Origin of the sequence: Streptomyces sp. NPDC020801 (assembly GCF_044334385.1) — a bacterium.
Lineage (GTDB): Bacteria > Actinomycetota > Actinomycetes > Streptomycetales > Streptomycetaceae > Streptomyces.
In genome coordinates, this window is sequence record NZ_JBIRST010000017.1 from 1 (window position 1) to 111782 (window position 111782).

General features: G+C 70.7%; 86 protein-coding genes and 10 pseudogenes. 29 read left to right on the forward strand and 67 right to left on the reverse strand.

Features of this window, described 5'->3' with window-relative positions:
* From ACH4UM_RS29345 to ACH4UM_RS29385, 9 genes and pseudogenes are all read right to left on the reverse strand, one after another.
* Positions 1 to 398 (reverse strand): hypothetical protein (locus ACH4UM_RS29345; protein WP_398185621.1); only part of this gene is annotated, 398 nt, incomplete at its 3' end.
* A 369-nt stretch (positions 399 to 767) separates the two neighbouring features.
* Positions 768 to 873, reverse strand: a pseudogene (locus ACH4UM_RS29350) (transposase); the annotation flags it as partial.
* 287 nt (positions 874 to 1160) lie between these two features.
* Positions 1161 to 1244 (reverse strand): annotated as a pseudogene (locus tag ACH4UM_RS29355) (transcriptional regulator); the annotation flags it as partial.
* A 27-nt stretch (positions 1245 to 1271) separates the two neighbouring features.
* Complete coding sequence (locus ACH4UM_RS29360; protein ID WP_398185624.1) at positions 1272 to 2825, reverse strand: sensor histidine kinase; 1554 nt, start codon at positions 2823 to 2825, stop codon at positions 1272 to 1274.
* Between the two features lie 6 nt (positions 2826 to 2831).
* Complete coding sequence (locus tag ACH4UM_RS29365; protein ID WP_398185627.1) at positions 2832 to 3569, reverse strand: response regulator transcription factor; 738 nt, start codon at positions 3567 to 3569, stop codon at positions 2832 to 2834.
* Between the two features lie 77 nt (positions 3570 to 3646).
* Complete coding sequence (locus ACH4UM_RS29370) at positions 3647 to 4384, reverse strand: hypothetical protein (protein ID WP_398185630.1); 738 nt, start codon at positions 4382 to 4384, stop codon at positions 3647 to 3649.
* Positions 4385 to 4432: 48 nt separating this feature from the next.
* Entirely contained in the window at positions 4433 to 5644 is a 1212-nt protein-coding gene (locus ACH4UM_RS29375) for an ABC transporter permease (protein ID WP_398185633.1), read from the reverse strand.
* A complete protein-coding gene (locus ACH4UM_RS29380) occupies positions 5641 to 6534 on the reverse strand; it encodes an ABC transporter ATP-binding protein (RefSeq protein WP_398185636.1) in 894 nt (297 codons plus the stop codon). Before ACH4UM_RS29380 ends, ACH4UM_RS29375 begins: the two co-directional genes overlap by 4 nt.
* A complete protein-coding gene (locus tag ACH4UM_RS29385) occupies positions 6531 to 8144 on the reverse strand; it encodes an efflux RND transporter periplasmic adaptor subunit (RefSeq protein WP_398185639.1) in 1614 nt (537 codons plus the stop codon). The genes ACH4UM_RS29380 and ACH4UM_RS29385 overlap by 4 nt, the downstream gene beginning before the upstream one ends.
* Positions 8145 to 8424: 280 nt before the next feature.
* Between ACH4UM_RS29385 and ACH4UM_RS29390 the strand changes: the two genes are divergently transcribed.
* Positions 8425 to 9009 (forward strand): hypothetical protein, encoded by a 585-nt coding sequence (locus tag ACH4UM_RS29390; RefSeq protein ID WP_398185641.1) that lies wholly within the window; start codon positions 8425 to 8427, stop codon positions 9007 to 9009.
* A gap of 1207 nt (positions 9010 to 10216) precedes the next feature.
* On the opposite strand, the gene ACH4UM_RS29395 is transcribed toward ACH4UM_RS29390, so the two are convergent.
* Together ACH4UM_RS29395 and ACH4UM_RS29400 are read right to left on the reverse strand one after the other, a co-directional pair.
* Positions 10217 to 11242 carry a WxL protein peptidoglycan domain-containing protein gene (locus ACH4UM_RS29395; RefSeq protein WP_398185644.1) on the reverse strand — a complete coding sequence of 342 codons (1026 nt, stop codon included), beginning with the start codon at positions 11240 to 11242 and terminating at the stop codon, positions 10217 to 10219.
* Between the two features lie 110 nt (positions 11243 to 11352).
* Positions 11353 to 12951 (reverse strand): glycoside hydrolase family 27 protein, encoded by a 1599-nt coding sequence (locus ACH4UM_RS29400; protein ID WP_398185647.1) that lies wholly within the window; start codon positions 12949 to 12951, stop codon positions 11353 to 11355.
* Positions 12952 to 14591: 1640 nt separating this feature from the next.
* Here ACH4UM_RS29400 and ACH4UM_RS29405 point away from each other — a divergent pair.
* From ACH4UM_RS29405 to ACH4UM_RS29415, 3 genes are all read left to right on the forward strand, one after another.
* Positions 14592 to 15518, forward strand: coding sequence for a substrate-binding domain-containing protein (locus ACH4UM_RS29405; protein ID WP_398185650.1), 927 nt, complete (start codon positions 14592 to 14594; stop codon positions 15516 to 15518).
* Positions 15519 to 15600: 82 nt separating this feature from the next.
* The gene (locus tag ACH4UM_RS29410; protein WP_398185652.1) at positions 15601 to 17190 is read left to right on the forward strand and encodes a sugar ABC transporter ATP-binding protein; all 1590 of its coding nucleotides are present in this window, start codon (positions 15601 to 15603) and stop codon (positions 17188 to 17190) included.
* On the forward strand, positions 17187 to 18218 hold the full coding sequence (locus tag ACH4UM_RS29415; RefSeq protein ID WP_398185655.1) for an ABC transporter permease: 1032 nt from the start codon (positions 17187 to 17189) through the stop codon (positions 18216 to 18218). Before ACH4UM_RS29410 ends, ACH4UM_RS29415 begins: the two co-directional genes overlap by 4 nt.
* A gap of 48 nt (positions 18219 to 18266) precedes the next feature.
* Here ACH4UM_RS29415 and ACH4UM_RS29420 read toward each other — a convergent pair whose 3' ends face one another.
* Complete coding sequence (locus tag ACH4UM_RS29420; RefSeq protein WP_398185658.1) at positions 18267 to 20714, reverse strand: SpoIIE family protein phosphatase; 2448 nt, start codon at positions 20712 to 20714, stop codon at positions 18267 to 18269.
* 339 nt (positions 20715 to 21053) lie between these two features.
* Here ACH4UM_RS29420 and ACH4UM_RS29425 point away from each other — a divergent pair.
* The 3 genes and pseudogenes from ACH4UM_RS29425 to ACH4UM_RS29435 all read left to right on the forward strand — a co-directional run.
* Positions 21054 to 21394 (forward strand): annotated as a pseudogene (locus tag ACH4UM_RS29425) (transposase); the annotation flags it as partial.
* A 137-nt stretch (positions 21395 to 21531) separates the two neighbouring features.
* Positions 21532 to 21878: pseudogene (locus ACH4UM_RS29430) on the forward strand (lipoyl protein ligase domain-containing protein); the annotation flags it as partial.
* A 178-nt stretch (positions 21879 to 22056) separates the two neighbouring features.
* Positions 22057 to 22746 (forward strand): hypothetical protein, encoded by a 690-nt coding sequence (locus tag ACH4UM_RS29435; protein ID WP_398185661.1) that lies wholly within the window; start codon positions 22057 to 22059, stop codon positions 22744 to 22746.
* A gap of 338 nt (positions 22747 to 23084) precedes the next feature.
* Here the strand turns inward: ACH4UM_RS29435 and ACH4UM_RS29440 are convergent, their stop codons facing one another.
* The 8 genes from ACH4UM_RS29440 to prcB all read right to left on the reverse strand — a co-directional run bounded on the left by ACH4UM_RS29440 (position 23085) and on the right by prcB (position 30261).
* Positions 23085 to 23942: a PhzF family phenazine biosynthesis protein gene (locus tag ACH4UM_RS29440; RefSeq protein WP_398185663.1), complete on the reverse strand. Its 858-nt coding sequence runs from the start codon at positions 23940 to 23942 to the stop codon at positions 23085 to 23087.
* Positions 23939 to 24226: a DUF1330 domain-containing protein gene (locus tag ACH4UM_RS29445; protein ID WP_398185666.1), complete on the reverse strand. Its 288-nt coding sequence runs from the start codon at positions 24224 to 24226 to the stop codon at positions 23939 to 23941. Before ACH4UM_RS29445 ends, ACH4UM_RS29440 begins: the two co-directional genes overlap by 4 nt.
* Before the next feature lie 28 nt (positions 24227 to 24254).
* Positions 24255 to 25244: an ornithine cyclodeaminase family protein gene (locus ACH4UM_RS29450; RefSeq protein WP_398185668.1), complete on the reverse strand. Its 990-nt coding sequence runs from the start codon at positions 25242 to 25244 to the stop codon at positions 24255 to 24257.
* A gap of 37 nt (positions 25245 to 25281) precedes the next feature.
* Positions 25282 to 25878: a hypothetical protein gene (locus ACH4UM_RS29455; protein ID WP_398185671.1), complete on the reverse strand. Its 597-nt coding sequence runs from the start codon at positions 25876 to 25878 to the stop codon at positions 25282 to 25284.
* Positions 25875 to 26921 carry an aminotransferase class IV gene (locus tag ACH4UM_RS29460; protein ID WP_398185674.1) on the reverse strand — a complete coding sequence of 349 codons (1047 nt, stop codon included), beginning with the start codon at positions 26919 to 26921 and terminating at the stop codon, positions 25875 to 25877. The genes ACH4UM_RS29455 and ACH4UM_RS29460 overlap by 4 nt, the downstream gene beginning before the upstream one ends.
* Entirely contained in the window at positions 26918 to 28339 is a 1422-nt protein-coding gene (locus tag ACH4UM_RS29465) for a phenylacetate--CoA ligase family protein (RefSeq protein ID WP_398185677.1), read from the reverse strand. Before ACH4UM_RS29465 ends, ACH4UM_RS29460 begins: the two co-directional genes overlap by 4 nt.
* Before the next feature lie 35 nt (positions 28340 to 28374).
* A complete protein-coding gene (locus ACH4UM_RS29470) occupies positions 28375 to 28671 on the reverse strand; it encodes a Dabb family protein (protein WP_398185680.1) in 297 nt (98 codons plus the stop codon).
* A gap of 738 nt (positions 28672 to 29409) precedes the next feature.
* Positions 29410 to 30261: a proteasome subunit beta gene (gene prcB, locus ACH4UM_RS29475; RefSeq protein WP_398185683.1), complete on the reverse strand. Its 852-nt coding sequence runs from the start codon at positions 30259 to 30261 to the stop codon at positions 29410 to 29412.
* Positions 30262 to 31029: 768 nt separating this feature from the next.
* Between prcB and ACH4UM_RS29480 the strand changes: the two genes are divergently transcribed.
* From ACH4UM_RS29480 to ACH4UM_RS29520, 9 genes are all read left to right on the forward strand, one after another.
* On the forward strand, positions 31030 to 31185 hold the full coding sequence (locus tag ACH4UM_RS29480; protein ID WP_398185686.1) for a hypothetical protein: 156 nt from the start codon (positions 31030 to 31032) through the stop codon (positions 31183 to 31185).
* Positions 31182 to 33059 (forward strand): amino acid adenylation domain-containing protein, encoded by a 1878-nt coding sequence (locus tag ACH4UM_RS29485; RefSeq protein ID WP_398185689.1) that lies wholly within the window; start codon positions 31182 to 31184, stop codon positions 33057 to 33059. The genes ACH4UM_RS29480 and ACH4UM_RS29485 overlap by 4 nt, the downstream gene beginning before the upstream one ends.
* Positions 33060 to 33150: 91 nt before the next feature.
* The gene (locus ACH4UM_RS29490) at positions 33151 to 33402 is read left to right on the forward strand and encodes a beta-ketoacyl synthase N-terminal-like domain-containing protein (protein WP_398185692.1); all 252 of its coding nucleotides are present in this window, start codon (positions 33151 to 33153) and stop codon (positions 33400 to 33402) included.
* A complete protein-coding gene (locus tag ACH4UM_RS29495; protein WP_398185695.1) occupies positions 33399 to 34703 on the forward strand; it encodes a cytochrome P450 in 1305 nt (434 codons plus the stop codon). Before ACH4UM_RS29490 ends, ACH4UM_RS29495 begins: the two co-directional genes overlap by 4 nt.
* Complete coding sequence (locus ACH4UM_RS29500; protein WP_398185698.1) at positions 34700 to 34909, forward strand: MbtH family protein; 210 nt, start codon at positions 34700 to 34702, stop codon at positions 34907 to 34909. Before ACH4UM_RS29495 ends, ACH4UM_RS29500 begins: the two co-directional genes overlap by 4 nt.
* A gap of 173 nt (positions 34910 to 35082) precedes the next feature.
* Positions 35083 to 41028, forward strand: coding sequence for an acyltransferase domain-containing protein (locus tag ACH4UM_RS29505; RefSeq protein ID WP_398185701.1), 5946 nt, complete (start codon positions 35083 to 35085; stop codon positions 41026 to 41028).
* A gap of 159 nt (positions 41029 to 41187) precedes the next feature.
* Positions 41188 to 42972 carry a beta-ketoacyl synthase N-terminal-like domain-containing protein gene (locus ACH4UM_RS29510; protein WP_398185704.1) on the forward strand — a complete coding sequence of 595 codons (1785 nt, stop codon included), beginning with the start codon at positions 41188 to 41190 and terminating at the stop codon, positions 42970 to 42972.
* A 568-nt stretch (positions 42973 to 43540) separates the two neighbouring features.
* Positions 43541 to 43663 (forward strand): hypothetical protein, encoded by a 123-nt coding sequence (locus ACH4UM_RS29515; protein WP_398185707.1) that lies wholly within the window; start codon positions 43541 to 43543, stop codon positions 43661 to 43663.
* Between the two features lie 34 nt (positions 43664 to 43697).
* Positions 43698 to 44444 carry a formyltransferase family protein gene (locus tag ACH4UM_RS29520; protein ID WP_398185709.1) on the forward strand — a complete coding sequence of 249 codons (747 nt, stop codon included), beginning with the start codon at positions 43698 to 43700 and terminating at the stop codon, positions 44442 to 44444.
* Positions 44445 to 44715: 271 nt separating this feature from the next.
* Here the strand turns inward: ACH4UM_RS29520 and ACH4UM_RS29525 are convergent, their stop codons facing one another.
* Positions 44716 to 45651 (reverse strand): LysR family transcriptional regulator, encoded by a 936-nt coding sequence (locus ACH4UM_RS29525; protein ID WP_398185712.1) that lies wholly within the window; start codon positions 45649 to 45651, stop codon positions 44716 to 44718.
* A gap of 473 nt (positions 45652 to 46124) precedes the next feature.
* Here ACH4UM_RS29525 and ACH4UM_RS29530 point away from each other — a divergent pair.
* Positions 46125 to 46976: pseudogene (locus tag ACH4UM_RS29530) on the forward strand (IS5 family transposase).
* A gap of 218 nt (positions 46977 to 47194) precedes the next feature.
* Here the strand turns inward: ACH4UM_RS29530 and ACH4UM_RS29535 are convergent.
* A complete protein-coding gene (locus tag ACH4UM_RS29535; RefSeq protein WP_398185715.1) occupies positions 47195 to 48034 on the reverse strand; it encodes a chitosanase in 840 nt (279 codons plus the stop codon).
* Between the two features lie 338 nt (positions 48035 to 48372).
* Between ACH4UM_RS29535 and ACH4UM_RS29540 the strand changes: the two are divergent.
* Positions 48373 to 48817 (forward strand): annotated as a pseudogene (locus ACH4UM_RS29540) (IS110 family transposase); the annotation flags it as partial.
* A gap of 263 nt (positions 48818 to 49080) precedes the next feature.
* Here the strand turns inward: ACH4UM_RS29540 and ACH4UM_RS29545 are convergent.
* The 4 genes from ACH4UM_RS29545 to ACH4UM_RS29560 form a co-directional block, all read right to left on the reverse strand.
* Positions 49081 to 49275, reverse strand: a complete 195-nt coding sequence (locus ACH4UM_RS29545) for a hypothetical protein (RefSeq protein ID WP_398186077.1) — start codon at positions 49273 to 49275, stop codon at positions 49081 to 49083.
* 166 nt (positions 49276 to 49441) lie between these two features.
* The gene (locus ACH4UM_RS29550) at positions 49442 to 50800 is read right to left on the reverse strand and encodes an MFS transporter (RefSeq protein WP_398185718.1); all 1359 of its coding nucleotides are present in this window, start codon (positions 50798 to 50800) and stop codon (positions 49442 to 49444) included.
* A gap of 401 nt (positions 50801 to 51201) precedes the next feature.
* Complete coding sequence (locus ACH4UM_RS29555) at positions 51202 to 51438, reverse strand: hypothetical protein (RefSeq protein WP_398185721.1); 237 nt, start codon at positions 51436 to 51438, stop codon at positions 51202 to 51204.
* 16 nt (positions 51439 to 51454) lie between these two features.
* Positions 51455 to 51760 carry a transposase gene (locus ACH4UM_RS29560; RefSeq protein WP_398185724.1) on the reverse strand — a complete coding sequence of 102 codons (306 nt, stop codon included), beginning with the start codon at positions 51758 to 51760 and terminating at the stop codon, positions 51455 to 51457.
* Between the two features lie 400 nt (positions 51761 to 52160).
* On the opposite strand from ACH4UM_RS29560, the gene ACH4UM_RS29565 reads away from it, so the two are divergent.
* Positions 52161 to 52904 carry a thioesterase II family protein gene (locus tag ACH4UM_RS29565; protein WP_398185727.1) on the forward strand — a complete coding sequence of 248 codons (744 nt, stop codon included), beginning with the start codon at positions 52161 to 52163 and terminating at the stop codon, positions 52902 to 52904.
* Between the two features lie 319 nt (positions 52905 to 53223).
* Here ACH4UM_RS29565 and ACH4UM_RS29570 read toward each other — a convergent pair whose 3' ends face one another.
* From ACH4UM_RS29570 to ACH4UM_RS29610, 9 genes are all read right to left on the reverse strand, one after another.
* A complete protein-coding gene (locus ACH4UM_RS29570) occupies positions 53224 to 54774 on the reverse strand; it encodes an NCS1 family nucleobase:cation symporter-1 (RefSeq protein WP_398185729.1) in 1551 nt (516 codons plus the stop codon).
* Between the two features lie 147 nt (positions 54775 to 54921).
* The gene (locus tag ACH4UM_RS29575; RefSeq protein WP_398185732.1) at positions 54922 to 55200 is read right to left on the reverse strand and encodes a hypothetical protein; all 279 of its coding nucleotides are present in this window, start codon (positions 55198 to 55200) and stop codon (positions 54922 to 54924) included.
* 167 nt (positions 55201 to 55367) lie between these two features.
* Entirely contained in the window at positions 55368 to 56390 is a 1023-nt protein-coding gene (locus ACH4UM_RS29580; protein WP_398185734.1) for a TIGR03842 family LLM class F420-dependent oxidoreductase, read from the reverse strand.
* Between the two features lie 11 nt (positions 56391 to 56401).
* Positions 56402 to 57802 carry a dihydropyrimidinase gene (gene hydA / locus ACH4UM_RS29585; RefSeq protein WP_398185737.1) on the reverse strand — a complete coding sequence of 467 codons (1401 nt, stop codon included), beginning with the start codon at positions 57800 to 57802 and terminating at the stop codon, positions 56402 to 56404.
* A 100-nt stretch (positions 57803 to 57902) separates the two neighbouring features.
* Positions 57903 to 58745 (reverse strand): nitrilase-related carbon-nitrogen hydrolase, encoded by an 843-nt coding sequence (locus ACH4UM_RS29590; RefSeq protein ID WP_398185739.1) that lies wholly within the window; start codon positions 58743 to 58745, stop codon positions 57903 to 57905.
* Between the two features lie 170 nt (positions 58746 to 58915).
* Entirely contained in the window at positions 58916 to 60505 is a 1590-nt protein-coding gene (locus ACH4UM_RS29595; RefSeq protein ID WP_398185742.1) for a PucR family transcriptional regulator, read from the reverse strand.
* 85 nt (positions 60506 to 60590) lie between these two features.
* Complete coding sequence (locus ACH4UM_RS29600) at positions 60591 to 61874, reverse strand: aspartate aminotransferase family protein (RefSeq protein WP_398185744.1); 1284 nt, start codon at positions 61872 to 61874, stop codon at positions 60591 to 60593.
* Positions 61871 to 62713, reverse strand: coding sequence for a nitrilase-related carbon-nitrogen hydrolase (locus tag ACH4UM_RS29605; RefSeq protein ID WP_398185747.1), 843 nt, complete (start codon positions 62711 to 62713; stop codon positions 61871 to 61873). Before ACH4UM_RS29605 ends, ACH4UM_RS29600 begins: the two co-directional genes overlap by 4 nt.
* Positions 62714 to 62927: 214 nt before the next feature.
* Complete coding sequence (locus tag ACH4UM_RS29610) at positions 62928 to 64610, reverse strand: hypothetical protein (RefSeq protein WP_398185750.1); 1683 nt, start codon at positions 64608 to 64610, stop codon at positions 62928 to 62930.
* A 299-nt stretch (positions 64611 to 64909) separates the two neighbouring features.
* Here ACH4UM_RS29610 and ACH4UM_RS29615 point away from each other — a divergent pair, with 299 nt between their 5' ends.
* Positions 64910 to 67456, forward strand: coding sequence for an ATP-dependent Clp protease ATP-binding subunit (locus ACH4UM_RS29615; RefSeq protein WP_398185753.1), 2547 nt, complete (start codon positions 64910 to 64912; stop codon positions 67454 to 67456).
* Positions 67457 to 67532: 76 nt separating this feature from the next.
* Here the strand turns inward: ACH4UM_RS29615 and ggt are convergent, their stop codons facing one another.
* Entirely contained in the window at positions 67533 to 69344 is a 1812-nt protein-coding gene (gene ggt / locus ACH4UM_RS29620) for a gamma-glutamyltransferase (protein WP_398185756.1), read from the reverse strand.
* Between the two features lie 108 nt (positions 69345 to 69452).
* Between ggt and ACH4UM_RS29625 the strand changes: the two genes are divergently transcribed.
* Together ACH4UM_RS29625 and ACH4UM_RS29630 are read left to right on the forward strand one after the other, a co-directional pair.
* Positions 69453 to 70223, forward strand: a complete 771-nt coding sequence (locus ACH4UM_RS29625; protein ID WP_398185759.1) for a hypothetical protein — start codon at positions 69453 to 69455, stop codon at positions 70221 to 70223.
* Between the two features lie 158 nt (positions 70224 to 70381).
* Positions 70382 to 71947, forward strand: a complete 1566-nt coding sequence (locus tag ACH4UM_RS29630; RefSeq protein ID WP_398185762.1) for a CocE/NonD family hydrolase — start codon at positions 70382 to 70384, stop codon at positions 71945 to 71947.
* Here ACH4UM_RS29630 and ACH4UM_RS29635 read toward each other — a convergent pair.
* The 6 genes and pseudogenes from ACH4UM_RS29635 to ACH4UM_RS29660 all read right to left on the reverse strand — a co-directional run.
* Positions 71915 to 72136 (reverse strand): annotated as a pseudogene (locus tag ACH4UM_RS29635) (hypothetical protein); the annotation flags it as partial. The gene ACH4UM_RS29630 and the pseudogene ACH4UM_RS29635 sit on opposite strands and share 33 nt — an antisense overlap.
* Before the next feature lie 196 nt (positions 72137 to 72332).
* Complete coding sequence (locus tag ACH4UM_RS29640) at positions 72333 to 72788, reverse strand: DUF6278 family protein (RefSeq protein ID WP_398185765.1); 456 nt, start codon at positions 72786 to 72788, stop codon at positions 72333 to 72335.
* Positions 72789 to 72867: 79 nt separating this feature from the next.
* The gene (locus tag ACH4UM_RS29645; RefSeq protein ID WP_398185768.1) at positions 72868 to 73617 is read right to left on the reverse strand and encodes an SDR family NAD(P)-dependent oxidoreductase; all 750 of its coding nucleotides are present in this window, start codon (positions 73615 to 73617) and stop codon (positions 72868 to 72870) included.
* Between the two features lie 148 nt (positions 73618 to 73765).
* Entirely contained in the window at positions 73766 to 74545 is a 780-nt protein-coding gene (locus ACH4UM_RS29650; protein ID WP_398185771.1) for an exodeoxyribonuclease III, read from the reverse strand.
* 69 nt (positions 74546 to 74614) lie between these two features.
* Positions 74615 to 75250 carry an MBL fold metallo-hydrolase gene (locus tag ACH4UM_RS29655; protein WP_398185774.1) on the reverse strand — a complete coding sequence of 212 codons (636 nt, stop codon included), beginning with the start codon at positions 75248 to 75250 and terminating at the stop codon, positions 74615 to 74617.
* A gap of 125 nt (positions 75251 to 75375) precedes the next feature.
* Entirely contained in the window at positions 75376 to 76671 is a 1296-nt protein-coding gene (locus ACH4UM_RS29660) for an alpha/beta fold hydrolase (RefSeq protein ID WP_398185777.1), read from the reverse strand.
* 431 nt (positions 76672 to 77102) lie between these two features.
* Here ACH4UM_RS29660 and ACH4UM_RS29665 point away from each other — a divergent pair, with 431 nt between their 5' ends.
* Positions 77103 to 78050 carry a hypothetical protein gene (locus ACH4UM_RS29665; protein WP_398185780.1) on the forward strand — a complete coding sequence of 316 codons (948 nt, stop codon included), beginning with the start codon at positions 77103 to 77105 and terminating at the stop codon, positions 78048 to 78050.
* Between the two features lie 31 nt (positions 78051 to 78081).
* Here ACH4UM_RS29665 and ACH4UM_RS29670 read toward each other — a convergent pair whose 3' ends face one another.
* The 6 genes and pseudogenes from ACH4UM_RS29670 to ACH4UM_RS29695 form a co-directional block, all read right to left on the reverse strand.
* Positions 78082 to 80214, reverse strand: coding sequence for an SWIM zinc finger family protein (locus ACH4UM_RS29670; RefSeq protein WP_398185783.1), 2133 nt, complete (start codon positions 80212 to 80214; stop codon positions 78082 to 78084).
* The gene (locus ACH4UM_RS29675) at positions 80214 to 83108 is read right to left on the reverse strand and encodes an SNF2-related protein (RefSeq protein WP_398185786.1); all 2895 of its coding nucleotides are present in this window, start codon (positions 83106 to 83108) and stop codon (positions 80214 to 80216) included. Before ACH4UM_RS29675 ends, ACH4UM_RS29670 begins: the two co-directional genes overlap by 1 nt.
* A gap of 131 nt (positions 83109 to 83239) precedes the next feature.
* Positions 83240 to 83824, reverse strand: coding sequence for a sugar kinase (locus ACH4UM_RS29680; protein ID WP_398185789.1), 585 nt, complete (start codon positions 83822 to 83824; stop codon positions 83240 to 83242).
* Positions 83821 to 84969: an ROK family glucokinase gene (locus ACH4UM_RS29685; RefSeq protein ID WP_398185792.1), complete on the reverse strand. Its 1149-nt coding sequence runs from the start codon at positions 84967 to 84969 to the stop codon at positions 83821 to 83823. The genes ACH4UM_RS29680 and ACH4UM_RS29685 overlap by 4 nt, the downstream gene beginning before the upstream one ends.
* 57 nt (positions 84970 to 85026) lie before the next feature.
* Positions 85027 to 85496, reverse strand: a pseudogene (locus tag ACH4UM_RS29690) (ATP-binding cassette domain-containing protein); the annotation flags it as partial.
* 66 nt (positions 85497 to 85562) lie between these two features.
* A complete protein-coding gene (locus tag ACH4UM_RS29695; protein ID WP_398186059.1) occupies positions 85563 to 86312 on the reverse strand; it encodes a GntR family transcriptional regulator in 750 nt (249 codons plus the stop codon).
* Positions 86313 to 86429: 117 nt separating this feature from the next.
* On the opposite strand from ACH4UM_RS29695, the gene ACH4UM_RS29700 reads away from it, so the two are divergent.
* Entirely contained in the window at positions 86430 to 87452 is a 1023-nt protein-coding gene (locus ACH4UM_RS29700) for a Gfo/Idh/MocA family oxidoreductase (protein ID WP_398185795.1), read from the forward strand.
* A gap of 91 nt (positions 87453 to 87543) precedes the next feature.
* Here ACH4UM_RS29700 and ACH4UM_RS29705 read toward each other — a convergent pair whose 3' ends face one another.
* Both ACH4UM_RS29705 and ACH4UM_RS29710 read right to left on the reverse strand, forming a co-directional pair.
* Positions 87544 to 88725 (reverse strand): cytochrome P450, encoded by a 1182-nt coding sequence (locus ACH4UM_RS29705; protein ID WP_398186062.1) that lies wholly within the window; start codon positions 88723 to 88725, stop codon positions 87544 to 87546.
* A gap of 204 nt (positions 88726 to 88929) precedes the next feature.
* A pseudogene (locus ACH4UM_RS29710) lies at positions 88930 to 89070 on the reverse strand (DNA-binding response regulator); the annotation flags it as partial.
* 212 nt (positions 89071 to 89282) lie between these two features.
* Here ACH4UM_RS29710 and ACH4UM_RS29715 point away from each other — a divergent pair.
* Positions 89283 to 90248, forward strand: a complete 966-nt coding sequence (locus ACH4UM_RS29715) for an NADPH:quinone reductase (protein WP_398185798.1) — start codon at positions 89283 to 89285, stop codon at positions 90246 to 90248.
* Between the two features lie 292 nt (positions 90249 to 90540).
* On the opposite strand, the gene ACH4UM_RS29720 is transcribed toward ACH4UM_RS29715, so the two are convergent.
* The 7 genes and pseudogenes from ACH4UM_RS29720 to allB all read right to left on the reverse strand — a co-directional run bounded on the left by ACH4UM_RS29720 (position 90541) and on the right by allB (position 97350).
* Positions 90541 to 91797, reverse strand: a complete 1257-nt coding sequence (locus tag ACH4UM_RS29720; protein ID WP_398185801.1) for a sensor histidine kinase — start codon at positions 91795 to 91797, stop codon at positions 90541 to 90543.
* Positions 91798 to 92031: 234 nt separating this feature from the next.
* A pseudogene (locus ACH4UM_RS29725) lies at positions 92032 to 92223 on the reverse strand (MFS transporter); the annotation flags it as partial.
* Positions 92224 to 92327: 104 nt separating this feature from the next.
* Positions 92328 to 92723, reverse strand: a complete 396-nt coding sequence (locus ACH4UM_RS29730) for a ribonuclease domain-containing protein (protein ID WP_398185804.1) — start codon at positions 92721 to 92723, stop codon at positions 92328 to 92330.
* A gap of 445 nt (positions 92724 to 93168) precedes the next feature.
* Positions 93169 to 93804: a dihydrofolate reductase family protein gene (locus ACH4UM_RS29735; protein WP_398185807.1), complete on the reverse strand. Its 636-nt coding sequence runs from the start codon at positions 93802 to 93804 to the stop codon at positions 93169 to 93171.
* Positions 93805 to 93890: 86 nt separating this feature from the next.
* A complete protein-coding gene (locus ACH4UM_RS29740) occupies positions 93891 to 94718 on the reverse strand; it encodes an AIM24 family protein (protein ID WP_398185810.1) in 828 nt (275 codons plus the stop codon).
* Positions 94719 to 94842: 124 nt separating this feature from the next.
* A complete protein-coding gene (alc, locus tag ACH4UM_RS29745; protein WP_398185812.1) occupies positions 94843 to 95958 on the reverse strand; it encodes an allantoicase in 1116 nt (371 codons plus the stop codon).
* Between the two features lie 51 nt (positions 95959 to 96009).
* A complete protein-coding gene (gene allB / locus ACH4UM_RS29750) occupies positions 96010 to 97350 on the reverse strand; it encodes an allantoinase AllB (protein WP_398185815.1) in 1341 nt (446 codons plus the stop codon).
* A 235-nt stretch (positions 97351 to 97585) separates the two neighbouring features.
* Here allB and ACH4UM_RS29755 point away from each other — a divergent pair, with 235 nt between their 5' ends.
* A complete protein-coding gene (locus ACH4UM_RS29755; protein ID WP_398185818.1) occupies positions 97586 to 98383 on the forward strand; it encodes an IclR family transcriptional regulator in 798 nt (265 codons plus the stop codon).
* A gap of 99 nt (positions 98384 to 98482) precedes the next feature.
* Here the strand turns inward: ACH4UM_RS29755 and ACH4UM_RS29760 are convergent, their stop codons facing one another.
* Both ACH4UM_RS29760 and ACH4UM_RS29765 read right to left on the reverse strand, forming a co-directional pair.
* Positions 98483 to 99199 (reverse strand): ABC transporter ATP-binding protein, encoded by a 717-nt coding sequence (locus ACH4UM_RS29760; protein WP_398185821.1) that lies wholly within the window; start codon positions 99197 to 99199, stop codon positions 98483 to 98485.
* A complete protein-coding gene (locus ACH4UM_RS29765) occupies positions 99196 to 100230 on the reverse strand; it encodes an ABC transporter permease (RefSeq protein ID WP_398185824.1) in 1035 nt (344 codons plus the stop codon). The genes ACH4UM_RS29760 and ACH4UM_RS29765 overlap by 4 nt, the downstream gene beginning before the upstream one ends.
* A gap of 134 nt (positions 100231 to 100364) precedes the next feature.
* Between ACH4UM_RS29765 and ACH4UM_RS29770 the strand changes: the two genes are divergently transcribed.
* Positions 100365 to 101549: a sensor histidine kinase gene (locus ACH4UM_RS29770; RefSeq protein ID WP_398185827.1), complete on the forward strand. Its 1185-nt coding sequence runs from the start codon at positions 100365 to 100367 to the stop codon at positions 101547 to 101549.
* Complete coding sequence (locus ACH4UM_RS29775) at positions 101546 to 102184, forward strand: response regulator (RefSeq protein ID WP_398185830.1); 639 nt, start codon at positions 101546 to 101548, stop codon at positions 102182 to 102184. The genes ACH4UM_RS29770 and ACH4UM_RS29775 overlap by 4 nt, the downstream gene beginning before the upstream one ends.
* Positions 102185 to 102271: 87 nt before the next feature.
* On the opposite strand, the gene ACH4UM_RS29780 is transcribed toward ACH4UM_RS29775, so the two are convergent.
* Positions 102272 to 102586 carry a DUF5955 family protein gene (locus ACH4UM_RS29780; protein WP_398185833.1) on the reverse strand — a complete coding sequence of 105 codons (315 nt, stop codon included), beginning with the start codon at positions 102584 to 102586 and terminating at the stop codon, positions 102272 to 102274.
* Positions 102587 to 102792: 206 nt separating this feature from the next.
* Here ACH4UM_RS29780 and ACH4UM_RS29785 point away from each other — a divergent pair, with 206 nt between their 5' ends.
* Entirely contained in the window at positions 102793 to 103542 is a 750-nt protein-coding gene (locus ACH4UM_RS29785; protein WP_398185836.1) for an HAD family hydrolase, read from the forward strand.
* A 71-nt stretch (positions 103543 to 103613) separates the two neighbouring features.
* Here ACH4UM_RS29785 and ACH4UM_RS29790 read toward each other — a convergent pair whose 3' ends face one another.
* Genes ACH4UM_RS29790 through ACH4UM_RS29820 form a run of 7 tightly spaced genes read right to left on the reverse strand, consistent with a single transcriptional unit; the run spans position 103614 to position 111543 of the window.
* Positions 103614 to 104336 carry an SDR family oxidoreductase gene (locus tag ACH4UM_RS29790; protein WP_398185839.1) on the reverse strand — a complete coding sequence of 241 codons (723 nt, stop codon included), beginning with the start codon at positions 104334 to 104336 and terminating at the stop codon, positions 103614 to 103616.
* A gap of 55 nt (positions 104337 to 104391) precedes the next feature.
* Positions 104392 to 105456 (reverse strand): questin oxidase family protein, encoded by a 1065-nt coding sequence (locus tag ACH4UM_RS29795; RefSeq protein WP_398185842.1) that lies wholly within the window; start codon positions 105454 to 105456, stop codon positions 104392 to 104394.
* On the reverse strand, positions 105456 to 106481 hold the full coding sequence (locus ACH4UM_RS29800; protein ID WP_398185845.1) for a hypothetical protein: 1026 nt from the start codon (positions 106479 to 106481) through the stop codon (positions 105456 to 105458). Before ACH4UM_RS29800 ends, ACH4UM_RS29795 begins: the two co-directional genes overlap by 1 nt.
* Complete coding sequence (locus ACH4UM_RS29805; protein ID WP_398185848.1) at positions 106478 to 107590, reverse strand: hypothetical protein; 1113 nt, start codon at positions 107588 to 107590, stop codon at positions 106478 to 106480. The genes ACH4UM_RS29800 and ACH4UM_RS29805 overlap by 4 nt, the downstream gene beginning before the upstream one ends.
* Positions 107550 to 109562, reverse strand: a complete 2013-nt coding sequence (locus ACH4UM_RS29810) for a hypothetical protein (RefSeq protein WP_398185851.1) — start codon at positions 109560 to 109562, stop codon at positions 107550 to 107552. Before ACH4UM_RS29810 ends, ACH4UM_RS29805 begins: the two co-directional genes overlap by 41 nt.
* The gene (locus tag ACH4UM_RS29815; RefSeq protein ID WP_398185854.1) at positions 109559 to 110413 is read right to left on the reverse strand and encodes a serine peptidase; all 855 of its coding nucleotides are present in this window, start codon (positions 110411 to 110413) and stop codon (positions 109559 to 109561) included. Before ACH4UM_RS29815 ends, ACH4UM_RS29810 begins: the two co-directional genes overlap by 4 nt.
* Positions 110410 to 111543, reverse strand: a complete 1134-nt coding sequence (locus tag ACH4UM_RS29820) for a WD40 repeat domain-containing protein (protein WP_398186066.1) — start codon at positions 111541 to 111543, stop codon at positions 110410 to 110412. Before ACH4UM_RS29820 ends, ACH4UM_RS29815 begins: the two co-directional genes overlap by 4 nt.
* Between the last annotated feature and the right edge of the window lie 239 nt (positions 111544 to 111782).

Sequence of the window (111782 nt, forward strand, 5' to 3'; positions counted from 1 at the left end):
GTCGACGGACTGGCGCCGGTGACGTCGACAACGAGTTCGTCCTTGACGGCATTGACGTAGATGGTTGCCGTCAAACCGCCGCCGGACTCGGTGAGGGTGGCCGTGTAGAGGTCCAGCGTCGCGTGGAAGTCAGGCGCGCCACTCAGTGCCGACAGAGCGGGAATCGTCAGGGTTCCGGGCGACAGACGATTCGGCAGGGTGTCCGCGCGGTTGAGCTGGACGGTCAGCCCGGAATGCGCCCACACCGCCGCTCCCAACGTCCCGTTGCCCAGACCGAGCGACTGCAGAGCGGTGGTGTTCGCTCTCTGCAGAACCACGTCCGAGCTGCGCACCACGCTGGGCACATCAAGATTGAACACGCCCGACTGCCACGCCGACGTATTCGAGGAATCAGCCACCGCTGGCGTGGAACTGAACGGAGGTAGGCCAAGCACTGATCCGATGAGTAGTATTATCCCGAACATGGGTAGGGCTCGAAATGCCCGCATCCCAACCTCCATTGTCGCCGATTCTTTGTCAGGTCCACCCGTTTTGATCAGGTCAAACGATTGCCCAGCTATCTTTGGCGACACGCTAAGTGCGATGGCATACTCGGTCAAGAGTCTCGGCACGGGCTGTCACCGCCAGATCGATTCCAATTCGGAATAGGCGGACGAGCCGCTTTACACGGTCCAACTCATCGAACTTTCATGACGGCTTATTAGTTCAATTGATGGGGCGTTTCCCACTCGTTCGAGGGATGGCGGGCAGGCCGCGCGCCCGTCTCCGAGCTGCTTGTTTCCCCGTCGGGAGGGTTGCTCGCCGCGGATGGAGGAGCCGGGGTGTCTCGTGGCGGGGGGCGAGTCCGGCACAGGCGGCAAGGTGGCCTGCGGAGCGCTGCGGATCTTCTCGGCGTGGCGGCTGCCGGCCTACCTGAACGGGTTGTCGGTGAGTACGTCGCCGGACCGAAGGCTGATCGGCCGTGACCTCGTGGTGCCGGGGCAGGCGCTGGGGCCCAAACAGCCTCGGCCGTTCTGGCCGGTGCCGGCGAAAACCCGGCTGTCGGAAGCGGACGGCCGGCCGGCCGGCGGAACGAGTCGGGTCCGCAGGTCACACACGCTGCTGGTGCTGCTGCATCCGGGGCAGACTCCGGGGCCGTACTTCGCGGCGGCAAGCTCCTTGAGGGTAATCAGCACCGGTTCCAGCTCGATCCCGGCTTGCGTCGGCCGGTACTCGAAGCGCTGCGGGCGCTCGCTGTAGGGGCGCCATGAAGCTCGCCTGACACGTGCACGTCAGTCATGCTCGGGCTCCGGTGCCGGTATCAACGGCAGGCACACACGGAACAGCGCGCCCTCGCCCGGCACGGTCTGCAGCTCCACGGTGCCCTGGTGGGCCGTGGTAAGGGCGGAGACGATGGCCAGGCCCAGCCCGGCACCGCCGCCGTCCTGACGGCTCCGGGAGGCGTCGGCTCGGTAGAACCGTTCGAAGACGCGGGCGGACTGCTCTGCGGTCAGCCCTGGTCCGGTGTCGGCCACTTCGATGATTCCGCGGCCGTCCCCGGTGCCGACGCCGATCCGCACCGGGGTGCCGGGCGGGGTGTGGGCGACGGCGTTGCCGACCAGGTTGGCGACCACTTGGCGCAGCCGCGCCTCGTCACCGAGCACCAGCGCGGGGCCTGGCGGCGCGTCCGCGCTGCCGGGGCCGGTGAGGGAGACCGGCCGGGTCGGGTCGAGCGCGGTGGTGTCGTGCAGGGCGTCGACGGCGAGGGTGCGCAGGTCCATCGGCGCGAGGCACAGCGGACGTTGCTCGTCCAGGCGGGCCAGTGTGAGCAGATCGTCCACCAGGCCGCTCATCCGCACGGCCTCGTTCTCGATCCGGGCCATGGTGCGCTTGACGTCGGCTGCGTCCGGCAGCGCGCCCATCCGGTACAGCTCGGCGAAGCCGCTGATCCCGGCGAGCGGGGTGCGCAGCTCGTGGCTGGCGTCGGCGACGAAGCGACGCATCCGTTCCTCGGATTCGGCGCGGGCGGCGAAGGCGGCCTCGATCTGCGTCAGCATGCTGTTGAGCGCGGTGGACAATCGTCCCACCTCGGTGCGCGGCGACTCCGCGGGCATGCGCTGCGACAGCGGACGCCCCGCGGCGATCTCCGCTGCGGTGGCCTCGATGCGGAGCAGGGGGCGCAGCCCGGCCCGTACCGCGAACCAGCCGGCCAGCCCGAGCAGGGTCACCACGGCCCCGCCGATCAGCAAGAACGCCGTGTGGAGCTGGGCGGCGGTGGAGGAGACCTGGTCCAGCGAGGCCGCCACGGCTACACCGGCCGGTGCGGTGGCGACGGTGGCATCCGCCGGGGCCGTGCCGTCGCCGCCCGCGCTGCGGGGCACCGCCAGGATGAGCACCCGCCATTCGCCGCCGCCGTGGTCGCTCGGTACGTCGAAGGCGTGGCCCATGCGGGCTCGCAGTGCGGTGGCGTTCATAACGGGCCACATCGGTCGGGGATCGTTCGCGGCCACCGGCAGCCGGACCTGCCGGGTCACCGAGCCGTCGGCGGCGGCGAAGGCGACCACGTACTGGCTCGGCAGCCAGGGCCGGCCACCGCCGCGTGGAGGATGGGCAGTGGTGCCCTCGGCGGCCACTCGGCGGACCAGAGGTTCTCCGAACCGCTGGAGCTGCTGGTCGACCCGGTGTACCAACTGGCCTCGGACGACCCCCAGGACGACCGTGTCGCTGACCGCCAGGCCGAGGGCGACCAGCGTCACCGCGAGCAGCAGCAGGCGGGAGCGGAGCGAGAGGGAGAAGGGACGAAGGGCGGCCAGTCGCCGTGTCGTCCTCGCGATGTGGGCGCGCATGCGCGGTCAGCCCTGGGGGCGACGCAGCACGTAGCCGACGCCACGCACCGTGTGGATGAGTTTGAGTGCGCCGTCCGCCCCGGAGTCGACCTTGCGGCGCAGGTAGGAGATGTAGGACTCGACGATGCTGAGGTCGCCGCCGAAGTCGTAGGCCCACACGTGGTCGAGGATCTGCACCTTGGAGAGCACCCGGCCGGCGTTGGCCATCAGGTAACCGAGCATCTTGAACTCGGTGGGGGACAGCGAGACCGGGCGGCCGGCCCGCAGCACCTGGTGGCCGACCGGGTCGAGTTCGAGGTCGGCGACGACCAGCCGCCCGTCGTCGGCAGGGCCCCCGGTCCGGCGCAGGATGGCGCGGATCCGGGCGATCAGCTCCTCCAGGCTGAACGGCTTGGTCACGTAGTCGTCGCCGCCCGCCGTCAGGCCGCTGATCTTGTCGTCCACGCCGTCTTTGGCCGTGAGGAAGAGCACGGGCAGGCGGGCGCGCTCCCCCGCCCCGGCCGGCCTCCCGTACGAGCCATCCTCCTCGCGCAGTCGTCGCACCACCGTGAAGCCGTCCATGTCGGGCAGCATCACGTCGAGTACCACCAGGTCCGGGCGTTCACGGGCGACCGCAGACAGCGCCTCGGCGCCGCAGGCCGCGGAGGCAACCTTGAACCCGGCGAAGCGCAGGGAGGCGGAGAGCAGTTCCCTGATGTTGGGCTCGTCGTCGACGACCAGCAGACTGGCCTCGGGTGTATCCATGGTGCTCCTGGCCCGTGGTGTGGTTCCGGTCGTGGGGATGGGCTGCTGCACCGTACGCCAGATGGCTGTGAACGTCCTCAGCCCCCCGCCCCGCTCGCGCCGCGCTGGCCGCCGAAGCCGCCGCCGAGGCCGCCCTCGGACACGGTGGTCGCCGCGATGTCGCCGCCGGCGTTCTGCGTTCCGCGCACCATCACGGTCTGGCCCGGTTGCAGGTCGGCGACCTTGCCGCTGTGCGCCTCGGTGACCTTCGTGGAGCCCGCGGTGGTCACCTTGACGATGTCGCCCCGGGCGTCGGTGACGTAGATCGTGCTGCCGTCGACGAGCTTGATCGTGCCGACGGTCGTCCCTGAGCCGCCGGGCCCCGAGCCGGTACCGGAACCGGTACCGGAACCGGTTCCGCCCTGGCCGCCGCCGGACGGCCGACCGGTTGCGGTGCCCGCGCCGCCTCGGGCCGCCGCGGACGTGGAGCGGGCGCCGGACGAGGACCCCTGGAGGTGGCTCTTCTCCACCAGCGCGCCGCCGGCGAAGGCACCCGCCGCAACGACCCCGCCGGCCAGCACCAGAGTCAGCCAGGGCAGCGCACGCCGCGGTGGAGCGCTCAGCTCCGCGGAGATGTCCCGCGCGTCTGGGGGCACGGCGAGGATCTCTTCGGGGGCGAGGGTCTCGTCCGGCCGGGTCGCGTCTTCTTCGCCTGCGGGCTGCGAGGGGCCCAGCGGCTGGGGCACGACGGGCACCGCCGGAAGACCGGCGAGGGTGTCGTCGGGCGCCGGGGCGTGGGCCTCGCCCTTCATGAGGTCGATGCGGCGTCGGGCCATGTCCGGTTCTCCCTGTCCATGCGGTCGCGTTGAAGTCGTCATCGGGGCTCACTCGTGCCGCAGGGCCTCGATGGGCCGCAGGCTCGCGGCGCGATTGGCCGGGTAGCTGCCGAAGAACAGCCCGATCGCCACCGCGATGGCGAACGCGCCGACCACCGACTCGGGGATGACCACCGGTTTGATGCCGACGATCGTGAAGCGTGAGCCGATGAGCCCCACGGCCACCCCGAGGCCGCCGCCGATCAGAGACAGCAGCGTCGACTCGGCGAGGAACTGCCCGAGGATGACCCCCTTGGGCGCGCCGATCGCCTTGCGGATGCCGATCTCACGGGTCCGTTCGGTGACGGTCACCAGCATGATGTTGGTGATCCCGATCCCGCCGACCAACAGCGAGATCGCAGCCACCGCACCGAGCAGCACCGTGAAGGTCTGCGTGGTCGAGGCTTGGGTTGTCAGCAGCGACGCCTGGCTGGCGACCCGGAAGTCGAGTGCCGCGGGATCGGTGATCCCGTGCTGCCCCATCAGCACGGTGGCGATCTCGTTCTGCGCCGGTGTGGTGGCCGCAGCCGACTTGGCCTCGACGAGGATCTGGCTGAGGGCACCGAAGCCGGTGAAGGCGTTCTGCACGGTCGGCAGCGGGGCGATCACCACGTCGTCCGGGTCCTGGAAGCCGGTGCCGCCCTTGGTCGCCAGCTCGCCGAGCACGGTGAACGGCGTCCCGCCCAGCACGATCGTCTTCCCCACCGGGTCGGCCGTGCCGAACAGGTCGGTCGCCGTGGTCGACCCGATGACGGCGACCTTGCGTGAGTTGAGCACGTCGTCGGCGCTGAAGTAGTCCCCCTGCGTCACCTTGCTGTTGGATGCCTCGAAATAGGCCGGGTAGGTTCCGACGACCTGGCCGACCGTGTGCGAGGTGCCCTGGTACAGCGCGGTCTGCGAGGTGGAGGCCTCGGGCGCGACCGACGCGATGTCCGGCGCCTGGGCGGGGTCGGCGAGCGCCCTGGCGTCGCCCACCGTCAGCGGCTTGACCGCGGTCGCGGTGCTCGCGCGGCCGAAGCCGCTGCCGGAAGAGACGGTCAGGGCGTTGGTGCCCAGCTTCTCGATCGATTCCTTCACCGCCTGCGAGGAGCCGTTGCCCACCGCCAGCAGCAGGATCACCGCCGCCACGCCGATCAGCACCCCGAGCATGGTCAGCGCGGAACGCACCTTGTTCGCCGCAAGCCCGCCCACGGCGAACCTCAGCGTCTCCCACGGGTTCACCGGTGGCCTCCCGTCGGCGCGTGCGCGGGCCGCGCCGCCACGGGGGCCGGGTCCCGCAGCCCGGGCGGCGGCCCGTCGACCGGTGCCTGCCGTACGTCGTCCACGATGCGGCCGTCAACCAGCCGGAGCACCCGTTTGGCGTGCCGGGCCACCTCGCCCTCGTGGGTGATGAGTACGACGGTGCGACCGGAGGCGTTGAGCCGGTCGATGACGGCGAGGACCTCGGCGGTGCTGTGGCTGTCGAGGTTTCCGGTGGGCTCGTCGGCGAGCAGCATGGCCGGGGAGGTGACCAGTGCCCGAGCCACCGCGACCCGTTGCTGTTGACCTCCGGAGAGTTCGTTGGGGCGGTGGCCGGTGCGGTCGGCGAGCCCGACCAGTGTCAGCGCCGCCAGCGCGCGCCGCCGGCGTTCAGCGGGCTTCACCCCGGCGTAGGCGAGCGGCAGTTCGACCTGGGCCAGCGCGGGGGTGCGCGGAACCAGGTTGAACGACTGGAAGACAAAGCCGATCTTCCGGTTGCGCACCAGGGACAGCTGGTGCTCGTCGAGTCCACCGACGTCGATGCCGTCCAGCAGGTAGCGCCCGGCGGTGGGCGTGTCCAGGCAGCCGAGGATGTTCATCAGGGTCGACTTGCCCGACCCCGAACTGCCCATCACCGCCACCAGGTCGCCCTGCTCCACCGTCAGGTCCACACCGAGCTCCTCGCCGGTCACCGGGTCGTGCGGACCGCTGAGCGCGTGCACGGCCGCTTCGCCGTGCCCGTACGTCTTGAGCAGCGACCGCACCTCGATCACGGGGGCGTCCTTCCGCGGGCCAAGGGCTGCCAGGTCGGTGGCGGCAGCGTCCGCCGGGCGCCGGCGCAGCCGCGGCCGCGGCCGCAGGGCAGGACTCATCCGCGGCCACCCCCGCCACCGCTCCCGGCGCGGGATCCGCCACCGCCACCACCGCCACCGCCTCCGCCGCCTCCGCCGCCTCCGCCGGCGCGTCCGCCGAAACCGCCGCGTCCGCCGCCGAAGCCGCCGGGGAAGGCGCCGCTTGGGAAGCCGCCGTTGCCGCTCTGGGAGACGCTGGTGATCTGCACCTGCTCGCCCGCGGTGAGACCGCTGGTGATCTGGTCGTCGGTGTCGCCCTCCAGGCCCACGGTCACGCTGGTGCGCTGCGTGGTGCCGTCCGGTTCGACGACCATCACGGTGCGGTTGGTCCCGGTGCCGCTCACCGCCGCCGTCGGCACGTAGAGGGCGCCGGACGCCTCGCCCGTCACGACCTGGATGCTCGCGCTGAGCCCTGTACGCAGGCCGGCGGTCGAGCCGGTGAGGGTGAGAGTGGCGGCGTACTGCACGGCGCCTGCCGAGCTGCCCCCGCCCCCGCCCGCCCCTGAGCCGCTCGCCACCGGGAGCGAACTGACCGAGAGCACTTTGGCGTTGAGTACCTTGCCGGGCTCGGCGTTCAGGGTGACGGTGGCCGCCTGGCTGGGCTTGAGCTTGAGCGCGTCGGCCTCCGAGAAGTCGGCCGTCACCTCCATCCCGGTGGGATTGGTGATCACCACGAAGCCGCTCGGGCTCGCCGAGCCGCCCGCGGAACCGCCACTGCTGCCGGAACCGGAACCGGAGCCCGACCCGGCACCCGATCCGCCGGCCGTTCCGGAGACCGTCTGGCCCACCTTGGCCGCCACCGACGCCACCGTGCCGCCGACGGGGGCGGTCAGCACCGTCCCGTCGACCGCGCGCTGCGCCGCCTCGACGGCGTTCTGCGCCTGGGTCACCTGGGCCTCGGCTTGCGCCAGCTGCGCCGGATCCACGGTCGTGGCCGCCGCCGCGGGCACCGCCTGCTCGAAGGAGGCGTATTGGGCCCGCGCGCCGCCGGAACCGGTACCCGCCGACGCGCTGGACGACGGCCTGGGAGTCGAAGTGGGGGCGGGGCTGTGCGTGGCGCCGCCGGGCGAGGAGGGGCGGGAGGAGGGGGTGGCGGACGAGGGGCCCGTCGCTCCGCCACGGACGGCGCCTCCGGAACCGCTGCCCGAGCCGCCGCCGGAACCCGCTCCGGAGCCGCCGCCGTGCACGTTGCCGGAGGTGTTGCCGGACATACCGCCGGACCCCGACGACGTGGCGGCCGGCTGTCCCTCCTCCACCTTGGTCAGGTTGGCCTTGGCCGCGGTGAGCGATGCCTGACCCTGTGCGAGGGTCTCCTTTGCCGCCTCGGGGTCCACTTTCGCCAGCACCTGACCCTGGGTGACGCGGTCGCCGGGTTTGACGTCGACCTCGGTGAGCTGACCGCCGGTGGTGAAGTTGACCCCGGCGTCGCTCGGCGAGGTCAGCGATCCGGACCCGGAGACCGTCGCCAGCACCGTGCCGCGGACGACCGTCGCCGTGCGCGAGCCAGTGGGGACGGAGGGGCCGCTGTCGCTGTTGACCGCCGCATAGGCGCCGCCGGCGGCAGCGAGGAGCACCACGCCGAGCGCCGAGTTCGTCAGGACGGCCCTGGGCCGCCGTGGGAGCACCTTCATGGCGCGGCATGCTCTCCGCCCATCCCCTTCAACGCCTGGGAGAAATCTGGGAGTTCCCTGACAACGCCGCCCCGCCACGGGTCCCCCGATCCCCCCTGAACCGGCCGGAAACGGACCGGCCTACTCGGTGCGGAGGGCCCGGGAGGTTACGGACTCCCCGGGAACTCTCAGCCGGTTCCCAGAAACTCCTCAACTTCGTGCTGTTCAGTCACGGGCCCGATCGGCACACCCGCGCGGGTCGTACCGCCATCCCGACGACCACCCCGAGAAGAGACCGGCCATGACCCGAACCCCCACCTGGCCACCCGTCATCCGATCCGCCATGTCCGCCGCCGTCCTCACCATCGGCGCCATCATGCTGACCGCCTGTTCGTCCACGACGTCGGCCAACACGGCCCAGAGCGGGCCCTCGGCGTCCGCATCCACGGGCGCACGAAGCGAGCAGATGGCCGCCTACCGCCAGTGCCTCTCCCAGCACGGCGTCACCCTTCCGGCGCGCCCCAGCGGCGGGCCGAGTGGCCGTCCCAGCGGTGGAGGCTTCGGCGGCGGGAGCTTCGGCGGCTTCGGAAGCGGCGGCGGCTCGGCCGACCCCGCCCGCCAGAAGGCCATGCAGGCGTGCGCTGCGCTGCGCCCGCAGTTCAACGGAGGGGGTGGGCGAGGGAACTTCGACAGCTTGTCGATGAAGGCTTTCGCCAGCTGCCTGAAGGACCACGGCGTGGCGCTGCCGTCGGCCTCCCCCGGCCACGGTCTGCGCGGCCTGAACACCACCGACCCCAGGACCGCCCAGGCGTTCCAGATCTGCCGCCCCCTCCTCCCCCAGCGCCCCTCCGGCGCCCCGATGCCGAGCACCACCCCGTCGAACTGATTCGAAACCCCCCATCCCGTGTCCGTAGCCGCTGGTCAGGCTGCTCCTTCTGCTTGCAGGGTGACTTGGTGGCCGAGTTGGCCGAGCTGGCTCACCAGGCGCCGTCCCACGGGCTACGCGGCGCACCGGGCGCAGGGCGGCCTGGATGACGGTCCGGCAGCGGTCCCAGGAGGCTGGGACGAGGTGCCCGTGGACGTCCACGGTGATCTCGAGCGGTCTGTGGCCCAGCCAGCGAGAGACCTCGTGGATCGGGATGCCGTGGGCGAGGCCGGTGGGGGCGAAGAAGTGGCGCAGGCCGTGTGGCTTGCGCTTCGGGCGGCCGTCCGGCGTGCCGATGCCCGCGCGTCCTTGAGTGCCCTGCGCAAGTGGTACGCGTGGGTCGTCGCCGTGGGCATGGTGCCTTCACCCGCTGCCGTGGCGCGCACAGCGCCTCCAGGCCCGATGTGGTCACCGCGCCCCACTTGCGCAGGTGCGTGTCGATCTCCTCGTCGAGGAACGAAGCGGGTTGCGCAGTACTCTCGGTGTGTCTTGGAGCTGACCTGGCGACGCACGCGGAGAAAGTCACGGCGTCGGCATTCGGCAGTGACGGCGAGGGGCTCGCTGATGCGCAGCCCGGCCCCGGCCTGCAGGTACACGGTCAGCCGGTGCTGCGGGGAGATCTGTTTGGCGATGAGGTCGCCTCGTGGAGCGTGGGGATCTCGTTCTCGACCACTGCGTGCGCCGCGGTGCGGGAATTTTCGCCCGGGTTCCTGCCCCGATGGGGCTGCGGCTGTCAGCAGCCAAGACTCAAGTGGTGCGCCCGAGCGAAGGGTTCGGCCTCCTGGGATTCCACATCCAGTGGCGCCGCAAGCGCGGAACGAACAAGTGGTACGTCCACACCTTCATCGCCGGCCGGCCTGTCCGATCGGTGAAGGCGGCGAAGGGCCGACGAAAGGGCTTCACCGAAGCCGGCTGCGCCCGCCTGCCGGATGCCGCACACCAGCAGCTCGGCGGCCCCGTCGTCCTGGTGTGGACAACGCGTAACACACACGTCAGCCGCACCATGCAGGAGCTGATCGCCGCCCGATCCTGGCTCACCGTCCACCAACTGCCGTCCGACCTCGGCGGACCGGCCGGCCTTCCGCTTCCGGGACCCGCCTCGACACGGTGCCCGCGGTTCGTCGCATGCAGGCCCGTGCCACGGCATCCCGGCTTTGGCCGCCGGTGTTCAGGCGGTCTCGGGGTGAATTCGCGGGCGTCGGCGTACGCGTCGGAGTGTGATGGCCGCGGCGGCGAGGACGAGGAGGAGGGTGACGGTGAGCCAGGGGATGATGGTGAGGGTGGCGTGGGCGGTGTCCTGTGCGGATCCGCCGGCTGTGGTGACGTGCAGGGTGAGGCTGTGGCGGCCGAATTGGGGTGCGTCGGGCCAGGGTTCGGTGAGTTCGACGTGTTGGCCGGGCATGAGTGTCAGCGCCAGGTTGCGGGACGGAATGTGCAGGGTGGTGCGACCGAAGAGGTCCGTGGCGGTGAGTTCGAACCGGGGCTGGAGACGGGTGTTGCCGCGGTTGACGAGGCTGTAGTGGATGGTGGCGCTGCTGGACCCTGTGAAGGGCACGGTGGGGGTGTGGCGGTCTATACGGAGGTCTTCGACGGCCAGGCCGGGTCGGACAGGGCCTTTGACGTGGAGGTAGATGCGGGCACCCACGGCACGTTGGATGCCTACGGTGAGGCCGCCCTGCTTCTGGGTGCCCTCGACGGCGGCGTCGAGGGCGACCAGGGCACCGGAGTGGTCGCCGGGAGTGGCCTTGGCGGGGATCGTGAGGGTGAAGGGGAGGTCGGTGTGGCTGTGGGCCCGAACGGTGACCCTGCCGGTGGTGAGCTTGGTCCAGGAGCCGACGTCGGTCTGCCGCTCGTCAACGCCCCGAAGGGCGAAGCCGCCGTCGCGGGGGGTGTTGTAGGCGTCGGCGCCGTAGACCCTGAAGGTCATGGGACGGTCGCTGAGGTTGGCGATGGTCACGCGGTCCTTGATTATGGCTCCGGGCCGGCTGTCGAGGGTGAAGTAGGTCCGTGACCCTGGGGCGGCACCGGCGGCGGGGGTGGGGTAGACGGCCCAGGTGCCGTTGTCGGCGGCGTGTGCGACCGGGGCCGTGAGCGGAGCACCGGTCAGCAGCGCTGCGAGCAGCGTCAGGGTGATCAGGACGACACGGCGGAGGTGTGCCCGGCGCCGGTGTCCGTTGGGTGGCGTTGTGGTCATGGGCGTGCAGCTTTCGTGGGAGAGCAAGGGGTGGGCCGTTTCGTGTAACAGCTGGGCTTGGAACGGCCCGTACTGCCGCCCTCTCGCGAGGGCGGCAGTACGGAGGTGGGTCAGCTGAGGGTGAGGGTGAGGGTGGTCTTGTAGGTGCCGGTCGGGGTGTAGGCGGGGACGTTCAGCGTGAGGCCGGCGCCGGAGGTGAAGTCGCCACCGGTGGCCGTGCCGGTGCCGGTGGAGTCGGGTGCGGCGGCGAGGGTGGAGGCAGTGGTACCCAGCGGGCCTTCGGTGCCGGGGATGCAAGTGGTGGGGCTGCCTGCGGCGGTGGTGCAGGTCGGCTTCCAGTGCAGGTCGGCGGCGGGGATGTGGTGCCTGTTGGTGGAGGTGAGGTCACCGCTGAGACGCCCGGTCAGGGACCAGCCGGTGCTGCCGCCGCGGTAGTCGCGGACCCTGATGGCCGGTAGGGGGCCGCTGGTGGTGGCGGCGGGGCCGAACTTCACCGCGGGCAGATCGGCCTTCGCCCGTCCCGGCATGGTCATGGTCAGCTCTCCTGCGCTGACCGACGCACTCACCGGCACCCCACCCGCAGTCCCACTGCTGACCTGGTACATCACGGTGCCGTGGGACGGCACCGAGGCGCTGATCCTGCCGTCGGTGACGGTCCTGGTCTTCTTCGCGGTGTCCTTCTCCCACAGATCGGTGAGGGTGAGTGTGGGGCCCTCGATCTTTATGCCGGCCGCGGTCGTGCTGATCGTCGCGTCGGTTCCCGTGGTGTTGGTGAGCGTGACGGCCACATCACCGTTCTGCAATGGCTTGGCCATGACGATCAGCCCGCCGGTGTCGGAGACCACGGTGCCCTGACTGCCTTGAGGGTCCTGGTCGACGGCGATCACGTCCGCGTTGCCGAGGATCCCGAGGGTTGCCTTGCTTGCGTGCGACAGGTCGTTGCCCATGATCAGCGGCGCGGCCATCTCCGCCCACAGGCTGAAGTGGGTGCGCTGCTCGGCAGCGGTCAGCTCGGTGCCGTTGCCGACCTCCAGCATGTCCGGATCATTCCAGTGGCCCGGGCCGGCTTGCTCGGCGATGCGCTGCTGACTGTTGATGGCAACGATGTTCCTGATGCCCATCTGGTAGTCGTTGCGGTGACCGGTGTCCCACTTGTTGGTGATGTCTTCGGTTGTGCGCCACATGTTGGCGATGCCGGACCAGTCGAACGTCTCGCCGGTCTTGGGGTAGTGCCCCCCGGAGTTGGGGTTGATGCTGTAGACGATCGGCCGCGTGGTGGCCTTCGCCAGTGCGTCACGCATCTTGGCGAAGTGCGCCTTCTGGAAGTCCAGGTCGCCGCCGCTGTCGCACCAGTCGTACTTGAGATAGTCAACTCCCCAGGCAGCAAATGTCTTTGCGTCCTGCTCTTCGTGATCCTTGCTACCGGGCCGCTGAGCGCAGGTTTTGTCCATCGGGGCGGCATAGATGCCAAACTTCAGGCCAAGGCCATGGATGTAGTCGCCCAGGTCCTGCATCCCGTTCGGGAACTTGTCGGTGTCCGCCTGGAGATTCCCGTCTTTGTCGCGTTCGGCTGCCGCCCAGCAGTCGTCGACCACGACGTACTTGTATCCGGCCTCGTCCAGCTTCAAGTCCACGATGGCCTTGGCGGCGTCCTTGATCTTCTGCGCGGTGATGTCGCAACCGTAGGCGTTCCAGCTGTTCCATCCCATCGGTGGGGTGGATGCTGCGGGGTTTGGGTCGGCAGCTGTGGTCGTCCTCTCCGCGAGGGCGGCGGTCACTGAGCTACCGGTCGCGATGGAGAGGGTTGAGAGCAGTGCTGCTGCGCGCTTCCAGGCACTGGAGTTTCTTTGTCGCATGGTTTCTCCCGATGGGTGTGCAGCTATGTCGTCCGGAACGCGGCACGGAAGGGCTGGGAATGCAGGCGGTTGCCGGCGCGGACCAGCCGGCGTGCCGTCAAACTGCGCTCTGGGAGCACAGGGACGTCAGTGCCGTCGTCCGAACCCGACGCTGCACGCTGTTGGGGCAGGGCAGGGGTGACTCGACTCGCGGGCTCGATCGAGGGTGAGCTCAGCGCCTGCTCTGGTTGCGATGGGGCAGTCGGGCCGTGGGGGCGGGCTGGCCGCTCAACGGCACCTCATGTTCCGTTAGAACTAAACGGAGTCAAACATGTGGCTGTATAAGACTCTTGTGACTTATGGATGTCAAGGGTGTTACGCGGTGCATGACGAATTCGACTCGCCGCGGGTGCCGGTGGACGGTCCACTGAGGGTTCGGCCGATGAGCGAGCGCCTCGTCCGTGAGGGGACAGATGTGACCTGAGGCTTGGACTGTCTCCTTTGCAGGTCCCGTTGGAGGGGCCCCTGTCCGCAGGAGCGGCATGCACAGCCGGTCTTTCGGCCGAGGCGTGAGGCGGGGTGGCGGCCCGAGTTGCCGGCCTTGTTACCGCGCCACTGCGGCGATACTGCATGAGGGGGAGCCATCCTCCCTGGTGAGCCCCTATGCGTCGTTCCAGTCTTGGCTGCCTGCGCCCGGCTCTTTCCGAGCGGGTTCGCCGGGTGTTGAGCATGCGACTCGTAGGAAGCGGAACGGGCCGTCGCCTCTGAGCATCTTCAGGTGCAGCAGATGGTCAGGCCGAGGCGGGCGCGGCGGAGCGGCCTGATCGGCGCAGGCGGCCCGGGCCGGCATGGCCGGTTGCGCCGGGCCCTTCGCCCGATATGGCGACCTCCGGAGGTGACGGAAAGCAACCGCACGACGGGGCGTTGGCCGCTCGGAGGTGGCATTCCTTCCCGGCCTCGCCCCCAGCCGTGCCGGCCCTGCCCTGGTGCGGCGTCACGGTCCGCCCGAAGGGCCATGTGCCCGTGATGGGCCGGCCAGGAGCGGTTTCGGGGTGGCGTTCCACCTGCCGTCCTGCCTGGCGCGGGCACGGCGGACAGGATCCGACACATCGTCAACTCTCCGCTCTGGAATCGGCCTTGGCGTGGTGGCGGTTGACAGTTTGGACTGGCGTAGCCGGCCTACCCCGCCAGCGGCTTGACGCACGGCGGCGGCGGGGGTTCTCATGACTCTCACCCGTTCGGAGTTGTTGAGTTCTGACTGATTTTGAGGCTTCTCTCCGGGCGCCCCACCCATCATCCGGACCGGAAGCCTGGCTGAAGCCGCAAGAGGCACGGGATGCCCAGCGCGAGGTCTTCCTGGAGCCGGGCACGCTCAAAGGAGGCACACCATGTCTTTCACGTCCACCATGCACAGCCGACGTCTGGCCGCTTCGGCCGGCCTGTTTCTGGCTGTCGGTCTGACGGCCTGTTCGACCGGAAAGGCAGCGACCGCCCCGCAAGGAGGTGCTGCCCCGGTGAAAGGGAAGATCTCGATCACCTACCTGCAGAAGCAGGGCGACCAGCAGTACTTCATCGATGAGGCGGCCGGCGCCAAGGCCAGGGCCGCCCAGCTCGGCGTTGACCTGAAGGTGGTCAACCTGGGTAACGACGCCAACCAGACGGTCAGCCAAGTACAGTCGGCGATCGCGCAGAAGAGCAACGGACTGATCATCGTGGTGCCTGACCCGGCGGTGGGACCGCAGGTGGTCCAGACGGCCAAGGACGCCAATGTCCCGCTGCTCACCTCCGACGACCAGATCTGCGCCACCGGTCCGGCTCCGGCGTCCTGTGCCGCATCGGACCTGATCCCGCGGATCGGGTTCAGCGGCGCCCAGATGGGCGGTGAGGTCGGCAAGCGCGCCGCCGAGCAGTTCAAGAAGGCCGGCTGGACGGCGGCCGACACAAGAATCATCTCGGCCTGGAAACAGGACGTCACGGTGTGTGGCGACCGGGTCAAGGCGGCGAAGGAAGCGTTCAGCAAGCAGGCGGGCGCCGCCGTCCAGAACATCGACGTGGCGACCGACAACACGCCGACCGGTGCCCAGGACAAGATCGCCGCTACGATCACGGCCCATCCCGAGGTCAAGCACTGGACGCTGTGGGGATGCAACGACGAGAACGTCCAGGGCGGGGTGACGGCGTTGCAGAATGCGGGCTTCACTGCCGGTGACGTGATCGGCGTTGGCCTGGGCGCCTACCTCGCGTGCAAGGACTGGGGCAGTGACAAGGCATCAGGCATGAAGGCCGCGCTGTTCATCAACGGCCGCGATGTCGGCGCCCTGGCTGTGCAGACAATGGTCGACAAGCTCCGGCACGGCAAGGCCTTCCCCGCGGAGGCATTCGCCCCGACCACCATGGTGGACCCCACCAACTGGAAGACCTCCGGCCTCACGTGCCACTGAGCCAGTTGCGGGACGCGGCCGGGGCCACGGCATCTGTGGTCCCGAACCCATGACCAGCTTGAGAAACCGGAGGTGAACCCTGATGAGTGGTGTGGAGAGCGCGACTGCCCCGGAACATGATCCGTCGGCCCCGGGCGGGGCAGGGGTGCGGGGGGTGAGCAAACGCTTCGGTGTCGTCCGGGCGCTGTCCGGGGTCACCCTTGACTTTCCGGCGGGGCAGGTGACGGCCCTGATGGGGGAGAACGGGGCGGGCAAGTCCACCTTGCTGAAGATCCTTACCGGAGACCACCAGCCGTCGGACGGCGAGGTACTCGTGGAAGCCGGACCGGTGGCCCTTCCCTCCCCGGCGCACGCGCGGGCAGTGGGGATCCGGATCATCCCGCAGGAGCCAGAGATCATCCCGCACGTGTCGGTGGCCGAGAACGTCTATGTCGGCGCGCTGCCTCGCCTGACAGGCCGCCGCCTGGACCGGGCCGAACTGCGCCGGCGGATCACCGCCGACCTGGAGCGGCTCGGCTTCGCCCGGGTCTTGGACCCTGATCTGCTGGGCTCGCAACTGACGGCGGCCCAGCGCCAGTTGGTGGAAATCCTGCGGGCGCTGACAAGCCAGGCGAAGGTGATCGCCTTCGACGAGCCGACCTCCTCATTGTCCGACCAGGAGGTGGACGCGCTGTTTGCGTTGATCCGCCGGTTGCGCGACCAGGGCGTCGCCGTCATCTATGTCTCGCACCGGATGAAGGAGATCTTCCAACTGGCCGACCGGATCGCGGTGCTGCGCGACGGTGCCCTGGCGGGGGTGCTGGACGCCCGGACGACCTCGGAGGGCGAACTCGTCCGGCTGATGGTCGGACGTGACCTGTCAGCGATGTTCGTGCGCGATGAGGTCGCCACCGACCAGGTGGTCCTGGAGGTCCGGGATCTCAGCACCGAAGATGTGACGGGAATCAGCCTGCAGATCCGTGCCGGCGAGGTGGTCGGCCTCGCCGGCCTCATCGGGGCCGGCCGCTCCGAGCTGGCGCTCGCCCTGGCCGGTGACCGTCCCATCCGCAGCGGAACGGTGCGGATCAATGGGAAAAAGGTTGCTGCGACAACCCCGGGTGGGATGATCCGTGCCGGTCTGGGCCTGGCACCCGAGGAACGCAAGGCACAGGCACTGTTCTTGCACCGCTCCATCCGGGACAACACCTCGCTGGTGGTGCTGGAGCGACTGCGCCGCTGGCGTTTTGTCAGGCGCGAGGCCGAGAAGGCGGTGGCACGCGAGTACGCGACCCAGTTGCGGGTGCGCAGCCCCTCGATCGAGCAGGAGGTCCGCACGCTCTCCGGCGGCAACCAGCAGAAGGTGGTGCTCGCACGCTGGCTCGCACGCAAGCCCAAGGTGCTGATCCTTGACGAACCCACCCGGGGCATCGACGTCGGCGCCAAGGCGGAGATCTATCAGATCATCGCCGACCTTGCCGGACAGGGTGTCGCGATCTTGGTCATCTCCTCCGAGCTGCCGGAGGTCCTCGGTCTCGCGGACCGGGTGGTGGTGATGCAGAACGGCCGGATCACCGGCGAGCTCTCCCGGACCGCAGCGACTGAAGAAGCGATCCTCTCCCTGGCCATGGCCGACGACCTCGCCGACAGCGGCGTGGGTCCCCGTCACCTGTCTGCTTCTGGAGGCGCAGCATGAGTACGACCACTCTCCCCGAAGGCACGGAGAGCACCCCCGCCACGACATCCGCCCGGCCCTCCTCACTACTGGCCGCGGTCGGCGGCCAGAACCTGAGTCTGGGTCTGGGACTGGCCGCCGTGCTCACGCTCTTCGGCCTGCTCAACGACAACTACCTGAGCTGGACCAACCTCCAGGTGATCATGGAGGCGGTCACCGTCACCGGTCTCCTGGCGGTCGTGCAGACCGTAGTGATCATCTGTGGTGGGCTGGACATCTCGGTCGGCTCCCAGGCCGGCCTGGCCTCCGTGGTCAGCGCCATGGCCTTCACCGCCAGCGGCTCCGACGCGCTGACGGGCATGGGAGCGGCGGTCGCCCTGGGCGCGGTGGTCGGCACGCTGAACGGCGTCATCGTCGTGTACGGGCGGGTGAACGCCACCATCGCCACCCTGGCCGGCCTGGCCGCATACAAAGGCGTGGCCCAGCTGATCTCCAACGGCGCCGCGCAGGGCTACGTGCTGAACAACAGCGTCTTCCTCTTCCTCTGCCGGGGCAAGATCGCAGGGCTGCCGGTGATGGTGTGGATACTGATCTTGGTGGCTTTCGGAGTGCACGTGCTCCTGAAGTACACCGACATCGGCCGCAACATCTATGCGATCGGTGGTAACGACACCGCCGCTCGCCTCGCGGGCATCAACATCAACAAGTACCTGATCGCGGTGTACGCGCTGATAGGCATGGTCGCCGCGGTGGCCGGCATCCTGCTGACCGCACGGACCGGGTCCGGGCAGCCCACCTCGGGCAGCGAAGGCCTGGAGCTCAAGGCGATCACCGCGGCGGCGCTCGGCGGCTGCGCGCTACGAGGCGGTAGAGGCGGAGTCGGCGGCACCTTGCTGGCGGTCGTGCTGCTCGGGGCGCTGGAGAACGGTCTGACCGTGGAAGGCATCAACTCGTTCTGGCAGAACATCGCCCAAGGCGCCCTGCTGGTCGTGGCAGTAGTGATCCAGCAGCGCCGCAGCGGCGAGCGGGCCGTCGGCCTACCGGCCTGACATCGGTTCGCGAACCATGGTGGAGTCGATCCGGACCAGCCGGCGGGCTCATATCTGTGCGGGTTCTCGTTCCTCGAGGGATGGATCCCTTGAGGGCAGGCTCTGTTCGGCCCAGATCGTCTTGCCGTGGGCCATGTGGCGGGTACCCCATCGCCGGGCGAACTGGGCGACAAGGAAAAGACCTCGGCCGCCCTCGTCTGTTGCGTACGCATAGCGAAGGTAGGGAGCGGTGCTGCTGCCATCGCTGACTTCGCACACCAGGGTGCGCTCTCGGATCACGCGCAGCGTGATCGGGTCGACCCCGTAGCGAATGGCGTTGGTGACCAGCTCGCTGACGAGTAGTTCGGTGCTGAAATCCAGTTCTTCGAGGCTCCAGTTGACCAGTTGCTGACGGATCAGGGTGCGGGCGGTGGCGACGACGGCGGGATCGCTCGGCAGGGTCCAGGTTGCGACCTGGTCATCGCCGAGGCAGTGAGTTCGAGCCAGCAGCAGGAGGGCGCCGTCGTCCCCGGAGGGCCGGTGGTTGCGGCCAACCGCGTCGCAGGTGTCATGCAGCGTTCGGTGGGGGTTGCCGAGGATACGGCGCAGATCGGGAGGCACAGCGTCCGGATGGCCGTCGGCGTCTTGGAGGAGGTTGGGGGTGCACAGGGCGAGCATGCTCTGTACGGGCAGTTCCATCTCGACGGTCTCATACGGTGGGTGGCCTTCTCCGAGAGCCGGGCCGAGCGGGACACTGGGCATCTCGACCAGCCCATCGGGACTGACCAGAACGGGCGGCGAGTGGCCAGCGCGAGCGAAAGTGCAGCGACGGGATACAGGATCGTAGACTGCATACAGACACGTGGCGCCCGCCATGTGCTTCCCGCTGGGGTCACCGCTCGGGTCGCCTTCGGGGTCATCGGGCTGGCCAGTGACCAGGTCGTGGACCCGTGCGAACAGTTCGTCAGGTGCCAGGTCCTGTGCGGACAGCGTGTTGATGGCGGTGCGCAGCCGTCCCATTGCCACGGCCGCGTCGATGCCGTGCCCGGCCATGCACCCCACTGCCAGGGCAACCCGGGCCGAGGACAACGGTATGACGTCGAACCATTCCCCAGAGCCCTCAGCCGACTCGTGCAGCCAGGCCACCTCCACGGCGTGCTGGCCCCGTACACGCTGCGGCAGAAGGCTGCGCTGCAGAACGAGCGCGGTGCTGTGCTCGCGGGTGTACTGGCGGGCGTTGTCGATGCAGACGGCGGCACGGGCACCGAGTTCGGCCGCAAGAGCCAGTTCGTCCTGCTCGAATGGCTCGGTTGTGTGAGAGCGGTAGAAGCTGGCCATTCCGAGCACCACCCCACGGGCGATCAGCGGCACGACGATCAGGGAGTGAACTCCTGTCTTGTGCATCAGCTCGACCCGGCTGGGTTCACCAGCGGCCCATTCCTTGGCGATCTCCGCTTGCGCCACGAGGCGGGGCCGCCGATCTGTCAGGCACGAGGTGAAGGACTGCGGGTACGCCATGACCGTCCCACCCGGTTCATCGGCGGTGGGAGCGTCCAGCCCGCGCGCGGCGTGGAAGGCAGACCGTCGCAGCGGGGCCCAGGCGCTGACGGGGCCTGGTGGTGGGGCCTCACCCCGGAACACCTCGTCCAGCACATCCACCGCAGCCATGTCAGCGAGGGCGGGAACCGAGGCGAGAGCCAGTTCGTCGGCCGTCGTCGTCACGTCCAGCGTGGTGCCGATGCGGGCCCCAGCATCTACCAGAAGCTTCAGGTGCCCTTGTGCCCGGTGCTTCTCGGTGATGTCCGTCGAGTTGATCAGCACTCCGAGGCGGGTACCGTCGACGCCCCTGAGCGGCAGGAGCGAGACCGTGTACACGTGGTCGTGATCGGGGTCCTGCGGAGGGCGGCCGACATGCTCGAAGTCGGTCACGGGTTGTCCACTGTCTATCACCCAGCGGAGTAGCCGTTCCTCGGTCTCGCCGATGAGTCCCGGTACGGCCTCACGGGCCTGGCGCCCAATGGCCTGCTCACCACCCAGAGCGCGTGGCACCGGCCCCGCGAGATTGAGGCGCACAATCCGCAGATCGGGGTCGACGACCTGCACGCCGAGCGTCGACTCGGTCAGCAGCGTCTGCAGCAGCACCGTGTCGAGGTCCTCGTGTTCGGCCGGCCCGGGGGCGGTCAGGTGGACGGACCAGCGCATCGCACCATCCTCGTCCACCACGGGCCACACATGCACACGGACATCGAGGGGGTGACCGTCGCGGTGCCGTGCGGCCACCGGTCCCCCCGTGCCCCGGGATGCCTGCGTCGCGAGGTCCAGCATCGCCGTCACAGGGCGGCCAAGGACCTCCTCCGGCGGATAACCGAGCAGATCCTGGGCCTGCGGGCTCCACTCGACGACACCGCCCCGGTCGTCGAGCATCAGCCTGCCAACGCGCCCTGGTGTCTTCATGCGGCCTGACTTTCTTCGCCGACAGGTGTCGACTCCCTGGGGCATCGCGACCGGCTTCGTCATCGCGCACTCCTCATGCTGCGCGAGATCGACGTTCCGCCAGGGGCTGGAGCCCGAACGCCCGCCGGATCCGCCGCATGCTCGCGGCCGGGATTCCGGCACCTGCCTGACCGATACCCATTTTCAACAGTGGGTGACGCGCTCGGGTACCTCGTCGAGCACGCGTCACTGCTACCACGTCCATCGTGGCACTGGTGGTGGTGCGGGGCATGCCGGGACGACGCGAACGGGAGGGGCCTTGAGTCCACGCAGGCACGTAGCCGGCCCGACGGCCGAAGTGTGCTGTTGGCCGTGGCTGGCTGGTCCTGGCCGACTCCCGGAGGCCCGGCAGTGACGCCGTCCCCGACCATCTCCAAGAGCTTGGTCGACACCGGCTTCAAGAACGCCGCCGTCGAGCACGGCGCCGCCTCGGAATCGATGTCGAAGTCGTCAACAGCAACCCGGACACCCGTGGGTTTCACGTCGTGAAAAGGCGCTGGATGGTCGAGCGGAGTATCGGTTGGATCATGATGCACCGCCGTCTCGCCCGCGGCTACGAGACCCTCACCGCCAGCTCCGATACCATGATCCACATCGCCTCGGTCGACAACCTCGCCAGGCGTATTGCGGACGAGTCCACCCCCGAACGTGTGCCACCGCCGATAGTGGCAGCGACCAGGGAAACCTCCCGATGTGATCACTGAGTATGCTGCCGAACTCCGGGACCTCGAACTGGACGACCTCTTCCTGACCATCGGTCACCGTTTCCACCGCGTTGAGCTCCGCCGCTCCTGAAGGTCTGCAGCACCTGCCGGCCGGCGCAGAGTGGGAGCCCGACCGCATCGCCACCGGCCAGGGCAAGATCGCGGGCCCCGCACAGAAGCGGGTCGGGGGTACGGGCGGCGGACCGGGCGCCGTACTGCACCACATGACGATGCCGTACGACGTCGACGTCGACGTCGACGTCGGCAAGATGCTCGAGGTGCTGCGGACCGGACGGGAGAAACCGTCCGAAGGGCACCAGGAGTTCGAAGAAGCGGGTGGACCCGCTGCGCCGGCAGACCGGGCTCCCCCCGCGAGGCCGTCATGGATCGGTTGATCGAGTCCTTCCGCGCCCGGAACGGGCTCGCCGACGGCAGGGTCACCGGCGAGGAGCCGACCCCCGCGAAGTTCACCTCGCCCGCGTGAACGGCGCGCGTGGCACAGGACATAAGGGGACGGACGACCCGGCAACTGCGCGTGGCTGTCACCACGCAGGCACGGAGCGAGTTCGCCCTTTCGCCCCACAGGGAGTCGTGTGACACTGTGGTCCCGTCCGCAGTGCGGACCGTCTCCGCACCGTCCGTCCCCACACGAGAAGTGCGCCGTGCGTGATCTCCCCCTGTCGCTCGCGCTCACCGCGCGGCTGAGTCCGGTCGTCGTACTCGCCTGCGCGGGCTGGGCGTTGACGTCCGGTCCGTTCGCCGCGTCTCCGGCCGGCGGGCACAACGCCGCCCAACAGCAGTCGCACTCCGCCGACGGCCAGGGTCCCTCCTCGCCCTCCGCACCTTCTTCGACCGCGGTGTCCAGGACGTACGCCGCCGCGCCCGCGCCGTGCACCAGCATCACCACGAAGACGATCACCGCCCTGGTGCCGGGTGCGAAGACGGCGGGCAAGGAGATCCCGTCGACGGACACGAAGGCGCGCCGCACCTGTTCGTGGAACGCGCTCAAGGGCTACGACTACCGCTGGCTCGACGTGTCCTTCGAGATCATGGACTCGGACGGGACGGCGCAGAAGTCGTACCAGGAGCGGACTTCCGAGAAGGGCGGCGGAGGGGCGGTTCCGGGGCTCGGGGACAGCGCCTACTCCGTCGTGAACCTCACCACCGAGGACAAGCAGCAGACCCGCGAGGGTGTGGTGATGGCCCGCGCGGGCAACGCGCTCGTGGTCGTCACGTACAACGGAAGCGACTTCGAGACGAAGAAGGCTCCCGGCACCGACGAGATCAACACGGGCGCCATCAAGGCGGCCAGGGAGGCGGTGGCCGCGCTGGGGAACGGCCCGCAGAGCTGACCGTCCACCGGGGCCTCGCGCCGCGATGCCGTCGCGCGGTGGCGTCAGGCGGTGGCCCGCTCCCGCTCCCCCGCCCGGCCTGGAGGGCTGGTCGAACAGCGGGAGGCTCATCCGCCGGGGCTGCCCGCAGAGGACACCGTACCGTCCCGCAACCACGGGCCACGCGCCGCCGACGCGCGACCCGCCAGTCGTACACGGTCGGCAGGCCACGTGGGAGGATTCACTTCAGACGTGCCGTGCCGCTCGCGAGGGGTGGAAGCGCGGGAACTCCGGTCATCGCGGGTCAGCAGGCACATCTTCTTCCTTCGCCAGGCAGCCGTCACGCGGCGGAACGAGAATCACACATCGACGGTGCCACGTACACAGGTGAGGGAATGGCCACCAACCCACACCTCGGCATCGTGGGCCTCGATGGTCACCACGCCCTGCCGACGGAGACGGCCACCCTGCGCGGCACGGTAACAGCGGGGGGCGGCGCCGGCGCGGATGAGCCACTGGGCGATACCGGCCTGCAGACTGCCGGTCACCGGATCCTCTCGTACGCCCGCAGGCATGGCGAAGGCTCGGACCTCGAATGCGACGGGTGAGCCCTCGGGGTGGGCGCCGACCACGCCGAGCATCAGGTCGCCCATGTGACGGTTGTCCGGATCCAGCGCCAGGACCTCCTCGGCGGTGGCCAGTTGCACGGCAGCCCAGCCCGGCCCGTTGTCCACCCACTGATGGGCGACGATCCGCTCCCGGCCTATGGCGAGCCCCCGGGCAATCCGGTCGAGATGTCCTGAGTCCAGTGGACCGTCGCGCTTGAGGCTCGGCGCGCGGAAACTCAGACCGCTGCCGGACCGCCGTACATCGATCAGCCCGAGCGGACACTCCTGGACGAGCTTCCCCGGCGACGTCGGGACACCACCCGCTTCCAGCCATGCGTGGGCGGAGCCGAGCGTGGGGTGGCCGGCGAACGGAATCTCGCCGCCCGGGGTGAAGATGCGCAGCCCGTAGTCGGCCTCACTGGAGGAGGGCGGTACCACGAACGTCGTCTCGGAGAGATTGGTCCAGTTCGCGAGCCGGGCCATGTCTGTGTCGGTGATCCCGTCGCCGTCGAGGACAACTGCGACGGGATTGCCGAGAAAGGGCTCGCCGGTGAACACGTCGACCTGGGAGAAGGCCCGGGTGCGCCGGCCGACCGCGGCTGAGGTCACCCGCCCTCCACCAGGATCAGGTCCATATGGGTGCCGTCTCGCAGCGGGACGATGTCCCGGTACTCGGGGGAGGTGTACCACTGCCGGGCTTGGTCGGCCGTCGCGAATACCATGATCGACAAATGCGTAGGCTGCCAGTCGCCCTCCAGCACCTCGAACTCACCGCCGCGAACCAGGAATCCGCCGCCGTACAGTTCCAGTGTCTGGAGCACCTTCGCACGGTATTCCGCCATACGTTCCTCGTCGCCGATGACTCCGACGTTGCCGATCAGCAATGCGGTCATACTCTCCAGCTCCGTTGTCTCCAGGGGTTCAGCAAGTGAAGTCGGTCACCGTACCGATGCCGAGGCGCCGGGCAGCCCGTACGACAGCGAAGCCGGACGCGACGTCCTGGGCCGCCATCCCCAGCGACTTGTAGAGAGTGCGCTCGGCCGGGTCTGTACGGCCAGGGTGCTTGCCCAGCAGCACCTCGCCGATCTCGGGCAGCGGCCGGTCGGCCGGTACAAGGCCCGCCTCGACCGGGGCGGCCAGTTCCGAGGACTCGCGCAGAGCACCTTCCCTGCTGTCCACGAACACCGTGCAGGACGCCACCGCCGCCGCGTCGAGTTCGCGCTTGCCAGGCACCGAAGATCCGACCGCGTTGACATGCGTTCCCTCGGCCAGGTGCCCGGCGTTCACGACGGGCTCGGCCGTGTCCACCGTCGTGCACACCAGGTCTGCGCCGTACAACGCCTCGGCAGGCGTGTCCATCAGCCCGACGACGATGCCGGCCTCAGTACACGCCCATGCGACGAACTCCTCGGCGCGCGCCGCACCCCGGTTCCACAGCCGTACCCGGCGCAGCTCCCTGACCTCGGAGAGCGCGAGGAGGTGACTGCGGGCCTGGGTGCCGGCACCGATCAGAGCCAGGTCACCGGCATCGGGCAGGGCCAGCGCGTCGGTGGCGACGGCGGACGCGGCGGCCGTACGCAGCGCGGTCACCGCCGCACCCTCGAGCATGGCCAGCGGCTGACCGGTCTCAGGGTCGAACACCACCACCACACCCACGTGCGTCGGCAGTCCCCGCGCCGCGTTGCCAGGGGCGTGCAGCACGGCCTTCAGCCCGTAGCCGGAATCGGACTCGCCGATGACATGACAGGGCATGGCAGCGAACAGTGACGTGTCACGTCCTGACGACAGGACCGTGCGCACGGGCTGGACGACTTCGCCCCCGCTGTAGCGGCGCATCACATCGGCCACCACCCGGTACGCCTCGGCCACCGGGAACGCCTCTCGTACCTGGTCTCCACTCAGCAGCAACATGGAGTCTCCTCCTGACTCGTCTCGTGTGCCGTGGCTCTCATGCCGTCCGGACAGTCGGCTCGGCCCGGGTGAACACCGACCAGACCATCAGGATCGGCCGGGTGTCGGAGATGAATTCCAGGCCGTGCAGCTCAGCCGACGGAACGGTGGTGAGCGCGAGGTCGGCGATGCCGTCGGTGACCGCCTGCGCGGCGGCACTGGTCGAGGCGGAGTGGATCACCTTGTGGGTGGCGTGGCTGCGGGGCAGCAGCTGGCCGATGATCGCTTCGGGCGCGGGATGGGTCGCGATGGTCGGGGAGTCCGGCACCGTGCCGTTGCGCGGCGCGGCGATGCCGTACAGCGGAGTGTCCATGACGAACACGTTGGCCAGTGCCAGGTCGGGGTCCATGTAGAACTCGTTGACCTCGCTGTAGGCGTTGGCCACGATCACGTGCGTGACCTGGCCGCCGCGGAGTGCGGCTCCCGCTTCCTCATAGGTGCCGAAAAGGTGGACGGAGGGCTGGGAGCCGTCGGATCCGGACAGGCGCATGAAGTGTCTCGCGGCGGCCTCGCTGCTTGTGCCCTGCGGTCCGAGGGTGCCCACCGACACCAGGTCCGAGTCACGTAGGAGGGCCGTGAAGCTCAACAGCGTCATGCTTTGCTCCCTGAGGGCTGGCGATGTTGTGAGACGGGGGTACTGCGGACTTCCGGAAGGTCCACGGGAAGACGCCATTCGGGATGGGCTGCGTCGGCATGCCGCGTGGCCGCGTCGTAGAGTGCGGCGAGCCGGCGGGTGACCTCGCCGACGGTACCGTTTCCGATGACTCGGCCCGCGAGGCTGACCACAGGGACCACGCCCTTGCCCGTGGAGGACAGGAAGACCTCGTCAGCGGTGAACACGTCCGACGGGCTCAGCTCACGCTCAAGGACCTCCGTACCGGATTCCAGGCACAGCGTGATCAAGGTATCCCTTGTGATGCCGGGCAGTATGTTGCTCGTACCGGGCGGGGTGAGGACCCGTTCGGCGACCACGGCGAAGACGTTCGCGGTGGTCGCCTCCGCCACATGTCCCGAGCCGTCCAGGATCAGTGCGTCGTCGTACCCGGCGGCACGGGCTTCGTCAGTGGCCAGCGCGCTGGTCACATAACCACCTGTGATCTTGTTCTGGGTAGGCAGGGTGTCGCAGGGCGGACGCCGCCAAGTGCTGAGTCCACAGTGTGCCGCCTTCGCGATCCCGGAGGACGGGAAGCCAAACGTGGTGATGGACAGCCCGTCGGAGACGCCCGACAGCGAGACGCCGGGGGGCGCGTCGGGCAACAGGGCGAGTTTGTGCGCCAGCGGCCGTACGTAGACGTCGCCGTCGTGGTTGTTGCGCCGGATCAGCTCAACGGTGATGGCGATGAGGTCCTCGACCTCGGTGGGGATGTCGGTGATGCGCAGAATCCGGCAGGCACGCAACATGCGTTCGTAGTGCTCGCCCACCCTGAACAGCTGCAGAAGACCCTGGTCGGAACGGTAGGCGCGGATGCCCTCGAAGGTGCCGGTGCCGTAGTGCAGCGCCTGGGTGGACAGTGGCAGCCGTGGCTCGGTCGCCGAAGCGAACTCGCCGCGGTCGTAGGCCCATGCCCCGAGTCCGATCCACGGTGCCGAATGCCTGTCCGGGCCGGTTGCGGCGTGGTCCGGGTGATGGGTGGTCATCGAGCCCTCGCCGCCGCGATGCGCTCGGCCGACGTGTTCTCGATCGAGGACTCGGCACGCAGGTCCACGACCCGGGCGGCTTTCCAGCTCACCATGGCACCGGTACTCGTAACGGGGCCGGGAGAACCGGACGTGACCGTCAGGGGGGTGTCCAGCTCCCGGCGGCAATCCTCGACGGCGTCTTCGAAGGCATCCCCGTGGTTGCCATCGGGACCGGCCTTCAATGTCAGCGACAGTACGTCTGTGCTGAGGCCGTCCTGATCCACGGTGATCTGGTAGTCCAGATAGCCTCGGAATCGGCGCAGCAAAAGGTCTTCGAGGTCGTATCCATTGACGAGATGCCCGTTGAGGCGGAGCCGGTCACGTACACGTCCGATGGCCTCCAGCGCCGAGGCCGGTACGGCGGATTCTGGACCGGGGTCGGTCATCCGGACCATGTCGCCGGTGCGGTACCTGATGAGTGGTTTGGCTCCCGCGTAAAGGTTTGTCACGACGAGTTCGCCGCATCGAACGCCATCCGCGTCCGGGGCCACCGGCTCGGTGCCCTCGGGCTCGATCACCTCATAGTGGTTGATCAGGGGGGCGGTGCGCAGCAAGCCGTCCGCGGTGGCCGCCGCGAGCACCGACGCCTCCTGCGAGGCGTAGAGGCAGTTGCGTGCCTCGGCGCCCCACACCTGGCCGATGTTCCGCAACAGACTGGGCGACATCAACTCACCCGTGAGCATCAATATGTCGAGCGAGAAGTCCCGCTTGAGGTCGAACCCCGCGTCCACCGCCTTCTGAGCGAGGCTCATGGCCATGCCCGGAGTGCAGAACAGCCCGGTCAAAGGCAGGGCACGCATGAGCTCCAGCGCGCGGTCGAAACCAACCAGCGGAGAGTGCGGCCACATCTTGGCAACTCCGTGGCCCAGGTTACGGCAGACATCGCCGAAGGTGTCCCCGGTCGCGTGCAGTTCGGTGGGACCTGAGACCCCGATGACCTGGCGGTCCCCGTACAGGGCAAGAATGTCGCGATAGTACGCGGTGAGAACAGTGTTGTTGTGAATGGAGTCGGAGTTCGTGCGCGGGCAAGGCGTCGCCGCTCCGGTCGTGCCGGTGGTCTCGTAGAAGATCCAGGCCTGGGAGGCCGGCAGAGACAGAATGTCGAGCTGGGCCTTCCTCAGGTCCTCCTTGCTGGTGAACGGAAGGGTCCGCAGGTCGTCGACACTCAGTGCGGAGATCTCATCGTCCGTGAGAGCTGCCAGTCTCTCCTGGTAGAAGGGGGATTTGGCCCGTACGTACGCCACGACTTCGCGCAGCCGCCGCGTCTGATGGGATTTCAGCCTCGCCGCATCCCACTCTCCTGCGATAAAGGCGTCGAACTGGTCACGCAACTCGCATGTGAGAGCCCCTGCTTCGGGATCGTATTGGGTGAACACCCAGGTCTCCAATCACTCGACTCGTAAGGAGCGGTTCACGCGTCGTTCAGATCGATTACCACCCAGTCGGAGATGCTCCGCCACAGGTCCACTGAGGCACGATGAAAACTGTTGACTTGATATCTTTCCAGGGCCGCCGCGTCGGGGAATACACCGATGACGGCGAAGTCGTAAGAGATGTCACGGACGACTGTGTTCCAACCCGTGCGCCAGGTGAGAAGCTCGGGGACGTTGTGCCCGACATTCCTCGCTAATTTCTCGGCCTCAATGACCTCCGGTGAGCACCGCTCGAAACCGTCCTTGAGTTTGAAGAGAGCTATGTGAGTGATCATCGACACCCTTCACGCGGGCCGGAGTGTGCGGTTTGGCCGCAGCGGAGCAAGCGCCGACAGCACTTACTGCGGATTCCCCTTGTGGCGATCATGCCGACACATCCGGTGCCAATCAATCGCACGTTGTCGATGGTGTGGATCGAGGGATTGGGTGAACAACCCGTTTCGCCCGGCCGGAAGGGAGCAGCCCCGTTGTGCCCTTGCCATCATGTTCGCCCTGCCGGATGGGCCAGCGCAGCGGCGTGGCTGACGCGTTCTCAGCCGGCGGGACGAGTCGATCGCCCGCGTCCGTGCCGCCGCATGAGGTTCGCCCAGGCTCGGCAACGAGGGACACGACCCGCAGGTGCCGCAGGGCCTTCACGCCGGGACGGGCTCGCGAGCCGACCGTGGATTCCGGCTGCGAGCCGGTCGCGGGTCGTCCACGTCGCGTTCGTCGCGGACGACTTCTCCGGGCGGCCGTTGGCCAGTCCGCGGCCACGGCACATGGACCGGAGTCGTCCTCGACGCCCTCGATACGGCCTTGTGCGCCGAGACCCGCTTCGCCGTCGTTCCAGGGGCGCTCGCGCGGGTGACCTGCCGTGTCAGCTGTTAGCTGTTAGCTGTCAGCTGTCAGCTGTCAGCTGTCAGCTGTTAGAACGAGAACCAGAAACCCGGCGCGGAGGCGCCGGAACAGGCTCCTCGACGCCGTCCTGGCCGACGCTTATCCGCCCGGCCTCCGGGCACGCCCGACGGCAGAGTTCACAGTGCCGCGACCGGGCCGTCCGGTTGTTGCCGGCGTTGTGCGACCACCTCGCGGCTCAGGTCCTCTGTCTCCTGCTCGGAGAGGCGCTCGAAGCCGTCTTCGGTGATCACCGCGACGATGGGGAAGATCCGGCGGCTCAGGTCCGGGCCACCAGTGGCCGAGTCGTCGTCGGCCGCGTCATAGAGAGCCTGGAGCGCGGCGAGGGCCGCGTCACGGCGGGACATACCTGGATGGTGCAGCTTCTTCAACGAGCCCCGGGCGTAGGGCGATCCGGAGCCCTCGGCGTAGAAGTCGCCCTTCTCGTACGGACCGCCAGTGACGTCGAAACTGAAGATGCGGCCGCGCTTTCCCTCGGGGGCGGACGGCTCGTATCCGACGAGCAGCGGAACCACGGCGAGCCCCTGCATGGCCTGGCCGAGGTTCTGCCGGACCATCGTGGCCAACCTGGTCGCCTTCGCGTTGAGGGTCATGGGGATGCCCTCGATCTTCTCGAAATGTGTCAACTCGACCTGAAACAGCTTCACCAGGTCGATCGCGAGGCCCACGGTGCCGGCGAACGCGACGGCTGTGTAGTCGTCCGTAGGGTGGACCTTCTCCAAGTCGCGCTGGGCGATGAGGTTCCCCATCGTCGCCCGGCGGTCGCCGGCGATCATCACTCCGTAGCGGTAGGTGAGCGCCAATACCGTGGTTCCATGCGGCACTTGGTCCGGCGCAGCCCGAACCCCCTCAGGAAGGACCGGGTGCAGGCTGAGCAGCTCCGGCCGGTGTGCGCGGACGAACTCGGCGAAGGAGCTCCCAGGGGCGAAGAACTCCGCGCCCAGGCGGCCTGCGGGCTCATGCCCAGTCATGTTTCTCCTCCCGAAAACCAGCGGGCGATCAACTACTACCATGAACGGCTCGTCCGAAAACGCGGTCCGCGTACCGGAGTCACCGACATTCCACGGACCGCCCTGCCGCACCCTACGGCCGAGTACTCGTTCGCCGCCGCGCGCATCCCCCTCGTTCCACCGCGCGACGGGCTGTCCGCCAACGGGGATACGGGACGAGGTGCCTGCTGACCGCGACACGGACGACGCGAGGGCCATGTCCCTTGTCGTGTAGCACCGTTGCGTGAGGGCCTGCGGAGATCGAGGAGATCAACCCGTGACCCGCTTCGCCGCCGACACCACGCACATTCCGATCGCCCGGCCGAGACCCCGGCACCGCCGGCGGGCCTGGCCGAGGACCGCGTCCGGGTCCGCCGGCCCGCGCATTCCGCCGCTGTACCACGGTGCGCAGAACCCGGACGCCTCCGGCTCCGCCCGTTCTCCGCCGCCCAACCCGGCCACCACCGACCGGAGGCGCGGAACCCGGCGCCCACCCGACGCGACCGCCGGGCCCTCACGAAAAGCCGAGGCCAAACGGCATTGCGCCCGACACCCGTCATCAGAATTCACGCGGGGATCGAAGATCACATAAGGCGTTCCTGTGCATCGATAAAGCACGTTTGGAGATCGACTCCGGATGTCGGATAGTAGGTGAACCAGCCCCTATTTCCATGTTCGGCATTGTGCTGGTCGTCTGCCCGTCCCCTTGCGGCGGAGTTGACGGGTGGGTTCAGCTTCAAATCGCAAAATGTGGTGCAAGCCAAGCCCGATGGAAAGATGGAAAGGGAGACCGTGGCTACATTGTTCGATCATTTCCACTCCGTGCTCTTTCAGATGGCCGACAATCCGGATCTCGAACTCCGCCGCAGCACTCCGGAGTCGGAGCAGAAAGGAATCGAGCCGTGACGGCCACCACAGGAACGTTGCACGGCAGGTTGCTGGAGTACGCCGTCCAGGCCCCGGACGTGCCGGCGATCTACTCCGACGCGGGCGTGATGACCTACGGGGAGCTTGACCGGCGATCCTCGCTTCTGGCCGAGCAACTGGTGGCGGAAGGCGCGCGGCCGGGGGTACCGGTCGGTATCTGCGTCGAGCGGACTCCGGACCTGTTCGTCACCATTCTCGCGACCCTCCGCTCGGGCGCCTGCTATCTGCCACTCGACCCCAAGTACCCGGACGAGCGACTGGCCTTCATGGTGGAAGACAGTGGCGCTCGTCTGCTCTTGTCCACACCTGCGTCGGCGGACCGCTGCCCGGTCGGCCCCAAGGTGCTGCTGTTTGAGGGATCCGTTACCGCGGAGCCGCGGTCCAGCGCGGCGCGGGCCCCCGCCGCCACGGCTCCGGCCGACACCGCGTACGTGATCTACACCTCTGGTTCCACGGGCCGGCCCAAGGGCGTACCGATCAGGCACAGCAGCTGCGCGGCAATGCTGTCCGAGGCCGACCGGATCTTCGCGGAGTGCGATCTGAGCGGTGTGGCCGCCGTGAGCTCGATCTGCTTCGACCTGGCGGTCATGGAAATCTTCGTGCCGCTCTCCCGGGGCGGCGGTGTGGTGTTGCTGGAGAGCGCGGTCCACCTTTTCGAGAGTCCGCATCTGAACCGGGTGACGCACATCAACTCCGTGCCGTCCGTCATGGCGAGCCTGCTCGACGGGGGCAGCATGCCGGCCGGGCTGCGGTCCGTGGTCCTCGGGGGCGAGGCGGTGCGCCGCCAACTCGTCGACCGGGTGTACGCCGAGTCGAAGGTGGAGCGAGTCTTCAACGGGTACGGCCCCACGGAGGGCACCGTCTTCTGCAGCTTCAAACTGGTCCCGCGCGACGAGGCCGGCGAGCCGTCCATAGGCAGCCCCAGCTCCACCGCCCGGATCTACGTCCTGGACGACAGGCTGCGACCCCTGCCGGAGGGGAAGCCGGGGGAACTCTATCTCGGCGGCGGCGGCCTGGCCCGGGGCTACCTCAACCGGCCGCTGCTGACCGCGGAACGTTTCGTACCGGATCCGCAGCTGGTCGGCGAACGCATGTACCGCACGGGTGACATCGGCCGTTTCCTGCCCGGCGGCGAACTGGAGTTCATCGGCCGTGCGGACCACCAGGTGAAAGTTCGCGGGTACCGCATCGAACTGGAGGAGGCTGAGTCCTGGCTGTCCGGATGCCCTGAGGTACGCGCGGCGGCGGTCGCGGTCCACGCGCGCGACGGGCAGCCGCACGCGGGTTCACTGGTGGCATACGTTGTGCCGGACGAGCCTTGGGCGGTGGACGCCGAAGGCGAGGACCTCTGGTTGGACGAGGCTCTCCAGGCCCGTATCACCAAGAGGCTGGGTGCGTCGCTGCCCGACTACATGGTCCCCGAGAAGGTGGTGTTCCTCGCCGAGCTTCCGGTGTCACCCAACGGCAAGCTCGACCGGGCGGCGTTGCCCGAGCCGCCCACGTCGGTCGCGTCCGCGACGAAGGAACCCGCGAGCACCCCGACCGAAGCGGCTCTCGTCGAGCTGTGGGCGCAACTTCTCGAACGTGATCCGCAGACGATCGGTATCCACGACACGTTCTTCGACCTCGGTGGAGACTCGCTGCTCCTGATCCGGCTGGCCAAGCAGATGACCAGGCGGTTCGGGAAGAGGGTCGGGGTGGCGGATCTCTTCCGGTTCCGCGAAATCGCCGCACTCGCCGACTGGCTGGACAGCGATGACGGTGCGGAGTCCGAAGCGGTCACGGAGGCGAAGCGCCGCGCAACGAACCGCCGCGCCCTCGTACATGGCCGGGGGCGGCCGTCGGCCGACTGAACCGATCCCGTGCACGGCCACCGGCACAGCACAGGAGGTCTTCACACCGATGCGGAACCCGTCAGAGCGAGATCACGGCGACATTGACTCCGTGACCACCGGGATCTCGGCCCGATTTCCCGGAACGGTCTGCAAAGAACATTTCTGGGACCACCTGCTGAACAGGCGGGAGTCCGTCGCCTTCCTGCGTAAGGAGGAAACCGAGGTGGACCATGCGCTGGTCAACCCGGACCGGACGGCGACAATGATGTCGTTCGAGCACCGCATCCACAGGGAGAGCGGCTGGGACGTGCTTGAGGACTCCGTCCGCCGCCCGGAGCGGGTCCTGGAGGCGGACCGGTGAGCGCCGGTCACGCCGGCTCCTCCGCCGCCCCGGCCGGCCGGGGCGGCGGAACGGGACCGGCTGATGTCATCCTCGACCTGGGCGACCCCGCCACGTTCGCCGAGCACGATCTTTCCGAGTTCTGGCGCGGGCTGAGAGACACCCGTCCCGTCCACTGGAACCCGCCCACGAGAAATCGCCGCGGATTCTGGGTCCTGTCACGCCATGAGGACATCATGGCCGTCCACCGCGACGACGAGACCTTCACTTCGGAGCGGGGCAACGTGCTCGTGACCCTGCTGGAGGGCGGCGACACGGGGGCGGGCAAGATGCTGGCGGTCACCGACGGCCCGCGGCACGAGCAGTTGCGCAAGGTCCTGCTGAGATCCCTGGGACCACGTGTACTCCAACCCGTGGCGGACGCTGTGCGGGCGAACACCCGTCAGTTGGTCCGGGAGGCGGTCTCCAATGATGAGTGCGACTTCGCCCTGGAGATCGCCAGCCGTATCCCCATGACCACCATCTCCAATCTGCTGGGCGTACCCGAGAGCGACCGCGACTTCCTGCTGAAGCAGACGAAGACCGCGCTGAGCGCCGATGACGACGAAGTCGACGAGACGGAGTCGGCGATGGCGCGCAACGAGATCCTGCTCTACTTCCTGGACCTGGTGGAGGAGCGGCGAAGCGCCTCTGGTGAGGATCTGATCAGCACGCTGGCCGCCAGCACGGTCGATGGGGCCGGACTGAGCGACGAGGACGTCGTGCTCAACTGCTACAGCCTGATCATCGGTGGCGACGAGACCAGTCGGCTGACCATGATCGACAGCGTGTATTCGCTCGCCGCGCACCCGAAGCAGTGGCAGCGGTTGAAGAACGGCGACTGTTCGATCGATACGGCCGTCGATGAGGTACTGCGTTGGGCGTCCCCCTCGATGCACTTCGGCAGGAGCGCCGTGCGGGACACAGAGATCCACGGTGTCCGCATCGCGAAGGGTGACATCGTCACCCTGTGGCACATCTCCGCCAACCATGATGAACGGGTCTTCGACCGACCTGAGGTGTTCGACTTGGGACGTCGGCCCAACAAACATATCTCGTTCGGCTACGGCCCCCATTTCTGCGTCGGCTCCCATCTTGCCAAGATCGAGATATCTGAACTCCTCATGGCTTTACGGGATTTCGCCCTGGACATCGAGCAGACCGGCGACGCGCTGAGGGTCCGCTCGAACCTTCTGAACGGCTATCACAGCCTGCCGGTGCAATTGCGGCCGGACCATGCCGGGCTGGCACGCGACAACGAACTGAACGGAGTGAAGCGATGACGGGCAATCCGTTCGACGCGGATGACGGTGACTGGCAGGTGGTCGTCAACGACCAGGGGCATCATGCTCTTTGGCGGCCCTTCCTGGATCTCCCGGCCGGTTGGAATCTCGTCCTCTCAGGTACCGGCCGGGAGGGTGCGCTGAATTACATCGAGCGGAACTGGACGAGCCTTGACCTGGTGGAGCGGCCGGGAGGCGCACCGTAAGTCCTTTCAAGAGCCTTCGGCCCTGGCTGTTTCCCTCAAACAGATATACCGCAGTCTCCGTCATCGCATTCCATCCGTCCCACTGGGGAGCTGAGATGCCGCAAGAGCATGTAGTGCGAGATTTGCATGCTGTAACAGAGTTTCTGCTTTCTCGTGTTGTTGAGCTGCTGGACGTGTCCAGGAACGAGGTGAATCGCTGGGTACCGGTCCACCGGTACGGACTGGACTCGATGAAGTCGGTGGCTCTTGCCGCATCGTTGTCCGAATTCCTCGGCTGGCAGGTTCCGGCCACCTGGATGTGGCAGTACCCGACCGTCGACGAGCTTGCCCGTGCGCTTGCCGACGGTCCACGTGCGGCCGAGCCCGCCCCGAGCGTCGACCGCAGTGTGGGATCGCACGAACCCATCGCGATCGTGGGCATCGGCTGCCGGTTCCCGGGCGGACCGGACCCGTCCTCGTTCTGGCGGTTGCTGGTCGAGGGCGGCGACGCCGTCGGCCCGGTGCCGGCCGCGCGGTGCGAGCTCCTGAACGACAGGGTGCGCTGGGGCGGGTTCATCGACGGAATCGACCAGTTCGATCCGCTGTTCTTCGGCATCTCACCCCGCGAAGCCGTCCAGATGGACCCGCAGCAGCGCCTGATCCTGGAGCTGTCCTGGGAGGCGCTGGAGGACGCGGGGGTCGCGCCCCACAGCCTCGTTGGCAGCGACACCGGCGTGTTCATGGCCTCCTGTTGGGGCGACTACGCCGCGTTGGCGCACTACCGCGGTCCCGACTCCCAGATCACCCCGCACACCGCGACCGGTATGCACGACGGCATCATCGCCAACCGCGTCTCGTACATCCTCGGCCTGCAGGGCCCGAGTATGGCCATCGACGCCGCCTGCGCCGGGTCGCTGGTCTCGGTGCACGTGGGATGTCAGTCGATCTGGCTGGGCGAGAGCGATCTGGTGCTCGCCGGAGGCGTGAACCTGAGCTTCGTCTCCGACTACTACACCGCCATGGACGCGATGGGTGCGCTCGCCCCGGACGGCCGCTGCAAGTCGTTCGACACCCGCGCCAACGGCTACGTCCGCGGTGAGGGCGCCGGCGTCGTCGTGCTCGCCCCGCTGAGCGTGGCGCTGGAGCGCGACCTGCCGGTGTACTGCCTGATCAAGGGCAGCTCCTCCAACAACGACGGTCTGAGCAACGGCATGACCGCGCCGAACCCCCAGGCGCAGGAGAAGATGCTCCGCACCGCGTACCAACGGGCGGGCATCGCACCGCACCTCGTGGACTACATCGAGTGCCACGGCTCCGCGACGCCCCTCGGCGACCCGATCGAGGCCAACGCCATCGGCGCGGTCCTGGGCCGTGACCGCGCGGAGCCGCTGCGGCTCGGTTCTGTCAAGTCCAACGTCGGGCATCTGGAGGCGGCGGCCGGCATCGTCGGCCTGGTCAAACTCGCGATGTCGATGCGTAACTGCTTGCTGCCGCCGAGCCTGCACTACACCGCCCCGAACCGGCAGATCATGTTCGACGAGTACAACCTCACCGTGCAGGACCGGTTGACACCGTGGCCACGACGGTCCGACGCGCGCCGGGGCGGCGTCAGCTCGTTCGGATTCGGCGGCGCGATCTGTCACGTCGCCGTAGAGGAACTGCCGCGCCCCGAGAGCTCACTCCTGCTGCTGGCCGCGGACTCCCGGGAGGCGCTGGCTGAGCGAGTCGTGGCGCTGCGTGACGAGAACGACCTGCGCGCGACCTGCCGCCGGGCACCTGGCGACGGCGCCTTCCGGCTCGCGGCCACCGCCCGCGACATGACCGAACTCAGGACGCGGCTGGACGCCTTCGCCAGCGGCGCGACGGCCGCCGGGCTGAGCGTCGGAGAGAAGACCGGACACAAGCCGCGGGTGGCGTTCCTGTTCTCCGGCAACGGTTCGCAGTGGGTGGGCATGGGCAGGCAACTGCTCGCCGGCATGCCCGTGTTCCGCCGGTCCATGATGCGCTCCGACAAGCGGATGCGGGAGCTGCTGGGCTTCTCGCTCGTCGACCGGATGCTGGCCCCTGACGGCCGCATCGACGACATGGACGTCTTCCAGCCGTTGCTGTTCTCCCTGCAAGTCGCGCTGGCCGACGCCTGGCGCTCGCTGGGGGTGGAGCCGGACGTCGTCGTGGGACAGAGCGTCGGTGAGTTCGCCGCCTCCCACATCGCCTGCGCACTCGACTTCGACGACGCCTCCCGCCTGGCCGCCCACCACGGCCGGCTCCTCCAGCAGCTGGCCGTCGGACGCGGCGACGGCATCGTGGTCATGACCGCCGCGGATGAGGTCAAGCAGCACCTGACGGGCCGGCTCACCGTCTCCGGCTACAACGGCCTGAACTCCACACTGGTCACCGGCCCACCGCAGGAGATCGACGACCTCGTCCAGCGGCTGACCGAGAAGGGCGTCGCGAACCACCGGGTGCGGATGGGCCACGCCCCGCACTCGCCACTGGTCGACCACGTCCTCGCCCCCCTGAGGGCCGAACTCGACGGCATCGAGCCCCGGACCACACGCATCCCGATGATCTCGACCGTCACCGGCGAACTGGTCGACGGCGCGGAGCTCGGGCCGGACTACTGGGCGAACAACCTGCGTCAGGAGATCCGGGTGGTCGACGCCCTGACGAGACTGCGCGACCACGACATCGACGCGGTGATCGAACTCAGCCCGCATCCCGTCCTGCTCAGGTCGGTGTCGGAGATCCTGACGGCGACGACCCTGCCCTCGCTCCGACGCGGCGCCGACGAAGCCTCGACCCTGCTCGGCTCGCTCGGCGCCCTGTACACCGCCGGACTTCCCGTCGCGGCCCATCCGTTCCTCGCGGGTGACCGGGGACGGCACGCCATGCCGAGCCAGGGTGACGTCGCGGCCGACGAGCAGGTGCATCTCGTTCCCGTCTCGGCGCATACGCCGGCCGCGCTTGCCGACACCTGCCGCGAGTTGTCCAACCATGTCGAACGTGACCCGGGCCTGCGGGTCTCCGACCTCGCCTACACGCTCGCGACCAGGCGTACCCACCACGGCCGACGGATGGCGCTGTTCGCCCGCAACCGTCAGGACGTCCTGGACGGACTGGCCTTGGCCGCCGCCGGTCAGTCGCACCCCGATGTCGTCACGGGCACGGTCTCCGGCAACGTCGACCGGCGGGTGGCGCTGGTGTTCTCCGGCGGTGGGACGCAATGGGTCGGCATGGGCCGGGAGCTCATGCGCTCGCACACCGGGTTCCGCGCCTCGATGGAGGTTTGTGACACCGCCGTGCGCATGGCCGGCGGCTGCTCGGTGCTCGACCAGCTCGCCGCCCCGGCCGACGAGGCCAGGTTCGAGGAGATGGACTTCCAGCAGCCTGTTCTGTTCGCCTTGCAGGTCTCGCTGGCGAAGGTCTGGCTCGAACTCGGCATCCAGCCGGCCGCCGTCGTCGGGCACAGCCTGGGCGAGGTCGCGGCCGCGTGTGTCGCCGGCGCACTGTCGTTGGACGACGCCGCCCGCGTCGTGGTCGCCCGGTCGCACCTCCTCGAACGGAAAGCGGCCTCCGGCGCCATGATCTCGGTCGATCTGCCGGAGGAGGAGCTGCTGCCGAGGCTCGCCCCGTACGCCGAGCATGCTGCCATCGCCGTGGTCAACAGCCCCACCGGCGCGGCGGTCTCCGGCTCGCCCGAGGCCGTACGCGCCCTGGAGGCCGACCTTCAGCGGGACGGGATCTCGACCAGGAACATCAGGGTCGAACGGCCGGTGCACAGCCCCGGCATGGATCCGCTGATCGAGCCGCTGCGTGAACGCATCGACGGCATCACCCCGCTGGCCAACACCATCGAATTCCGTTCCACGGCACTGGCCGGCACGGTGAACCCGGTCGCCGACGTCGACTACTGGGTGCACAACCTGCGCAACCAGGTCCGGTTCGCCGAGACGGTCGGTGCGCTGGTCGACGACGGCGTCAGCATCTTCGTAGAGATCGGCCCGCACGAGACGTTGCGCGGCGCGGTCGAGGAGATCGCGCTGACCCGTGGTGCCCAGGTGCACGCGATCAACTCCCTGCGGCGCGACGAAAGCGATGTCCGCTGCCTGCTGGGAGCCGCCGCGTCGCTGTACGTCAGGGGCCTCCCGCTGACCTTCGACTCGTTGTTCGCCGACGACGTCGAGGTCGTGGAAACCCCGCTCGTGCAGTGGCAGAAGGACCGCTACTGGCTGGACACCACACCGCGCCGCGAAGTCGCGCCGGCCCCGGCCGGAGAGATCGCGGCCGACGCCGACGTCAAACCGGTGGAGAATCAGCCGGTGGAGGACCGGCCGGCCGCGGACAGGCCGGTGGCGGAGGTCGTCCTCGCCGAGCTCGCCGACGCGCTGGGCGTACCGGTGAGCAGGTTCGACGGGAACGCCGGCCTGCGCGACTTCGGCCTGGACTCGATGCTGGCGATCCGCCTCGTCAACAGGTTGCAGGCGCTGTTCGGGCAGCGCGTGTCGCCGGTGGTGTTCCTGGACGGCCGCCCGATATCCGAGGTCGTCGCCCACTGCGTCGGAATCGTCAGTGGGGCGACGACGACCGTGGCGGCGCAGCCGGCCCCGACGCCGGTTCCGGAGGCGGTGGCTGAGCCGGCGCCTGGGGCCAAGTCGTCACAGGCGTTCCTCGACGACCTGTCCGAGCTGGACGCCGAAGAGCTGGTGGAGGAACTGGCCGCGCGCGGGTTGCTCGACCCCACCGACGCACCGGCGCCGGAGCAGCTGCGCGCCGACGGTCTCGGTCTCGAACTGGCGCCGGCGTCGCACGGCCAGACCTCGCTGTGGTTCATGCAACAGGTCGATCCGGACTCGGTGCCCTACAACTTCATGGTGGCCGCCCGGATCCGGACCTCGGTCGACGAACAGTCGCTCGACAACGCCGTGCGGGCCGTGACAGAGCGGCATCCCGCGCTGCGCACGATCTTCGTCGAGGCCGGCGGCCAGCCGTACCAGGTCATCCTGGATCGACCGGTGTACGAGTTCATCGTGGTGGACAGCTCGGACCTTGACGACGAACAGGCGCGCGAGGAACTGGCCGAGTACGGGCACCTGCCCCTCGACATGGACAACGGGCCGTTGGTGCGGGTCGTACTGATGACCCGTGGGCCGGCGGACCACTACCTGCTTGTGCTCGTGCACCACATCGCGTCGGACGCGGCGTCGGCCGATGTGATGATCCGTGAACTCCAGGAGTTCTACGAGGGTGCCGATCCCGCCGCGAGCAATCCGGTTCCCCCGTATACGGACTTCGTCGAGTGGGAGCGGAAGTGGCTGGCCGGCCCGGCGGCCGACGCGGCACTGGACTGGTGGTCGCAGCAGCTGGCCGACCCGCCCGCCCACGTCGATCTGTCCGCCGCGGAGCGCCCTGCCGGTGTCACCTACGAGGGCCGCGACCTCACGTTCCGCTGGAGCGCCGAGGAAACCCGCCGGCTCAGCCAGTTCGCGGTACGCGAGGGTGTGTCGATCAGCACCGTCGTGCTGGCCGGCTTCTTCGCCACGCTCAACCGGGCGGTCGGCGTCAAGGACTCCGTACTGGCCACTGCCATCGCCCAACGCGGCGAGCCCGGCTGGGAGTCAGCCATCGGCTACTACCTGAATACGGTGCTGGTGCGGGCGAAACCTGCCGGTGACCGCAGTTTCCGAGACCTGCTGGGTGAGGTCCACGCGTTCTCACTCGGCCTGCTCGAACACATGAACTACCCTCTCGACCAGCTGGCGTCCGTCCTGAAACCGCCCAGGGACGAGGGCCGACCGCCGTGGTTCGACGTCGCGGTGAACTGGCTGTCCTCGGACGCCTTTCCCCGCTCCACCAAGCTCTTCCACGGCAGGGGCGACACCATCGCGCCCGACAGCGCACTGCCGCTCGAACCGATGGCGGTGCGCAGGCACATCGCCAAGTTCGACCTGGAGATCTCGATCGCCGACATCGGCGGCGAGGCGTTCGGCCACGTCCAGTACAAACCCAGCCATCTGGAGAAGGAGACCGTGACGGAACTGCTCGCGCTCTACCGCACGGTGCTCTTCGACTCGATGGCCCAGCCCGACCTGGCACTGGAGGACATCGCGCCGAGCAGCAAACCCGAGGAAACGGGCCAGTGACGGAAACCTCGCACCTCCAGTTCCTCGATCGAGCGGCCAAGAACCCCCACGCAACCTCCGAGGTGGTCCAGTCGGCTCGCCGCCGCGCCACGCCGCATGGCTGTGCCACCTTCACCGGCGACTGTGCCACCACCGAACCCCTCAAGGCAGGAGCCTTCCATGTCCGACAGCCCTGAGCAGGATTACGACCCGGGTGACGTGGCCGTCATCGGAATGTCCCTGCGGGCGCCCGGGGCCCGCACCAAGGAACAGTTCTGGGACAACCTCATACACGGCAGGGAGTCCCTGTCGATCCTCGACAAGGACGACATCCACGTCGACGAGACCTTGATCCACAGCCCGTTCTACGTCCCGGCCTGCGGCGTGCTCGACACCCACGACAAGTTCGATCCGTCGGTGTTCGGCATCAGCGACCGGATGGCCGCCGCGATGACCCCGGAGAACCGGCTGTTCCTGGAGAGCGCGTGGGAGTCGCTCGAGGACGGCGGGTACGACCCGGACCGCGTCGAGGGCGAGGTGGGCATCTACGGTGCCAACAACGCGCAGACCGCCGCGCTCTACAGTTCCCCGCCGGACCGGGTGTCCGTCGGCCCTGAGGCCATGGAGGCCGGCGCGGCGTGGTCGCCGGACACCATGACGTCCAACGCGCTGTACTACATGGGGCTGAAGGGTGAGGCCATAACCCTCGCGGCCGTCTGCGCGGGCTTCCACTATTCGGTGCACATGGCCTGCCAGTCGCTGCTGCTCGGCCAGATCGACATGGCGATCGCCGGTGGCGCGATGGTCCGCCTGCCGCACCCCCGCGGTCATCTGTGGGAGGAGAACCGCATCCTGTCCAGGGACGGGCACTGCCGTCCGTTCGACGCCGACGGCACCGGCACCGTGCTGTCCAGCGGTGTTGTCACCGTGCTGCTCAAGCCGCTGACAGTGGCCGTCAAGGACCGCGACCACATCTACGCCGTGGTCAAGGGCTCGGCCGTCAACAACAACGGCGTCAGCGCGGTGGCCTACGGTATGGCACAGCCCGAGCGGCTGAGCGCGTGCATCGCCAACGCCATGCAGGTCGGTGGCGTCACCCCGGACACAGTGTCCATGTACGAAGCCAATGCCCTCGGTCTGCCGATGACCGACGAACTCGAGGTGCACGCGGCGAGCATGGCGTTCGGCAAGACGACGGGCACCACCTCGATCGGCGGGGTCAAGGGCAACGTGGGCCACGGCGGTGTGGTGTCGGGCGGCTTCGGCGCGATAAAGGCCGCGATGGCCCTGTACCACAAGAAGCTGCCGGCGACCATCAACCTGGCCGGGGTCAACGAGGACATCGGCTTCCCCAGCACCCCGTTCGTGCCACAGTCCGAGGCGGCGGACTGGGAGACGGAGTCCGGCATCCGCCGTGCGGGCATCACCTCGATCGGCGGCGGTGGCTACAACGCGCACCTGGTGCTGGAGGAGCCGCCGAACGTCGCCGAGCGCGCACCCGAGGCCGAGGGCAGGCCGCGACTGGCCACGCTGTCCGCCCTGGACGACGAAGTGCTGGCCCGTCAGCGCGCAAGGCTCAAGGACTGGCTGGTCGCCCGCCCCGACCTGCGGCTGGACGACATCTGCTTCAGCCTCAACCTGGGCCGCAAGGTGACGGACCGCCGCTGGGCGGCCGTGGTCCGCAGCCGTGCGGAGCTGATCGCGGCGCTGTCCGAAGACTCCCCGCGCGGCCTGGCCACCGAGACCGCGGCCGCGCCGCAGGCGGACGTGGATTCCTTCCAGCGCAACGACAACGGGATCGTGCCGTCCGGAAACGACGGACAGGCGCTGTCCGAACTGGCTGCCGCCTGGGTGACCGGCCAGCGGGTGGACTTCGCCTCCCTGCATCTGGGGGAGGCCAGCCACCGCGTGCCGCTGCCCACGTACCCGTTCCAGCCGCGCCGGTTCTGGCGTACGGACTGGTGACCATGAGCACCCCGGACACCCCGGACCCGGACGACCCGACCCTGTGCGCGGACCACGACCTCGACGGGTTCCGGCACGCCCTGCCTGGGGGTCGCTGCCCCAGCACGCCGGAAGCGTCGTGCCGACGGACCCCGGGGGTCCGGGTGCTTCCCGCTGCGGGCACGTCACGGCGGTCTGCCGGGACGGCATGAACGCCACTCCGAGTGCGCCGACGTGCTCGTCAGGCATCCGGCCAGTGGTGATGCCGGTGCCGGCCAGCACCGGCATCACGTGCTGTGGCAGTCGCACAAGGACGTGGGCAAGGGCAGGCAACGCCGACGGTCCGAACCCGCTTCCTCTGACCCCCTGAAGGCAAACGCCGCCTGAAGGCAAACGCCGCCGGCGCTTGGTCACCGTGCCGCCGGCGGCGGGCGCCGACGACTGTTCCGGACACGGCGATGCCGGACGCAGGCGTCTCCCTGGAACACGCACAACGGGCAACGGCACAGGGCCGCGCCACACCCGCTTGGCGCGCCCCGGTCAACGACGTCTGGCCCTGTCCGGACCACCTCAAAGCCGGGATTCGCCCGTGGAATTGGTCCATCTGATGGACAACCAGCTGTTCGAGCCGAGCGACAACGCACTGGACCTCGGCACCGGAGCCGTCGTGAGCCGGTTCTGTGCCTTGGACGAGCGCTCTTACCCGTACTGAACAGACACCCGACCAGCGACCGCCGGGAGCGCGAGTGAACATCTTTATCTCAGGACGAGGGGGATTCGCGGTGGAGGTCGCGGATGCCCTGCTGGACGAAGGCCACAAGATAGTCGGCGCAGCCGCCCCCCGCCTGCGCAAGGGGCATTCCGACGAGAGCAACGCGATGTCCTGGGACCGCCTGCGTGCCTGGGCGTGCCCCCGGGGCATCCAGTGGACGGACTCGGCCGAGCTGCGCGCGATGCACATCCCGGACGGGGTGGACATCATCGTCGCCGCACATTCGCACGCCTTCATCGGCCGCCGGACGCGGGCCAGAGCCGCCGTCGCCACCATCGGCTATCACCCCAGCCTGCTGCCGTTGCACCGCGGCCGGGACGCGATCCGATGGACGATCCGCGACGGCGACAAGGTGACGGGCGGCAGCGTCTACCACCTCACCGAACGTACGGACGCCGGCCCGCTCGCCGCCCAGGAGCACCTGCTCGTGCCCCCGGGCTCGACCGCGCAGAGCCTGTGGCGCGAGCATCTTGCTCCGCTCGGTGTGCGGTTGCTGCTACGGGTGGTCGCCGACCTCGCCGAGGGCAGGCAGATCGAGGTCCCGCAGGACGAGAAGCTGGCGACCTGGGAGCCTACGATGGACTCGGCACCGCTGTTCAAACCCGAACTCATCGCGCTGCCCGGAGCAACGCCCGTCGACGGCAGCAAGTGGGCACTTCACGCGCAGTACGGGTCGGACGTCGCTCGTGGCGGGAACGAGACAGGAAGGGCACCAGGATGAACGTCCGGTGTCGGAGACCGAGGTGGCGGACGATCGGCCAGCCCAATGCGCGCACGCGGCGACCGTGCCCGGGACAGTGCCGGGTCACCACCGCGGCCCGGACGCACGCGTCCAACGCTGCCGAGGTCGCCGGTACGCTGTTCGTGCCGATCTCCGCCCCTCACGCCGGCAGGATCCCCGCCGACCTGGGCCTCAAGCCGCACCAGGTGCACGGCCGGCCCACCGGGCCGGCTCCTGCCAGGTGAGAGGAACACATAAGGGAGAGCCCCGCTCAGGCGACGGTTATGGGAGTGTAGATCTGCTGGGCCGTCATACGAAGGGTTGTCACGAAGTCACGCGCACGCTGGGTCGGTACGGTGCTCCGTAACGTCTGCACTCCTATGGACAGGTGGGGGAGGTCGTCGGTGATGGTCACCAGGGCGATTCGGCTTCCGTCCGGTGTATCCATCGACTGGGGCCGGTGATGTGTCAGCATGAATCCAAGGCCTGCCCCCGCTAAAGAGCGCATGGCCTCCAATCCGGTTGTTGAAATTACTTTTGGCATGGAGATGTCTGCTTTCATGAAGGCACTCTCCATGTACCCGTGAATGCCAGTGGAGGACGGTACATCGGCCATCAGGATCGGATACTTCGCCACATCGGCCAAAGAGGCCGCTTTCAAATCGGCCAACGGATGACTCTGCGCGATGAGCGCATACAGCCTGGGCGTGACTAGTTCCGTAAACCTGGTCTCCTCCGATGAGGTGATGCTGTAGGTCACAGCCAATTCGCATGTGCCGTTCAGTAGCAGGTCTATCGGTGAGTGAACGTCATGGACGTTCACCGTCAGTCGGGGGTGGGAATCGGCGACTCGGGAGAGGGTTCTCGGCATCAGGAATGAGGTGATCGCGTAATAGGATGCGATATCGAGGCAGCCTTCGGACTCGCCTTGGAGCCTGCTGCTGTAGTGATGCAGGGCGTGTGCCTGCCTTAGGATCTCCCGCGCATCTTTGATGAGCGACTTCCCGGCCGGAGTCAGGCTGACCCCCTTGGCGTGGTGGCGCACGAACAGCTGAATCGCAAGCTGTCTCTCCAGTCGCTGGATCGCGGCGGACACCGCGGACTGGGACGCATGGAGGCGCTCGGCGGCTTCGGATATGTTTCCAGTCTCGGCGATGGTGACGAAGTAGAGAAGCTGCGTGAGGCTGAATTCTGGCTGACGCCCCATCCGAGTGGTCCTTTCGTTCCCCAGCAGAGCTTGCCGCCGCTGTCCATGAGGGAAAAGACAGCAGTCAGCCGGCATGGTGGTCTTGTGACCCGCTTGCGGTCAAGTGCCCCTTTTTTGGGGCATGGGAAGGTAAACAGATGCGATCTTCTGGCTATCGAGCCCCTAACGAGGGAGCTGATCGTTCTTGATTGCCGACCCCGTTTAGCGGGGATTGGGCGGATTGAGATTCCCTCGTTGTGCGCGCGCTGCCGACCAGCCGGGCTTGGCGGGCCGGCCGGATCTCGACGTTTTTTCGGCTGCCGCCCGGTCGGTCAGGAGCTGCCGTCCGCACACCTTGGGACGCCGGCCGCGTGTCCGCCGAACCGCGGTTGACCACACCGGACCGTCGCGTCCGAGACCTTAGGGCCGGCAACAGAAAGAAAGTACGGCATGACTGAGCGTCAGATCTTGTTCACCTTGCATTGACTTGGTCGATGTGGGGGGTGTGGGGGTGTGTGACGGCTGCTGGGGTGGGTGCACGCAGGCCCTGGGAGGTCGAGGACGGGTTGTGGGAGCGGATCGAGCCACTGTTGCCGGTCGTGGAGCGGCGCCCCCGCCATCCGGGCCGCAGACGGCTTGACTAGCACAAAGCGCTGTGCGGGATCTTGTTCGTGCTGAACACCGGATCCGGTGGGAGTTCCTGCCGCAGGAGCTCGGCTCCGGTTCCTGGATGAGTTGTTGGCGGCGGCTGCGGGACTGGAACGACGCCGGGGTCTGGCAACGGCTGCACGAACTTCAGCTCGCGCGCCTGCGCGCAGGCGAGGTGCTCGACCTCTCCCGGGCCTCCGCCGACGGCTCCCACCTGCGGGCCCTGAAGGGCGGGAGCGCCACTGGGCGTTCGCCGGTGGACCGCGGCAGGACGGACAGCAAGCACCACGTCATCGTCGACGCCCACGGCATTCCCCCTGGCCGCCACGGTCACGGGCGGAAACCGCAACGACGTCACCCAGCTGCTTCCGCTGATCGAGGCAGTGCCGCCGATCCGGGGAAAGCGCGGACGCCCGCGCGGGCGCCCCGACGTGCTCTACGCCGACCGCGGCTACGACCATGACAACTACCGCCGCCAAGTCCGCGAGCTGGGCATCCGTCCCGTCATCGCCCGCCCCGGCACCGACCACGGCAGCGGTCTGGGCAGGAACGCTGGGTCGTGGAAGCCGCCTTCGCCCTCCTGCACTGGTTCCGGCGCCTGCGCATCCGCTGGGAGGTCCACGCCGACATCCACCAGGACCTTCGTCACCCTCGGCTGCGCGATGATCTGCTGGCGACGCCTCAAAACCTCGTTTTGATTTGGGTCCTTGAGGCCGTCGGATGTGGCAACTCCCCAGGCATCGGCCCACGTCGACTCGTGGAAGCCGCCGTACGACCCGGTCCCACTGGTGTCGTTCGAAGCCGCGTGGCTCGTACCGGCTCCCGTGATGGCCAGGAGCAGGACGGCAGTCACGGTGAGCAGCTGGCGCACTGTGGCGCGTAACATCGGCGACCCTTCTGCGTCGATTGGTGTGGCTCAGTCGTGCGGGTCGGTGATGGTGATGTTGAAGTCGGCGCCCACGGTCAGCGGCGCGCTCAGGTCCCAGTTGCCCTGGTCCGCCAGTTGCTGAAGTGCCTGTGACCGGTCGACCGCCTCCGGCCAGTCGTTCTGACGCCCCGGTGTGCAGGGGTTGGCCATGTGCTGCCGGCGGATGGTGTTGAACTGGGCCAGCCACTGGGCCTCGTCGACACCGGAAGCGGGGTTGCCGCCGAGGGCGGAGTCGGTCTCGTGGGCGATCTTCACCACACCGTCGCAGTCGTCGGCCCCGGGTCCCATCATCAGCGCGGTGTCGAAGAGGTTCTCCAGGCCCAGGTTGGTCTTGAGCCCCTCCTGCGCCGCCAGGGTCTCGGCGGGCGTCAGATACGTGTCGTGACCGACCTGGAGTTGCAGTTTCCTGAAGAGCGGGTCCTGGGCGGCCTGTTGCCAGTCGTCCGTGAAGGAGGCACCGAGCGCGCCGGTGTCGTCGCTGCCCGAGTCGGCCAACCTCTGCAGCGTGTCGGTGTATTTGGCGAGTACGTTGTCGGGCTCGGCGGCGTTGTACTGCTTGACCAGGCTCAACATGTCGCCGGTCTGGGTACAGAAACCTATCCAGCCCGCGGTGTAACCACAGCCGTCGTCCAGGTTCTTGATGTAGTCGTACTGCGGGGTGGAGGCGTTGTTCTCGAACACTGCGGTGATGTCGTCCATCATGGTGACCGTCTGCTGGTCCACCTGGGGCTTGACCGGAGTCTCGGCCATGGCCGGGGCGGAGATGACCGCTGCGAGCGTCGCGCTGAGAGCCGCGGGCAGCAGACAACGGGCCGTAAAGCGCTTCATGGAAGCCTCCGTCGTAGGGGGGTGGTGGACACCCCTTCTGACAGATAGGAAAGTTTCCTAACTACTGCTGCCCCGGCACTCTAGGGGCCCTCACCGCCCGGGTCAACCCCGGGACGCTGCAACTGCGTTCTGCGTAATTCGCCTCTCCTGCAGGCACGAAACGTCGGCCGACCTGCGACCCTCCACCGTCTGCCGGAGTCATCCGCTTCTCCAGTGCTGCGACCGGAAAGGTTCACCGGCTCGCGACGCCCGGCACGGGCTGGGAGGCTCTTCGTAATGTGGATGCCGACAGCTGATGCCGCAGGTGAGGCCGGGACGGGTACGACCGGAGAGTGCACGTGATCGACATCAGCGAAATCGGCGTCTTCCTCGGCCTGGACGTCGGCAAAGGTGAACACCACGCCACCGCCCTGACCCCGGTCGGGAAGAAGGCGTTCGGCAAGCGGCTGCCCAACAGCGAACCGAAACTGCGCGAGGTCTTCGCCAAGCTGCAGGCCAGGCACGGCACCGTAGCGTCGACCAGCCCGCCTCGATCGGAGCTCTGCCGCTCGCGTGGCCCACGACGCGGGCTGCAAGGTCGCCTATCTGCCCGGCCTGACGATGCGGCGGATCGCTGCCCCCTGCCCCGGCGAGGCGAAGACCGACGCCCGCGACGCGTTCATCATCGCGGACTCCGCCCGCGCGATGCCGCGCACCCTGCGCGCCATCGACGTCGAAGACGAGACCATCGCCGGGCTGGAGTTGATCGTCGGCTTCGACGACGGCCTGGCCGGCGCAGCCACCCATCGCCCAGGGCAAGCACCACACCCAGGCCCTGCTCTGCCTCGCCCGCCGTCGGGTCGACGTGCTCTTTGCGATGCTCCGCAACGGCACCTTCTACGAACCGCAGCCGGCGTCCGTAGTCGGCTGACCAGCGGTTCGGCCAAGAGAACGACCCGATCGGCTTCCACATCGAACCCGAGCACCGGATGAAACCCGCAGGTCCGGGCACTCGGCATCAGCCGGGCGGGTACCAATGCCGGACTCTGCTGGTGATGTTGGCGGGGTTATGCGGTGCCTGCGCAGAGCGCGTGGAAGCGGGTGGTGCGGCGGCGGGTTCTGCTGGACGTGGGTGCGGGCCAGGCCCGGTAGCGGGAGTGGCGCAGACCGTGGGCTCGGACGTTCACCGAGAGGGTGGCCTCGAAGCCGGCGCGGATCGCGTAGCGGCGGCACTGACACCAGCGCCAAGGCCCCGAGGTCATCCCGCACACTCTCGGCGAAGCATCCCACGGGCCTCCCGTCAGCGCCCCACACAAGATCACCAGCAGAGTCACGGCATTGGTACCAGCCGCCCCGCAGCGATCGGCAGTTCGCGCCGACCATGCCGAGTGGTCTGTCGTCCCGCGAGCCATTCCACATGAGGTTTCTTCAGGCTCTGCTTGTCCGACGGCCTGCCATAGCGGTGATCACCGCTCCGAGCACACAGCCGATGCCGGCTGCGAGGTAGGCGAGGTGGTAGCCGGTGAGCCGGTCATCGCTGGTCGCCGCAATCAGGACCATGACCGCCACTCCGATGCTGGCGCCGATCTGCTGTGCCACGACGTTCACCGCCCCGGCGACCGCGTGTCGTTCCGGCTCAATGCCGGTGAGCGCGGCGGACGTCATCGCGGGGAAGTTCAGTCCTTGGCCGATACCGCTGAGCACCATGCCGGGCAGCACATGCAGCAGATAGCTACCCTCGTGCGGGGTACTCATCCACAGCGCCGTTCCTGCGCCGATCAGGACGAGCCCGACGGTCATCAGCGTGCGCGGCGTGTATTTGGTGAGCAGGTGTCCGGCGACGAAGTTTGCGGTGAGGAACACGCTCGCCGACATCGGTACCAGCGCGAGACCGGACTCGAGCGGAGAGTAGTTCAGCATCCCCTGCAGATACAGCGGCGCGAAGAACAGCATCCCGACCGAGGCCATGTACTGGAGGAACGCCGCCAGGCTCGCGGCTCGTACCGATGATGCCCGGAAGAGGTCGAGAGGAAGTACCGGGTCCGCAGTGCGGTGCTCGCGCACGACGAAGAGCAGCAAGAACACCACTGCGAGGCACAGTGAACCCCATGCCAGCGTGCCGCCGGTGCTCGCGCCGACGACCAGCAGGGTGAGGCCGATCGTGCCCGAGATCGCACCGGGCAGGTCCAGCCGTCCGCCCCGCCCGACACCGGCGGGCAGCCCGGCCCGCGTCGCGGCCAGCACGGTCGCTCCCACTACCACCGAGAAGCACAGCACCGACCGCCAGCCGAGGAACTGGGTCAGTACACCGCCCAGCAGCACCCCGCCGCTGAAGCTCGCCGCGCCGACGGCCGCGTACACGCCGAGTGCCCGGTTGCGTGCCGGGCCAGCCGGAAACACCTCGGTCAGCAGGGCCAGCGCGGCCGGACCCGACAAGGCCGCGCCGATACCCTGGACCGCCCGCGCACCGAGCAGCCACCCGATGTCCGGCGCCACAGCCCCGACCAGCGCGGCCACCGTGAACAGGGCAATACCGAATTCGAACACCCGCCGACGGCCGAAACCATCGGCCAGCCGGCCGCCCACCAGCAGGAAGCCGGCGAACGTTACGGCGTAGGCAATCATGACCCACTGGAGCGTGGTGTCGTCCAGGTCGAAACGTGCTCCGACCGCCGGCAGGGCGGCATTGAGCACGCCGAGCCCACTCACATCCAGCGCGAGCGCGCCGGCCAGCACTCCAAGTGTCAGCCCCGGCCTGTGTCGTGGCGTCACCTCGGTACTGGTCATGCGGCACTCCCAAGGCAATCGCGACCGACCGACTGACGGTTGCCGGGGTGTACCCGGATGCCGCTGCCGGAGCCGGACAGCGGGTCGGCCGACCCACCGTCACATTTCCGGCCAACGGCTGTCCGAAGGAGGTGCCCACTGAGCCGTATTTGGGCGAACACTTCACCCACTACAGGCGTGCCGGGTAGCGCGGTCACAAGATGGCGTGGGGAATATTCGGATAAGGCGGCGTCAGTAACCGTCACAAGCCGCTGCTGTGTTGTGGTGAGTTCCGGCCGCCCAGTGCCCACCGCCAGGACGAAGGGGCCAGACGGTGCTGGCTCATGATGCATGATTTTCATACCGAGTAACTTTTGCAGGGTCACTCGCCCGCTGTCCAGTGGCTCGTGATCCGGTTTCTGTCAGTTCGCATTGTTGTTGATGCGTTTCATCAAGCTGGTCGCGACGAGTCGGACCTTCGCGAGGATCTCGCCGGCGGTCGCGGTCCAGGTGAAGGGTCTTGCGTTCGTGTTCCAGGAGTCGATTTGGTCGCGGATCCGCTTGATCAGACGTGAACACTCGAAAATGCGATGCAACGGATCGACTGCCGTGATGATGCCGAACCAGCTCTCGAATTGGTTCAGCCAGGTACGAGCCAACAGGGGTGAAGTGGAACTACACATGAGGGTTCTTCACCAGCCACGCCCTGAACTCCGGGGTGGTGTGCATGGAGATGTTGTCCAGCACGACATGGATCGCCTCACCGGCGTGCGGCTTCACCGTCTTCACCGTCTTCTTCAAGAAAGCGAGGAAGTTCGCGCCATTCCGGCTCGGCCTGCGCTCACCGAGCACTTCACCAGTGGCGATGTTCAGCGCGGCGAACAGGTTCGTGATGCCGTGCCGCACATGCTCGTGGGTGCGCTTCTCGGTGGCGGCGAACGTCACCGGCAGCGCCGGCTGGGTCCGGTCCAGCGCCTTCACCTGCGTCTTCTCATCGACCGACAGGACCACCGTGCCCCCAGGCCATCCCAGATACAGCCCGCCGATGTGAGCAGCCTTCTCCGCTGTCACCCGGCCGCGGGTCCACTGCGGCACCTGGTCCCTTCCGTCGCCGCGCTTCCCAAAAGAGCAAAGACCCTGTCCTACGTGATGAGGCGGACGGGTCGCTTGTAGCAGCAGACAGGTGCGGCGAGACCCACATTCGACCGTCGGCCGACCCATTCACGCCAGACCCGGCCTACTTCCACGCCCTTCCCGAGACTCGGGACGCTGGAACCGAGCCCCGCATCGTATGAGTCAGTGGTCCTGATCCTGTGGGGGCACAGCATGGCATCGCCGTGTATCCCCCTGTCTGACACACTCGACAAGGAGAGCCGATCCCATGCAGGCTGTCGACCCCGACCTGTGGATCCGCCGCTTCCACCCGGCGGGCCCCGCATCCGCCCGGCTCGTCTGCCTGCCGCACGCCGGCGGTGCGGCAAGCTATTACGTGCCCATGTCGAAGTCGCTCTCCCCGGGCGTCGAAGTGCTCGCGATCCAGTATCCGGGCCGACAGGAGCGGCTGTCGGAACGGCGCCGGGAGACGGTCGCCGAACTGGCCGACGAGATCACTGAGGTGATCCGGCCGCTGACAGACCAACCGCTGTATCTGTTCGGCCACAGCCTCGGCGCGACCGTGGCCTTCGAGGTCGCGCGGCGCATGGAAGCGGCCGACGTCAAGCTCGGACATGTGTTCGTGTCGTCGCGGCGGGCCCCCGACCTCAACCGCAACGAGCGTGTCTACCAGCGCGGCGACCGAGAACTCATCAGGCACATCCGGTCGCTGGCCGGCACCGCGCCCGACGTCTTCGGCAACCCCGAGATGACGGCGATGGTGCTCCCCGCGATCCGCAGTGACTACAAGGCCGCGGAGACATACGTGTACGCACCGGGGCCGAAACTGACCTGCCCGGTGACAGCGTTGATCGGCGACGCGGACCCGATGGTGTCGGCCGAGGAGGCCACCGCCTGGAGCAAGCACACCTGCGGCGCCTTCGAGTTGCGGATCTGGCCGGGCGGGCACTTCTATCTGGACGCGCACGCCGCGGACGTCATCTCAAAGATCTCGGCCGAGATACCGGCCTGAGAACGGCAGGGGCAGCGGGCTACACGAAGTTGCCCGGCGCACTCGGAAGCTCGCCGACTGAGCACAGCCGAGCAGATGGCGACGCACTCCACATGATGCATCGTCGGAAACGAGTCCCTTGGGCAGCACGGGCTCCAACCCGGCCCTCCCAGCCGATATCAACTCGCTCCGCAGGGGGCCCGCCGGACAATGCTTTCGGGTGCGCCCGAGGCTTCCGGACCCGCTGTACGCCGGGTACTGTCGCACTCCAAGTTCAGGGGCTGGCCGACGGGCACGCACTGCTGCCTGTCACCGGCGTGTTCGCCGGCCGGCCCGCGGTTCAACTGTGCTCGTTCTGCCTACGGCTTAGGCTGAGCAGGGTGTATACCAGCAGAGCAGAAACCAGGCCGACGGCCCAGCCGTAATCGGCCAGGGGCTTGAGGAGCGGGATGACTCCGTCCGCGGGGAAGGGACCCTGCTTGACGCCCTTGACCACGTTCGAGTAAGAGCCGCCGACGGCCAGGACACCGCCGATCACGAAGGCGGCCACCGCGCGCAGGTTCCAGCCGCCCATGTACCAGTAACGGCCGTCGGGCTGGTACAACTCCTCCAGCGCCAGACGGGTACGGCGCACGATCCAGTAGTCGGCGACGAGGATGCCGGCCACGGTGCCGAGCAGTCCGCCGACGAAGCCGAGCCACGTGAAGATGTACACGTGCGGGTTGGCGATCAGCTTCCACGGCATGATCAGGATGCCAACCACGCCGGTGATCAGCGCGCCGGTGCGGAAGCTGACCAGTCGCGGTAGCAAGTGCGACAGGTCGTACGCCGGAGAGACGACATTGGCGGCGATGTTCACCGACAAGGTCGCCACCATCACGATCAGCAGGGCGAACAAGGCGCCGACGGTGTTGCTCATCTTCGCGCTCAGTACGATCGGATCCCAGATCGGCGCCCCGTAGACGGCCTGGGAGCCGGACGTGACCAGCACCGACAGGATCGCGAACAGCGTCATCGTGGTCGGCAGGCCCAGGGCCTGACCCCACAACTGGGCCCGCTGGCTGCCGCCGAACCGCGTGAAGTCGGGGATGTTCAGCGACAGCGTGGACCAGAAGCCGATCATGCCCATCAGAGAGGGGAAGAACACCTTCCAGAACCCGCTCCCCCAGCCCAGGCTGGAGGGCTGTTCCAGCAGCGGGCCGAAGCCGCCCGCCTTGGCGGCCATGAACGCCAGCAGCGCCAGCGCGCCGACGATCACCAGCGGCGCCGCCCAGTTCTCCACCCTCCGCAGCGTCTCCATGCCGCGGGTGATCACCACGACCTCGAGCAGCCAAAACACGCCGAACGACAGCCACTGGGTCCACGGTGTGCCCGATATCGTGCCGGCGTTCAACCAGCCGTGCCCGAACAGCTTGCCGGCGAGCAGGAAGATGCCCTCGCCGCCGATCCAGGTCTGGATGCCGAACCAGCAGCACGCCACCGCCGCCCGCACCATCGCCGGCAGGTTCGCCCCGCGCACCCCGAACGACGCCCGCGCGAACACGGGGAACGGGATCCCGTACTTGGTGCCGGCGTGACCTGTCAGAAGCATCGGCGCCAGCACGATCACGTTCGCCAGCGCGATCGTCAGGACTGCCTGCTTCCAGTCCATCCCCAGCGCCACCAGCCCCGACGCCAGCGTCCACGACGGAATACAATGTGCCATTCCCACCCAAAGGGCGAGATAGTTGTAAGTACCCCATGTTCGGCGCGCGATCGGGACCGGCACCAGGTCCGCGTTGGCGAAACGCGAATCATCCAGCACCGCCGGATCGGACAACGCCACCCGGCCGTCCGGGTACACCTGCTGCGCGACGGCCGAATCGGCCAGGGTTCTTGCACTGGGGGACATCAGGACCACCTCGTATCGCGAAGGCTCATGTGGAGACGCAGACTCCGGGAGGCTCAACTCATCCCCGGGAGTACGACGAACGATGGACTAGCCGATCAGCTGTGCGAGCAGGCGCACCGCCAGCGGGATCGGTCCGCCCCGGCGGCTTCAACCGCGCACAGCGGACACATGCTCGCGCGGCCGGCGCGATCGGTGACGAAAGCGCTGGTCAGCACGCTGCCGCGCAGTAGGTGTTCTCTCTTGCGCGACACACAGCGCGGAGAAGTCGTACGTGGTCCAGGTGCGCTTGCCGACCGGGACCGGCAGCAGGTCCGCGTTGGCGTAGGGGCCACTGGGCGGCGGAGTGCCGGGGGCGATCTCCACGCGCCCGTCGGGGCGGGTGACCTGCGCGGACGGCGTTATGGCCGTGGGAGCGGTATCGGTCATGGGCAGCCCAATCGGTGAGGTGGGTCGGGGTGCGGCGGTGCGTGCGCCCCGCCCCTCCCCGGGGAGGTGGGGAGGGGGGACAGGGGATTGGGGGGTTGGGGGGTGGGGGGCTTGGGGGTTGGGGGTTGTGGGTTGTGGGTTGTGGGTTGGGGAAGGCGAGTCGGGGATCAGGAGTTGATGGCCGGGATGACCTTCTGGCCGTAGGTGTCGATCACGGCTTCCTGCGCGTCGTGCATGTCGTACACGGCGAACTGGTCGACGCCGAGCTCGCGCAGCGCGTTCAGCTTCTCGATGTGCTTCTCGACCGGCCCGACGACGCAGAACCTGTCCACGATCTCGTCGGGGACGAACTGGGTGTCCGGATTGCCGCTGCGCCCGTGGTGGGCGTAGTCGTAGCCCTGGCGGGCCTTGATGTAGTCGGTGAGTTCGTCGGGTACGGCGGCGGAGTGCTCGCCGTAGCGGGCGACCAGGTCGGCGACGTGGTTGCCGACCATGCCGCCGAACCAGCGGCACTGCTCGCGCGCGTGGGCGAGCGCCTCGGGCGAGTCGTCGGCGGTGACGTAGGCGGGGGCGGCGACGCAGATCCGCACCTCCGACGGGTCCCGTCCGGCCGCGGCCGCCGCGTCCTTCACCGCCCTGACCATGTACTCGGTCAGGTAGAGGTCGGCGAGCTGGAGGATGAACCCGTCGGCCTCCTCGCCGGTCATCTTCAGTGCCTTGGGCCCGTACGCGGCCATCCACACGGGAAGCCGGGCGCCGGGCCTGACCCAGGGGAACCTGACGACCGTGCCGCCGCCGAGGTCGGCCTCCGCTCCGCTGCCCAGTGCCCGGATGACCTTCATGGCGTCGCTGATCCGGGCCAGGGTGTTGGGTTTGCGGCCGGCCACGCGCATCGCCGAGTCGCCGCGGCCGATGCCGCAGACGGTGCGGTTGCCGAACATGTCGTTGAGGGTGGCGAAGGTGGAGGCGGTGACCTCCCAGGTGCGGGTGCCCGGGTTGGTGACCATCGGGCCGACCGTCAGCTTCCGGGTGTTCGCCAGGATCTGGCTGTAGATCACGAACGGCTCCTGCCAGAGCACGGCGGAGTCGAAGGTCCATCCGTAGGTGAAGCCGTTGCGCTCGGCCCGCTTCATTAGGCTGATGACGCGCGAGGCCGGCGGGTCGGTCTGCAGGACGAGTCCGAAGTCCATGGGCGCCACTCCTAGTTGAGGTACTGACAGGTGGAGCGCGGGGTGTAGACGCCGTGCCCGGCGCGTCCGGTGTACTCCCGCTCGGTGATGACGGCCTCGCCGCGCGAGAGCACGGTCTCCACGCGGCCGGTGACGCGCCTGCCCTCGTACGCCGAGTAGTCGACGTTCATGTGGTGGGTCCCGGCCGAAATGACCTGCTCGGCGTGCGGGTCGTAGATGACCACGTCGGCGTCGGCGCCGGGGGCGATGGTGCCCTTCTTCGGGTACAGGCCGAACATCCGGGCGGGGGTGGCGCAGGCGATCTCGATCCAGCGGCGGCGCGAGATGTGTCCGTCGACCACGGCCTGGTGGAGCAGGTCCATGCGGTTCTCGACGCCCGGCAGACCGTTCGGGATCTTGGAGAAGTCGCCGCGGCCGAGCTCCTTCTGGCCGGTGAAGCAGAAGGGGCAGTGGTCGGTGGAGACCACCTGGAGGTCGTTGGTCCTGAGCCCCTTCCACAGGGCCGCCTGGTGCTCCTTGGGGCGCAGGGGCGTGGAGCACACGTACTTGGCGCCCTCGAAGTCCGGCTCGGCGAGGTTGTCGGTGGACAGGAACAGGTACTGCGGGCAGGTCTCGCCGAAGACGTTCAGCCCGTCGTCACGTGCCCTGGCCAGCTCGGCGACCGCCTCCTGCGCGGAGACGTGCACGACGTACAGGGGCGCGCCGGCGACCTGCGCCAGCCGGATGGCGCGGTGGGTGGCCTCGGCCTCCAGGAGGGCCTTGCGCACCTCTCCGTGGTAGCGCGGGTCGGTCTCGCCGCGGGCCAGCGCCTGCTCGACCAGGACGTCGATCGCGATGCCGTTCTCGGCGTGCATCATGATCAGTCCGCCGTTCTCGGCGGAGCGCTGCATGGCCCGCAGGATCTGGCCGTCGTCGGAGTAGAAGACACCCGGATAGGCCATGAACTGCTTGAAGGACGTCACGCCCTCCTCGACCAGCAGGTCCATCTCCTTCAGGGTCTCCTGGTTGACGTCGGAGACGATCATGTGGAAGCCGTAGTCGATCGCGCAGTTGCCCTCGGCCTTGGCGTGCCAGGCGTCCAGGCCCTCGCGCAGGGAGTGGCCGACGCTCTGCACCGCGAAGTCGACGATCGTGGTCGTGCCGCCCCAGGCGGCGGCCCGGGTGCCGGTCTCGAAGGTGTCGGAGGCGAAGGTGCCGCCGAAGGGCAGCTCCATGTGGGTGTGGGCGTCGACGCCGCCCGGGATGACGTACTTGCCGGTGGCGTCGATGACGCGCTCGGCGGCGAGGGCCCCGGCGGCCGGGGTGCCGGAGGCGGCGAGGGCGGCGATGCGGCCGTCCTCGATCAGGACGTCGGCGTGGATCTCGTCGGAGGCGGTGACGACGAGACCACCACGGATGACGGTACGGCTCATGCTCCCTCTCCTGGCGTGGTCGGTACTGGTGTCGTACGGATCGGCGGGACCGTGCCGGCCCGGTCGCCGGGGCGCCGGACCGGCACGGCTGCACGGACGGTCAGGGGGCGGTCAGCGGCCCGTATGCCCCCGGCGCGCGGTCGCGGTAGAACTGCCAGCGGTCGCGGACCTCGCGCAGCTTGGCCAGGTCCAGGTCGCGCACGACGAGTTCGGTCTCCTTGTCGCTCGCCACCTCGCCGACGAACTGCGCCTCCGGGTCGACGAAGTACGACGTCCCGTAGAAGTCGTTGTCGCCCAGTTCCTCGACGCCGACCCGGTTGATCGCGCCGACGAAGTACTCGTTGGCGACGGCCGCCGCCGGCTGCTCCAGCTGCCAGAGGTAGCCGGACAGGCCCCGCGAGGTGGCCGACGGGTTGAAGACGATCTCGGCGCCCGCCAGGCCCAGCGCCCGCCAGCCTTCGGGGAAGTGCCGGTCGTAGCAGATGTAGACGCCGACCCTGCCGACCTTGGTGTCGAAGACGGGCCAGCCGCTGTTGCCCGGGCGGAAGTAGAACTTCTCCCAGAAGCCGCGCACTTGAGGGATGTGGGTCTTGCGGTACTTGCCCAGGTAGGAGCCGTCCGCGTCGATCACGGCGGCGGTGTTGTAGAGGACGCCGGGCTGTTCTTCCTCGTACATCGGCAGGACGAGGACGATGCCGAGCTCCTTGGCGAGCGCCTGGAAGCGCCGGACGATCGGGCCCTCGGGGATCTGCTCGGCGTACTCGTAGAACGCCGGGTCCTGGACCTGGCAGAAGTACGGTCCGTAGAACAGCTCCTGGAAGCACAGGACTTGAGCGCCCTGCGCGGCCGCGTCGCGCGCCGCCTGCTCGTGGACCTGGATCATGGATTCCTTGTCGCCGGTCCAGGCGGTCTGGAAGAGGGCGGCACGGATCACTCTGCTCATCGGGACCTCCGCTCGTTCGGTGTGCGGCGAGCGTAGAAAGCCGGTGGCCCCGCTTTGAGGTGCACCGTGTCACGTCTGCGGGGGTGCGGCGTGGCACCGTGTCACCCCGGCCCTGTCCCATGTTTCACCGCCGTTTTCCCAGGTGGTCGCAAGTTTCACTCCCGTTGCGCTCACTCCTGTTGCGCATCGTGCGCGAGGAGGGCGATGTGCACCGAGGCGGCCTGTTCGAAGTCGTCGAGGTCCACCCCGAGTCGCGTCTGTATCGCCTCCAGGCGGCGGTAGAGCGCGGGCCGGGAGACGTGGTGGAGCTGGGCGGTGCGGGACTTGTTGCGGCCGGTGGCGAGGTAGGTGCGCAGGACGCCCAGCAGGTCCTGGTCCGCGCCGCGCAGCAGCCCGTCCAGCTCCCGTTCGGCGAAGGACTGCACCTGCGGGTCGTCCCGCAGCAGGCGGATCAGCCCGCGCAGGTGCACATCCTTGAGCCGCACGACGGCCGGGAGTTCGAGCGCGGCGGCGGAGTCGGCCACGGCGTCGGCGACATGCCGGGCCTCGCGCAGTCCGCCGGGTACGTCGTCCCAGGCGGTGCGGGCGTCCGCGGCTGCGACGACCGCGCGGGCCGCCGCCCCCGACTCGGCGCGCAGCCGGGCCGCGAAGTGGCCGGTGAGGGCGTCGGCGTCCTGGTCGCGGGCGAGGCTGAGCAGCACGGCTGTGACGCCCTCCGCCAGCTCGGCGACGAGTCCGGTCAGGCCCAGCAGCCGCAGCAGCCGGTCGAGTTCGGCGGGCTCGCCGTCGGGTACCACCAGAGGCACGAAGGTGCGCCGGTTGACGGGCAGTCCGGCCGCCCGCGCCCGGGGCAGCAGTTGCCGGGCCGGTACGACGCCGCTGACGAGGTCGGTCAGCAGGCTCTGCGCGGACTGCTCCTCCCAGGAGCAGCCCGCGTTGCCGCCGAGCATGCGGTGCAGGACCAGGGCCTCGGCGGCACGGTCGGCCAGCAGCCGTCCGGTGGCGGTGTCCCCGCGGTGCCCGCACAGCACGATCCGTCCCCACCGCTCCCCGCGCCCGCCCAGCTCGGCGCGGATCCAGCCGTCGCCCTCGCTGCCGCCGGCCTGCCGGGCGATGCGCTCCCAGTCGCGCAGCACGTCGTCCACCGCGGACCGCTCCCCCGCCGTGGCCAGCACCCGGTGGGCGAGGTTGGTGACGACGACGGGGCAGGCGCTGTGCTGCGCGATCTCGTCGAGCAGCGCCTGCAGCGGGGCGCCCGCGGTGATCAGCGCGGTGAGCGCGGTGCGGACGGCCTCCGACAGGCTGACGGCGGCGAACTTCCGCCGCACCAGACGGGACTGGACCTCCTCGGTCAGCTCCGCGAAGGGGAACGGGCGGTGCAGGACGACCAGGGGCAGCCCGCACCGCTCGGCGGCCCGGCGCATCACGTCCGGCGGGGCGGGGAACGCCCGCCCGAGGCCCAGCACCACGGCCGCGGCCTCCGCCCGGTGCAGGGAGCGGATGTACTCGGCCTGCTTCTCCTCGTCGCCGGCGAGCAGCACCCCGGTGGTGAGGACCATCTCGCCGCCGCTGAGCATCACGCCGACGTCCGCGGCCTCGGCGACGTGCACCCAGCGCACGAGCCGGTCCAGGTGGCCCGCGCCGGCCACCACCTCGGGCTCACCGGCCAGCACCCGTTCCAGGGCGAGGACCTGACGGACCGACAGGGCGGGCTCCGGGGCGTCCCAGGAGGTCGGAGGTCTGTCCGAGGTGGTGCTCATGGCGGCGTTCCCTCTTGTTGCGGCTCGGTTCGCCCTGCTCGTAACGGGTCCCGGGCGCGTGCTCCTCGGTAAGCGTCAGTACGCGTCAGTACGCATCGCGCAGCGCGCGTTCGAGGATCGCGGCGCCCTCCTCGGCCTCCGCGACGGTCAGGGACAGCGGTGGGGCGATGCGCAGGGCACTGGTGTTGTGGCCGCCGCCCTTGCCGATGAGCAGCCCGCCCTCGCGGGCCGACTCCAGCACGGCGGCGGCCGCCTGCGGATCGGCCTCGGCCGTGCCGGGACGGGTCAGTTCGACGCCGATCATCAGTCCGCGCCCGCGCACCTCCCGTACGCCGGGCACCTGGGCCGCGACGGCCCGCAGCCGTTCGATGAGCATCCCGCCGACCCGCCGGGCGTTGCCCTGCAGGTCGTGCTCCAGGAGGTAGTTGAGGTTGGCGAGGCCGGCGGCCATGGTGATCTGGGTGCCACCGAAGGTGGAGATGCTGTTGGCGTCCAGGCAGTTCATGATCTCGGCGCGGGCGACGACCCCGCCGATGGACATGCCGTTGCCGATGCCCTTGGCGAAGGTGAGGATGTCCGGCGGACCGCTCCGCCCGTGCGCCTGCCAGCCCCAGAAGTGCTCGCCGGTGCGGCCCCAGCCGGTCTGCACCTCGTCGGCGATCCAGAGGATGCCGTGCTCCTGGAGCACGTCCCGGAAGGCCGCGTACAGGCCGTCGGGCGGGGAGGTGAAACCGCCTACGCCCTGGATGGGTTCGGCGATGAGTGCGGCGGGCGGGCGGGTGTGGCCGAGCAGGTCCTTCAGGTCCTCGACGCAGGCCGCGATGAAGTCGGGGTCGTCGAGGTGGGCGAACGGCCCGCGGGTGCGCACGCCGCCGTGGACGTACAGCGTCTGCAGCGGGGACAGGGAGGTCGGCGACCAGCCGCGGTTGCCGGTGATGCCGACCGCGCTGAAGGAACGGCCGTGGTAGCTGTTGCGCATGGCCAGGATCGTGTTGCTGCGCCGGTACGTCGTCGCGAGCAGCAGGGCGGTGTCGTTGGCCTCGGTGCCGGAGGTGGTGAAGAAGACCCGGGCGTCCGGGATTCCGCTCAACTTGGCGATGCGCTCGGCGAGTTCCACCATCGGCCGGTTGAGGTAGAGAGTGGAGGAGTGGATGATCCGCCCGGCCTGCTCGGTCACCGCCTTGGTGACCTCGGGCAGCGCGTGCGCGGTCATGGTGGTGAGGATGCCGCCGAAGAAGTCGAGATACCGCCTGCCCCCGGCGTCCCAGACATGGCGGCCCTCGCCGTGGGTGATCTCGAGCGGGTCCTCGTAGTAGAGCGCCAGCCAGTCGGGCAGGACGGCCCGGTGCCGGTCGTAGAGGTCGTTCACGGCTGCACCAGCCCTTCGTAGGCGTCGGGGCGGCGGTCGCGGTAGAAGGCCCACTGCTGCCGCACCTCTTCGATGACGTCGAAGTCGAGGTCACGGACGAGGAGTTCCTCCTTGGAGTCGCTCGCGACGTCCCCGACGAACTGTCCGCGCGGGTCGACGAAGTACGAGGTTCCGTAGAAGTCGTTGTCGCCGTACTCCTCCTGGCCGACGCGGTTGATCGCGGCGACGAAGTACTCGTTGGCGACGGCCGCCGCCGGCTGCTCCAGCCGCCAGAGGTAGGAGGACAGGCCGCGGTGGGTGGCGGAGGGGTTGTAGACGAGCTGGGCGCCGTTCAGGCCGAGCTGCCGCCAGCCCTCCGGGAAGTGGCGGTCGTAGCAGATGTAGACGCCGACCCTGCCGACCTTGGTGTCGAAGACCGGCCAGCCGAGGTTTCCGGGTTTGAAGTAGTACTTCTCCCAGAAGCCCTTGACCTGCGGGATGTGGTGCTTGCGGTACTTGCCGAGGTAGCCGCCGTCGGCGTCGATCACGGCGGCCGCGTTGAAGTACAGGCCCGGCTGCTCGACCTCGAAGACCGGGACGACGATCACCATGCCGGTCTCGCGGGCGAGGTCCCGCATCCGGCGCACGGTCGGACCGTCCGGGACCGGCTCGGCCCAGCGGTAGTGCTCGGGCTCCTGGACCTGGCAGAAGTAGGGCGAGTTGAAGACTTCCTGGAATCCGATGATCTTCGCACCCTGCCGGGCCGCCTCGCGGGCGTGCTCCTCGTGCTTGGCGATCATGGACGCGGTGTCGCCGGTCCAGGTGGCCTGGACCAGGGCCGCGCGGACGACGTTGGCCATGAGCTGCTCCTTCGACGTACGTCAGAGCCTCTACGCCCGTAGAGGAGGACGTAGAGGGACGAACGTAAGCCTCTGCGACGGGCTTGCCAAGACCATTGTCGTCAACCCGCTGAGTCGATCACGTTTCACACTCCTGTGGGTGAGTGTCGGGGCTGGTGGGAGGCGGTGGGACGGATGCGGGCGGGAAGGGCGGGGCGATGGCACGGGGTACCGGTCAGGTTGCGACACCGGCGACGCGGAACGCGTGGACGAGGTCCCAGTGCCGTTCGTCGGAAACACCGCGGGCTGCCTCCAGCAGCAGCGGGACCAGCCGCCCGGGGGCGGGCTCGGCACTGCGGACCGCCTGCTCCGGGGTGCGGACGCGGACGTAGGCGTCGAGCAGTACGCGCACCTCGCGGTCCCGGCCCTCGGCGAGCAGGGCGAGCACTGCCTCGCCCATCTCCGCGGCGGGCCGTACGACGCCCTGTCGCAGTATCTGCTGCCCGTCTTCGGCCCGGCCGGCCGCGACGAGGGCGTCGGCGGCGGCGACCAGGCGGCCCGCGGGCAGCGAGGCGGTCTCCCAGAGCAGGGTCGTCCAGTCGGCGGCGAGCCCGGCCCGCTCCAGCCCGGCGGCGAGCAGCGGCAGCCGCCCGGCGGGCCAGTGGGCGGCCTCGACCAGCAGGGCGTGCGCCTCACCGCTGCGCCCCTCGGCGCGCAGCCGCCCGAGCGCCTCGACGGCCAGGGCGACGGTCCGCGCCGCCCCGGCGTCCTCGGGCCCAGTCCGCGGTCGCGGCCGCTCGGTCGCCTCGGCGGCGGCCCCGGCGAACCGCGCGCCGCGCGGGGTACGGCCGACGGTGGGTGAGGGGGCGGGAGCGGCCTGCGTGGGTGTGGCGGCGCTCGGCGGTACGACCACGGGAGCGGCTTCCTCCTCGGCCATCCCGGCGAACCGGGCGCTGCCGCGGCGGCGCTTGCGGGACTTGGGGGGATGGGGGGCGGAGGTGGGAGTGGGAGTGGAGGCCGGCATCGGGGTGGGGATCGGGGTGGGGGGCGACGGCAGGGTGCCGGGGCCGCCCACGAGGTGATCGGGGTGCTCTGGGTACTCGGGACGCCCGGGTGGGGGCGCCGTCGGCACTGGAGCGGGACCGTCGGCCTCCGCGGTGCTCGGCAGGCGCCCGGCCCCGTCATCACGGCCTGCCCACGCGCCCCGCCCCGCGGACCCAGGGCGACCGGGCACCCGGACGCCCGGCTCCGCGGCTCCGGCGCAGCCGGCCACCCGTGCGCCCCGCCCCGCCGGCCGGTCGCCTGCGTCCACTCGGAGGTGCGCCCCGTCCCTGGCCGGGCCGCCGCCGGGCTCGTGTCCGCGCTCGTGTTCGTGTCCCGGACGTGCGCCCCGGGCGACGTCACCCGCCTCCCGGCCGTCCAGGGCGGCCAGCCGGGCGTCGAGCTCGGCGCATCGGGCGCGGGCGCGTTCGTGGTCGTCGTGGGTCCAGGCCAGGTCGGTGCGGAGGGCGTCGGCCTCCTCGGGGGTGGCCGCGGTGGCGAGGCGGCGGCTGAGCTGGGCCCGGCGTTCGGCCGCGTAACTCTGCTCGCGCAGCATGACGTCGAGGCGGTCGCCGAGGGCGTCCCGGGCGCCGGGCCGGGCGTCGTACGCGGCGACGGCGGCGGCGTACAGGGCCCGGACACGTTCCCGCTCCGACGCGGCGGCCACGGGCCCGTGCTGCCCGGCGAGGTCCTGCAGGACGGCCTCCAGCACATCCCACGGCGGTACCTCACGGCCGTGCAGACACGCCCGCATCCCGTCCGGGTCGCGCTGCCAGAACACCGCGCACCAGCCGTCGCGCTGATCCAGGCGCGCCAGCAGACCGTCCAGGTGGTTCGCGAACTCCCGAACCGGGTCCGGGAGTTGATCCACAGTCATTGCCCAACTCCCGCCAGACCGGAACACTCCGGTCCGTAGCGAACACCAGTTGTGTTACGGGGCCGCTACGGAAAGTTTTCGGCGGGAGTGCAGTGACCTCCGTACGCACGGAACGCGACCGTGACATCACACCACGGCGGGTGCGCACCGCCCCGGAGCGGGGCCCGCTCCACAAGATCACCCCCCGGGCTCGCAGGCGCCCAGCGTGCCCGCGGAAACGGAACGTGTCATCGTTGCATGAGCGACCCCCGACCCGGTTACCCGGCGGGAGCCAGTCGTCAGCGAAGGAACGGAACACGATGACCAGCGGCTTCATCGGCCCGGAGGGCGACCCCTTCGGCGAATTCCTCGCCCGCTTCTTCGGCGGACCACGCCCCGGTCCCCGGCAGATCGACATCGGCCGGCTGCTGAGCCAGCCCGCCCGGGAACTCGTAAGGGGCGCGGCGCAGTACGCGGCCGAACACGGCAGCCGGGATCTGGACACCCAGCACCTGCTGCGGGCAGCGCTCGCCACCGAGCCCACCCGCAGCCTCCTCAGCCGGGCCGGCGCGGACCCCGACTCGCTCGCCACTCAGATCGACGAGCGGTCCGGCCCCGTCCAGCACCCGCCGGGCGAGACACCACCGCCCACCTCGCTCTCGCTCACCCCGGCCGTCAAGCGCGCCCTGCTGGACGCGCACGACCTGGCGCGGGCCAGTGGCGCCGGGTACATCGGACCGGAGCACGTGCTGAGCGCGCTGGCCGCGAACCCGGACTCCGCCGCCGGGCACATCCTGAACGCGGCCCGGTTCGCCGCCGGCGGCCTGCCGCCCGAGGCGACGGACGCCGCCGCCCCGACGGGGGCCGAGCGGCAGCGCACGACCTCGACGCCCACCCTCGACAAGTACGGGCGTGATCTCACCGACCTGGCCCGGCAGGGCCGTATCGACCCGGTGATCGGGCGGGAGCAGGAGATCGAGCAGACGATCGAGGTGCTCTCCCGGCGCGGCAAGAACAACCCGGTGCTGATCGGCGACGCGGGCGTCGGCAAGACCGCCATCGTGGAGGGGCTCGCGCAGCGGATCGCCGACGGGGACGTGCCCGACGTGCTCATCGGCCGCCGGGTGTTCGCACTGGACCTGACCGGTGTGGTCGCGGGCACCCGCTACCGGGGCGACTTCGAGGAGCGGCTGAACAACATCGTCGGCGAGATCCGCGCCAACTCCGAGCGGCTGATCGTCTTCATCGACGAGCTGCACACCGTGGTCGGCGCCGGTGCGGGCGGCGAGGGCGGGGCGATGGACGCGGGCAACATCCTCAAGCCCGCCCTGTCCCGCGGCGAGCTGCACATCGTGGGCGCGACCACGCTGGAGGAGTACCGGCGGATCGAGAAGGACGCGGCGCTGGCCCGCCGGTTCCAGCCGATCCTGGTGCCCGAGCCGTCCGTGGGCGACGCGCTGGAGATCCTGCGCGGCCTGCGCGACCGCTACGAGGCCCACCACCAGGTCCGCTACACCGACGAGGCGCTGGTGGCCGCCGTGGAGCTGTCCGACCGCTATCTGACCGACCGCCGTCTGCCGGACAAGGCGATCGACCTGATCGACCAGGCCGGCGCCCGGGTGCGGCTGCGGGCCCGCACCAAGGGCACGGACGTACGGACCATGGAACGCGAGGCCGAACAGCTGGCCCGCGACAAGGACCAGGCCGTCGCGGACGAACAGTACGAGCAGGCCACACAGTTGCGCGACCGGATCACCGAGCTGAGGCAGCGGATCGCCCAGGCCGCGGGCGGCGAGGAGGCCGACGAGGGGATGAACCTGGAGGTCACCGCCGAGGCCATCGCCGAGGTGGTGTCCCGGCAGACCGGCATCCCGGTCAGCAGGCTCACCCAGGAGGAGAAGGAGCGGCTGCTCGGCCTCGAGGAGCATCTGCACCGGCGGGTGGTCGGCCAGGACGAGGCCGTCGCCGTCGTCTCCGAGGCGGTGCTGCGCTCCCGCGCGGGGCTGTCGAGCCCGGACCGGCCGATCGGCAGCTTCCTCTTCCTCGGCCCGACCGGCGTCGGCAAGACCGAGCTGGCCCGGGCGTTGGCCGAGGCTCTGTTCAGCAGCGAGGACCGCATGGTGCGCCTGGACATGAGCGAATACCAGGAGCGGCACACGGTCAGCCGGCTGGTCGGGGCGCCGCCGGGGTACGTCGGCCACGAGGAGGCGGGTCAGCTCACCGAGGTGGTGCGCCGGCATCCGTACTCGCTGCTCCTGCTGGACGAGGTGGAGAAGGCGCACCCGGACGTGTTCAACATCCTGCTGCAGGTGCTGGACGACGGGCGGCTCACCGACTCCCAGGGCCGCACGGTGGACTTCACCAACACCGTCATCGTGATGACCAGCAACCTCGGCTCGGAGGCCATCACGCGGCGCGGCGCCGGCATAGGGTTCGGCGCGGGCGGTGCGGAGGCGGACGAGGAGGCGCGGCGCGAGCAGATCCTGCGGCCGCTGCGGGAGCACTTCCGGCCGGAGTTCCTCAACCGGATCGACGAGATCGTCGTCTTCCGGCAGCTCACCGCCGAGCAGTTGCGGCAGATCACCGATCTGCTGCTGGAGAAGACCCGCCGGCTGCTGCACGCGCAGGGCGTCGCCGTCGAGTTCACGGGCGCGGCCGTCGACTGGCTGGCCCAGCGCGGCTACCAGCCCGAGTACGGCGCCCGTCCGCTGCGCCGCACCATCCAGCGCGAGGTGGACAACCAGCTGTCCCGGCTGCTGCTGGACGGCCGGCTCGGCGACGGCAGCCGGGTCACGGTGGACGTCGAGGACGGCCGGCTGGCGTTCCGTACGCAGGACAGGGAGCCCACGCCCGCGCCCGCCGAGTGACGGTGAACTGACGCGTGCCGGGCCCGCCGTCCCGTATCGGGAGGCGGGCCCATCCGCTGCGGATGCCCGGACGCCGTCACGGCGCCGGGTACACCACCATCGCCGAGCCGCCGCCCCGCCGTACCTTCTCGGCCGCCGCCAGCCACTTGCCGTTCGGCAGGCGCTGTACACCGGTGGCCGCGCCGATCTCGGGGTTGAGCTTGAAGGAGTGACCGATCGCCTCCAGCTGTCCCCGCAACGGGCTGTCGTAGAGCGCCGGTTCGAGTTCGGTCTGGGCCGCGTTGCGCTGGCTGGCACGCGGTGCGGCGATCGCGTCGACCAGCGGCAGGCGCCGGTCGAGGAACTCGGTCAGGGTCTGCAGCACGGTGGTGATGATGGTCGCGCCACCGGGCGATCCGAGCGCCACCACCGGCCGGTCGTGCCGGTCGAGCACGATGGCCGGTGAGATCGACGAGCGCGGCCGCTTGCCCGGGCCCGGCAGGTTCGGGTCGTGCACGGCCGGGTTGGCCGGGGCGAAGGAGAAGTCGGTCAGCTCGTTGTTGAGCAGGAAGCCGCGGCCGGGGACGGTGATGCCGCTGCCGCCGGTCTGTTCGATGGTGAGGGTGTAGGAGACGACGTCGCCCCACTTGTCGGCGACCGTCAGATGGGTGGTGTTCTCGCCCTCGTAGGTCGTCGGTGCCGCCGTGCCGCCGGTGCCGCAGGCCGCGGGGCGGCGCGGGTCGCCGGGGGCGAGCGGGCTGGTGAGGACCGCGTCGTCCTTGATCAGGCAGGCGCGGGAGTCGGCGTACGCCTGCGACAGCAGTCCCTTGGTGGGAACGTCCTCGAAGGCGGGGTCGCCGACCCAGCGGCCGCGGTCCGCGAAGGCGATGCGGCTCGCCTCGATGTAGCGGTGCAGGTACTGGGCCTCGCTCGCCCTGGAAAGGTCCGTCCGCTCCAGGATGTTGAGCGCCTCGCCGACGGTCGTGCCGCCGGAGGAGGAGGGCGCGATGGAGTAGACGCCGAGGCCGCGGTAGGAGGTCCTCGTGGGGGCCTGGAGCTTGGCGCGGTAGGCCGCGAGGTCCCTGGCGGACAGCTTGCCGGGGCGGGCGTTCCAGCCCGAACCGGGGTCGACGGGCGGGTGGTCGACCGTGTCCACGATGTCGTCGCCGAGGTCGCCGCGGTAGACGGCGCCGACGCCCTTCCTGCCCAGCTCCTCGTAGGTACGGGCGAGGTCCGGGTTCTTGAACGTCGAGCCGACGACGGGGAGCCGTCCGCCGGGCAGGAACAGCTTCGCGGTGTCCGGGAAGTAGCTGAAGCGGGTCTGGTTGGACGCGGTCTGGGAGCGGAAGGTGTCGTCGACGGTGAAGCCGTCGCGGGCGATCCGCTCGGCCGGCCTGAGGACCGTACCGAGCCGTTCGGTGCCCCACTCGTCCAGCGCCGTCTGCCAGGTGGCGGGCGTGCCCGGCGTGCCGACGCTCAGGCCGCTGCTGACGGCGTCGGCGAAGGCGAGCGGCTTGCCGTTCTCCACGAACAGGTTCGCATCGGCGCTCAGCGGTGCCGTCTCGCGGCCGTCGATGGTGTGGACGGTGCGGGAGCGGGCGTCGTAGTAGACGAAGTAGCCGCCTCCGCCGATGCCGGAGGAGTAGGGCTCGGTGACACCGAGGGCCGCGGCGGTGGCGACGGCCGCGTCGACGGCGTTGCCGCCCTTCCTCAGCACCTCGATACCGGCGGCGGAGGCGTCGGCGTCGACGCTCGCCACGGCGCCGCCGTAGCCGACGGCCACGGGCGCTTTCCCGGCCGGTGCCGGCTTTCCGCCCGGCTGCGCGGCGGGCGGCGCGGCCGCTCCCACCGACACCACGGCGGCCGAGACCGCCAGGACCGCCAGCTTGCGTGCCACAGAGCGACGCATCCGCACCTCCAGCCAGAGACCGACCGTCCGCGCAGCTTAATCCATCGCCATGAACCCGTCAGGAAGGCATCGAACAGCGGTCCGCTCGAACCGCTACCATGCGCGGCCATGAACGACGACGTGCGCAACATAGTCCTGGGAGTGGTGGCCGCCGGTATCAGCGCGGCGCTCGGCTGGCTGGCCCGCACCTATCTGTGGAAGCGCAGACTGAGGCGCAAGCAGTCCTTCTTCGGGCTGCCCGACAACTCCGAGTCCCTGCTGGTGGTCAACCGCGACGCGGGCGGTCCGGAGCTCACGGTGACGCGCCACGACGTCTTCGCCCTGCTCGAACTGTCCGCGCTGATCAAGGACTGCAACGCGGCGGCACAGGTGGTCGCGCACGACGCGGCCCAGCAGGGCTTCGGCGAGCGCACCGAGTTCTGCGTGGGCGGTCCGGCCTCCAACCGCCGGATGGCCGCGCACCTCGCCTCCCTGCTGCCGGGTGTGCGGGTGAACGTCGAGGCGGAACCCGGCCCGGACCGGGGCGCGTTCCAGATCGGCAGCGAGCGCTACCGGCTGGAGGCGGGCCGCAGCGAGTACGTCCTGCTGGCCCGGCTCACCGCCGGGGAGCGCCGCTCCGGGGTCCGGCCGGTGTTCCTCTTCTGCGGCCAGCGCGCCATCGACAACCAGGCCGGCACCCGCTATCTCGCGCGCAACCACGAGCGGCTGTCCCGCAAGTACGGCGACAACTCCTTCGTTCTGCTGCTGAAGGTGGTCAACTCCCAGGCGTACGGCCCGGATGTGATCGAACTGGTCGCCGACGTCACCCGGGCGGCACAGGCGCCCCTGCCGACGCCGACGCCCCCGCCGGCCCGCACCTCGCACCGGGCGACGAGCTGACCCTCGTACCCGGAACGCACACTTCAGGCGGCCACTCGCACACGAAATCAACACTTCAACAGGCTTTACCCGCACGTAACTTACCGACGGGTTACTTCGAGTAAGGCGCTGCGGTTACCGTCGGGTCACTTTGCACTGGACCAAGTGAGGAGTGATCCGTGGGATTCCACCGCAAGGCCCTGCGTACGACCGCCATGGGGGCCGTCTCGGCGACGGTGATCGCCGGCGCCCTGGCAGTCGCCCCCACCGCGCAGGCGGCCTCCAACGGTGTCCGTTTCGTCGACATCAGCGGCGACGGCGGAACCGTCCTGAAGGCCAACGTCGTCACCCCGGCGAACGCCGGAGGCTCCCGTGGCTACCCGCTCATCGTCCTGCCCACGAGCTGGGGCTTTCCCCAGGTCGAGTACCTCGCCCAGGCGCAGCGGCTCGCCGACTCCGGCTATGTGGTGGTCAGCTACAACGTGCGCGGCTTCTGGCAGTCCGGCGGGGAGATAGACGTCGCCGGCCCACCCGACTGGGCGGACGCGTCGAAGGTGATCGACTGGGCGCTCGCCAACACCCCGGCCGACCCGCGGCACATCGGCATGGCGGGCGTCTCCTACGGCGCCGGCATCAGCCTGCTCGCCGCCGAGCACGACAAGCGCGTCAAGGCCGTCGCCTCGCTCAGCGGCTGGGCCGACCTGATCGGCGCGATCTACTCCCACCGCACCCAGCACGTCCAGGCCGCTGCCCTGCTGGACACCGCCGCCACCGTCGCCGGCCGGGAGAGCGCGGAGACCCGGCAGGTGTTCGACGACTTCTACGCCTCGAACCTCGCCAAGGAGCAGGACCTGATCGACTGGGGGAGGAAACGTTCTCCCGCGACCTACGCCGACCAGCTCAACAAGAACGGCACGGCCGTCATGCTCGCCAACAGCTGGGGCGACACCATCTTCTCCCCCAACCAGTACGCCGACTTCTACGGGAAACTGACGGGCCCGAAGAGACTGGAGCTGCGCCCCGGCGACCACGCCACCGCCGAGCTGCCCGGCCTGTTCGGGCTGCCCAACGACGTGTGGACCGACACCAGGCGCTGGTTCGACCACTACCTCAGGGGCCAGGACAACGGCATCGACCGCGAGCAGCCGGTGCAGCTGGAATCCCGTTCCACGGACGGCTACGAGGGCTATCCCAACTGGAAGTCGGTGGGTGCGGACCGCAGCAGGTTCGACCTCGCGGGCTCGACCACCATCCACGCCAACGTCGACTCGGGCGCGGACGGCGGGGTCGTCTTCCTGTCCAGCATCCTGGACCAGATCGCCCGGATCCCGCCGATGGCGTCGATCCCGCTCCTGCCCCGGCGCTGGGCCGCGGTGTGGCAGTCGGACCGGTACGCCACCGCCCAACAGGTGCGCGGCACCGCGATGTTGCACACCACGCTCACCCCGACCGAAAGGAGCGGCACCTTCGTCGCCTATCTCTACGACGTCGGTCCGCTCGGCATCGGCAAGCTGGTCACCCATGCGCCGTACACCTGGTACGACCGCACGCCCGGCGCGCCGTTCGGCGTGGACCTGCCGCTGTACTCCACGGCCTACGACGTCCCGGCCGGGCACCGGCTGGCCCTCGTCGTCGACACCGTGGACCCGCTCTACATCGAGCACAACCCGTCCGGCGCGCAGCTGACCTTCTCCTCGTCGGCGGACGACCCGTCATACCTGTCGGTCCCGCTGCGCGAGCAGTGATCTCCGGCTGCCGCCGGCCGGGTATGGCTCTGTGAACCGCTGCCCCCTACGGTCGAGGGGCCGTGGGGGTCCCCCGCCCGGCAGCAGCGTCCCGGTCCCGTTGGCGATGGGCCGGATCGCCGTCACCACAGGGATGAACGGCACATCGTAGTCGAGGTTCGACGCGATGAGCCCGGCGGCGTGGAGGAACGCCCTTCGACGGCCATGCCCAGCCCTGCTCACTCTCATATGTGTGGTGGTTGCCGCAAACTATCCGGGCGCAAGGGGCGGGAACACCCGACACGCACTGCTGTGGCAATAGCCGTATTTACGTCGCGCCTTTTCGCGTCGCAGTTGTACACGCGACCGTCCGGGCAGGCATTCCCCGGCGGGGGCCGGCCGGGGCTCAGGTCTCCGCGATCTCCGCGTAGAGCTGCGAAAGCTCGGGTACGCCGCCGGTGGCCCACTCGTGCCCGGCGGTCACCACATCGATCTCGCGTCCGGAGGCCAGCCGCACGACCGGCTGCCCGGTCGGCCGGATCTCCCAGCCGGCGCCGGGCACGGTCCGGATGACGACCGAGCCCAGGTAGAGCCCGGCGTCGTTGCCGAGCCAGGGCAGGGTCTCCGCGTCGTCGCGCCAGCGGGGCAGCAACTGGTCGAGCGCCTCCAGCGAGGCGGCGGAGTCGTCGAGCCGGAGCCCCGCCTCGGACGCCTGGGAACGCAGCAGCTCGCATTCGGAGAGGAGTTCGGCCAGGCTCGCACGGCCCTCGGCCGCCCGGTCCTCGCCCGCCTCGGAGAACACCGCGACGCCGAAGGCGGGGCCCTGCCTCTTGCGCCACTTGCCCAGGAAGGGGATGTCCATGGGCCCAGCGTGACATTCGCACCGCTGTGCGCACCACAGGCGCGCGGGCCCCGGTCCCGCCCCGGCCGTCGGGAGGTCGTCAGCCTGCCGTCCTGTCGCGCAGCCAGCGCTCGAACTCGGCGGCGACGATGCGCTCGTCGTGCACCCCGGCCGCGTCGTCGGACGCCAGCCACACGATGGGCGGGCCCATCACCTCGGGCTCGAGGAAGCTCCGGCCCCCGGGCACGGCGTCCCGGGGCAGCATGCCCGTGGCGGTCGCGCCCCCGGGCAGCAGCAGGTTGACGGTGACGCCCGTGTCCTTGAGGTCGGCGGCCATGATCCGGGACAGCGCCTCACTGCCGGCCCGCGACGGCCCGTAGGGGACGAACCCGGCGCGGCGCATGGTCGACTCGCTCACCGTGATGTTGACGATACGGCCGCCGCCGGCGGCCAGCATCCTCGGGGCGACCTCGCGTGCCACCAGGAAGTAGCCGGTCAGGTTGGTCTCGATCACCGCGCGGAAGCCGTCGGCCGGCACCTCCCAGAAGCCCTGGGGACGCGTCATGAAGCGTGGGTTGACCGTGCGCATGCCGATCCCGGCGTTGTTCACCAGCATGTCGATGCCGTCCAGCCGCGCCCATGCCTCGTCGACGGCTCGGGTCACCGACGACTCCTCACGCACGTCCAGCTCGATGCCGACCGCGCCCACCGCGCCCGGCAGTTGCGCGGCGACCGCGCTCGCCCGCCGTCCGGACCGGCCGGTCAGCGCGACGGTCGCTCCGGCCCCGGCCAGGGCCTCGGCCATGGCCCGTCCCAGTCCGCTCGTCCCGCCGGTCACCAGCACCTTCATCGGATCGCTCCCGTCCCGCGGACCGCCCGTCCGCGCTCGCCGGCCCCGCTCGCCGGCCCCGCTAGCCGGCCGTGACGCCAGGATGTGAAGTGCGCCCGCGTTCAGGCAAGGCGCGGACCGCCTCGGCCTGCGCCCGGGGCGCGCCGGCTCACACGTCGAGGTCCACCACCACCGGGGCGTGGTCCGAGGCGCCCTTGCCCTTGCGCTCCTCGCGGTCGACGTAGGCGTCGGTGACCGCCTTGGCGAACGGCTCGTTGGCGTACACCAGGTCGATGCGCATGCCGCGGTTCTTGGGGAAGCAGAGCTGGCGGTAGTCCCAGTACGTGAAGGGGTGGTCGTACTTGAGGGGGCGCGGGACCACGTCCGCGAGGCCGGCCTCGCGCAGGGAGGCCAGGGCCGCGCGCTCGGCGGGGGTGACATGGGTGGAGCCTTCGAAAGCCGCCCGGTCGTAGACGTCGTCGTCCGTCGGCGCGACGTTGTAGTCGCCGAGGACGGCGAAGGGGCGGCTGCCGGCGGCGTCGCCCGCGACGGCCGCCTTCAGCGCCTCGAACCACTGGAGCTTGTAGGCGTAGTGGGGGTGGTCCACCTCGCGGCCGTTGGGCACGTACACCGACCAGACGCGGACCGGGCCGCAGGTCGCGGAGATGGCGCGGGGTTCCTGCGCGCCCTCGTAGCCGGGGTCGCCGGGCAGGCCCTTGACCACGTCCTCCAGACCCACCCTGGAGAGCACCGCCACGCCGTTCCACCGCCCGGTGGCGTGGACGGCGGCCTCGTAACCCGCATCGCGCAGCTGGTCGAACGGGAACAGGTCCTCGGCGATCTTGGCCTCCTGCAGGCACAGCACGTCGGTGCCGCTGCTCTCCAGCCAGGCCAGCAGCCTGGGCAGGCGGGCGGTGATCGAGTTCACGTTCCAGGTCGCGATGCGCATGCCTGACAACCTACCGGGCGGCACTGACAACGCCTCCTGCCCGGCCTGCCGGCCCCCGGGCCGCCGTTCTCAGAGCTCGGCCGACGCCCCGGATGTCAGCCGCAGGTGTTCCGCGCCGCCCAGCGCGCCGATCTGACGGTCGTAGATCGGGCGGGCGAGGTCGGTGAGGAGGGCGTCGTGGATGTCGTAGGCGCGCTGCGGCTTGACCTCGCGGACGTAGTCGATCACCTCGGAGATCTTGTTCCAGGGCGCCATCACCGGGATCATCAGCGTCTCCACCGGGCGGTCGGGGACCGTGAGCGCGTCCCCGGGGTGGAAGACGCGGCCGCCGTCGATCAGGTAGCCGACGTTGGTGATGCGCGGGATGTCGGGGTGGATCACCGCGTGCAGCTCGCCGTGGGCCTGGACGTCGAAGCCCGCGGCGGTGAAGGCGTCGCCGTGGCCGACGGTGTGGACGCGGCCCGGGAAGGCCGCGGCGAGCTGCTCCGCGACGGACTTCAGGGTCCAGATCTCAAGACCCGGGTCGGCCTCCAGGGCGCCGCGCAGCCGGGCCTCGTCGAAGTGGTCGGGGTGCTCGTGGGTGACGAGGATCGCCTCCGCGCCGGCCGTGGCGTCGTCCTCGCTGAACATGCCCGGATCGACGACGAGCGTCCGCCCGTCCTTCTCGAGGCGGATGCAGGAGTGCGACTTCTTCGTGAACTTCATGCCTCCCATCCTGCCGCGCGGACCCCGCGCGCGGGTGGCCGAGGCTGGTGTTCCTGGTGCCCGGCTCAAGGATCACCGCCCGGGCGGCCGCGTCCTCGGCGGCGGCACCCCGCCGCACTCCCCCGTCACTCGGCCGGGGTGGTCTCCTCGTGGATGACCTGCTGGGCCACCCTGAAGGCGCTGCCCGCGGCGGGAATGCCGCAGTGGACGGCCGTCTGGAGCAGCACTTCCTTGATCTCGTCCGGAGTGAGGCCGTTGCGCAGGGCGGCGCGGGTGTGGGCGGCGAGGTCCTCCAGGTGGCCGCTCGCGACCAGCGCCGTGAGGGCGACGCAACTGCGGGTGCGGCGGTCGAGGCCGGGCCGGTCCCAGATCTCGCCCCAGGCACAGCGGGTGAGGAACTCCTGGAAGTCGCCGGAGAAATCGTCGGCGCGGGCCAGCTCCCGGTCGACGTGGGCGTCACCGAGCACCTCGCGCCGGATCTTGAGACCGATGTCGTACGGGTCCGGCCTGCCCGTGGGCTGGGGCGGCACCGCCGCCGGGGCTGTCTCCGCGACGGGCCCGGTCTGCGGGGGCGCCGTCGGGACGGGCCCGGCAGGGGGCGCGACGATCGCCATCTGGCCGGTGGCCGGCTCGAAAGCGGGCTGCCAGGCGGTGGAGAAGTGTCTGACCAGCAGATCGGTGACGGCGGCGGGCTGCTCGACCGGCACCAGGTGGGAGGCGCCCGGCACGACGGCGAGGCGGGCGTCCCGGATGCCGGCGACCAGGGTGCGTGCCTCGGCGGGTCCGGTGACCTGGTCCTCCGAGCCGACCAGGACCAGTGTCGGCACACCCACGCGGCCGAGCTCGGCCCGGACGTCGAAGGCGGCGAGCGCCTCGCAGGCGGCGATGTAGCAGCCGGGGTCGGTGGTGCGCACCATCTGCACGGCCCAGTCGGTGATCGCGGGCTGGGCGGCGGCGAACCCGGAGGTGAACCAGCGGTCCGGGGACGTACGGGCGATGGGGTCGAGCCCGTTCGTACGGACGATCACCCCGCGCTGCCGGAACTCGTCCGCGGTGCCGAACCGGGGCGAGGCCGCGATCAGCGTCAGCGACGCGAGCCGCTCGGGGTGGCGCAGGGCCAGCTCCACGCCGACCGCGCCGCCGAGCGCGCAGCCGGCGTAGCCGAAGCGCTGCACCCCGAGTCCGTCCAGCGTGGCCAGCAGCCGGCCGGCCAGGTCGGAGACCGAGCCGGCCGGGTGGGCGGGGGCGCCCCCGTGTCCCGGCAGGTCGAACCGGAGGACACGCCACTGCTTCGTCAGCTCCGGGACCTGCCGGTCCCACATGTGCCAGGTGGTGCCCAACGACGGTCCCAAGATCAGGACCGGAGCGTCCTCTGGCCCGTCAAAGCGGTATTGCAGGGTGTTCGCCGGTGTCTCACTCACGCCCTGCACGCTCTCACATCTCACGACTTCTCACGTGCTTGGGTCGGCGCCCCGTGCAAGCCGTGCCACGTTGTGGCGGCTCCGCGTAGATGCTCTGCGTCCGGCGTGACGTACCACTTCTCGGTGGTCCTCACGCTCGTGAGTCCGGCCCACCGCACGTGCTGCGGAACGGCACCGATCCTCGTCGGTGCGGTCGGAGCAGCAAGGCCGTACGGGTTGCGGGCCGGCGTCGCGGGCCGGCTGTCCGGGTCGGCCACTGCGTCGGGTCACCCGCCGTCGTCCCGGTGTGCGAGGGGGTCTTGGGTTCTCGGGCGAGGTCTCGGGAAGACCGCATCTCGCCATACGGACGAGTAACGGGGTTTGCGACAAGCATCCTGTAACGATCCACGTGCGTATCTTGTGGGCGGTTGTGCCACTCCTAGCCTGCGCACATGGCCTTCTTCTCATCTCGCGGCAGGACTCCGCGTCTGGCTCCGGAACTCGACGACGCCGATCTGGGCAAGCTCCTGAAGCGTCTGGTTTCGATGGCCAGGACCAATACCGCGGGAACGGCGGACCTTTGTGTGGCTCAGATCGCCCGCCTCCTGGAACAGGATCCCGGGGACTTCGACCGGAGGGCGCACCGCTTGTCCGTCCTGGCCGGTTTTCTGTCCGAGTCGTACCTGCCGGCCGCCTGGGCGAAGCGGGAGCCCCGCAACGCCAGCGCCCTGCTTCTGCAGTCGTGGTGCGAACTCGAGGAGGGCCGCGTCTCCGGGGGGTTGCAGGATGCCGCCGTCGTCTGGAAGCGGTGTCTGCTGGTGGCGGACATCGCCCCGCAGGACCCGGCACCCTGGGTGGTCCTGCTGGGCGTCGCGCGACTGGCGGGCTGTGCCAGGCAGGACGTCTACGCGATCTGGAACGAGATCGTGACGCGGGACCGATGGCACCGCGAGGCGTATCTGAGCATGCTCGCCTATCTGAGCCCCCAGGAGTCGGGTTCGCACGCCCAGATGCTGGAGTTCGTCGACTCGGTACGGACGCACATGCCGGCGAACGCGCCCTGCGCCGCGGTGGAGCTCACGGCCCACATCATGCAGTTCCACGCCGCGGTGTCCCGTGGTGGTGCGGTGGGACTTCTGGCCGGCAATCACTGGAAGGGCGTGCAGGCAGCCGAACTCCTGGAGCGGGCACGGGTCACCTGGCCGCAGGAGACGTTCTTCTCGCACGCGGCGGCCATCGCGGATCTCAACCTGCTCGCCTACGCGTTGACGGCCGCCAACAGACGACGTGAGGCCGCGCCCCTCTTCGAAGCCATCGACGGGAGGGTCACCAGCTGGCCCTGGCGCTCGGAGGGCGATCCGCTGGCCGTGTTCGAGTCCGCGCGGAACAAGGCACGGTGATCCGGGACGCCGGTGGGGACCGAGTGGGTCCTCAGAGGTCGCCGGGTGTGCCGAGGCCCGTCAGGGCGCCGACCGGGTCCAGGTCGGGGGTGCCGCGGGGCCACCAGTCGTCGCGGCCGGGCTCGGACTCGTAGGCGTACCACAGGCCGTCCCGGCCCAGGCGGAGCTGGACATGACCGCCGGGGTGGGTGAGCCGGTTGTGCCGGGGGCGGAAGGCGGGCAGGTCGGCGGCGAGGAGCAGCGGGCGGGCCCGGTCGAACCGTCCGGCGGGCGGGTCCCACGGTTCCTCGAGGACGGCGAGCCCTTCCGGGCCGCCCTGCCGCCAGGCGGCCACCGCGCGCGCCAGCTCCGCCGGGGTGCGTCCGGCCGCGGAGGCGAGCGAGGCGTAGAGGGAGCGGGTGGCGGCGGTCAGGCCGGAACCGGGGCGGGCCGCGGCGAGGCGCACCGCGTCCTGCCACAGCGTGAGCCCGCCGACCGGGTCGCGGCCAGTGGTGAGCAGGGCGTGCGCCCTGGCCGCGGCGTCGGTCGCCAGCTGGTCCAGCGCGAAGGGGTCGGGACCGCCCGGCGCCGCCGGGTACACCGGGGGCTGCCCGGGGTGCGGGGGCGGCGGCAACGGGGCGGGCAGGGGCGGGAGTCGGCGCGGGGCGAGGGCATCACCGGCGCGCACCGACGGCAGCGGCTCCGGCTCCCTTTCCTGCGCGGCGCGGGCCGCGCGGGTGGCACTCAGCCGGGACAGGGCGTCGAGCAGTTCACGCTCGCCCCGGCCGCGCAGGAGGAGCAGCACGAAGGGGTCGGCGTCCAGCAGGCGTGCGGTCCGGTAGCAGAGGGCGGCGGCGTGTTTGCAGGGGTGGCCGCGGTCGGGGCAGCTGCAGTGCGGTTCCAGGTCGCCGGGGCCCGGGAGCAGGGGGACCCCGCAGTCGGCCAGGGACTGGGGCATCTCCTTGTCCAGGAGCGCGGCGATGTGCCCCGGACGTTCGGCGGCGGCGTCCAGGAAACGGTCCCAGTCGGCGTCGTCCAGCGTCCGCAGCCGCACCTGGACCCGGTAGGGGCGCGGCCGGCTGCCCTGTACGTACGCCAGGACCTGCCCCGGCGTCACGGTGATGGCGTCCACATGGCCCTTCTCCGCGTAGCCGCGTCCCCGGGCCAGCCGCGCCGCGTCCAGCGCTCCCTCCTCCAGGGCGGTGACCCATGCGTTCCCCCACCAGGTCTCGGCGAAGCCGGAGCCGTCCGGGGCCCGGTCCGTGAACGCCGGGAAGGTGCGCCGGAGTTCGCCGTCCCGCCGGGGGGAGGCCATGGTGCGGGGGACTTGCGGTGAGGCGGGTGCGGCAGGGGCGACGGGGCGGCCCGGCGCCGGCTGCGGGACGGGGGTGGGAGTGGGGGTGGTTCCGGGGTGTTCCAAGGGCGCGTGCCCCTCGGGCGGATGTTCCTCGGAGCCGTGGCCGCCGGGTGGTGGGCGGTGGTCGCCGCCGGGCGACGGGGGCGCCGGACTCATCCGTTCCGGCGCCTTGCCGCTGCCCTTGCCGCCCGTGCCGCCGGGTTCCCGCGTCGGCTCGGTCGCGTCCGCGGGCATCCGAAGGGCTCCGGTGAGCAACTCCCGTACGTGACGGGCGCCCAGGTCCCTGCGGGGGCCCGCGATATCGCTCCGGGCAGGGGCGTCGCCCGCCGCGGGCCGAGTGGGTGCGCGCCCGGTCGTGGCTGCTGCCGTCGCCGGGGCCGTACGGTTCTGCTCCGTCCGGGCCTCACGGTGGGCCAGCGCGGCGCGCAGCGCCTCGCGCGCGGCGTCCGCGGGGCGCGGCCCGGTGCCCTGTTCCGGTGCGGCGGGGCCTTCGCCGGGCGGTGCGGGGATCGGCGCAGCGGCGGCCGGATCACCGGCGGGCTCAGGGGACCGACCCGTCGAGGCACCGTCGGTGGTGTCCTCCGCCGCCTCCGCCTGCGGCCCCTGGACCCCGCCGTCCGTGGGGCGGTCACCCCGGCGGGCCAGGACCGCGCCCCGCAGGGCGTCCCGCGCGGCGGCCGCAGGCCGGTTCGCCTCGCCGGCCGGCTGCTCCGTTTCGGGGTCGCGGCGCATGGGCCCGCGCGCTCCTTCGGGGGTCCCGGCGGGTGTCCGCCGCTGCCGGGCGGCGCGCAGGGCCCGGCGTGCCTCGTCGGCGGGTCGCTCGTCCATCAGCCCTCCCTCCGCAACGCCACCAGGTCGGACAGCTCGCGATCGGTCAGTTCCGTGAGGGCCGACTCGCCGGTGCCGAGGATCGCGTCGGCGAGGGCGCGCTTGGACGCGAGCATCTCGGCGATGCGGTCCTCGACGGTGCCCTCGGTGATCAGGCGGTGGACCTGGACGGGCTGGGTCTGGCCGATGCGGTAGGCGCGGTCGGTGGCCTGTTCCTCGACCGCCGGGTTCCACCAGCGGTCGAAGTGGACGACGTGGCCCGCGCGGGTGAGGTTCAGGCCGGTTCCCGCCGCCTTGAGGGAGAGTACGAGGACCGGCGTCGCGCCGCTCTGGAAGCGGTCCACCATGCGCTCGCGCTCCGGGACCGGGGTACCGCCGTGGAGGAGGTCGGCGGGGACCGCGCGGGCGGCGAGGTGGGCGGAGACCAGGCGGGCCATGCCCACGTACTGGGTGAAGACCAGCGCCGAGCCGTCCTCGGCGAGGAGGGTGTCCAACAGTTCGTCCAGCAGGGCGAGTTTGCCCGAGCGGGCGGCGAGGCGGTCGCCGGTGCCCCGCGCGTGCTCCTCCTTCAGGTACAGCGCCGGGTGGTCGCAGATCTGCTTGAGCGAGGTCAGCAGCTTCAGGACCAGCCCTCGGCGGGCCATGCCCTGCGCCGTCTCGATGGCGAGCATCGACTCGCGCACCACCGCCTCGTACAGCGCGGCCTGTTCGCGGGTGAGCGGGACCGGGTGGTCGGTCTCCGTCTTGGGCGGGAGCTCGGGGACGATGCCTGGGTCGGACTTCCTGCGGCGCAGCAGGAAGGGCCGCACCAGGCGGGCCAGCCGCTCCACCGCCTCGCCGTCCTCACCGTTCTCCACCGCGCGCGCGTGCCGGGCGCGGAAGGACTTCAGGGGGCCCAGGAGGCCGGGGGTGGTCCAGTCGAGCAGGGCCCACAGTTCGGAGAGGTTGTTCTCCACGGGTGTGCCGGTGAGCGCCACGCGCGCGGGGGACGGGATCGTGCGCAGGGCCTTCGCGGTCGCCGAGTACGGGTTCTTGACGTGCTGTGCCTCGTCCGCGACGACCATGCCCCACCGCTGTTCTGCCAGCAGCGCGGACGCCGACCGCATCGTGCCGTACGTGGTGAGGACGAAGCCGCCGTCGAGGCCGTCCAGGGCGCGCTCGGGGCCGTGGAAGCGGCGGACGGGGACGCCGGGGGCGAACCGGGTGATCTCCCGCTGCCAGTTGCCCAGGAGCGACGCCGGGCAGACCACGAGCGTCGGTTCGCCGCGCGACCGCTTCAGGTGCAGGGCGATGAGCGTGACCGTCTTGCCCAGGCCCATGTCGTCGGCGAGGCAGCCGCCCAGGCCGAGGGAGGTCATGAGGTCGAGCCAGGCCAGGCCGCGCAGCTGGTAGTCGCGGAGGGTGGCGTCAAGGCCCGGTGGCGGCTCGGCGGGGCACACCTTGGCCGTGAGCCGTTCCCGGAGTGTCGCGAGGGCACCGGCCGGTACCGCCTCGACCATCTCGCCGTCGACCTCGGCGGTGCCGGTGAGGGCGACGGAGAGCGCGTCGACCGGGTCGAGCAGGCCCAGGTCGCGTTTGCGGGCCCTGCGGACGAGGGCCGGGTCGACGAGCACCCAGCGGTCCCTCAGCCGTACGACCGGGCGGTGGGCCTCGGCGAGGGTGTCCATCTCGGCCTCGGTGAGCGGATCGCCGCCGAGCGCCAGCTGCCAGCGGAACCGCAGCAGTTCCTCGCTCTCGAAGAAGCCGGTGCCGTCGGTCGCGGAACCCGGCGCGGGCCGCACCACCGCGGCCGCGGTCAGGTCCTGCGCCAGGTCCCGGGGCCAGTGCACGGCGACGCCGGCCGCCGCGAGCCGGGTGGCGGCCACCCCGAGCAGCTCGCTCACCTCCTCCTCGGACAGGGCGAGGACGTCGGGCACCTCCTGCTCGGCGAGCCGGTCCAGTGGGGGCCACACGCGCGCCGCGCGCCGCACGGCCAGGGCGGCGTCCACCCGCGCGCGTGGCCCGAACGCCGTGTCCGCCTCGCCCGCCCACAGGGCCGCCGCGTCTGCCACGAGGGTGGGGTCCGCGAGGCTGTGCACCTGGACGACGGCCGCACCCGCCCTGCGCGCCGTCCCGTCGTCGTCCACGTCCCCGTCGAACAGGTCGTACGCCGACAGGTCCAGCCGCAGTGAGATCCGCACCCCGGCGTCCATGCCGGCGGCGACCTCGGCCGCCCAGTCGTGTGCGTGCGGCAGGTGCTGGGGCCGTCGGTCCGCGAAGGGCCTGCCCAGGGTGTGGGGCGCGGCCGGGGTGCGGGGCAGGGTGTCGGCGACGGCGTCGAGGAAGGTGCGCAGCAGCGCTTCCGGTTCGGGCAGCCGCAGCGGGCCGGGGCCGGGGAGCGGGGCCGCGTGGCCCTCGTACGGCAGGGCGGCGGCGACCGCGCGCAGGTGGGCGATGTCGTCCGGGTCCAGGGGGCCGGCGCGCCAGGCGTCGTGTCCGGTGGCGGTCAGGCCGGGCAGCAGCCGGCCGCGGGCGGTGAGCCGCAGCGCGTGCAGGGCGGCCGCGCCCCAGCAGGCCGCGGCGGGGTGGGCCGCCGGGTCGTGCCGGGCGCGCACGAGATGGGGCAGTGCCTCGTCGAGGGGCAGGGACAGCGCGGGGGCGGTCCTGCGGCGGGCGTCCGCTCCGTGCCGCCGTACGACCGTGAGCTCCGTGCGGGTGTGCGCCGGTGGGGGTGTCGCGTCGTCCGCGGCCCCCGGGGGCGCGGGCGGGCCGTCCCCGGGCCACACCTCGCCGTCCGGGTCCCAGAAGGCGATGCGTCCCTCGCGCGGGAGGGGGGCGGGCAGGAAGACGGCGGCGAGGCGCACGGAGACGGCGTCCGCCGCCGTGTCCGTCACCGCCGTGGCCGTGCCGCTCATACGTTCTGTCACCTCCCGCTCGCCGGTCCGGTCAGTCGTCTTCGACTCTACGGGCGGGGTCTGACAATCGGCTCCGGCGCCGGCCGGGGCGACCGTCCACTCCGGGTGCGGCCGCCCTGGGCACCGGCCGGTCAGGGGACGGTGCGGGAGACCACGTAGACCATCGGCAGCACCGGGTTGGACAGGTTGACGACCACGTCCTGGGTGGGGGCGGGGTTCTTCTGGTCGTGGGTGAGGCCCCACCACGGGCCGGCGCTCGTGAACCTCCAGCCGGTGATCTTCTTGTCCCGCTCGCCGACGGTGATCGCACCCTTCTTCAGGTCGCTGCGGTTGACGCCGATGGCCTGGAGGAAGGTCTCCAGGCCGGGTTCGGTGGTGCGGAACTGGACGTAGAGCCGGCTGGTCTTCCAGTTGTTCGTCTCGTAGAAGGCGACCCGGTCCGCCGGGTGCGGGATCGGCACCTGGTAGATGCGCTGCTGCACCTTGGCCGGGTAGCCGGCGGTGAGGCCGGTCGCCGAGTACTTGGCCTCCTTGTCCTTGCCGCTGTTGCGGCTCTGGGCGGCGGAGATCACCAGGTAGCCGGCCGGGACACCGATGAGCAGCACGATGATCAGCAGGGTCAGGGCCCTGCGGCGGTTTCTGTGGCGGCGGTCCTCGGCCGGGCGGGGCGGCGGCTCGTCGGGGGGCGCCGCCTGGCGTGGCAGCGACATGGTCACAGCGCCTCCCTGGCCGCGCGGCGGGCCTTCGCGTACCGCTCGTAGCGCTCGTACCGCTCGACCCGGCGCCGCTTGGCGCGGCGGAAGCGGCGTGCGACCAGCCGGGCCAGGTCGGCGGCGCCGACCATGCCGGCCTCGGGACCGAGCTGGGCGCGGGCGATCCGGGCCTCGGGTCGGTAGCCGCGGCCCGTGAGGTGCCGCCTGAAGGCGTCCCGCGCGGGGCCGATCAGCAGATCGTCGGCCGCGGAGACACCGCCGCCGATGACGAAGCAGGACGGGTCGAGGGCGGCGGCCAGGTTGGCGATGCCTACGCCGAGCCACTGGCCGATGTCCTGGAGCAGTTCGACGCACATGGCGTCGCCCTCGCGGGCCAGCTCGGTGATCAGCGGGCCGGTGATGTCGGAGACGTTGCCCTTGACGCGGTCGATGATCCCGTAGGCGACCGGGGAGTCGGCCGCGGCCAGCTCGCGTGCCTCCCGCACCAGGGCGTTGCCGGAGCTGTACTGCTCCCAGCAGCCCCGGTTGCCGCACGGGCAGCGGTGGCCGCCGGGCACGACCTGCATGTGCCCGAACTCGCCGGCGACGCCGAACTTGCCCCGCTTGACCTGCCCGTCCTCCAGGATCGCGCCGCCGATGCCGGTGCCCAGCGTGATCATGACGAGGTGGTCCTCGCCGCGGCCGGCGCCGAAGCGCCACTCGGCCCAGGCGGCGGCGTTGGCGTCGTTGTCGACCAGGACCGGGACGGACAGCCGCTCCGAGAGACGGTCGCGCAGTGGCTCGTTGCGCCAGGACAGGTGGGGTGCGAACAGTACGCGGTTGCGGTCGGCGTCCACCCAGCCGGCCGCGCCGATCCCGACCGCGTGCACGTCGTGCCGGTCGGACAGGTCCAGGACCAGCTCGACGATGGTGTCCTCGACGACCTTGGGGCTCTTGGACTTGTCGGGGGTCTCCGTGCGCAGCCGCTCCAGGATGTTGCCGTCGGCGTCGACGACGCCCGCCATCACCTTGGTGCCACCGATGTCGATGCCCACCGTCGGCACCCGTGGTGCGGTCAGGTGGGAGCGGCGCTCCCGGGTACCCACGGTGCGCAGCACCGGGGCCCGGCGGGAGCCGATGGGGGCGGTGAGGTCGCGGTAGGTGCTCATCGCGCTCGATTCTGCCTCACGGCCGCCAAGGGTGCCGTACGGGGCGCACAGGGGCCCTTACGGCGCGCTCTTCGCCGGCTCGTGCCGCAGATCGTCCAGTTCGCTGCCGCCCGCATCCGCCGGGTCAGCTCCTCCGGTGTGGTCTCGTCCCGGGTGTGACGGCCCACCACGGTGCCGCGTTTCAGGAGTACGAACCGGTCCCCCACCAGGTACGCGTGGTGCGGGTTGTGGGTGATGAGAACAACACCCAGGCCCTTGTCGCCTGCCGCCGCCACATACTTCAGCACCACGCCCGACTGATTCACGCCCAGCGCCGCCGTGGGCTCGTCGAGGACGAGCACCTTCGCTCCGAAGTACACGGCCCGAGCGATCGCCACGCGCTGCCGATCACCGCCCGAGAGGGTGCCGATGGGCTGGTCGACGTCCCTGAGGTCGATACCCGTGCGCAGCAGCTCGGCCCGTGTGGTCTCGCGCATGAGGCCGGCGTCCAGGCGCTGGAAGGGGCCGGCGCCCCTGCGGGGCTCGGCGGCGGGGAGCGGAGCCCGGTCACATTGTCCGGACATTGTGCCCGCCGGCGCGGGGCGGGAGCGTGGTCAGGAACGGACGAGCAGCTGGAACTCGAAGGAGTACCGCGACGGCCGGTAGGTATGGGTGCCGAACTCGACCGCGCGGCCGGTGTCGTCGTAGGTGACACGCTGCATGGTGAGCAGCGGCGCGCCCTCCTCCTCGCCGAGCCGCTCGGCCTCGGCCGGGGTGGCGGCGCGGGCGCCGATGGACTGGCGGGCGCTGTGCAGCGTGATCCCCGCGGCACGCATCAGCCGGTACAGGCCGGTGGCCTCGAGCTGCCCGGTGTCCAGATCGAGCAGGCCGGGCGGCAGGTGGTTGATCAGGTACGCCATCGGCTCGCCGTGCGCGAGCCGCAGCCGTTCGATGCGGTGCACATCGCCGCCCTCGGCCACCCCGAGAGCGGCGGCGACCTCGGCGGACGCGGGGACGACCGTGTTGACCAGGACCTTCGTCGCCGGTCGCTGCCCGGCCGACTCCAGGTCGTCATAGAGGCTGCTGAGCTCCAGCGGGCGCTTGACCTGGCTGTGCACGACCTGCGTGCCCACCCCGCGGCGGCGGACGAGGAGCCCCTTGTCGACCAGGGACTGGATGGCCTGGCGGACGGTTGGCCGGGACAGGCCCAGCCGCGCGGCGAGCTCGATCTCGTTGCCCAGCAGACTGCCGGGGGTGAGCGCGCCGCGCTCGATCGCCACCTCCAGCTGCTGCGACAACTGGAAGTACAAGGGCACCGGCGAGCTCCGGTCGACACTGAGCTCGAGCGAGCGGGTCGGGTCCACTTCTGGTTTCGGCACGGCCCGAGCGTAGCCCCGTGGCCGGTTGACGGGAAGTCGTGTAGTCCGATTGTCCGGACATACGCATTGACAGCGTCCGGGGTCCGCCCTCACTTTGTTCTCATGCGCATCGGGGTCATCGGTACAGGCCGCATCGGTACCGTTCATTCGAACACACTCAGCCGCCATCGCGAGGTCGGCTCCCTGATCCTCACCGACGTCGATCCGGCGCGAGCCCAGCAACTCGCCCACCGGCTGGGCGAGACGGCGGCCCCCGGGGTGGACGAGATCTTCAAGTGGGGCGTGGACGCCGTGGTGATCACCACGGCGACGTCGGCCCACGCCGAACTGATCGGTCGGGCAGCACGCTCGGGGCTCCCGGTGTTCTGCGAGAAGCCGATCGCGCTGGACCTGCCGGGCACCCTGCACGCACTCGCCGAGGTGGAGGCGGCCGGCACGGTCCTGCAGATGGGCTTCCAGCGCCGCTTCGACGCCGGCTACACCGGCGCCCGGGACGCGGTGCGCTCCGGCCGGCTCGGCCGGCTGCACACGGTCCGCGCGCTGACCTCCGACCAGGCGCCACCGCCGGCCGCCTGGCTTCCGGTGTCCGGCGGGCTGTTCCGGGACACGCTGATCCACGACTTCGACATTCTGCGCTGGGTGACGGGACACGAGGTCGTCGACGTGTACGCGGCCGGGTCCGACGCCGGCCCCGCCATGTTCCGCGAGGCGGGCGACGTGGACACGGGCACGGCGCTGCTCACCCTCGACGACGGCACCCTCGCCACGGTGACGGCGACCCGGCTGAACGGCGCGGGCTACGACGTGCGCATGGAACTGGCCGGCGAGCGGGACCAGATCGTGGTCGGCCTCGACGACCGCACCCCGATCGCGTCCACCGAGCCGACCGGCCCGCCGGCCGCGGACAAGCCGTGGACCGGTTTCCTGGAACGCTTCGGCCCCGCCTACGAGGCCGAGCTGTGCGCCTTCGTCGAGGTCGTGCTGGGCGAGCGGCCCAACCCCTGCGACGGGCGCGAGGCGCTTCAGGCGCTGCGCGTGGCCGAGGCCTGCGAGCTCTCCCGGCGCGAGCACCGGCCGGTGGGCCTGGCGGAGATCCCGGGCGGCGACCGGGCGGTCCTCCCGTAGACAGGCGGTGAACGGCGCCCGGCTGCCCCGCCGGCGCCCCACCCCCGCCGGCGCCCCACCCGCGCCGGCTGCCCCGCCGGCGCCGACTGCCCTACCAGCGCACCGGCAGGCTGCGCATCCCCCGGATGAGCATGCCCGGCAGCCACTCCCCGGGCGGACCGTCGAGGGCGAGGCCGGGGGCGCGCTCCAGCAGGCTCCGGATCGCGGTGCGGGCCTCCAGGCGGGCGAGCGGCGCGCCCAGGCAGAAGTGGATGCCGTGGCCGAAGGCGAGGTGGCCGCGGGCGTCGCGGAGGATGTCGAAGCGGTCCGGGGCGGCGTAGCGGTCACCGTCCCGGTCGGCCGCGCAGAGGCCGATCATCACCGCCTCGCCCTGTGCGATGGCGGTGCCGGCGATCTCCAGGGGCTCGGCCGCGTAGCGGAATGTGGCGTTCTCCACCGGGCCCTCGTAGCGCAGTGTCTCCTCGACGGCGCCGTCGAGGAGGTCGAAGTCGGCCCGCAGCGCGGCGAGTTGGCCGGGGTGCGTGAGCAGGGCGTGCACTGCGTTGGTGATGAGGTTGACCGTCGTCTCGTGGCCCGCGATGAGCAACAGGAAGGCCATACCCCGCAGTTCCCCGCCACAGAGCCGGTCGCCGTCCTCGGCGGTGGTGCGGATCAGCACGCTGAGCAGGTCGTCGGCCGGTCCGGCGGACCGCTTGCCCTCGATCAGCTCGGTGAGGTAGGCGCCGAGCCGGTCCACGGCGCGTTCGTAGGACTCCCCGCCCGTGGGGGCGACCACCTCGTTGGACATCTCCCGGAACGCGACCCGGTCGATCTCGGGCACGCCGAGCAGCTCGCAGATGACCGTGATCGGCAGCGGATACGCGAACGCCTCCACCAGGTCGGCGCGCCCGCACGGCAGCATCGCGTCCAGCAGCTCGTCGGTGATCTCCTGGATGCGCGACCGCAGGGCCTCGACGCGCCGCGCGGTGAACGCGCGGGTGACCAGCGAACGCAGCCGGGTGTGCTGCGGCGGGTCGGTGACCAGCAGGTGCTTGCCGATCACCCGCTCCTCCAGGAACGTCTCGCCGACCCTGCCGAAGTCCTTGGCCAGCCGTGGGTCGGCCAGAGCGGCGCGCGCCTCCTCGTACCCCACGACGAGCCAGGTGTCGTAGGCCTCGGGCGAGGGCAGACGGACCCGGTGCACCGGGCCGAGTGCGCGCAGTTCGGCGTAGACGGGGTGCGGGTCCGCCCGGAACTCCTCCCCGTACTCCCCGAGGTCGATCACGTCCGCCATCACCTCTCCCCTCTGGAGCGCGCGCGGCTCCCCGTGCCCGGACAACGCACGGCGGGCTGCCGGAGTGCCCCTACGGCGTGTCCTTTTCGAGAAGCCCCGCGTCATGGGCGAGGAGCGCGATCTGCACACGGTTGTTGAGTGCCAGCCTGGCGAGGGTGCGGGAGACACGCGGCCGGCACCGTCCCCGGCGACCGGCGCGCCGAGACGGTGGACCAGCGCCTCGACCTCGGCTCCGTCGGCCGCCTCATCGACGATCTCGATGTCGTCCGCGCCGCCCATCATGAGGGACAGACCTGCTCTCACCAGCGGGTCGTCGTCGACGAGGAGCAGTCGAATCGGGGTCATGAGCCCCATCCAACCGAACCGCCCGCGCACCGGGCACACCGGCTCGCCGTCGTACCTTCCGCGCGGGACCCGTCATGCCTCCCGCGCGGGACCGTCGTACCTCCCGCGCGGGACCGTCGTACCTCCTGCGCGGGACCGTCGTACGCCCCGGTGCGGGCCGCGCCTGCGGGCGGGAGCGCACTCGCGCAGGTCCGGTGGGAAAATGGACGTTGATGCGTGCCGCGTACATCGAACGGCTTGGTCCGCCCGACGTGATCCGCTGGGGTGAGCTGCCCGATCCCGAGCCGGGCCCCGGCGAGGTGCTGGTGGACGTGCTGGCGACCGCGGTCGACCCGGTGGACGCCTTCGTCCGTTCCGGCGTCTTCCGTACGCCGCTGTCCTTTCCCTTCGTGATCGGGCGGGACCTCGTGGGCACGGTGGCGTCCGCGGCGTCCGGCTTCGCCGTGGGCGAGACGGTGTGGTGCAACAGCCTCGGCCACGGCGGGCGGCAGGGAGCGGCCGCGGAACGGGCCGCCGTGCCCGCCGGCCGCCTCTACCGGCTGCCGCCCGGCGTGCGGCCCGAGGAGGCGGTGGCCGTGTTCCATCCCGCCGCCACCGCCCATCTGGCCCTGTTCACGCACGGCGGGCTGCGCCCGGGCGGCACGGTCCTGGTCGGCGGCGCGGCCGGCAACGTCGGCGGCGCGCTGGTGGAACTCGCGGCCCGGGCGGGCGCACGCGTCCTGGCCACGGCCGCGCCGCGCGACCACGCCCACGTAAGGTCCCTGGGCGCGGCCGAGGTCGTGGACTACCGGGCCGCCGGACTCGCGGAGCGGCTGGCGTCACTGGCTCCCGGCGGTGTAGACGTCCACATCGACACCTCGGGCAGCAACGACCTCAGGACCGCGGTCGCGCTCCTCGCCCAGCGGGGCCGTGTCGTCCTGATGTCCGGTGCCCGGGACGAGCCCACCCTGCCGGTCGGCCCGCTGTACATGAAGGACGGTTCCGTAAGGGGGTTCGCCATCTCGCACGCGACGACCGCCGAACTGGCCGGGGCGGCGGCAGCGGTCAACGAACTGCTGGCGGCCGGCGGACTGCGCCCCCGCGCGGTGGAGTACCACCCCCTGGGTGCCGCGGCGGCGGCGCACCGCCGCATGGAAGCGGGCGAACTGCGCGGCCGCCGCGTGGTGCTGCGCCCGTGACCGGCGGCGTGCCGGTCACGGGGCGGGAGGCACTGGTGTCCGGGGCCGCCTGGGGACGGTGACCGGCCGGCGGCGGCACCGACACGAGACCGGGAGATGCCAGGACCGCGAGACCGCGAGACGGCGAGACCGGGAGACGCCAAGACCACGAGACGGCGAGACGGCGAGACCGGGAGACGCCAAGACCGCAAGACGGCGAGACGGCGAGACGCCATGACCTCGAGACGGCGAGACCGCGCGGCCGAGGGGCCCCGCCCCGCCCTCCGCCTCCACGGCGGTCGCGCCCGTGCCCCTAACCCCACGGCAGCCGCCCCCGCACCTCGAACCCGCCGCCCGGTGTGGGCCCGTGGCGCAGGGTGCCACCGGCCGGGGTGGCCCGTTCGGTCAGCCCGATCAGGCCCTGGCCGGAGCCGGGGACGTGCGGGACCTCGCCCTCGGGTGCGGGGTTGCGCACACGGACGACGAGGCCCTGGCCCGGGGCGCCGGTGACGGTCACGGTGACCTCCGTGCCCGGAGCGTGCTTGCGGGCGTTGGTCAGGCCCTCCTGGGCGATGCGGTAGGCGGTCCGGCCGACGGAGGCGGGCACGGCGGCCGGGTCGTCGACGTGGTGTGCCAGGACCACCTTCATGCCGGCCTCCCGGGACTCGGCGACCAGGGCCTCCAGCGCGGCGAGGTTCGGCTGGGGGCGCCCCGCGTCGTCGGGGTCTCCCGCCCGCAGCACGCCGATGATCTCCCGCAGGTCCTGCAGGGCCTCGTGCGCGCTCTCCCGGATGACTCCGGCCGCCCGCGCGACCTCGTCCCGGGGTGCGTCCGGCCGGAACTCCAGCGCGCCCGCGTGCACGCTCAGCAGCGTCAGCCGGTGCGCGAGCACGTCGTGCATCTCCCGGGCGATCGCCTCGCGGGCCAGCCGCTGCGCCTGCTCGGCCCGCAGCCGCGCCTCCGTCTCGGCGCGCCGGGCCCGGTCCCGCAGGCTCAGCATCAGCTGCCGCTTGGACCGTACGAACATGCCCCAGCCGACGACCGAGAGGGTGAGCACGGCGGAGAAGGCGACGACTCCCGGAAGCGGCAGGTCCGGGTCCGGGCGCAGCCAGTAGAAGACCGGGACCAGTGCGAGCGTGCTGCCGCCGGCCCAGACCACGTAGCGGAAGGGGCGGTGCACCGCGAGTGTGAAGAGGGCGACCATGCCGGCGCCGCCCGAGGTGTTCGAGACGAAGCCGACGGGGATCATCGCAACGGCCAGCGCCAGGGGGTGGCGCCGGCGCAGCCAGACCGCACCGCAGGCGAGCACGCCGAGCGCCTGGTCGACGACGGCCAGGACGTGCGGCGTGTGCGGATCGTGGCGCACGGAGTCCGCGGCGGCGAACGCGATGGCGACCGCCAGCAGGAAGCACGAGAAGTCGACGAGCCAGTCGCGCGCGGTGCGCCGTGGCCGTGCCGACGGCCCGGCGTCGGGGTCGAGTTCGTCCGCCACGGCGGACGGCAGCCACCACCGCCGCCCCGTGAACACCGGCGGTTCCCGCGTCGTCCCGTCATCCCTCACAGTCGGCAAATGTACGCAGCGGCAGCGCACTTGACCGCTTCGCGCGGCGGATCGGCTACCGAAGTCGCGGCGGCGCCGACTTTCGGCGCGCCGGCCGGACGCGAGGGCGGGCCAACGGCGACGGGGGCTCGCCCCGCGGACGTGACTGAAGGCCGCGGTGCCCGGCAGATTCAGCCGTGCGTGCGGACCGTGGCTCTCGGCGAGTCCGGCCCGTGCGAAGACCGGCAGGACGACACCGAGGCACTTGATCCAGAAGATCCTCTGCCATGAGGCGGATTCCGTGATGAAGCCGCCGACGACGGGGCCGGAGACCATGGCCAGGCCCGCGATCGCGCCCCGGGCGCCCAGCGCGGCGCCGCGCTCTTGCGGAGGGAAGGCCGCGGCCTCGCCGCGCCGCCGGCCCGCACCGTCCGGGGCGGCACCCGCGTACCGGATGGCGCCCCGGGCCGGCGGACGCTGCCTGTGCGGGGTCGTCGTGAACCCGTCGGCACGGTGGCGGGCTCACACCGCCCTCACGCGCCCCGGCCGGCGGCCGGGGGTCAGCAGCCGAAGTCGATCAGGTCGAACGTGGCGTAGTGGCCCGAGGTGTAGTAGTCCTCCTGGTTCTGCTCGCCGGTGACGACGCGCCGGGCGCCACGGGTGGGGGAGCCGGGCGTGATGACCGTGTACTCGTGGTAGTAGCCGGCCGACTGTTTGGGCAGTACGCCTTCGCGGTTCCGGAAGACACTGCCGTCCTGCGAGTACGGGTAGGGGCCGCCCCGGTCGATGAGGCCGAGGGTGTCGTGCGCCTGGGAGGGCAGTTCGCCGTAGCAGATGCTGCCGACCGGGGCGGCGGCCGCGCCGGCCTGGGCGGCGGTGACGGTGCCGCCCACGAGCAGGGCGGACAGGAGGGCGCCCGCGGCGCCCATGCGGGAGATGCGTGGGGGGAATCTCATGCAGTCATGATGACGCGCGTAGATAATGGCATGTCAATGACAATCTCGAAGAGTTTCCCGTGACGTCCGCCGAGTTTTCCGGACGTTAACCTGCCGCCCGGCATCCCCACACCGTCCCCACAAGCACCGGCGCGCTGCGCCCAGCAGCCCGAGGCCGCGCAGCCGCTCCCCGCCACCGCGGCCCACAGGGGCTCGGTGCCGAGCAGCAGGCCGACCGGGACGGGGAGGTACGACGTACGGCTCACCTCTGCACGAAGAACGCGAACAGCGTGCACCCGGCTGGTGCTGCGCCGGAAAGGTTTGCCGGAAGGCTCGCGGCGTCCGGTGCGGTGCATCGCAGGCGGAGCGTCGCCCGCGTACTGGACGTACTCGGGTGCTGCGACACCGCGGCGAGGTGCCCTGCCGGGCGCGGCGAGCCGGTGAACCTTTCCGGTCGCAGCACCAGCTAGGCGCTTTCGGTGTCGCTGGGCAGCTCGTACGAACCGTAGCGGGGGCGGCCCGCGAGGTCGTAGGACTGGATGGACACACCGGCCGCGGTGACGCGCCCGCCGGTGTGCGTGAAGGCGGTCGGGACGGCGCCCTCCTCGAACAGGCGGCGCCCGGAGCCGAGCACGACCGGGAAGGTCAGCAGGTGGACGGTGTCGAGGAGGTCCTGCGCGAACAGGGAGCGGGCGAGGGCGCCACTGCCGTGCACCTGGAGCTCGCCCTCGGTGCGTTCCTTGAGGGCCGTGACCTCCTTGGCGAGATCCCCGCCGATCACGGTGGTGCCCTGCCAGGCGGGGTCGGTCAGGGTGGCGGAGGCGACGTACTTCGGCAGTCCGTTCAGCCGGGAGGCGATCGGGTCGGCGGGGTCGGTCATCTTCGGCCAGTAGGTGGCGAAGATGTCGTAGGTGCGGCGGCCGAGCAGGAAGGCTCCGGCGCGTTCGAAGACCTCGGTGATGAACCGGCCGAAGTCGTCGTCGCCGTACGGAACGCTCCAGCCGCCCTGCTCGAAGCCGCCGCTGGGGTCCTCCCGGGGGCCGCCGGGTGCCTGGTGGACGCCGTCGAGGGTGACGAAGGTGGTGAGGACGAGCTTGCCCATGGCGGGTGCCTTCTTTCCGGGGCGGGATCTGTTGTCATCAGCTCGGACCCCGCGGGCCCCCGCAACTCATCGGCCGCCCGGCGACCTCATCCGGCGTGGGTCGAGAACAGGCCTCCGGCCGGCCCCTGCTTGTCGCCGCCCTGGGCCTTCTTCAGGGCGTTGGCGAGGCTCTCGATGGTGAGGGACTGCAGGATGACCCGCCCGTTGCCCTCCAGGGTCGCCAGGGACAGGCCCTCGCCGCCGAAGACGGCGTTCATGATCCCCTGGCGGTTGAGCCCGCCGACGCGCTGGACGCCGTACTCGATGCCCTCCTCGAAGGCGACGACACAGCCGGTGTCGACCTCGATGCGGCCGCCGAAGTCCGCCGGGTTGAGGTCGATGAAGTTGCCGGCGCCCGCAATGATCACCGTGCCGTACCCGGTGAACTTCTCCAGGACGAATCCCTCGCCGCCGCTCATGCCGGTGCGGCCGCCGGCGAAGGCGATGCCGAAACCCACGGTGGACTCGGCGGCCACGAAGGCGTCCTTCTCCGCGAACCACGCGCGCGTGCCGTCCAGTTCCAGCGCGCGCATCTCACCGGGCAGCACGCCCGCGAAGCCCACGGTGCCCTCGCCGCCCTGGGACGTGAAGTACTGGAACGCCAGCGACTCCCCCGCCAGGGCGCGTTGGCCGACCTGCATGGCCGTGCCCATGGCCTGGCGCAGCAGGCCGCCCATGCCGCCGCCCCCGCCGCCCCCGCCGCCCTGGGCCTGTTGCCCGCCGTTGCCGGACGGCCCGGACAGGCGCGTCTCCATGGTCACGTTCGCCGTCTTGAACAGGAACTTCCCGGCCTCGCAGTAGACGGTCTGGCCGGGTTGCAGGTTGACGACCGCCATCTGCATGGCGTTGCCGACGATTTCTTGCCGAAGGGTCACGACGACACAACGCGGGAGGTGGACCGAAGAGTTCCGGGGCCTGCCGCCCGGCCGTGCGAAATCCCCGTCCGTTCGCTCCTTGGGTCCGGGCGGCGCGGAGGGGTGACCCGGTGCGCCGGACGGCTCAGCCGCCCAGTTCCTGGTGCCGGGCCTCGAGGCCGGAGGCGCCCTCCTGCGTCAGTGAGCCGAACAGGCGCAGACGCGAGATGCCTCCGTCCGGGAAGATGTCCACGCGCGCGTGCGTGCCGACGGCGGGCGCGGGCAGCACGAAGCGGTGGTCGGTGTCGGGCTGCAGGCGGGTGCGCGGCAGGATCTCGGTCCACTCTCCCTCCGCGCCGTCCCTGACGGAGACCGACGCCCAGCCGGCGCTGTTGCCCTTGAGGCAGGCCGTGTCGATCTCGACGGCGCGGATCCGGGACTGCGCGACCAGCCGGTAGCGGATCCAGTCGTTGCCCCGGTCGCGGCGGCGACGGGTCTCCCAGCCGTCGTCCATCTTGCGGGAGCGGCCCGGCTGGATGGTGTTGGTGGCGGGCGAGTAGAAGAGGTCGGAGGCGTCCTCCACCCGGCCGCCGTTCTCCAGGGCGACCACGTCGAAGGTGCCGAGCACGGCCAGCCACTCGGGGTCGGGCACGACCTCGCCGTACACGCGCAGCCGCGCGATGCCCCCGTCGGGGTGCTGGTTGACGCGCAGGTGCGTGAAGCGCTGCTCGACGTCCACCTCGAATCCGTTGGCCGCGTGGCCGCCGACCGGGGTGCGCGGGAGGAGCGCCGTCCACTTGACGTCGTCGGCGAGGAGTTGCGCCGGGGACGGGGAGCCCGGGACGCAGGTGCCCTCGACGGACACCGCCTGCGGGTAGTTTCCGCGGAAGTGCGCGGTGTCCACGAGGACGCCGCGGACGACGCCGGGCGCGCCGAGCCGGATCAGCGCCCAGTCGTGGTCGTCCTCGGTGGGCCAGGGGTGGCCGGCCGAGGCGCCGCGACGGCGCCGGGTCTCCCAGCCGTCCATGACCTTGCCCTTGTGCCCGAAGTGCTCGGGGTCGAACTCGGCCCGCTCGGGCACCAGCAGGTTCTCGCGCTCGGCGAAGAACTCGTCGTTGGCGGCGATGACACCGGCGCCGAGCCGGCGGTCGGCGAGGTTGGCGGCCTGGGTGAAGGGGAAGACGGCGGTGCGGTAGTCCGCGTACGGGTCACCGCCTCCGTAGGGGTTCGCGTCGCCGGTGAAGGGGGGAATCGCCGTCACGGTGATCAGGTCTTCCTTTCGGTGGTCGGCGGATACGCGTGGAGGGTGGGTTCAGTGGGGCCGGGGCAGCAGCCGGCCCTTCGGTTCGGTGAACTCGCCGCCCGCGAAGATGCGTTCGCCGCGCAGCCAGGTGGACTTCACCACGCCGTGCAGGGTCCGGCCCGCGTAGGCGGTGACGTGGTTGCGGTGCTGCAGGGCGGCCGGGTCGACGGTGAAGGTCTCCTCGGGCGCGAGCACGGCGAAGTCGGCGTCGCGGCCGGGCTCGATGGCGCCCTTGCGCGCGTCGAGTCCGGCCAGGCGCGCCGTCCGCGCCGACATCCAGCGGACCACGTCCTGCAGGCCGTGGCCTCGCCTGCGGGCCTCGGTCCACACGGCCGGAAGGCTCAGCTGGAGTCCGGAGATGCCGCCCCAGGCGGTGGCGAAGTCGGCGGTCTTGAGGTCGGCGGTGGAGGGCGAGTGGTCGGTGACCACGCAGTCGATGGTGCCGTCGGCCAGGGCCTGCCACAGCAGGTCCTGGTTGGCGGCCTCGCGGATCGGCGGGCAGCACTTGAACTCGCTGGCGCCGTCCGGGACTTCCTCGGCGGTCAGGGTGAGGTAGTGCGGGCACGTCTCGACGGTGATCCGTACGCCCTGCGCGCGGGCTTCGGCGATCAGCGGCAGGGCGTCGCCGGAGGACAGGTGGAGCACGTGCACGCGCGCGTCGAGGCGCCGCGCCTGCGCGATCAGGTCGGCGATGGCGGTGTCCTCGGCGTCGCGCGGGCGGGAGGCGAGGAAGTCGGCGTACCTGGGGCCGCCGTGCTGCGGGGCGGCGGCGAGGTGGTGCGGGTCCTCGGCGTGCACGATCAGCAGGCCGCCGAAGCCGGCGATCTCGGCGAGCGACCGGGCGAGCCGGTCCTGGGTCAGGTGCGGGAACTCGTCCACGCCCGAGGGCGACAGGAACGCCTTGAAGCCGAAGACACCGGCGTCGTGCAGCGGGCGCAGGTCCTTGACGTTGCCGGGCAGGGCGCCGCCCCAGAAGCCGACGTCGATGTGCGCCTTGTCGCGGGCCACGTCCTGCTTGACGCGCAGGTGCTCGACCGTCGTGGTGGGCGGGAGGGAGTTGAGCGGCATGTCGACCAGGGTGGTGATGCCGCCGGCCGCCGCCGCGCGCGTGGCGGTCCAGAAGCCCTCCCACTCGGTGCGGCCGGGGTCGTTGACGTGCACGTGGGTGTCGACCAGGCCGGGCAGCAGGACGTCGTCACCGAGGTCCTCCAGGCGGGCGCCGGCGGGGATCTCGGCGTCGTGGGGCAGTACGGCGCTGATCGCGCCGTGGGCGACCACGACCGACGCGGCGCGCATCCCCCCGGGCGTGATCACGCGCGTCGAGCGCAGCACCAGTTCAGCGTCGGACACCCGGGCCCCTCTCCAGCTTCCTCCGGATTCAACATTCTGTTGAAGAAGTTTTCACTCCCGCTCCCGCCCCGTCAAGGGGCACACTGCCGTACGGCGGCCCGATGCGCGCGCTCTGGACGTTTCCGCAAAGCGGAATTATAATTCCAACAGACAGAACGTAGTTCCGCACAGGCAGGCAGTCAACGTCCCCCGGGTAGGCTTTGGCCCTTCCTGCAAGCCCCGAAAGGAACGCGCCGTGCCGACGTCCAGCGCCAGCACCACCGACTCCGCCAGGTCCGCCGGCGGTGGGGTCCAGTCCCTCGAGCGCGCCTTCGATCTGCTCGAGCGGATGGCGGACGCGGGCGGCGAGGTGGGCCTGAGCGAGCTCTCCGCGACCAGCGGACTGCCGCTGCCGACCATCCACCGCCTGATGCGCACACTCGTGGCCTGCGGATACGTCCGTCAGCAGCCCAACCGCCGCTATGCGCTCGGTCCCCGGCTGATCCGCCTCGGTGAGTCCGCCTCCCGGCTGCTGGGGACCTGGGCCCGCCCCTACCTCGCCCGTCTGGTCGAGGAGACCGGCGAGACTGCGAACATGGCGCTGCTCGACGGCGACGAGATCGTGTACGTGGCGCAGGTGCCCTCCAAGCACTCCATGCGGATGTTCACCGAGGTCGGCCGCCGCGTCCTGCCGCACTCCACGGGTGTGGGCAAGGCGCTGCTCGCCCACACCCCCGACGACGAGGTGCGTGCCCTCCTCGCCCGGACCGGCATGCCCGCCACCACGGACAAGACGATCACCACTCCGGAGGGCTTCCTGGCGGCCCTTCAGGACGTGCGCCGGCTCGGTTACGCCATGGACGACAACGAGCAGGAGATAGGGGTCCGCTGCCTCGCGGTCACCGTGCCCGAGTCCCCCACCGCCGCCGCGATCTCCATCTCCGGCCCGGCGGGCCGGGTCACGGAGGCCGCCAAGGAACGGATCGTGCCGGTCCTGCAGCAGGTGGCGGCGGAACTCTCCCAGGCCCTGACCAGCGCAGGTCCGGCGGCCTGAGCCGGCCGTCGCCGGCCGTCCCGACCGGTCCGTACCGTCAGCGGGCCGTCTCCCACCGGTCCCTGGCCTCAGCCGATCGGCCCCCGCCGGTCCCTGGCCTCAACCGCCCGCACCCCACCGATCCCTGGCCTCAACCGCCCGTACCCCACCGGTCAGTGCCGTCAGTCGCCCGTCCCTCATCTCGTGTACCGCGTCCGCCTCGTGCAGGTGGGTGCGGTCGTGGGTGACCAGGACGGTGGCCGTGCCGCGGTCGCGGGTGAGGCGGGCCAGGAGGTCCAGGACGGCCGCACCCCGTTCGTGGTCCAGGGCGCTGGTGGGTTCGTCGACCAGGAGTACGGACGGCTCGTTCATCAGCGCACGGGCGATGTTCACCCGCTGCCTCTGACCGCCGGAGAGCTGGTGCGGGCGCCGGTGCGCCCGGTCGGCGAGGCCGACCGCGGCCAGCACTTCCCGTACCCGGCCCGCCGCCGCCCGGCGTCCGTCCAGGCGGGCCATCACCTCCAGCTGCTCCGCCGCCGTCAGCGACGGCAGCAGGTTCGGCTGCTGGAACACGATGCCGATGCCGCGCCGCCGCAGCACGGCCCGCTCGGCGGCGCTCAGCCCCCCGGTCTCGGTGCCGTCCACGTACACCCGTCCGCTGTCCGGCGTGATCAGTGTCGCGGCCACCGCGAGAAGGCTGGACTTGCCCGAGCCGGACGGCCCGACCACCGCCGTGACCGTGCCCGCGGGCACCTCCAGCCGCACCCGGTCCAGGGCGGTCAGCCTGCCGTCGCCGTCCGGGTAGGTCAGGGTGATGTCGTCGAGGGTCAGGCTCATCGCACGCCTCCCAGCGCGGTCAGCGGGTCGACCGCGGTGATCCGTCGCACGGACAGTCCGGCACCGAGCACACCGAGGGCGATCGTCACCCCGGCGGGCAGCAGGACGGTCGGCGGATCGAGGACGAAGGGCACCGCGCCGCCCCGCACCAGGGCGCCGGCCAGGCCCGCCAGCCCGGTGCCGAGGAGCGTCCCGGCGGCGAGCATCACCACGGCCTGCCCCAGCGCGTCGCGCAGCAGATACCGGGTGGAGGCCCCGAGGGCCTTCAGGACGGCGATGTCGGGAGACCGCTGGATCGTCCACACCGTGAAGAACGCGCCGATGACCAGCGCGGAGATGGCGAAGAGGAAACCGCGCATCAGCTGCAGCGAGCCGTTCTCCGCCCGGTAGGAACCGATCGCGGTCAGCGCGTCGCCCTTGGCGAGGGTCCGCGTGCCGGCGGCCCGGTCCCCGGCGGTGAGGTCGGCGCCGCGGGTGCGCAGCGCGATCACGGTCGCCCGGCCGCCGTCCCACGCCGTCCACACCACGGGCGTATGGCTGTAGGAGGCCCCGCCCGCGACGGCCGCCACGGTCCACGAGGCGGAGCCGAGCCGCACCCGGTCCCCGGCCGTGACGCCGAGCCCGGACGCCGCCCTGGCGGAGAGCACGGCCCGGCCGGGTGCGACGCCGCCGGGTGCGATGCCGGAGCCGGGCCGTACGGCGAACACCGACACCGCCGCCGTGCGCTTGCCGGCGGCCGCGTCCAGCGTGCGGATCGCCACCGGCTCCGCGTACGGGACCCGCCGCGCCCACCGCTCCACGGCGGCGGCCGGCAGCGAGGAGTCGGTGAACGACACCGGCCGGCCGCCGGGTGGCGCGGCGAAGGCCAGGTGGTCGGCGGGCAGGCCCTTGACCGCCGAGGTGTTCTCCTCGGCCAGCCCGGCGGTCAGCCCGGACAGCAGCCCCACGAGCAGGGTGATCAGTACGACCACGGTCCCCATGAGGGCGAACCGCCCCTTGGCGAACCTGAGGTCTCTCCATGCGACGAACATGGCTCAACCCTGCCTGCGGCGGCCCCCGCCGGGCATCGCGCCGCGGCACGCTTCGCACGGATCGAAGGAGGCAGCCGCCTTTCCAACTTTCGGTTGACCGGCACCGGACCCGGCCCGCTTACCCTGGAGCGGTCATGGACGTCCGCCCGCACTCCCCCGTCGTCGTCACCCTGCGCCTGTGCCTGTATGCGCTGTTCGCGGGCCTGCTCGCGCTCGCCGCGGCGCGGGCGGACGGTCCCGCCACGGTGGCCGCGGCGCTCGGCACGGGCGCGGTGTTCGCCTGGGGCGCGCTCAGCCCGGCCGTGCACCGCTCCCGGCGCGGGGCCGCGGTGTGGCTGACGGCGCTCAGCGGGTCCTGGCTGGTGCTGCTCGCGCTTTCCCCTGACGCCCTGTGGGCCGCTTTCCCGCTGTACTTCCTGCAACTGCACCTGCTGCCGGTGCGCTGGGGCCTGCCCGCCGTCGCCGCCACCGCGGCGGCCGCCATCGCCGGTTTCATCGGCCACGGGGAACGGGTCACCCCGGGGGCGTTCATCGGTCCGCTGCTCGGCGCGGCGGTCGCCGTCGCCACGGTCCTCGGCTACGAGGCGCTGTACCGCGAGAGCGAGCGGCGCCGCGAGCTGATCGAGGAACTGGTGGCCACCCGTGCCGAGCTGGCCGGCGCCGAGCGCACGGCGGGCACGCTCGCCGAGCGGGAGCGGCTGGCCCGGGAGATCCACGACACGCTCGCCCAGGGCCTGTCGAGCATCCAGCTGCTGCTGCGCGCGGCCCAGCGCGCGCTGCCGGACGGCTCCCCGGCCGCCGCGCACATCGAGCAGGCCCGCGCCACCGCCCAGGACAACCTGGCCGAGGCCCGCCGCTTCGTGCACGCCCTCACCCCGCCGGACCTGGAGCGCGGCTCGTTGGCCGGCGCCCTGGAACGGCTCTGTGCGGGCGCGGCGGCCCCGCCCGTGGTCCGCTTCACGGTGAGCGGCACCCCGGCCGAGCTGCCGACCCCCTACGAGGTGGCGCTGCTCAGGATCGCCCAGTCCGCGCTCGGCAACACGCTGCGGCACGCCCACGCCGGCCGTGCGGAGATCACCCTGAGCTTCATGGACACGGCGGTGGCGCTCGACGTGGTCGACGACGGGATCGGCTTCGTGCCCGGCGCCGTACCGGCCACCGTGGGTCCCGGGAGTGCGGTGGACGGCGGTTTCGGGCTGCCCGCGATGCGCTCGCGCGCCGAGGCGCTGGGCGGGACCTTCGCGGTGGAGTCGGCGCCGGGCCAGGGCACGGCGGTGGCGGTCACCCTGCCCTACCCGGACGCCGGGGGCGGCACATGACGATCCGGCTGCTGCTGGCGGACGACCACCCCGTGGTCCGCGCGGGCCTGAAGGCCGTGCTGTCCGCCGAGCCCGACTTCGAGATCGCCGGGGAGGCACCGACGGCCGAGCGCGCGGTGGAGCTGGCCGCCGCGGGCGGGGTCGACGTGGTGCTGATGGACCTGCAGTTCGGTCCGGGCGGCGCGCACGGCGCGGAGGCGACGGCGGCGATCACCGCCCGGCCGGGTGCTCCACGCGTGCTGGTGCTGACCACGTACGACACCGACGCGGACATCCTCGCCGCGGTGGAGGCGGGCGCGGCGGGCTACCTCCTGAAGGACGCCCCGCCCCAGGAACTGGCCGCCGCGGTCCGCACCGCCGCCTCCGGCCGCTCGGCCCTCGCCCCCGCGGTCGCCCACCGTCTGATGGACCGGATGCGCACACCCGCGGCCGCGCTCAGCCGCCGTGAACTGGAGGTACTGGAACTGGTCCAGGACGGCCTGTCCAACCTGGAGATCAGCAAGCGCCTGTTCCTCAGTCAGGCCACGGTGAAGTCCCATCTCGTGCACATCTACGCCAAGTTGGGCGTGGAGTCGCGCACGGCGGCGGTGGCGGCGGCCACCGAGCAGGGGCTCGTACGCCGTCGCAGGCCGTGATCCACAACGCCCCTACCGACACCGGCGAACGCCCCGACACCGGCGAAGCCCGCGCCGACACCGGCGAACGCCCGCTACGGCCCGCTGTCAGTGGCCGGACGGCTCCCCGAACAGGTCCACCGCGGCCCGGACCTTCGACAGGCCGCGTGCCAAGGCGCTGACCGAGCCTATCGATCCGGCGATCAGCAGCAGGGAACGGCGCAGCCGCGGGATCTCGGGGCTGCCGTGGGTGGCCATCGCGGCGAGCGCGGCGAGTTCGTCCTCGGCTATCGCCCGGTCGGGGAACTCCACGGGGTGAGTGGCGAGTTCGCGGCGCAACCGGGAGACGGCGGCGCGCAGTTCCGCCACCCTCGGGTCCTCGCCGCTGCCGGTCACTGGCCTCTGCTCCAAGCTCCGCAACACAGCCCTCCCCCTCGCACTTCCTCGTGCGCAGACTCCGTGTCTCGCCGGACATCCCCGTGGAGCGGGTAGGGCACGGGGATGCGGGCCAGTAAACGCCAACGAGCCCGGGCTGCGCCACCGTACGGACCGAAATTCAGTCCTCTTCGAACCAGTGGGGACCGCCGGTGCCTTCGCTTCCCGCCCGGCGGACGGCTAAGGTCGCCGCCATGCCCCATTCCGCTGTGATCTTCGACTTCTACGGGACCTTGACGCCCAGTATCCCCGCTCCCGTCTGGGTCGAGCAGGCCGGGCGCAGCGCGCAACCCCTGGGCATTCCCGCCGCGATGTGGTGCAAGGCGTGGGACGAGTCGTTCCCCGAGCGCATCGTGGGAGCCCTGGGCGGGGTGGAGGACACGGTGCGCACTCTCGCCCGCCGCTGCGGCGTCGATCCCGCCCCAGCCGCTCTGGCCGCCGCGTGCGCGGCCCGGCGCAGTGCGCAGAGGGAGCTGTTCGTCCTGAGAGCGGAAACGCTGCCGGCCCTGGAAGCGGTGCGGGGCCTGGGGCGCAGGGTCGGCGTCCTCAGTGACTGCAGCGCCGAGTTGGCCGAGTACTGGGGTGCCCTGCCGCTGGCCCCGGCCGTGGATGATGCCGTGTTCTCGTGCGAGGCGGGGCTCCGGAAGCCCGATCCGGAGCTGTTCCACCTCGTCGCCCGGAACCTCGGGGTGGACCCCGGAAGCTGCCTGTACATAGGTGACGGCGGGAGCAGGGAGCTCAGCGGTGCCCTCGCGAGCGGCATGACGGCGGTGATGCTGCGTGCCCCCGACTGGGCCGAGAACGACGTGGTGATGCGCGAGGACGACTGGGCCGGACCGTCCATCGACTCGCTGTCTGTGGTTCCGTCACTTCTCGGCGACGAGGGCACTGCCGTGCGGAGCACGCAGCCGGCTCCCGCCGGTGCGCGCGTGGTTGGCCCTTAGAGGCTTCCCGAGTGCGCCACGGACGGCAACGGAGCCGCCGGCCGTCCGCGGCACTCGGCCGAACCCACCTGCTACCAGCGGCCGGTGTTCCTGGCGGTCAGCACGATCTCGGACGGGACGACCGTGGGCGAGCACGAACTGGCGTACACGATGGCATCGGCGACGTCGCCGTAGGTCATCGCGTTTCCGGCGGCGACACTGCTGCTTCCCGCCTCGCCGACGGAATCGGGATAGACGGCGGTGATGCGCAGTTCGCTGCCGCGGAACTCCCGTGTAAGTCCCTCGTGCAGTCCGTCCTGAGCACGTTTGGCGAGGGTGTTGAGGGCCGTGTCCGGGAAGCCCGGCTTGGCGGAAGCGGCGGCCACATGGATGAACTGGCCGGGTTCCGAACCGATCAGCGTCCTGGCGGAACGGGCGATCAGAACGCTGCCCAGCACGATGGCGTCGATGTGCTGACGGATGACGGAGACGTCCAGCTCACCGAGCGAACCGGCCGTCCAGATGCCGGCGCAGTGGACGACCAGGCTGACATCGCCCCGCTCCGTCCGGAGTGCCTCGACCCCGGCGCCGACGCCGTCCGGGTCGGCTACGTCCACCGCGCGCCAGGCGGCGGCCTCGCCACCGTCCACCACCGCGCGGACCCGGTCCTCCGACCGCCCCCACACCGTGACGTGCACGCCCTGGGCGGTCAGGCGTTTGGCCACCTCACGCCCGGTTCCACTGCCCCCACCAGTCACCAGGGCGTTTAAGTGTCTCACAGTAGGTCCTCTCCTGACGCGGCTCGCGCTTGACACGTCCGCCAGGCAGTACGGCCGGCGCAGGGCACGGCCTCGCCACAGTGCTCGTACGTCACGTCAGCGGTTCGATACGCTCAAGTGCTGCTCCGGCGGCGTGTAGATAGTAGGGGACGGCGTGCCGCGAGTTCTCCCGGATGCACGCCTCGGTCATCTTGATCACGTGCTCGTCGCCGTGCTCCGCCGCCCGCCCGGCCAGCTCGTCCGGAGAGAGCAGGGGCGTGTCGGGACCCGGCAGCGGGAGGCGCGTGGTCGGATGGTCGAACGCCGCGACGATGACCGCGGAGAGCTGCCAGACCGCCGCGAACGCCTGCCGGTGGAAGGCCTCGGGCAGATGGGGCAGGACGAAGCGCAGTGCGGCGGGCGCGGTCAGCGCGTGGACGAGCGGGATGGGGGCCTTGGGCTGACGCACGAACACACGGGCCGCGGCGGAGGTGAGTTCGCCGAGCGCCCGCTCCACCTCGCCGTCGGACAGGCGCACCTCGGCGCACACGTCCGTCAGGTGAGGGAGGGTCATGGCCGGGACCATGCGGCCCATGATCCCCGGGCCTTCGGCGGGCACGTCGCGCGCGAGCCGCGGCAGCGCCTCGACCGCCTCGTCGACCGGGCGTGAACCGTAGTGGGTCAGCTGGTCGGGGAACGCGTGATACCGGCAGGCCCAGTACCCCAGGCCACGCGCCAGCTCGTCCAGCAGCGGCGGGAGCGGCTCCGCCGACCGGCCGAGGGCCCGGACCGCGTGAGCGGTGCGGATGATGCCGTGCGCGGCGGCCGCGGCGATACCCGGGGCCAGCCGGGGCCACCACAGGACCAGAACCTCCTCCCACGGCCGCTCGTCCAGTTCGCGCCGGAAGAAGTCGATCCAGTCCTCGACCCTGCGTACGTCGCCCAGTGCGCAGCGCCACTCCTGCTCACTCGTGCCGATGCGCCGGGTGGCGGAAGCCGGGGCGTCCAGTCGCCGGCGGTACGCGTCCACCCAGGGGACGACCGCGCAGTCGTATCCCATGGCGATCAGGGCGTCGGAAGCCATCGGGCCGTGGTTCGACAGATAGCCCTCGAATTCGCAGCCGGTGTCGCGCAGCATCTCGAGAGCTTCGAGGGAGGTTTCCAATCCGGCTTGCATCAGTACCCCTTGATGCCGTTGTCATCGGGTGATGGATTTTCGGGGAAGCTCGCCGAGATCGTTCCCAGCTCGCCGAGAGCAGACATATCACGGCCGATACGCCGCTCATGCCGGTTCCACTCGGCCTGCGCGGCGGGCGGCAGCGCTCCTTCGACTCCGCACTGCCGCAGGCCGGTTTCCCCGAGGTCGCGCACGGTGTCCTCGGTCCAGCGCATGCCGTGCTCCAGGATGTGGCTCAGGAGCGCTGCCGACACCGCGGCTCCCGCACCGCTGGTATCCGTGGCCCGGGCCTCGGGCGGCGGCGTCCACCAGTGGTGCCGCCCGGACCCGCCCAGGCCGAGGCCTTCCCCGCCGGAGGTGATCAGGGCCAGCGGGCACCCCGTCCCCTCACAGACCTCGCGGAAGGCCGCTCGTCTCGATCCCCGCGAGCACAGGTCCGGGATGCAGACCTGGGGCAGGACACGGGCCGCCGGCAGGCCACGCCGGCAGGCGGTGACCCGTTCCCGGGCCGCGTGCGCGCCGGTGCGCCCGAGGTTCACCACCACCGTGCCGACGGGCCCTGCCGCGCTCACGATGTCCAGGCAGGCGGAGGCGAGCCAGGGGTAGGCGTCCAGATAGACGACGCTCCCTGCGATGGGAAGGGGGCTGCCGGCACCGCAGTCGCGCAGCGACGCGACGCCGGGCGCCGGGCAGTTGAACCACACCCGCCGGCCGTCGTCGGTGCTGATCTCGATCTCCGTGGGATCACCACGCCACGGTCCGACACGGACCGGATCCGACCAACGGGGCAGCAGCGTGAGCGGGAGGGCGTCGAGGGGCCGCCTGCCCGGGTGGGAGAGGACGTGTCCGGCGCGCACACCCAAGCAGTTCAAGTGAGCTGCCACCAGCGGCGCGTCACACGTGAGGGTGGACGTCAGCGGGCGGCACACCTCGCCGTCTCCGTCGCCCCGCGGCAGTCGCGCGACGCGCAGCCGGTTGAGCACGGCCAGGTAACCGACGACCACGACCGGCGGCGGCGCCGTCATCGGTCCCGCCGGGCGACCAGTCCGTGCGACGTCCAGCAGTACGTCCGCTCGTGCCCCCAGTGCTCGGAGTAGGGGATGCCGCCCTGCCGGGCAAGGATCGAACATCCGGTCCGCCGGAGCACGTCGGCCACGTGGCCGGGGCCCGCGACGCGGCGCGGCAGGGGCGTCTCCACGCGCCACGAATAGAGATCCGTCAGGACGAGATGGCCGCCCGGGCGCAGCGCCCCGGCCAGCCGCTCGACCGTGACGAGCGGTGCGGGGAACAGGCTGACGCTGTTGCAGGCGATGACGAAGTCGTAGTCGCGGCCGGGAGGAAGGGAGTCCTGCCGGTACACCACCACCGGCCCCGGCCCTGGCCCCAGCTCTGGTCCCGGCCCTGGTCCCGGGCCTGGTCCAGATTCGGGCCCGGGTCCGGGTCCGGGTCCGGGTCCCGTCTCCGGCCCCTTCTCCGTCCCAGGCACCGTCTCCGGCCCCTTCTCCGTCCCAGGCACCGGCACCGGTCCCGCGCTCCCCGGTGCCCGGCACTCGAACCAGTCGATGCCTGATGCGCTCCGGGCGAACGACACGCGACGGGGCAGCATCAGTGCGGCTCCGCCGTGCAGAAGCGCGCCGAGCACCAGCGACTCGAGCGAGGCGTCACCGACCCAGAACCGGCCCCGGGGGCGCATGGACATCACGTCATGGGCCAGCCTGCCGACACCGGCGCCGACCTCGGCCACCTTGATCGGATCGTGCGGGCCGGACCGCGCGAAGACCTGCGTGGCGCACCAGGCGCGCGGCGGGAGGGCGGCGCCCGACACCTCCGCCTCGTCGTCGGCCCAGTTGAACCACAGCGACCGGGTCAGCCGGTGCCAGTCGGAGTAGTCGTGGTCGGCGTCGGACGCCTTCTCGCCCGCCGCCGTCACCGAGCCGTCGGTCAGTGCTCTGCTCGTGTCGAGAACGCTCCTCAGGGCGTCGTACGCGCCGGGCGGCGGAGCCGGCTCGATCCGGTCGAGGTCGTCGAGGAACGCGGCGAGACCGTGGGTGAAACGGAGCAGAACCGCGGGGGTGACGCAGGACAACAGCCCTTCAACGCAGGCCGCCGACGCTCCCGGCAGGTGGGTCCTCATACCGCTCCTCCTGAGGGCTCCGGGCAGGGATGTGGGCGCGTAGGAGAGCCCCCTGGCTCGACCAGAAGGCAGCCGTGCCGTCCCAGCCGGCGCTGACGAAACCCTCGGCCAGGGACTGGACGGAGGAGACTCCGGGTTTGGCGTGCCAGATCAGTTGCCGCCAGCCGAGCAGGTCACCGGCGGGGCCCACGTACCACAGGCACACGGTGCTGTCGTAGCTGCCGCTCGCCAGGACGTCCCCGGCGGGAGAGACGGCGACGGCCTTGACCGACTTGCTGTGAACGGCCGGGAATTTCAGCAGTGTTCCCCCCGACGGGTTCCAGATGCGGACGTGCCGGTCCCGGGAGGCCACGGCCACCCAAGGCCGGGTGACCGCAGCGGCGACCGAGTTGACCAGCACCAGGTCCTCGGCGCCGTAACGCGCGGCCTCGGTCAGGACACCGGCCGGCTCCCAGGCGCTGAGCGTGTTGTCGGAGGAACCGGCGACGAGGAGTGCCGAACTCGGGCACCAGGCGAGCGACTTGACGGGGCCGTGGTGTGCGGTGACGCGTTCGGCCTCCTCGCCCTCCCAGGTCCATCGGCGCAGCACGCCGTCGTAGCCGCCGGAGACGACGGTGCCGTCCGGCAGCGCCACGAGGGCGTTGACCGGGCCGCCGGGAGACCGGGCAAGCAGCCGGGGCTCACCGGCATCCGGGACGATCGTGATGCGCCCCAGGTAGTCGCCGGCGATCAGGGCGTCGCGGCTGTCGAGCCGGCTCAGGGCGCAGACCAGCGTGGGCAGCCGGTGCGAGGGCGGGGAACCCAGCACGCCCACCGCCCCGCAGTCCTGGCCGGCATAGACGCGTCCCTCCTGACCGGTCGCCAGCACGTTGATGCTGTGGGTCTCCTCGTCGTTCGAGGCGGGCCCGGCCGGCACGTCGTCGCCGGCGCACCCGGCGTCGGCGTCGGCGTCCGAGACGGTGCGCAGAATGGCGCGTCCGCCGAAGGAGCCCGTGACCAGGGTGTCGTCGTCGAGCAGCGCGCACGAGCGCTCCCACTGCAGGGCGTGGCGAACCGTCGCCCGCAGGCTCATGGCCGACATGTCGTAGATCCGTACGGCTCCGTCGTACGAGGCTCCGAAGGCCATGAGCCCGCTGGGCGAGAAGCCGACCTTGCGTACCGACGCGCCTGCCTCGGGCATCGTCCGTGCCACGTCCCAGCCGGCGGACGACCACAGCCGCAGTCGTCCGTCGTCGCAGCCGGTGGCCAGGAGGCGCTCGTCGGGGGACCAGGCCAGGGTCTCGACGTCTCCGGGGTGCGGCAGCACCTGGCAGGACCTCAGGTCCGAGGTCTCCCAGACACGCACCGTCAAGTCCTCCGACGCCGTGGCGAGATACCTCCCGGAGGGGGAATGGGCGACGGCGAAGACACCGTGCTTGTGTCCTTCCAGCACGGTGGGCGGGTCGCCGGAGCCGTGACGCCAGAAATACACCCCGGTGTCGTTGGCGTCGCAGACCGCGGCCAGGACGTTCGCGTCCCGGGGGTCCCAGGAGACGTCGTTCACATCGTCGCCGTGCGGGCCGAGACGCTCCAGGACCATGCCGCAGGCGAGATCCAGCACGTAGGCGAAGCCGTCGGCGACCGCCACCGCCACCCGGCTGCCCGAGGGGTCCACCGCCACGGCGTTGACCAGGTCCGCGAAGCGCTCGGCCCACACTATTTCCTGCGTGGCCGTGTCCCAGCGGATGACATGCCCGTCGTACCCGCCGGTGACCAGCACGTGCGGTGCCGGGCCCGGGTCCACTGCGGTGACCGCGGAAAGGTGGCCGCTCAGTCTCCTCTGCGTCCGCCAGAGCGTCGCCTCCGGTGAAGTGACTGCCGCCTCCGGTGGAGTCACCGCGGAATTCGCACCAGGTCCGGCCGACATCGCCATCCTTTCCGCCCGTGAGCTGACCAACGTCATGGGTGCTGCGCGCAGTTCCGCCTCACTCATTCCTGATGTCCGCCGCGCCCTGGGGCAAGGGGGAAACAGGCCGCGAGGATCTCGCTCGTCCGGGCGGCTGTCAGATACGCGGCCGCGGTGTGGAAGTCGAGCAGTCCGATGGCCGTCTCGATGTCCTGGTCGAGATCGAAGTGCGGCTCGAGCGGCCTCGGTACGGCGACGACGTCACCGGGATCGGCGATGTTGACCCACCGGCGGACGCCCGGCGGGCGCTGACCACGGGCTCCGGGAGAGGGAGTGAGACGGTCGAAGACTATGCGCGGCATGCCCAGGGGCGAGCCCAGGGTGAGCAGCAGGTCTATGGGGACGTCCGGAATCGTCCACAGCGCTTCGTAGGCGACGACCGACCCCAGCGAGTGTGCGACGACCACTCCGGGACGTTCCTCGGAGATCGTCCTGGCCACGTGCCCGCAGGCATTCGTGCGGGCCTCGTTGTCACCCGGTCGCAGGTAGGCGGCCACTTCCCAGAAGAAGGTGGCCACGAAGGGCCTGAGCACGCTCTCGTTCAGGCACCGGATCCTGGCTATGCGGTCGACGACCAGGCGAAGGGGAAGAGTGAGATGTCCCTGCACCGCCTGCTCGTCCACCGGCTCGAGGCACATCGCCCAGTCACGCACCATCGACTGGACGTCCTCGGGCAGTTGGTCCAGGGTGTCGCCGTGACCCTGCGGCGTGACCGAGCGCAGGAACGGCGCGTAGTAGGCAACACGCAGCTTCTGGGAGGCCCCGTCGACCAGCCCGGCGAGGTGCCGGCCCCATTCGGACGACAGCCGGTCGCCGACCTCCTCATGGGGTCCCGCCGCATAGTTCCCGACGCCGTGGACCCCCACTATGTCGCTCATGCCCCGCGCTCTCCGATCTCGTAGCCGCTGTCCAGCACGGCCACCTCGTTGTCGAATGCCACCACGACCGAGCCTTCGGGTCCCGCCGCGACGGACGTGCCCGGCCCCGGCAGGCGGATCAGGCCCAGACACCGGCTCTGCCCGACGTCCCACACGCGTACCGTGCCGTCACAGCTGCCGCTCACGGCGATGAGGCGGCCACCCGCAATGGTCGCGTCGATCGAGTCGACGGAGTCCTGATGACCGGCGAGCGCACCGAGCTGCCGGCGCCGCCCCATGTCGATGACTCCGACGGTGTTGTCGAAGCCCGCCGTCACCAGGACGGCCTGGCCCTCCAGCTCGGACAGCGCGAGATCCCACACGGTGCCCGCGGAAGTGATCGGCCCTCCGGTTTCGGCTCTGGTCCGCAGGTCCCAGGTACGGATCGTTCCGTCCCCGCCCGCCGTCGCGGCGATCGGGCGCCCGTCGACCGTCCCGCAGGCCACGGACCAAGCGGGCCCGGAGTGCGCGAAGCGTTCCGGAAGGCAGTTCCCGTGGACCAGGTCCCACATGAGCACCGAGCCGTCGCCTCCGACGCTCACCGCCATCGCGCCGCCGTCGAACGCGCTCGTGGCCACCGCGCGCACGGAAGTACGATGCCGGCCCCGGAGCAGCTTGTGCGTACCGGAGCCCGGGTCCCACAACCGCACCGACCCGTCGCTTGCGCCGATCACTGCGACCAGGGTGCCGGAGAGCATGACGGTGTCCAGGGCTCTGACGCAGTCCGCCGGAACGCGCAGGGCCCGCGTCTGCCTGCCCGACGTCCAGTCCCACAGCCGCACGGTGCCGTCCCGGCCCGCCGAGAGAACCGAGGGCCGCCCCTCGATGGAGGCGCACACCACCTGCCGTACGGCGGCCCGGTGCCCGGTCAGGGCCGCCGCCTCCGCACCACTGTCGAGCTCGAACTGCCGCAGGGCGCCGTCCCGTTCCGCGACGACGGCCATGCCCCGGGCGTCGTCGGAGGCCGCCACCAGCGCATCGATGCCGACGGTGTTCACCTTGATCGCGGTGGAGACCCCGGTGGGCAGGTGCCAGGTGCGCAGCCCGTCCTCGGCCGCGCCCACCACGATCGGCCCGCCTCCCGAAACCACCGACGTCAAGGCGGAGACCGGCCCGTCCAAAGCCACCGAACCCACCCGCACACCCCGCACCACATCCCACACATGCAAAGCCCCCGCAGCAGCCCCCACCACCACCGGCCCATCCCCCAAAACCACCGACGTCAAAGCAGACACCGGCCCGTCCAAAGCCACCGAACCCACCCGCACACCCCGCACCACATCCCACACATGCAAAGCCCCCGCAGCAGCCCCCACCACCACCGGCCCAT

Coding starts and splice junctions, on each gene's coding strand:
- ACH4UM_RS29360 (WP_398185624.1), bottom strand. CDS start 2,825: ATGCGCGCCCACATCGCGAGGACGACACGGCGACTGGCCGCCCTTCGT.
- ACH4UM_RS29365 (WP_398185627.1), bottom strand. CDS start 3,569: ATGGATACACCCGAGGCCAGTCTGCTGGTCGTCGACGACGAGCCCAAC.
- ACH4UM_RS29370 (WP_398185630.1), bottom strand. CDS start 4,384: ATGGCCCGACGCCGCATCGACCTCATGAAGGGCGAGGCCCACGCCCCG.
- ACH4UM_RS29380 (WP_398185636.1), bottom strand. CDS start 6,534: ATGAGTCCTGCCCTGCGGCCGCGGCCGCGGCTGCGCCGGCGCCCGGCG.
- ACH4UM_RS29385 (WP_398185639.1), bottom strand. CDS start 8,144: ATGAAGGTGCTCCCACGGCGGCCCAGGGCCGTCCTGACGAACTCGGCG.
- ACH4UM_RS29390 (WP_398185641.1), top strand. CDS start 8,425: ATGACCCGAACCCCCACCTGGCCACCCGTCATCCGATCCGCCATGTCC.
- ACH4UM_RS29395 (WP_398185644.1), bottom strand. CDS start 11,242: ATGACCACAACGCCACCCAACGGACACCGGCGCCGGGCACACCTCCGC.
- ACH4UM_RS29400 (WP_398185647.1), bottom strand. CDS start 12,951: ATGGGATGGAACAGCTGGAACGCCTACGGTTGCGACATCACCGCGCAG.
- ACH4UM_RS29410 (WP_398185652.1), top strand. CDS start 15,601: ATGAGTGGTGTGGAGAGCGCGACTGCCCCGGAACATGATCCGTCGGCC.
- ACH4UM_RS29415 (WP_398185655.1), top strand. CDS start 17,187: ATGAGTACGACCACTCTCCCCGAAGGCACGGAGAGCACCCCCGCCACG.
- ACH4UM_RS29420 (WP_398185658.1), bottom strand. CDS start 20,714: ATGACGAAGCCGGTCGCGATGCCCCAGGGAGTCGACACCTGTCGGCGA.
- ACH4UM_RS29445 (WP_398185666.1), bottom strand. CDS start 24,226: ATGACCGCATTGCTGATCGGCAACGTCGGAGTCATCGGCGACGAGGAA.
- ACH4UM_RS29450 (WP_398185668.1), bottom strand. CDS start 25,244: ATGTTGCTGCTGAGTGGAGACCAGGTACGAGAGGCGTTCCCGGTGGCC.
- ACH4UM_RS29455 (WP_398185671.1), bottom strand. CDS start 25,878: ATGACGCTGTTGAGCTTCACGGCCCTCCTACGTGACTCGGACCTGGTG.
- ACH4UM_RS29460 (WP_398185674.1), bottom strand. CDS start 26,921: ATGACCACCCATCACCCGGACCACGCCGCAACCGGCCCGGACAGGCAT.
- ACH4UM_RS29470 (WP_398185680.1), bottom strand. CDS start 28,671: ATGATCACTCACATAGCTCTCTTCAAACTCAAGGACGGTTTCGAGCGG.
- prcB (WP_398185683.1), bottom strand. CDS start 30,261: ATGACTGGGCATGAGCCCGCAGGCCGCCTGGGCGCGGAGTTCTTCGCC.
- ACH4UM_RS29500 (WP_398185698.1), top strand. CDS start 34,700: ATGACGGGCAATCCGTTCGACGCGGATGACGGTGACTGGCAGGTGGTC.
- ACH4UM_RS29510 (WP_398185704.1), top strand. CDS start 41,188: ATGTCCGACAGCCCTGAGCAGGATTACGACCCGGGTGACGTGGCCGTC.
- ACH4UM_RS29525 (WP_398185712.1), bottom strand. CDS start 45,651: ATGGGGCGTCAGCCAGAATTCAGCCTCACGCAGCTTCTCTACTTCGTC.
- ACH4UM_RS29535 (WP_398185715.1), bottom strand. CDS start 48,034: ATGAAGCGCTTTACGGCCCGTTGTCTGCTGCCCGCGGCTCTCAGCGCG.
- ACH4UM_RS29545 (WP_398186077.1), bottom strand. CDS start 49,275: ATGACCTCGGGGCCTTGGCGCTGGTGTCAGTGCCGCCGCTACGCGATC.
- ACH4UM_RS29550 (WP_398185718.1), bottom strand. CDS start 50,800: ATGACCAGTACCGAGGTGACGCCACGACACAGGCCGGGGCTGACACTT.
- ACH4UM_RS29565 (WP_398185727.1), top strand. CDS start 52,161: ATGCAGGCTGTCGACCCCGACCTGTGGATCCGCCGCTTCCACCCGGCG.
- ACH4UM_RS29570 (WP_398185729.1), bottom strand. CDS start 54,774: ATGTCCCCCAGTGCAAGAACCCTGGCCGATTCGGCCGTCGCGCAGCAG.
- ACH4UM_RS29575 (WP_398185732.1), bottom strand. CDS start 55,200: ATGACCGATACCGCTCCCACGGCCATAACGCCGTCCGCGCAGGTCACC.
- ACH4UM_RS29580 (WP_398185734.1), bottom strand. CDS start 56,390: ATGGACTTCGGACTCGTCCTGCAGACCGACCCGCCGGCCTCGCGCGTC.
- hydA (WP_398185737.1), bottom strand. CDS start 57,802: ATGAGCCGTACCGTCATCCGTGGTGGTCTCGTCGTCACCGCCTCCGAC.
- ACH4UM_RS29590 (WP_398185739.1), bottom strand. CDS start 58,745: ATGAGCAGAGTGATCCGTGCCGCCCTCTTCCAGACCGCCTGGACCGGC.
- ACH4UM_RS29595 (WP_398185742.1), bottom strand. CDS start 60,505: ATGAGCACCACCTCGGACAGACCTCCGACCTCCTGGGACGCCCCGGAG.
- ACH4UM_RS29605 (WP_398185747.1), bottom strand. CDS start 62,713: ATGGCCAACGTCGTCCGCGCGGCCCTGGTCCAGGCCACCTGGACCGGC.
- ACH4UM_RS29610 (WP_398185750.1), bottom strand. CDS start 64,610: ATGACTGTGGATCAACTCCCGGACCCGGTTCGGGAGTTCGCGAACCAC.
- ACH4UM_RS29615 (WP_398185753.1), top strand. CDS start 64,910: ATGACCAGCGGCTTCATCGGCCCGGAGGGCGACCCCTTCGGCGAATTC.
- ggt (WP_398185756.1), bottom strand. CDS start 69,344: ATGCGTCGCTCTGTGGCACGCAAGCTGGCGGTCCTGGCGGTCTCGGCC.
- ACH4UM_RS29625 (WP_398185759.1), top strand. CDS start 69,453: ATGAACGACGACGTGCGCAACATAGTCCTGGGAGTGGTGGCCGCCGGT.
- ACH4UM_RS29640 (WP_398185765.1), bottom strand. CDS start 72,788: ATGGACATCCCCTTCCTGGGCAAGTGGCGCAAGAGGCAGGGCCCCGCC.
- ACH4UM_RS29645 (WP_398185768.1), bottom strand. CDS start 73,617: ATGAAGGTGCTGGTGACCGGCGGGACGAGCGGACTGGGACGGGCCATG.
- ACH4UM_RS29650 (WP_398185771.1), bottom strand. CDS start 74,545: ATGCGCATCGCGACCTGGAACGTGAACTCGATCACCGCCCGCCTGCCC.
- ACH4UM_RS29655 (WP_398185774.1), bottom strand. CDS start 75,250: ATGAAGTTCACGAAGAAGTCGCACTCCTGCATCCGCCTCGAGAAGGAC.
- ACH4UM_RS29665 (WP_398185780.1), top strand. CDS start 77,103: ATGGCCTTCTTCTCATCTCGCGGCAGGACTCCGCGTCTGGCTCCGGAA.
- ACH4UM_RS29670 (WP_398185783.1), bottom strand. CDS start 80,214: ATGGACGAGCGACCCGCCGACGAGGCACGCCGGGCCCTGCGCGCCGCC.
- ACH4UM_RS29675 (WP_398185786.1), bottom strand. CDS start 83,108: ATGAGCGGCACGGCCACGGCGGTGACGGACACGGCGGCGGACGCCGTC.
- ACH4UM_RS29685 (WP_398185792.1), bottom strand. CDS start 84,969: ATGAGCACCTACCGCGACCTCACCGCCCCCATCGGCTCCCGCCGGGCC.
- ACH4UM_RS29700 (WP_398185795.1), top strand. CDS start 86,430: ATGCGCATCGGGGTCATCGGTACAGGCCGCATCGGTACCGTTCATTCG.
- ACH4UM_RS29705 (WP_398186062.1), bottom strand. CDS start 88,725: ATGGCGGACGTGATCGACCTCGGGGAGTACGGGGAGGAGTTCCGGGCG.
- ACH4UM_RS29715 (WP_398185798.1), top strand. CDS start 89,283: ATGCGTGCCGCGTACATCGAACGGCTTGGTCCGCCCGACGTGATCCGC.
- ACH4UM_RS29730 (WP_398185804.1), bottom strand. CDS start 92,723: ATGAGATTCCCCCCACGCATCTCCCGCATGGGCGCCGCGGGCGCCCTC.
- ACH4UM_RS29735 (WP_398185807.1), bottom strand. CDS start 93,804: ATGGGCAAGCTCGTCCTCACCACCTTCGTCACCCTCGACGGCGTCCAC.
- ACH4UM_RS29760 (WP_398185821.1), bottom strand. CDS start 99,199: ATGAGCCTGACCCTCGACGACATCACCCTGACCTACCCGGACGGCGAC.
- ACH4UM_RS29765 (WP_398185824.1), bottom strand. CDS start 100,230: ATGTTCGTCGCATGGAGAGACCTCAGGTTCGCCAAGGGGCGGTTCGCC.
- ACH4UM_RS29770 (WP_398185827.1), top strand. CDS start 100,365: ATGGACGTCCGCCCGCACTCCCCCGTCGTCGTCACCCTGCGCCTGTGC.
- ACH4UM_RS29775 (WP_398185830.1), top strand. CDS start 101,546: ATGACGATCCGGCTGCTGCTGGCGGACGACCACCCCGTGGTCCGCGCG.
- ACH4UM_RS29785 (WP_398185836.1), top strand. CDS start 102,793: ATGCCCCATTCCGCTGTGATCTTCGACTTCTACGGGACCTTGACGCCC.
- ACH4UM_RS29795 (WP_398185842.1), bottom strand. CDS start 105,456: ATGCAAGCCGGATTGGAAACCTCCCTCGAAGCTCTCGAGATGCTGCGC.
- ACH4UM_RS29800 (WP_398185845.1), bottom strand. CDS start 106,481: ATGACGGCGCCGCCGCCGGTCGTGGTCGTCGGTTACCTGGCCGTGCTC.
- ACH4UM_RS29805 (WP_398185848.1), bottom strand. CDS start 107,590: ATGAGGACCCACCTGCCGGGAGCGTCGGCGGCCTGCGTTGAAGGGCTG.
- ACH4UM_RS29810 (WP_398185851.1), bottom strand. CDS start 109,562: ATGAGTGAGGCGGAACTGCGCGCAGCACCCATGACGTTGGTCAGCTCA.
- ACH4UM_RS29815 (WP_398185854.1), bottom strand. CDS start 110,413: ATGAGCGACATAGTGGGGGTCCACGGCGTCGGGAACTATGCGGCGGGA.